We start from the raw sequence: 115,343 nt of genomic DNA, 5'->3' as shown, positions 1-115,343 counted from the left end.
TCGGAGCTGTTTAATCCGGTTGGATCGGCCGGATCGCGTCAATCGCGCCGCGTCGGCGTCTCCTGAGGTTGACGGCGGTCCTTGACGAGGTGACGGGTCGCCGACGCCCCCTCTCCGACTCGGGGGAGGGGGCGTCGACGGCGCTGGGTCTCGAGCGGTTCTCAAGCGATTCTCCACCGTGCCGGCCGGGTTCCGGAGGACCGGTTCCCGAACCGTTCCGGACACCACCGCCTTCGCGCCGCGCGGCTTCGTCCTCACCGGGGGACCGACCGGACGCGGGTGCGCGTGCGGCCGGTGACCCGGCCGACCGGGCCACCGCGTCGGGCATCGAGGGCTGCGCGACCTGCCGTGCGGAGGGTGGGCGTCCGGCTCCCGGGACGCCGGAGAGGCCGCCGCCCCGTCCGGCGGTGCCGCCCCCCCCCCCCCCCGCAGGGACCGGTGCGCCCGGCCGCGGGACGGAGGAGGCCACGGCACGGTCCGCCGACCCCGTGGCACGGGTGTCGGGTGAGCCGGTCGGGTCGGCTGCGGACAGCCGGCCCGTGGCCGACCGGCGGTCGGCCCACCCACGGCCCACCCACGGGCCGGCCACGGGCCGCCGAGGGGCGTCCGAGCGGCCCTCGGCCGTGGGCCGGCCAGACCTGCAGCCGTACGGGCTGCGCAGCCGCGGAGTCCGCCACGTGCGGCCGTGCCCGTCGGGCTGAGCTCTCCGCCGCACTCGCACCGCCCGACGTGCGGTGGGCGGTCGCGAACAAAAAGGCACCGAGGTCTTCCGGCCCCCTCGGTGCCGGCCACTCCGGTTGCACCTCGGCCCGGGGCGGGACGGGCGCCGCAGCGGGCTCCCGCGGCCATGGCCGGATCCCGATCCTCTTGATGATCGATAACGGCCGAACATTGACAAACCGACTGCGCTGTTTTTACATCGAGAGCGCCTGGGCGCCGCAGCCCCGGCATGCCGGCCGAGACGCGGAGACGGAACCCGATCCGCGCGACCGATGGGGGAGAAAGTGGACATCAAGGTGCTGGGCGCGCTGTCGGTGCGTGAGAACGGGGTACCGATCCTGCCGACGGCGCCCAAGCCGCGGCAGGTGCTGGGCCTGCTGGCCCTCCACGCCGACCAGGTGGTCCCGGTGGCGGCCCTGGTGGACGAGTTGTGGGGAGCCGCCCCGCCGCGCAGTGCCCGCACCACACTGCAGACCTACATCCTGCAGCTGCGCGAACTGATAGGCGCCGCCCTGGCCTCCGCCGGGAACGAGCAGTGCACGGCCAAGGACATCCTCACCACCGTTCCCGGCGGCTACCGCCTGGAGACGCGGGGCGGCACCGTCGACTGGCGGGAGTTCGAGCGCCGCGCCGGACTCGGTTACCGGGCCATGGACGCCGAGGACCACGCGGGCGCGGCCCGCCAGCTGGCCGACGCCCTGTCGCTGTGGCGGGGCCCGGCCCTGGCCGACGTCCAGGCCGGCAACCAGATCGAGATGGAGACCAGTCGGCTGGAGGAGGCGAGGCTGTGTGCGCTCGCCCAGCGGATCGACGCCGACCTGAGCCTGGGGCGGCACCGGGAACTGCTCCCGGAACTGACGGTCCTCGTCTCCCGGCACCGGATGCACGAGAGCCTGCACGGCCAGTTCATGCTGGCGCTGCACCGTGCGGGCCGGCGCGGTGAGGCCCTCGACGTCTACCAGCGACTGCGCACCACGCTCGTCAGGGAGCTGGGCCTGGAGCCCTCCGCGCCGCTCAGCCGGCTGCAACGCTCCATCCTGACGACCCGGCCCGACGCCGCGGTTCCGGTCCCCGCCGTGAGCGGCAGCGGACCGTTCGCCGGCCGGGCGAACTGACCGACGGTGACGGCCGGGCGCCGCACTGCCGCCTCCCGCCGGTGACCACCGGCCCCGCGGCGCCCGGTTCCGGGCGGCGCCGGCGGGACGGCCTCACCCCCGGGCGGCGTACAGGTCGAAGGTCGACGTCCGCCGTGCATCGGCAACGATGTCAAGACGCGGGTCGACGGAGAGCATCGCCTGGTACATCCGCTGCAGCTGAGGCGAGGGCTCCACACCCAGTTCGTGGTTGAGCCGCTGACGCAGCCGACGGTAGACGTGCAGTGCGCTCTCCTGCCGGCCGGACCGGTACAGCGCCACCATGGCCTGCGAGTGCAGGCCCTCGTGCTGGGGGTGGCGCGCTATCAGATCGGTCAGTTCGGCCACCAGTTCGACATGGCGTCCCAGGCGCAGCTCGGCGTCGATCCGGCGCTCCCTCGTGACCAGACGGGACTGCTCCAGCCGCAGCACCTCGATCTCGAGGACCGGGCCGACCTGGACGTCGGCCAGGACGGGGCCCTCCCACAGGGCGAGCGCCTCGCGCAACGAGGAGGCCGTACGCGCGTCGTCGCCGCTCTCGAACGCACGCTGGCCCTCGGCCACCAGGCGGTCGTACCGGTGCACGTCGACCTCCTGGGGGGAGACCTGCAGCAGGTAGCCGCCGTAGCGGGTGGCGAGCATGTTCTTGACCGTGTCGGCCGCCTCGGGTCCCATGGCGGCGCGCAACATGCGGCGCAGCTGGAGAATGTACGTCTGGAGCGAGGTCAGCGAACCCTGCCGCCGGTCGGTGCCCCAGACCTCCTCCATGAGGGTGGACACCGGTACGACCCGACCCGGATTGAGCGCGAGCAGTGCCAGGACCTGGCGGGGCTTTCGCGCGGTCGGGACGATCGAGGCTCCTTTCACTTCTGCATGCAGTGCACCCAGCATCTTTATGTTCATTCTTCCCCCGTGCCGTTTCCGAAGCTTCCGACTCGGCGCTCCGTCAGACCTCAAATAGTGTCTGCTCCTCGTTTTATCCGGATGTTCTCGATGGCCGATCACTAGGTATCCTCCAGTCTTCATGGAGGATTTCACCAGATGGAATCAAGCATTCCTCCATCGGTCCGTGAGCGGGGGATCCCGCACGTCGCCGACGCGGTCCCGGCAAGGGGCCAGCGAGCGGCAGGAACACGGAGGTGCCTGTTCCGAGGTGGGCCCGTACTGCTAGTTTTCCTGCCATGGCGAAGAAATCGGGGAACACGGCCGCCCTCCCTGCGGGGAGACCTCTCCTCCCTGCAAAACCGTCGGTCCTCCCGGCGGGAACGGACGGTTGTGAACACCTGCCTCCGGAAACGGCCGCCCGGTCCGGCGGCCCGGGGGTGGGATCCGTGTCGCACAGGCCGAAGCCGGGGTTCTGAGGTCTCGTTGAATTTTCCGTGCGAGGGTGGGATGGAGTTTCGGATTCTGGGTTCCGTGCAGATCTGTGACGACCGCACCGGCCAGCGGATCGTGCCCGCGGGCGCCAAGCAGCGCGCCTTGCTCGGGGCTCTCGTGGTGAAGGCCGACCAAGTGGTGCCCTCCGACCGCCTCGTCGACGAGTTGTGGGACCAGCGGCCGCCGGGCAACGCGGCCAACGCCCTGCAAGCCCACGTGGCCCGCCTGCGGCGGCTGCGGCCGGCGGCCGTCGGCCCTGGAGGGCAGCGGCACGAGTGGCTGGTGACCCGTCCCACGGGATACCTGCTGCGTCTGAACGGCGCCGAGACCGATGCGCAACGCTTCACGCGCCTGGCCGCCGAAGGCCGGGCGCTGATTCCCGCCGATCCCGCCGGCGCGGCCGACCTCCTGCGCGGGGCCCTCGGCTTGTGGCGGGGCGCGGCCCTGGAGGGCAGCGGCCGCGGCGCCATTTGCGCGGCGGAGGCCTCACTGCTGGAGGAGAGCAGACTCGTCGCCACGGAGGCCCTGTACGACGCGTGCCTGCGCGCCGGCCGCGAGGAGGAGATCACCGGCGAACTGGAGGAGCTGACGGTCGCCCATCCGCTGCGGGAGCGGTTCTACGAACTGCTGATGACCGCACTGCACCGGTGCGGTCGGCAGGCGGAGGCCCTGGTCATGTACGAACGGGCGCGCCACAGGCTCCGGCGCGACCTGGGGATCACTCCGGGACCGGCGCTGCGCGGCCGCATGGAGGCGATCTTGCACGGCAGGGAGGACGCCGACACGGAAGCGGACCCCGTGGAGGGCGCAGCCCACCGGCACGACGACACCGACGTACGGATGCTGCGCGACGAGGTCGCCTGGCTGCGCCGCCGCGTCGAGCGGCTCTCCCAGGAACAACGCGACCTGGGCGGTCGGCTCGACCGGCTCATGGCGCAGGAAGTGCCGAGCCTTTAGGGAGGGACGGAATGCCGGGACGACGGTGCGCCCGTGCGACGGCTCCCGCCCGTGCGGCCGGAGCCATCGCACGGGCCCCCGGGGCCTGCTTCCGGGCGGGCCCCGGCGCCCGCACCGCCGCCCCTCGCCGCCGTTCTCCAGATGAGCACGAGCGGACCGCGAGCCATGTCAGAAGTTCGTCAGGCCGTTGACGGAGAATCCCGCCACGATGTGCCGGAAGGGCCGCCCTCCGGGACCCGGTGATCTGCGATCCCGCCCGGAAGGCGGCAGCGGCCCGAAGGAGGGCGAGACATGACGGGGTGGAGCCGTCGGCTGCGGGAACGGGTCAGCCCCCGCCGTCCGGCAGTGACCGCAGGTGCTCCGGGACCGTCCGTGCCGGTGGCCCGGCCGCAGCACGACGCGCTGCTCGACTCCTGCGCGGACCGGCACACCGGACGGCACGTGGAGCAGGTCTGGTGGTACTGGCACGGACCGCTGGACACCCAGCGGTTCACCGCGGCCTGGCAGTCCGTCGCCGACCGGGAGGTGATCCTGCGCGCCGCCTTCGAACGGGAACCGCAACCGCGCGTCGTCTTCCACGACGACGCCCGCACGGAGGTCGTGCGGCATCCGGCGGGCACCGTCGACCGGGACGAGCTCATGGCACGCGATCGGCTGCGCGGCTTCGACGTGGGCCGTCCCGGCCCGCTGCGTGTCACCCTCGTCGATGTCGGCGAGGACGCCCGCCCGGCGGCGCTCCGCGGTTCCGCGGAGGTCACCTGGGTCCTGCTCACCTTCCACCGAGGGCTGCTGGACACCCGGAGCGTGTCCGTGCTGCTGGACGAGTTCAGCCGGGCCTACCTCGAAGGCGGCGTGCTGCCGGGCGGCGAGCGCCGGCCGGACATCCGTGACTGGGCGCACTGGCTGGAGCGTCAGGACATCGCCGCGGCGCGGGACTTCTTCAGCCGGATCGCGCCCGACGGGCCGCCCGCCGTGCAGCCCGCTCTGCCCGGACCCCGGACGCGGCAGAGCGGATGCGGCCGGGCCGAGACCCGGCTGGACGCCGCCGAGGCGGACCGGCTGCACCGGTGGGCGGCCGCGCGGGGTCTGCCGGACTCCAGCGCCCTGCACGCCGCGTGGGCGCTGCTGTTGTACCGGGCGGCGAACGCCACCGGTCCCGCCCCGGTGGGCTTCGGCATCACCGTGTCCGGGCGCGGCATCGCCCTGGACGCCGTCGACCGGCTGGTCGGGCCGCTGCGCAGCTGCCTGCCGATGACCGTGCGGGTCGACCCGGCCCGGCCGGTGATCCGGCTCCTGGAGACCTTGCGCGACCGGGCGCTGGACCTGGCCGCTTACGAGTGGACCTGTATGGAACAGGTCCGGGAGTGGACCGGTCGCCCGGAGCCGGGCCGGCTGCTGGACACCGTGGTCTCCCTGGAGACCACCCCGCAACCGCCCGCCGGTCTGCGGGCCAGGCTCGCCGCCACCGGCGTCCGGTTCGGGGAGCGGCACTCCAGCGGCGCGCACAGCCTCCTGCTCACCGCCCTGCTCGCCCGGCCCGCCGACGACGGTTCGCTGATCCTGACGGCCGTCCACGACCGGGCCCGGCTCTCCGACGCCGATGCGGGCCGGCTGGCCGACCAGTGCGCCCGTCTGCTGCGCCGTCTGCCCGCCGCCGGGGAGAACGAGACCGTCGCCGAGGTGCTGGCCGTGCTCGGTGAGGACGAACCGCCCCGCGCCGCGCCGCCGCAGCACGGCACACGGGACTGACGCATCCGGCCCCTGGCCGACCGGGGGCCGGGGGAGCGACTGAGGGCGAGTGACGGAACACGGCGTTCCCCGGCTGCCGTCCGGGAGGAAAGACGCAGGCAGGAACGGTCTGCGCGGCGGGAAAGCGACCGAAGCGACCAGGGCTTCGGGTATATGAGGACACCAGCATGCGTGCGTGTGCGTCATATATAGGGAACTTCGGTCGCTTCGGTCGCTGCGTCGTCCTGAAAACCGCTGCCACCTGTGCTGTTGTCCGGTCGCGGAGGGCCTGCCCCGGCCCCTCGGTCGCTGCGGTCCTCTCCTGGATCGCTGGACCGGCGCGTGCGGTCGGGCCCGCCGGGGTACGCCGCCGACGACGGGACGGCGCGAGGAACCACGGTGCGGCGGACGAAGAATGGCCGAACTCCGTACCTGTGCGGGCCGGAGGGCGAAGATAATATACCTTCTGAGCGGTTTGTTTCTGTGAGCTGCACAGATCTGAGTTTCGCGGTTCGGCGAAGGGAGTTTCCAGTGGCCCAGCAGGAGCGTGCGGTCAGGACCCGCCGGGCAATACTGGAGGCGGCTGCGGTCGCCTTCGCGGAGCACGGGTACGCGGCGGCGACGGTCGCGGACATCCTCAGGACCGCCGGGGTGACCAAGGGCGCGATGTACTTCCACTTCGACTCCAAGGAGGCGCTCGCCAGGGGCGTCCTGGAGGTCCAGACGGAGCAGGCGCTGCCCGAGCAGGAGATCAAGCTGCAGAAGGTGGTGGACGCCGCGATGGCGATGGCCCACCGACTGGTGCACGAGCCCCTGCTGCGGGCGGGCGCCCGGCTCTCGGCCGACCCCGTCGCGGCCCGCAGGCACCACGGCAGTGCCTGGCCGCTCTGGGGCGACCTGCTGACGGGGCTCCTGACCGAGGCTCACGAGCGGGGGGAGACCCTGGTGCACGTGGTGCCGCGGGAGGTCGCCGAGCTGGTGGTCGGCGCGCTCAACGGAGTGCACCTCTACTCCCAGCTGGAGACCGGTCTCAGCGACGTCGAGACCCGGGTCTCGACGCTGCTGAGGCACTTGCTGCTGTCCGTCGCCCGGCCCGCGGTCCTGGCGCGTCTGGACGTGGCCCCGGACCGGGGGGCCAGGGTGGTGCGCGAGGCGGCCCGGATGCCTGCGTCCGCTTGAGGCCCGCTCGCGAGGACCGGCCCGGCGAGTGGCGAGGGGGAGGGGCATCGGCCTGCGCATGGCCGTGGCACGCAGAGCCGGCGGTGCGCACGGGGCCGACGACACGTGGGGCTGTTGCCGGCTGCATGTCGTCGGCCCGTGCGCCGTCCGTGCGCCGTCCGTCCGCCGCCGCGAGCCGGTCCCCGGCCGATGGTCCTCGCGGGGCGTGAGGCACGGCAGTCCTCGAGTGGTTCTCGAGCGGTTCTCTGGTTCCCTGATCCACCGTGGCCCGGGTTGTGGAGGGGGAGTCGGTTGCACACCGGTTAAAACAGCGCGAGAGGTCTCTTACCCCAGTCGTGGAGGGTCGTCGCCCCCCTTTGGACGCCCGTTTTGCCGGAGTTGGCACGAGAGGATCGGCGGAAGCGGGGATGCCCCCAGGTGAGGGCCGACGCCGTGCAATCGTGCCAAGTCCCCATGGCGCAGGCGGAGAAGACAGTTCTCTTCGTACATGCATGCGATCCAATAAAACAGCGCAACTGGTTCGCTATTGACAAACCGTCTGGCCTGTTTTGTACTCGTGTGGTGCTGATGGCAGCGCACTCACCGAGGGGGCAACGGCGTGCAGATCGACGTACTGGGCACACTGGACGTGAGAGCCGGCGGGGAGTCCATCACTCCCACCGCTCCGAAGCCCCGGCAGGTACTCGCCCTTCTGGCGCTCCACGCCGACCAGGTGGTTCCGGTTTCCGCCCTCATCGACGAACTGTGGGCGGGCCGCCCGCCGCGCAGCGCGCGCACCACGCTGCAGACCTACGTCCTGCAACTGCGCGACCTCATCACGCTCGCACTGGAGAAGGGGGCGTCCGACGCCGGCCCCGAGGGCCTGTCGCGCCGCAGGGCCAAGGACGTCCTGGTCACCTTACCCGGGGGGTACATGCTCGTCTCCGGAGGCGGGACGAGCGACGTCCGGGATTTCGAACGGCTGGCGGGCACGGGGTACCGCGCGCTCGACGCGGGAGACTTCCAGGGGGCCTCACGCCTGCTGCGGGAGGCACTCGCCCTGTGGACCGGCCCGGCCTTCGCCGACGTCCAGACCGGTGCGCGGCTGGAGATAGAGGCCCGGCGGCTGGAGGAGAGCCGCCTGTGTGCCCTCGATCAGCGCATCGAGGCCGACCTCCGGCTCGGTCGCCATCGTGAACTGCTCGCCGAGCTCACCGTGCTGACCAGTCGTTACCGCACCCACGAGAACCTGCACGCCCAGTTCATGCTGGCGCTGCACCGTTCGGGCCGACGCGGTGAGGCGCTCGACATCTACCACCGGCTGCGCGGCACCCTCGTACGGGACCTGGGCCTGGAGCCCTCGCCGCGGTTGCGCCGGCTCCAGCAGTCGATCCTGAAGGCCGCGCCGGAGGCTCCGCTGACGGAGGACCGGCAACCGCCCGCCACGGCTTCCCTGCCCCTCCCGCGTGAGAGCGGCATGTGTCCGCCGCGCTGAACGGACGTACGGGGGGCGGGCGGTGCCGTAGCGGCGCAGATCACCGTGACCCCGGCTATGGCACCGCGCGATAAGTGGGTAGCCTCAAACCAAATGATTAAGTTACTGCTTAGTAGGCGACCTTCGCCGGTTTGAGGAGCCCGCTCATGCAACTCGTCGCGATCATCGTGTCGTTGACCCTGATGGTGGTCGGTAGCGCGCTGTTCTGCCGCGCCGCCTCGCAGATCCTTCAGTTCCTACGGCTCGGCCAGCCCGTCCCGAAGGGCCTGCGGACCGACCATCCCTACCAGCGCAGCGTGACGCTGGCCCGGGAGTTCGTGGTCCACACGCGCATGAACCGCTGGGGCGTCATCGGGGTGGCGCACTGGTTCGTGGCGGTGGGCTTCTACACGCTGCTCCTGACCCTGGTCAACGCCACCGGCCAGCTGTTCCACCCCGACTGGGTGCTGCCGGTCCTCGGCCACTGGACGCCCTACAACGCGTTCGTCGAGTTCCTGGGCACGATGACGGTGCTCGGTGTCCTGGTCCTGATCGTCGTCCGGCAGTTGAACCGGCCCTCGGCTCCGGGCCGCAAGTCGCGCTTCACCGGCTCCAAGTCCGGCCAGGCGTACTTCGTCGAGACCATCATCGTCATCGTGGGCACCTGCATCGTGGTGCTGCACGCCCTGGAGGGCGCGCTGCACCACGTGGACCACTACCAGGCGTCGCACTTCATCTCGTATCCGCTCGTCGAGTGGTTCCAGGGGCTGAGCCGGCCCACCCTGGAGAACCTGGTCTACCTGTTCGCCGGTCTGAAGATCAGCACCTCGTTCGTGTGGATGATCGTGGTGTCGTTGAACATCAACATGGGGGTGGCCTGGCATCGTTTCCTGGCGTTCCCGAACATCTGGTTCAAGCGTGAGGCGGACGGTTCCACCGCGCTGGGTGCGCTGCCGGTGATGACCTCGGGCGGCAGGCCGATCGATTTCAGCGATCCCGGTGACGACGACGTCTTCGGCGTCTCGCAGGTGGAGCAGTTCTCCTGGAAGGGGTTGCTGGACTTCTCCACCTGTACCGAGTGCGGGCGGTGTCAGTCGCAGTGTCCGGCGTGGAACACGGGCAAGCCGCTCTCGCCGAAGCTGCTGATCATGTCGCTGCGTGACCACGCGCATGCCAAGGCGCCCTATCTGCTGGCGGGTGGCGGCAGGACCGTGGAGGGCGAGGAGAGGGCGTCGGCGGAGCAGTTGGCCGGTGTGCCGGCCGCCGCGCTCGCCGAGGCCGGGCGTCCGCTGGTCGGCACCGCCGGGGCTGTGTCCGAGGGCGGCTTCGCCGCGGGCGGTGTCATCGATCCGGACGTGCTGTGGTCGTGCACCACCTGCGGTGCGTGCGTGGAGCAGTGTCCGGTGGACATCGAGCACGTCGATCACATCGTCGACATGCGCCGTTATCAGGTGATGATCGAGTCGGCGTTCCCGTCCGAGGCGGGCACGATGCTGAAGAACCTGGAGAAGAAGGGCAATCCCTGGGGTCTGGCGAAGAAGCAGCGTCTGGAGTGGACCAAGGAGGTCGACTTCGAGGTCCCGGTCGTGGGCAGGGACGTGGAGGACCTGTCGGAGGTGGAGTACCTGTACTGGGTGGGCTGTGCCGGTGCGCTGGAGGACCGTGCGAAGAAGACCACCCGGGCCTTCGCGGAGCTGCTGCACATTGCGGGTGTGAAGTTCGCGATCATGGGCGGTGACGAGAAGTGCACCGGTGACTCCGCCCGCCGGCTGGGCAACGAGCCCCTGTTCCAGGAGCTCGGCATGGAGAACGTGATGTCCCTCAATGCCGCGTTCGGCGAGGAGACGGACGACGAGGGCAGGGTGACTGAGGCCTCGCGCAAGCCGAAGTCGGCGAAGCGGATCGTCGCGACCTGTCCGCACTGTCTCAACACCCTGGGCAACGAGTACCCGCAGCTGGGCGGTGACTACGAGGTCATCCACCACACGCAGTTGCTGCAGCACCTGGTGGACGAGGGCAGGCTGATCCCGGTCACCCCGGTGGAGGGTCTGATCACCTACCACGACCCGTGCTACCTGGGCCGTCACAACAAGATCTACACGCCGCCGCGCGAGATCATCGGCAAGGTCCCGGGTCTGCGCAACGAGGAGATGCACCGTCACAAGGAGCGCGGCTTCTGCTGCGGCGCCGGCGGCGCCCGGATGTGGATGGAGGAGCGGATCGGCAAGCGCATCAACGACGAGCGCGTCGACGAGGCCCTCTCCCTGGATCCGGACATCATCTCCACCGCCTGCCCGTTCTGCCTGGTCATGCTGACCGACTCGGTCAACGGCAAGAAGAACGAGGGCAAGGCCAAGGAGTCGACCCAGGTCGTCGACGTCGCCCAGCTCCTGCTGGAGTCCGTCAAGACCCCCGCCGGCCCGGCCGGCGAGGAGGAGCCGGAGCCGGCTCCCGAACCGGAACCGGTGAAGTGACGCACACCGCGCAGTGAAGGGGCCGCCTCCGGGCGGCCCCTTCGGCATGATTCGGCCAAGTTTTCCAGGCTATGCATAAACCGTCTACGCGGTTTGTTAATCTGAAGCGGCTTATGCGTGATCGGCATTCGGCGTCGCGTTGTCCGGGAGGCGGCACATGGTCAAACAGGCGCGGGCCGCTCGCACGCGGCGTTCGCTGATACGGGCGGCGGCCGAGGTGTTCGCCGAGGTGGGCTTCGTGCCCGCGTCCCTGGGCACCATCAGCGAACGGGCCGGTGTCAGCAACGGGGCACTGCACTTCCACTTCGCCAACAAGAGCATGCTCGCCGAAGCGGTCGAGGCAGAGGCAGCCGAGAGCATCCGCCGGATCACCGAGGCGGCACAGGCCCGTCAGCGGGACCCGCTCCAGGCGGTCGTGGACGCCTCGCACGAGCTGATGAGTGCCCTCGCCCAGGACGTCATGGTCCGCGGCGGCTTCGAGCTCGCCGGTGACATCGCGCGCCGTGCGAGGTCCCCGCTGCGGGAGGAGTGGCAGCGCTGGGTCGAGGACGGCCTCCGCCGGGCCGAGCGCTGCGGGGAGCTCGCCGAGGGGGTGTCCTGGGCCGACGCCGCCCGTGTCGTCGTGGCCGCGACCGTGGGCCTGGAAGTGCTCGGCGCCAAGGACGCCTCCTGGCTGTCCCACCAGAACGTGACCCGGTTCTGGGAGCTGCTGCTGCCGCGGTTCGCCGACCGGCGGCACCTGGGGACGCTGGTGTGCTCCGGCACACAGCCGCGAACGGCCGTCCCCGCACCGGCGCGCGCACAGCTCACGCATCCCGGTCCGTAGGGGCCCGGGTCCCCACGACAGGGCCGGCCCCGATGCGCACGGGGACCGGCCCCGTGCGGCCCCGCTCTCGGCAGAAGGCTCCGGCGGAAGCCAAAAGTGCCCGGGGTGAGACGCCCGGACCGGGGAACGCTCCCTGCACGGCCCGCTTCTCCCGGCCGGGACCCGGGGTGTTCACTCCCCGCGTTCCTCCCGGCCCCCCTCCCCGTGCCCGGTCCTTCGAGGATTGCTCGAATGCCACTGAAGAAACCGGTGCCTCCGACCGGGGTACGGCTAGCGTGCAGCATCGCCGACGACTTTCCGCCATCGGCGGTGCCCGACGACGAACGGAGGGAGCCATGGAGATCCAGGTCTTGGGCCCGTTGTCCGCAGTCGTGAACGGAGACTCGATCGTCCCGACCGCGGGGAAACCCAGACAGATCCTTGCTCTGCTCGCGTTGTATCCAAGCCGTGTCGTGTCCGTCTCGACGCTGATGGAGGAGATCTGGGGAACGGAACTGCCGCAGAGCGCGATGACCACGCTGCAGACGTACATCATGCAGCTGCGCCGCTACCTCGGTACGGCGATGGGACCCGGCGCGCCGGGCGCGGCGAAGGACGTTCTGGCCACCCGGCACGGCGGCTACGTGCTGCAGATCCCGCCGGAGTCCGCGGACGTGTACACCTATGAGCGCCTGGTCGCCGAGGGCCAGGAGGCCTTCGAGAAGGGCGAGGACGAGCGGGCCGCCCGCTGCTTCCGGCAGGCTCTCGCCCTGTGGCAGGGGCCCGCGCTGGTGGACGTGCGACTCGGTTCGGTCCTGAGCATCGAGGTCACGCGGCTGGAGGAGTCCCGGCTGATGACCATCGAGCGGCGGATCGACGCGGATCTGCGGCTCGGCCGGCACGCGGAACTGATCGCCGAACTCACCGACCTGATCGCCCGTCACCCCCAGCACGAGGGCCTGCACGCCCAGGCGATGGTGGCCCTGTACCGGTCCGGACGGCAGGCGTCCGCCCTGGACGTGTACCGGAAGCTGCGGACGGGACTGATCGAGGAGATCGGAGTGGAACCCTCGCCGCAGTTGCAGCGCCTGCACCAGGCCATGCTCGCGGTCGATCCCGAACTCGACGTGGTGGCCGGTCCGCGCCGCGGCTCCACCTTCGACCGGTACGCGGCCTAGGTCCGTCAGGCGGATCCTGCCGGACGGACCCGCGGCCCGTGTGCGCCCGGTCCGACCGGTGGTCACGGCAGGCATCCGTTGCCGTACCGGAGTCCTGCGGCGGCCCGGGATCCCGGCCGCCGCCCTCCGTCTGCGGCGCGGTTCGCGGCTGTCTGTGCATCTTGAGGTCTGCCCCGTGGCATCGGGCGTGTGCGTGAGGGAGGACGGCATGGCGGACGAAGAGCCGGTGCGACTGCACTGCTTCGCACGCTCCGGTGAGGGCCTCCCCGTCTTCGACGACCGGGCGGCGAGCGTCGGCTCCGGTGTGCAGCCGGTCCCGGTCCCCCTGCCGGACCGCACGAGGCGGCGGACCGAAACCCCGACGACCGCGTACCGGGCCCTGCCCGCCGACGTCCTGCCTCAGCTCACCGTCCCGCACCCCGGCCCGTGCGCGCTGTACGGGCACGGACTCGGTGCGATGGTGGCGCTCGCCGTGGCCCGTGCCCTGCACGAGGTCCGCGCCGGGTCCGGTGCTGCTCGCCTCCGGGGCCTGTCCTTCGCCGCACATGCCCCTCGGACCGCCCGGGGCCCGGCGGCCGCCGGGCCCGGCGACGCCGCCCGCCGTGAGCGGCGGGAGCGCCGCGCCGTCCGCTGGGGACGGAAGGGACCGGGGCCGTGCCGCCCTCCCGGCGCCCCCCGCCGACCTGCAACTGGCCCGCGCCCCGCAGGAGTCGGTCCGCAGTCCCTCCCCGGTCGGCCCGCTGACCGTTCCGGTGCTGGTCGTCGCCTCGCGGGAGATTCCCCTGGCTCCGCCCGCGGCAGCCGACGGCTGGCGCCACTGGACCACGGGGCCGGTGTGGTCGCGCCCCGTCCCCGGGCGCCACTTCCTCGTACGGGGTGGTCGCGGACTGCCCCGGTTCCTGGGCCAGGCCCGCCGCATCGCCGGCAGGCTGGTCCGGGAGCCGGCGCCCGTCGGCTGATCCGTCGTCGGCCATCGGATCCGGGTCCCCGTCCCGCCGTCCGGACCCGGTCCGCGTCCCGGACGGCGCGCTGTGAAGAGAAGTGTTCAGATGTCTGGTGAGCGTGTGGGCAGAGCGAGGCACCGCATGCACGTGGAGGCGCCCGCCGGCGTGGTCTACGCGGTGCTCGCCGATGCGGTCAGGCTGCCGCTCTGTTTCTCCGCGAGCGTCCACGTGGAGCGGCTGGAGCTCGACAGCGAGCGGGAGCGCCTGCGGGTGTGGTCCCTCCTGGACGGGCGGCTGAGGTCGTGGACCGCGTCGCGGCGCCTGGACCCGGTGGAGCGCCGCATCGAGTTCCGGCAGGAACGCTCCGCGTCCCCGCTGGAATCCATCACCGGCGCGTTGAGCGTACGCGACCACGGGCCGCGCGACGCCGAGCTCGAACTGCAGTACGGCTTCAGCACCTCCGGCGATCTTCCCGACGAGGCGGCGTGGGCGGCGTGGTGCGCCGATCTGAACCTCCGCACGCAGCTCACCGACCTGAAGCGGTTCGCCGAGCAGTGGACGCGTCTGGACGAACTGGCGCTGTCCTTCGAGGACTCGGTGCGCATCCACGGCCCGGCCGAGCTGGCCTACGACTTTCTGTACCGGGCGGGGGACTGGACCGGGACGGTGCCGCACATCGTGCGGGCCGGTCTCACCGAGGCCGCGCGCCCCGGGTGCAGTGCGTGACGCTGCAGACGCTGACCGGGCGCGGCTCGCAGACCACCGAGTCGGTGCGGATCTGCTTCCCGAGCGCGGGCCGCATCGTCTGCGAGCGGACCGTGGTCCCCGACCTGCTGTCGGCGCACACCGGCGAATGGCCCGTCGTCCCGGACGAGACGGGGGTGACCGTCACGGGGAGGCAGAGCGTCGTGCTGCGGGAGGAGGACATCGCCGCGGTGCTCGGCGAGAGAACCGGCCTCGCACAGGCCCGCCAGTACGTGCGGGCGGCACTCGGCTCGGAGTGCCTGGTCCTGCTCGCCCTGGCCAAGCAGCACGCCGAGAGCGCCGTGTGCATGCGGTGACGTCCGGCCCGGTGCGGTGCCTTCGTACGGCATGGTCGAAGGGTGACGACGGCGGGCCTTTGGTGCGGCCGGTGACGTCCGGGACGAGCCCAGGCGTCACCGGCCGCACGGACCTGACCGGCGGGTACGGGGGTGACCCGGGGTCAGGAGCGTGTTGCCTCCGGCTGCTCGGAAGGGCTGCCGGCGGGCGTGTCCTCGGAGGCCGGCAGGGGACCGCCGCGCAGCAGCAGGGCGCTGACGACGGCGCCGGCGGCGAAGATGGCGGTGCACCACCAGAACACCGTGGTGTATCCCTCGATCGACGCCAGGGAGAGCTGCTCCGGTGTCGGCTGCCCCTGCACATTGCTCCTCAGCCAGTCGGTGGTGGCGGTGGCGGCGATCGTGTTGAGCAGGGCGACGCCGATCGCACCGCCGATCTGCTGGCCGGTGTTGACGCACGCCGAGGCGATGCCCGCGTCCTCGGGCATCACGCCGGAGGTACCGGTGCTCAGCACCGCGGCGAAGATGAGACCCATGCCGAGGCCGGCCACCATGGTCGGGCCGAGCAGGTGCGTCGCGTAGCCGGAGTCCGGACCGATCCGGGTCAGCCAGGCCATGGCGGCCGCGGTGAGCAGCAGACCGGCGGTGACCAGCGGCCTGGGGCCGGTCTTCGGCATCAGCTTCACGCCGCCCACGTTGGCGCCCACACCGGTGAGCACGATCAGCGGCAGCAGCGAGACGCCCGAGACGATGGCCGAGTAGTCCAGGTCGGTCTGCATGTAGTAGATGAGGAACAGCATGACCCCGAACACGCCGGTTCCGACGAACAGCACGGCGAGGTAGGCGCCGCCGCGGTTGCGGTCCAGGACGATCCGGGGCGGCAGCAGCGGCTGCGCGGTGCGCGTCTGCCAGAACGCGAACACGGCCAGCAGCACACCGCCGAAGGCGAGGAATCCCCACGTTCCGGGGGTGCTCCAGCTGTCGTCCGCGGCGTTGGAGAAGCCGTAGACCACGGAGAACATGCCGCCCGTTCCCAGCAGCACACCGGGGAGGTCCATCCGCGCGCCCGTCCTGGGCTGCTTGTGCAGCAGCATCGTGCCGCCGACGAACGCCACTCCGGCGAAGACCAGGTTGACGTACATGCACCAACGCCAGTTCAGGCCGTCGGTCAGCACACCGCCGATGATCAGGCCCAGACCCGTACCGCTGGCCGCGACCGCACTGAAGGCGCCGAAGGCCTTGGCCTTCTCCTTCGGGTCCGTGAACGTGGTGGCCAGCAGGGCCAGGCAGGCCGGTGCCAGCATCGCGGCGAAGACGCCCTGGCAGGCGCGGGCCGTCACCAGCATTCCGAAGCTGTTCGCGGCACCGCCGACGGCGGAGGCGATCGCGAAGCCGGTCAGCCCGGTGAGGAAGGTCTCCTTGCGGCCGAACAGGTCGGACAGCCGTCCGAAGAACAGCAGCAGGCCTCCGAACGGCAGCGCGTAGGCGGTCACGATCCACTGCCGGTCGGCGTCCGTGAACTCCAGCGTTTCCTGCGCCGACGGCAGGGCGAGGTTCATCACCGTCAGATCGAGGCCGACCATGAGGTAGGCGGTGCAGACGACGGCGAGGATCAGCCACCGCCTTGGGTCCACGGCCGCCCCCGAGCCCGGCCCGGCCGTGGGGGCTGCGCTTGTCTCCATGGTCATCTCCTTGTTCACGTCGCATCGGGCGGACTGAGGCCCCATCCCCAAGACGGTCACGTCGGCCGGTCTGTGACATGGTCCTGGTGAGCCGGGCCGGATGGCCGCATCGATCACCGGTAACCGGAGGATGCCCCGGCCCTCAGGCCGGGGTGGGGGCGCCGCCCGCGTGATCGGGACCGGGAAGCCGGTCCCAGAGACTGCCGAGGAACTCGGCATTGACCCCGGCACGCTGCGACAGCCACGCGCGGGCCGCCGCCACCGCGCTGCGCTCAGCCGCGACGGCGCTGCGCCCCTGGAGGACCGGGGCACCGGGGAGCGGCGGGAAGCGGCCGGGACAAGAGGCCTGCCTGGATTCTTGCAGACCCGGCTGATGAAAGCCCTGGAGGAGGTCGCAGCGCCCCGGCGGTGCGTGGTCGTCTCCAGCGACGAGAGCCGGGGCAGCTCCGTCAAGCGGGCCGTGGACGTGGTCCTCGCCGACCCGCGGACGGCGCACCCGGCGCGACGTCAGCGACCATAGCGGCGTTCCCGCGCCGCGTACGAGCGCAGCGCGCGCAGCAGGTCTATCTGCCGGAACGCTGGCCACAGGACCTCGACGAAATGCACTTCCGCGTAGGCGGACTGCCACAACAGGAACCCGGACAGCCGCTGCTCGCCGGACGTGCGGATGATGAAGTCGGTGTCGCGGCCGGCCGGGGAGTACAGGTTGTCGGAGATGTGCTCGAGGTCGAAGTTCTCCGCCAGCTCCTGCGGGTCGCCCCCGGCGGCGGTGTGCTTCTCGAACGCGGTCTTGACGGCGTCCACGATCTCGCGTCGGCCGCCGTACCCGACGGCGACGTCGACCTTGAGCCCGGTGCGGCCGCTGGTGCGGGCGGACGCGTCCTTCAGGACGCGGGCACTGTCGCCCGGCAGCAGGTCCAGTGCGCCGATGATCTCGATCTGCCACGGCTCGTCGGCCGCGCAGATGCTCTGGACCGTCTCCTCGATGATCTCGATCAGCGGCCCGAGCTCGTTCGCGGGCCGGTGGAGGTTGTCGTCGGAGAGCATCCACAGTGTGACGTGCTCGATCTTGGCGGCGTCGCACCAGCGCAGGAAGTCACCGACCTTCGTCCCGCCGACGCGATAGCCTTCACGCGGGTCGTCGTGCCCTGCGCTACGGGCCCACCGGCGGTTGCCGTCCAGCATGATCGCGACGTGCCGCGGCCGGGGCAGGCCCTCCACCTTGCGAGCCAGGCGCCTGACGTACACCGCTTCCAACGCCGCGCGAAGCGCCCTGAGTGCCACGCCGTGTCCCTTCGATCAGCAACCACCGGGGTCCGAGCGCCACAGTATCGCCACGGAGGCCGCCGGAAAGGACGTTCACCCGTGCCCCCGACGGATCCCGCCACCGCCCGGTCCCCGTCGAGGAGACGTCCGGCGCCGACCGGTGGCGGCTGCGGCCGCACGTCTTCCGGGACGGGCGCCTTGAACTCGTCCCGGACGGGCGCCTTGAACTCGTCCCGCACGACCACAGGCGCCCCTTCGCCGTCCACGTCCTGACCGGCGGGTACGGCCCAGGCGCGGGACCGGCGCGTCACCGGCCTCGAGGCCCTTCACGTGAGCGTGAAACGCTTGGCGGAGTGCGAGAGCTTGCCGCGGAAGGGCTCGAGCGTCCGGGCCCCGCCGCCCGTCCGGGCCCGCCCGGCTCGAGGGCGGCCTTCCTGCTGTCCGGAATCGTTGCCCGAGCCGGTTCCTTCCAGGCAGTGGCGGCGGCGGGCGACGACCGACGCGGGGCGCCCGGGCCCAACCGCCCCAGGTCACGGAGCGGTCAGGGTCAGTTGCTGCGGTACGCCACCTGCGTGGCGGGGCGCGAGAACTCCTGACGCCAGGTGCCGTCGAGCTGCACATCGGCCAGGGAGGCACGGGCCTTGTCGACCAGGGACGCGATCGTGCGCTCGACGGTCGCCTTCACCCCGGTCTCCTCCAGGACCTTCCGCAGCAGCTCGCCGTCCCCCGGCTGGTCGTCCCTGCGGTCCAGGAGGTCCCGTACTCGCCGGTCGCGCTCCACGGCCAGGGCGGGGAGCAGCGTCATCTTGTGCTCAGCGAAGTCCAGTCCGGTCGGCTTGCCCGTGTCCTCGGTGGAACCGAAGACGTCGATCAGGTCGTCACGCAGCTGGAACGCCTCACCGAGCGCCAGGCCATAGCGTTCGAAGGCGGCGGCCCTGTCCGGCCGCCCGGCGAGTGCGGCACCGAGCTCCAACAGGCGGTGAGTCGTGTAGCGGCCGGACTTTCGCACCGCGACCCAACGGGAAAGCACGGGGTCGACCACGCCCTCGGCGGCGACCACCATGTCCAGGTGCTGGCCTATGACCGGTTCGGCCCGCAGTTCGTTCCACACCGTCCGGACCGGGGCGGGCAGCCGTGCGGCCAGTTGATCGGCGTAGACGAAGGCCAGATCGCCCGCGAGGACCCCGACGCCCTCACCGAAGCGACGCAACTCCCCCTGCCAGCCGCGCGCCCGGTGCTCTGCGGCGAACGCCTCGTGGACAGTGGGCCTGCCGCGGCGCAGCGAGGAGTTGTCGGCGATGTCATCCTGGATCAGGATGAAGGTCTGCAGCAGCTCGAGCGCGGCTGCGGCTTCGACGGCGACCGGGTCGGAGGGGGCTGCCGCCGCGGCCAGGGAACCGCTGAGGGAGAACACCGGCCATAGTTGCTTGCCGCCGCCCTTGATGAATGCGGCGAGGGCCTCGGCCGGTTGAACCGCCCGGGGGTCGATACCGAACCAGCGAGACCGCTCCTGCGCGAGGAAGCTTCGCAGCCGCTCCTAGTACTCCAGCAGCGGTTCGCTATCTGGCCTGGTCAGAGGCATTGTCGGGAGTGTAGTTGGCTGCTGGCACGTCAGGGGCTGTCTTGCCGGACCGCCCCTCCAACGAATGACATCGTCGTCGGTAGTGACAGTGCCGGGCCACGGCCTGACGCCTTCGCCGCCATCGCGACCAACTCAGCGCATGGATGCGAAGGGGCGGGCGGGGCCGGTGGGCGGGGTCAGTTGCCAGCAGCCGACGGACTTCTGCCACGGTGAGCGGGACCATGGTGGAACCGTTTCTGCGCCCCCCTTTGCCGCCGCCTGGGCCGCCGTGACCGCGAGAAAGGCATGCGCGAGCATGGCCAGGGTGATGTGCCTCATCCATCCGACGTAGCGGCGGACTTCGTACTGGTCCAGGCCGCACTCGTTCTTCGCAGCCTGGAAGCATTCCTCGATCGCCCACCGACGTCCGGCAACGCGCACGAGCTGGTCGACACCGGCTCCCACCGGCGCGTATGCGAGGTAGTAGGCGACCTGATCGGGTCTGCTGATGCTGCGCCGGGCCAGCGCCCAGCGGTGATGGGCGGGCCGCTCACTGTCGAAGTCCTCGATCACCGGGAGCTGGACGGCTGCCCAGTCATAGACGCGCGGGCCCTTGGCGCCGTCGCCGCACGAACGTTGCTCCCATGCCTCACCCGGTGCCTGGCTGAAGAGATAGTCGATCCGGCCGAAGCGGGGCACCGGCTGGGACTTCGGGACGGCGAGCACATAGCCGACGGCGGTTTCTTCCAGTACCCGCCGAAAGCGCCACTCCTGGCCGTAGGCGGCATCCGCGGTCACCCAGGCGATCGGCAGCGGCGAGGCGAGTGCGCGCAGCACCATGGCCCTGGCCAGTTCTGGTTTGGTGGCGAAGACCCTCTCATCAGGAATCTTGGCGGCGCGGCAGCGTTCGCGGTCGTCCGTCCAGGACTTGGGCAGATACAGTTCGCGGTCCACCAGGGCGCGTCCGTGGGTGGTGGCGTAGGCGGCGAAGACACCGATCTGGCAGTTCTCGGTGCGGCCGGCGGTGCCGGAGTACTGGCGCTGGACACCTGCGGAGGTGGTGCCTTTCTTGACGAAGCCAGTGTCGTCGAGGATGAGGACTCCGTCGGCTTCGCCGAGTCGTTCAGCGACGTATGCCTGCAGGTCGTCGCGGATGTCGTCGGCGTTCCAGGTAGCTCCGTTCAGCAGCCGTTGCAGGCCGTCGGGGGTGCGGTGGCCTGCGTGTTCGGCCAGCTGCCAGCCGTTCTTGCGGCCGACCGGGCCGAGCAGGGCACGGACGTAGTCACGCATACGGCGTCGCAGGTCGGCACGGCCGAAACGGTGGCCGATGCGCAGGAAGAGGTCGTCGAGTTCACGGTCCCAGGTCGCGTCGGCAAGGTCATCGATCACGCGGGAAGACTGCCCTCGTCACAGCGCAGACAGTTTTCGATGTCATTCGTTGGAGGGGCGGTCCGGCAAGACAGCCCCTGACGTGCCAGCAGCCAACTACACTCCCGACAATGCCTCTGACCAGGCCAGATAGCGAACCGCTGCTGGAGTACTAGACGCGGGCGAGCACGTCGGCGCGGGTCTGTTCGATCAGGACGGGGTCAGCGGCGTGGGGCGGGGGCAGGGTCGTCACGGCGGTCCTTCTTCGCTGGGGGGAGGCGAGCGGATCGGTAATCAGATACAGACGTTTCGGGTAGCCGGGTCACCGGAGCGGAATTCTCTGAGCTGTTCAGCAAGAGAGCCCCGCCCGCCCGAGGCTGCTTCCGCGACTTCGAATGACCGATGACTGCAAAAGCAGCCGCTATGATCACCATATTCTTCAGGATGTACTGACCCTCGAGGGTGCCGATACAGAAAGACTCCCAAGTCTTTCTCGGGAAAATGAAGAGCGGAGTGAACGTACCCGCCATATGTCCGAGGAGCGTCATGATCGTCAGAGGGAGTGCTCTTCCACTGATCAGGAGTATTCCGATCACGGTCTCCAGCGCCCCGGTCAGTACGGAAGCAACCGTTCCCTCGATGATCCCGAACGTCAGCCGCTCCACGGTTTCCGCGGCCAACGCCTCCGCCGGGCTGACTCCCGGGAAAAGCTTGGGAACGCCGAACCACAGGAAGATGACGCCTATGGAGATCCTTAGTGCGGTAATTCCGAATGAGGCACCGATGCCCTCAAGGAAGCGTGCAGCCTGTCCATAGATACGCATGGGCCTCGTCTCCCTGGAGGAGTCTCATTCTCGGATGATTTCCTTTGAGGTTCATATCCCGCCTACTGTGACGCGTGGTGCGGATGTGGCAGGTCCGGAAACGAACGAGGCCGCCGGCCGGTGAATCGAGACGGAGGAATCTCGATCCACCGGGCCGGCGGCCTCGTTCGTCATGCGCTGGTGTGGTGGGGCTGTCAGAGTGTCATGCCGCGTTCCAGTACCGTCAGCGCCCGGTCGATGGTCTCCAGCAGGTCCTCCTGCTGACCCCCGTCGGCCCAGTCGAAGATCACGTGGGTGAGTGCGCCGCAGACCGCGCCGGCCACGACTCTGAGTTCCAGGTTCTCCTTTGGCCGCCCGGTGCGTTCCGCCAGCGCCCGGCGAAGCATCTCGACGTTCCGGTCCATGATCACGTGCATCTGGGCCCGCAGCTCCGGCACCTGGCTGATGAGCTGCAGCCGCCGGATGAGCTCCCGGGGGGGCTCCTGGTACAGCCCGTGCATCGATCCGGTGATCGCCTCCCGCACGGCGACCAGTGGCGGCTCCGATGCCGGGCGTTCACGGAGGGCCTGCTCCATCAGGGCATCGTGCTCGGCCGTGAGCACGATGTCCTCCTTGGTCGGGAAGTACCGGAAGACGGTACTGGAGGAGACCTCTGCGGCTTCCGCGATCTGCTCCACCGTGGTGCTGTGGTAACCCTGTTCCTCTATGAGCCGGAAAGCCGACTCGCGGATGGCCTGGCGGGTGCGCATCTTCTTGCGTTCGCGCAAACTGACGCCGGCCCCCGTGGCCGCGGGGGCCCGCCCCCGGTCGGGGGCGGGTTCCCGCGTGGACGGTGCGGTGTGGTGCGTTCCGGAGGAGGACATGGTCGTCATTGTCCTGCGTTGACGTCCGCCGGGGCGAATCCCGCGTCGTCGGACGCACGCTCCACCGGCTCCTTCTGCCCCGCCTTCTTCCTGTTGTCGGGGATGCAGACCGCGGTGAGGACGGCGGCCAGGGCCGCGGCGATGCCGCAGATGAGCAGCACCATGTTCATTCCGGAGACATAGGCCTCGTTCGCCGACTGGGTCAGCTGGGGCAGATCCAGCCGGTCGGCGACGACGTGCGCGGAGACCACGGACTCATCGGCCACGTCGGCGGCTGCCGCGGGCAGCCCCTCGGTGTTGAGTTGCTCGGTGAACCGCCAGCTCAGCAGACTGCCGAGGAGCGCGACGCCGAGAGCACCGCCGACCTGGCGCAAGGTGGTGAGCAGTCCGGTGCCGCTGCCCGCGCGGTCACGGGGCAGCGCGGCGAGCGCGGCGTCCAGGGCCGGCACCATCGCGAAGCCGAAGGCGAAGCCCGTCATGGTGAGCCACAGGGCGGTGTAGCCGTAGCCGTCGGAGGCGTCGGTCTGGGCACCGAGCAGCAGGGAGACGGCAAACAGCACCATGCCCAGGCTGACCACGACCCGGTTGCCGAAACGCTCCATCAGCTTCGGCGCCGCCTTCGCGACGACCAGCAGGCCGACCATCATCGGGGCGAGCCGCAGCCCGGTGCCGAACGGGTCGTTGTCCTGCACCGCCTGCAGGTACTGCGGCAGCACGAACAGCAGACCGGTGACGACGAGGGTCACGATGACGGCCACAAGCGCGTTCCACCCGAAGGCACGGTTGCCGAGGAGGCTGATGTCGATCATCGGGCGCTCGGCCCGCCGCTCACGCAGGACAAGGCCGCAAAGGAGCACGACGGAACCGGCCAGCGACGCCACGACCAGTGTGTCACCCCAGCCCCGGCTGGGCGCCTCGATGATGCCGAAGACGAGCGCGCCGAGGCCGATGACGCTGAGCGCCGCGCTGAGCACGTCGACCCGCGGGGCAGCCGGGTCCCGGGTCTCGGGGATCAGCAGCGCGCAGGTCACGATGCCGATGGCGACCAGCGGGATGTTGATCACGAAGATCGAGCCCCACCAGAAGTTGTCGAGCAGCCAGCCGCCCAGCAGCGGCCCGAGCGGCATACCGATCGAGGCACCCGCCGTGACCGCGCCGATCGCCTTCGTCCGGTCCTTGTCGTCGAAGAGCGCGGGGATCACGGAGAGCGCGAGCGGCATGACCAGCGCGCCGCCGACGCCCATCAACGTACGGGCCCCGATGACCACGTCCGGGGTGTCGGCGAACACACCCAGGATGCTGCCGGCCATGAAGATACCCAGCCCTGTGACCAGCAGCTTGCGCCGGCCGAAGCGGTCACCGAGCAGCCCCGCGGGCAGCATGAGGGCCGCGAAGACGACCACGTACGAGTCCACGATCCACTGCAGCTCACCGGTGCTCGCGCCGATGTCCGCCGCCATCGTCGGCAGTGCGACGTTCAGGATCGTCAGGTCGAAGCCGAGCACGAGAACGCTGACGACGATGCCGACGAGCGCCCACCACTTCGCCTTTTCCTGGTCCATCATCACCCCTCCACATGAGAGTCACTATCAGTAAAGCGTGACCCGCAGCATAGTGTGACTCTCTTTTGTGTGCCACAACCACACTTGAGGATCGCTTGAACTCCGGTGGAGGTGTGTGCGGGACGAGCCCGGGCCGCCGAACGTCCTCCGGCGGCCCGCTCGGCGTGCTGGGCGATCACCGAGGCTCGGGGACCATGAGGAGCCGGTGGGGATGCAGCGTGGTCTCCGCTGCCTTGCGGACCTTGCTGCCGGGCTTGCCTCTCAGGCTCCACCCCTGCACCACCGCGGTGAGGAGGACTTCCAGTTCCAGCCATGCGAAGGGCTCTCCGATGCACCCCTTCGCTCCCGTCCCGAAGGGAATGTAAGAGGCGTCATCCGGGCGCGGCCGTATGGAAAGCCACCGGTCGGGGTCGAAGCGATGCGGGTCCGGATACCGGTTCGGGTCCCGGTGCAGCAGATACGAACTGAAGACGACGTTTGTACCCACGGGCAACGCGTAATCACCCAGCGCCACGTTCGCGATGCTCTTCCGGCACGTGATCCACACCGGCGGGTAGAGTCGCAGAACCTCCATCAGGAACCGCATGGTGTAACCGACCGGGCAGTCCCCCTGACCACTGCCGGGGCTTCCGCTCGCCTTCTCCGCCAGATCCTTGAGGAGGTTCTCCTCGACCAGGGGGTTCTCGGAGAGCACATGCAGGGCCCAGGACATCACGGACGCCGTCGTGACCGTCGCCGCGGTCAGCATCATGACCGCCTCTTCGACGACCTCGTCCGGCGTCAGGACGGGATTCCCGTTCTCGTCCGAATCCGACAGGAGTGCCGTGAGGTAGCCCGCCGTGGAGTCCGGCGAACGCAGCTGGTCCGCCACGCAGGAAGCGAGAAGGTCCCGGAAGTTCTTCTTCGCCTGGGCCAGCCGCCTGGCCGGCACCTGCTGCGCCGCTCGGGACGCCGCCTTACCGTAGAGCGGCTTCCTGATCATTTCCCAGGAGAGCACGGACAGGCTCTCGCTGAGTGCTGCCGACGTCTCGGGCGGCAGTCCCTGGAAGACGGTGTCCGTCGCGATCGCGCAGGAGACCCGGCACATCTCCGCCTGGACGTCGACGGTTTGGCCGGCTCGCCATGAGGTCACCACATCACGGGCGTGGCCGTGCATGATCGGAATGTAGTCGTCTACCTTCGACGCCCGTAGATACGGATTCGCCAGTCGCCGGTAGTGGCGGTGCATGACCTCATCCTCTGTGAGGAGCCCCACCCTGCTCAGGTTCCTGGCCTTACGGAAGAGTTCACCCTTTCCGTAGCTCTTGCTGTCCTTCACCAGGATCCGGCGCACTAGGACCGGGTCGTTGACGAAAACGGCATCGACGCCGTCCACCGTCACGTGGCGGAACGGACGACCTCGGAGGAGGTGCTCCATTCGGCTGAATTGAAAGGCCGGGTTGCCGTTTTCATCCGAGGCGCTGGGGCATGAGGTTGTCGAGTTCGCATGACTCTTCAAGGCGCTCACCTCTCGAGCGGAAATTCTGCTGAGAACGCATGTAAAACGGCATCGGCCGGAAGCGACTTTTGTCGCTTCCGGCCGATGCCGTTGTTCAGTTCAGTTCTTCAGTTCAGTTCTTCAGTTCACTTCGAAGGGGCGCACTACGCGTCCAGGTAGCGCTGGATGGTGGGGGCGAAGGTGGCGACGAGCTCGTCCTCGGACGCCGACGCGACCGGCTCCATCTTCAGGATGTAGCGCAGCATGATCACACCCACGACCTGCGCCGCGATCGCGTTGAGGTTCAGCGGCGGCGCCTTGGTGATCGCCCCCACCCGTTCGACGATCAAGGAGGTGAAGTGGTCGCGCAGCTGTGCCGCGCCTTCGTCGCTGGTGGCCGCGGAGCGGATCTTCTCAAGGAGCTGAGGCCTCATCTCGGGGTTCTCCCAGGCTCCCAGGAACGTACGGAAGAGCTGCTCACCAAGCTGCTCCTGCGGCGCGGCGAGGGCCTCGTCCGAGCGCGTCTTCGCGTACGCGGCCAGCTTCTCCGAGCCCACGTTCTCCACCTCGGCAGCTGCGGACATGAATCCTCCAAGTGTCTTTTTCTAGCGCTTGTCTGGTGGTGAAGCGCGAAGGCGGCGGGTCTTTCGTCCCGGCGCCCGCCGCCGCGGCGGGGTCAGTTCTTGACGTTGCCCTCGACGTGCCGCTGCACGAACTCGTAGGCCAGGTCGCCGAACTGCTCACCGAATTCGATGGACCTCTCGATCGTCTTCCGGAAGTGCACCCCGCCCCACAGCCGGCTCATGGCACATTCATTTACGAAGTCGGTCCAGGTGGGCCAGTGCAACTCGAGGTCGCGGGCGGGAGTGACCCCCGGCTCCACCAGCGTCGAGCCGGCGGGAACGGTAAACTTCCAGTCCAGGACGTCACTGCCGAAGTAGCGCCGTGCCGCCTGCGCCTCGGCGGAGCAGAGCACCGCGGAGCCGGACGGGTATTCGGAGTGATCCCCCACCTTCAGGTAACTGGTCCACTCGTTGGCGGGAATGTCGTGGACCGTCCCCTTGCCGGGTCCGCCCCAGGCGGTCACCTTGCTGCGGCCGTACACGTACCGGATCGCGCTGACCGGTCGCACGGCGTCGTACTTGATCTTGTGGTGCCAGGCGGCGATCATCGGTTCGAACGACGACAACACGTGCGCGAGGAAGTAGTGGGCCCAGCCGTGCACGCCCAGCTCGCGGTCGTGGCGCCGAGCAAGGACGATCGTCGAGTGGCCGACGCCCCACACCTTGTTGTCGAAGACCTCCGCTATCACCTTCTGCCTGTCAGTGAGGTTGGCCGACGCTTCCAGGACCTCGTCCACCGACTGCTTGTAGGCGCGCGACCGGGTGTGGTCGATGTGCGTGGGCGGAGCGAGCTTGAACTGGCTCGGGTGCTTGAAGGAGTAGGGCTTGGCCAGACGGATCTGCGGGGTAACGAAGCTCTGGACGGTGTAGATGCCCATGTCGCCCGCCCCCGGGCCGAGGCGGCGGCGGTGGGGCCCCACCTGCGGCTGCCAGCGCGAGGGGTTGACCAGCTCGTAGGCAGTGTTCACGGGCCGGTAACCGGTGTAGTCCGCGTAGGGCGTGGGGTTGTACCGGCGGCCGCCCTCGGTACCAAGCATGTTCATGCCGTCCCGCCGGCGCGCCGCGATGACGGCCTTGCCGGCCAGGTTGCCGATGCCGACCGGACTGGTCGGGTTCTCCGACTCGTCGTCGGGGTTCAGGCCGAGCACGGTCAGGATCTGCCGGACGGTCGGCACCCGCTCCTTCACCACAGCTTTGACCACCTGGTACGTGGCATATAGGAGGGCGATGTTCATGTTCCGGTTGGTGGCGGACTCGCTGGAGGGGCGGCGGCCGATCTGGGAGTACACGCCGACCGCAGTCGGGTGGTAAGGCGCCACCGCGTCGAACCACGCGACCGCCGTCAGGTGGTTGACCCAGACGAACATGGTCACGTCCATGGGGGCGAAGACGTCCGCGGAGGGCGACACCCCGGCGTTCTCGTCGTTGGGCTGCAACCACTCGATGAAGTTGTCGGTGTCGAGATTGAAGTCGATCTGCGGCGGCTCGGCGGCGGCGGCCGTTCCGCTGTATCCCAGGGTCAGCGCAGCGGCACCGCCGACCCCACCCAGCAGCAACGACCTGCGCTGCAGGGGGAAGCCTGAGGCGGGAGAACGTCCGAACGTCGTCATGCGTTGGATCCTTTTCTTCACGAAGGGGTCTACGCGTTCAAAGCGAGGTCCTCGGAGCAGGGCATGCCTGGGAGATCGAGCCGGTGGCCCCCCACCTGAGTCGTGAACTCCGTCCACGATGTGCGAGAGGAGTTCGGCAGACCGCCGTCCGGGCCCTTGCCGGCCCCGGCGCCGATCACCGCTTCGAGACGGGTGACGCCGAAGTGGTCACCACTGCTGTTGCCGCTGTGTCTGCTCTTGCTGTGTTTGCGCCGCCAATGGCGCGAGATCCGGCGGCGACAACATTAAAACAGCACAACCGGTCTGTCAATACAAAACCGCTCGTCCTGTATTTATTGTGCAGGGAACCGAGGACGAGAGCTCGCTCGACGCCCAAAGTCCCAATTTTTCAACGTAGTTCAAGTGATCCAGCAGGCGCCCTGCTGGACATCCTGGGATCCAGTAAGACGACCGACACCGCCGGGAGTGATCGATAAACAGACCATCAAGGCGGTTACGATCCGGTGCATGCCAGGCGTCCTGCGCACCACTTCGTCGCCCTGACGGCCCGACGAACGGAGCGGGAACCGCAGAACACAGGCGACGACCTGCGCAGGAAACGGCGGGCCCCGCACACCGGAGCGGGGCGGACGGACGTCGGCGCCTCAGCAACGTCCGTCCGCCTCCGATGCGGTCGCTCAGCGCCTGACCTTGCCCTTGATCTGCTTCTGCACGAACTCGTAGGCCAGATCGCCGAACTGCTCACCGAAGACGACGGACCTCTCGATGGTCGTCTTGAAGTGCACACCGCCCCACACCCGGCTGATGGCACAGTCCTTGACGAAGGAGGTCCACGTGGGGAAGTGCAGCTCGATGTCCTTGGCGGGGGTGATACCCCTCTCCACGTCCGTCGAGCCAGCGGGGGCGACGTACCTCCAGTTCAGGACGTCGTCGTCGAAGAAGCGCCGCGTCGCCTGCGCCTCGGCGGAGCAGAGCGTCGTGGAGCCGGAGGGGTAGTCGGGGTGGTCCCCCACCTGCAGGTAGCTCTGCCACTCGTTGGCGGGCATGTCGTGGACCGTCCCCAGGCCGGGTCCGCCCCAGCCGCTCACCTTGCTGCGGCCGTACACGTACCCGACCGCGCTGACCGGTCGCACGGCGTCGTACTTGGTCTTCTGGTACCAGGCGGCGATCAGCGCGTCGTAGATCGCGGTCGAGTTCGTCACGAACAGGTGCACCCAGCCGTCCAGGTCCAGGTCGTGGGCGTTGGCCGCCGCCTTCCCCGACTGCCCGATGCCCAACAGCTTGTTGTCGAAGAACTCCGCCTTCACCTTCTGCTCGTCGGTGAGCGCGGCCGACGCCTCCAGGATCTCGTCCACCGAGCGCTTGTAGAGGCGCATGTTGGTGTGGTCGGTGTGGTTGGGCGGGGCGAGCTTGAACTGCTTCGGGTCCCGGTAGGAGTGGGGCTTGACCAGCCGCATCTGCGGGGTGACGAACTGCTGGATGATGAAGACGCCCTTGTCGCCCGCGCCCTCGCGCAGGTTGCGGCGGCGGTGGGGGCCCAGCTGGGGCTGCCAGCGTGAGGGGTTGGTCAGCTTGTAGGCCGTGTTCACGGGCGCGTAGCCGGTGTAGTCCTCGTAGGCCCGGCCGTGGTACTTGCGACCCTCGTCGCCAAGCATGTTCATGCCATCGCGCTCGAAGTGCTTGACGACGGCCTTGCCAGCGAGGTTGCCGATGCCGATCGGGCTGGTCTTGTCCTCCGACCCGTCCTCGGGGTCCAGGCCGACCGCGACCATCAGTGTGTGCAGCTCCGGGAGCCGGTCCGGGATCAAGCCCTTGATCACCTGGTAGGTGGCGTACAAGGCGGCGATGTTCTTGTTCCTGTTGGTGGCGGCCTCGCTGGCGGGACGGCGAGCGATCTGCGAGTAGAAACCCACCGCGGTGGGGTGGTACGGCGCTATCGCGTCGAACCACGCGACCGTCGTCGCGTGGGTGAACCGCATGAGCAGGGTCACGTCCATGGGGGCGACGAGGTCTTCGAAGGTGTTCCGGTCGGCGTTGGAGACCAGGTCCCGGATGAAGTTGTCCTTGTCGAAGTCGAACTCGATCGACGGCACCTCCGCGGCGCGCGTGCCGGCGACAGCCGTACCGGTGGTGCCCAGGGTGCCCAGCGCCACGGCCGAGGCACCGCCGGCCCCGGCTACCAGGAGTGACCTGCGCCGCGGGGAAATGCCAGAGACGGAAGAAAGTCCGGAAGTCTTCATGCCTGTCCTTAGTTCCTGAGGAAGGGGCTGCACACGTCCAAGGCGTGGCCTCACCCTAGGGAGGCCACGCTCGAGAACGAGTCGACTCGGATCGGCGTTCAAGGCCGTCAGGCCGTGGTGAGGGCGAGGCGGCACTGGCGAATAGAGCCGATTCGGTTCGGGTTGTGATGATGTACGCAGGGTGCGCCGACGTTGCTCGGTCTCGGTTCCGGCCCTCTCCGCGGAAAGCGGAGCGGTGTTTCCTCGAGGGATCCTGTAGACCGCCGCCAGCGTTCATGTATCCGATGTCGTCCAGGGCGGGGCGGCCGGGAGCCGGGCCGGGTACCGGACGACCGGTCGCGAAACGTCGGGCACGGTGGAGTACGGCACCGTGTGAAGTCCTCCGGCGGGACTCCGTTGAGAAATCCGCAGGAGGGTTCTTGTGAGCGGATCACGCCGCGAGGGTGAGGCTGCGGCCCCGCGCGCCGTCGGCTGCCTCGGTACGCCTCGGTCCCAGCGGACAGGACCACGGCCGGCGAGCGCGAAACGCACCCGGACGAGCGGCGTTTCGCTGGGCCTGCGCTGCTGACACCGGATGCGTCCCGGAGCAGGTGCCTTTTTGGCCTTGCGGCCCGTCGTGAAGGCGGCCTGGGTCAGGCCCGGTGCCTGTGCGTCGCGTCCGCTGTGGTGGGTTCCGGTGCCGGCGGGGCCGACCAGGCCGGTGCCGCGGTCTTCGCGGGCAGCCGGGATGCGGGCGGCGGCGACGTGTCCGGTGTCCACCACATGCTCGCGCGCTTTCGGTCCCCGCTCGGCCGGATGCCGGTGGATCGCCGCGGTGACCTCGGTGTCGTTAACGAGGGCGCCGGTGGTCCCCACGTGCGTGATCAGGTGGGGTGCGTCCGGCTCGCGGGTCCCACTCGGGTGGACCTCGTGGCCGCACCGGCCCGGGCCGCGTTCGATGCCGTAGTGGGTGTCCGCGTCATACGGCGAGGAGAGCCGGTCCCCGGCCGGCGGACGTTCTCCTTCTCCGGGAAGCGGTACTCGGGCATCCGGCCGGTGCGGCGAGTGGGGTCCCCCCTCCCGCCCGAAGAGCCTGGGGGAGCGTGCCGGGCGTCGCGACGGGGTGAACGTCACCTGCCGGGGCACCAGACCCAGCAGAAGCCTCCAGTCCATGTGCGCCCGCGACGGAGACCGGCAGGAGGGAGTTCTCCGGACTCCCTCCTGCCGGAGGCTTCGGACGCCGTTCAGGAGGCGGATCGGCCGGTCGGGCACCCGCTCAGTTCATTCCGCTGGGAAAACCTCACCGACCGACGGCGCGTCATATCTCCTCTTTGTGGAGCGCCATCCACATCTTCCGCTGGATGGGAGAGAGCTGATAGTACGCGGCAACATCCAGGCATTCCCCGTCGGGCGTCCACTTGACGGCCAAGAGGTTCACCCGGTCTCCCACATAGGTGTACGGAGCGCTCTTGGCGAACTTCTCGATTCCCGGTTCGACCGGAGAGGCAAGCGCCGTCGGATCCAGGCTGCGGGCCGGCGGCGGGGCGTAGCAGATCCGCACGATCTTCGAGGACTCCCAGCCGAGGGTGACGTTGACCCTGAACGACTTGTGGGCGAACTCCAGCATCTGCTCGTTCGGTTCCGGCAGTCCGACCTCGCGCAGCAGCGACAGGATGGTCTTCGGATCGCGGCCCTCCTCGGAGATCTGCGTGAAGTACAGGTTGATCGTCTTGCGCCGGTAGTCGAATGCGATCATCGCCACGTCGTTCAGGCCGTGACGGGCGAAGAAATCGAGGTTCTCGGCCACAGCCGGCGGCATGGACGGGAGCTCGGCGAGTTTGGCTACGGCTTGCAAGTTCTGCGGGAAGTGCGCGTAGATCTTCTTGAAGCCGCCGGTGACGCCGCAGTCGATCAGGTGCTCGCTGACGGGGAACCGCTCCTGGACCTCCGAGAGCAGGACCCCGACAGGATGGTCCGTCTCCGGCACGAACCCGTTCGCCAGGGCGACGGCATAGGGGTCACCGCCCTCCGGAGGCACGTTGATGGTGTAGTCGAGTTCTCCCGCGTTGCGCTCGCCGGTCTGCACGGTGAAGGAGATCCCGGCCTCCGCGAGCTTGTCCCCGTCGGGGAAGTAAGCGTTCAGGATCGGCACGACCCGGTCACGCGAACAGGCCGCCCCCACCAGCCGAGCTGATTCCTCAATGGCCGAATACACATCTTCGACCACGGTGCTTCCGGACATCGGTCCTCCAGGTTCCGGTTCAGTTCTGCTTTCCAGGTGTCCGTATTCAGCCGATCACGCGATCTTCATCGCGCGCAGGACGGCCTGTACGGAAATGACGTCCGGCGGTTCTCCAGGCACTCCTTCTCCTTATCCGGCAGGCCGAAAGTGGTCACCCGAAGACCGGGAAAAGCCCTGTGCGCGTTCGAGTCGGTCGACCCACCGCCGTGACGGTGGGCCGATGCCGCGTCGCGCTCACTTCCCCAGCTGCTCCTCGAACCGGCGGGCCAGCTCGGTCCGCTGCACCTTCAGCGTGGCGGTGCGAGGCAGTTCGGCTTGCGGAATCTGGACGGGGTCGGCGAGCTGGGGGAATTCGGTGACGGCCGCTCGCCATCGGTTCCGGTCCAGCGGCGCGTCGTCGTGAGTGCAGATCACCGGGATCGGCTCGGACTGCGGACCCTGTACGACGACGAGCTCGCTCAGCTCGTCGAGCCTGCTCAGCACGACGTCCTCGACCTCCAGGGAGCTGTGCAGCCCGGGAATCATGTCCACCTCACGGTCGAGCATGTGCAGGCAGCCGAATCTGGTGCGGTAACCGACGTCCCCGGTCCGCCACCAGTCGCCGTCCCGGTTGGCGTCGTACCGTTCCTGCTCGGCCCAGTAGGTCTTGGCCAGGCCGTCCCACGCGACCTCGATGAAGCCGGGGTTCTGCTCGGACGGAGGCCGGCCGTTCCGGCTCACCACGCGGACCTTGGCGCAGCCCTTCGGCATGGCCCAGCCGACGCAGCGCCCGTTCGCCTTATGGGCGGAGCCGCGGAAGTAGGCCCGGCCGACGGCGGGCCCGACCTCACTCTGCCCGTAGATCTGGAAGAACAGCGCCCCGCGCCGCTCGGACGCGTTGAGCAGCCGGCTCATCGTCCGGGGGTGTATCGCGTCGAACGTACTGCTGAAGCACTTCACCGACGCGAACGGCAGTCGCGGGTCCTCGGCGAGCCTCTCCCACTCCATCAGTGCGTTGGGCAGCGCCTCGATGAATCCCGGCCGGTTCCTGAGGAACAGCTCGGCGACGTCGTCGGGGTTCGACTCCTTCATCAGCAGCACCGGCAGCTCCTTCAGGAGGGCCAGGGCCATCGCCGCGACCATCCGGGAGTGCACGAACGCGATGTGGACCGCGACGGTCTCCTTCTTCCGCATCAGGGACAGCAGGCGCCACTGCGGCTTGAGGCGGACGCCCTGAGTGCGGGGCGTGTGCACGACGAGCTTGGGAAGCCCGGTGGTGCCGGAGGTGTGGGTGATCACGGCGGGCGCGTTGATCGGCCGGACGACCGGTTTGACCCTCGGCGCACCAGCCAGTCCGGCGAGCGGGACCGCCCCCGGCCGTTCGCCGCCGACGGCGATCACCCGCCTGGTGAGGTCCGCGAGCGGTACCTCGGCCAGTCCGTCGAGCTTGTGCACGTCGGTGATCAGGCTCGGCTGGTCCACCCGCCCGAGCAGAGCGCCGACGGTCGCGGCGTCCAGGGCGGGCGACAGCATCACGACGACCGCCCCGATCCGGGACGCCGCAGCGGCGAGGAACCAGATGTCGGCGTTGGCGGTCTTGTGGATCACGACGTGTTCGTCGGGGCGGACACCTGCTGCCCACAGGCGGGCCGCCAGATCGTCCACGTGGTCGGCGAACTGGGTCACCGTCAGGCGTCGGCCCGTCTCGGGCAGGGCGTCCAGGTCGTGGTCCAGGATGATCGGCGTCGACCCGTTCACGGCCGCGGCCATCTCCGGCAGAAGACCGATGTGAAGACCGCGCTTCTGTATCGATGTGTAGGCGATGGAGCCCTTCATGGGTGACTGTCTCCTTTGGGCACGCTGCGAGAGCGACGCCGCACTATGCGGAAGCCGTGGCGGAGTCGGCCGACGCCATCAGGTTCAGTCGGCTGCGGGGGCGGAAGCGGTAGTACGCCTGGAGCTTGTAGTACTCCTCACCGGCCGACGTCATGGCGGCGTAGACCATCTTGGGGTCGTCTGGGCCGTACGGATAGCTCTTCAGGAACTGCTCGATCTTCTGGCCGAGTCGAGCGGGAAGTCCCAGCGGATTGCGGGTCTTCACACCGAAGGCGACCCGCTCGATCTTCGGGGAGTCCCAGTTCAAAGTGGTGTACATGCCGAACGCCTGTCCGCAGAACCGGAGCATCTGCTCGCTCGGTTCCGGCATTCCGATGTCCCGGTGCATGGCCCGGACGGCCTCCTGTTCGAGGCACTCGGCGGGCGGCTCGGCGAAGTACACGTTCATCGTCCGACTGTGGTAGTCGATTCCGATCACGTCCGCCTTCTGGTCCAGGCCGTAGCGGGTGTAGAAGTCGGCGTTCTCGACCAGGCTGCGCGGCATCGACGGGATGCCGGCGAGCTTCGACAAGCTCTGGTAGTCGTCGCCCGGGAAGTAGACCCAGATCTTCTTGAATCCGGCGACGACTCCGGCGTCGATGCCGTAACTGTCGATGGGGCATCGTTCCTGAAGGTCCGTGAGGAGGTCGTCGATGGGCTGGCCGGTCTGGGTGGCGAGGCCCTTCGACAGCGCGCGGACATACGGGTCGATGTCCTTCGGCAGGGTGAACCGGAAGTCGAACTCGCCCTCGTGGCGCGCGTTGGTGGCCACCCTGAAAGCGATGACGGCCTGCGGGAGCGCGTCCTCGTACGCGGTCAGGACAGGCCAGACCGTGTCACGCGAGACGGCCACGTCCAGCAGGCCGGCTGACTCTTCGACGGCCGAGTAGAGACTCGCCGCATCAACTTTTCCCGACATACTTTCTCCAAGCGTCGTTTCGGGACCGGGGTACGTGTCCTACGTGGCGCGGCGCGTGGACGACGCGTGGGTCCGGAGCGTGGCACGAAGGACTTCCGCGACCCGTTCGACCTGGTCCATGCTCAGTTCGGCGTGCATGGGGATGGCGAGGTTGCGGCGGAAGAGGTCCGCCGAGACCGGGCACGTCTGCTTCGTCTCGAACACGGGCTGCACGTGCGTCGCCCAGGTGCCGTGCCCGCAGCCGATGCCCTGGGCGCGCAGGTCCGTGGCGACCGCCGCGCGGTCCACGGTGTGATCCAGCGTCACCATGTAGGACTGCCAGGCGTGCGTGCGGTCCTCGGGCACCTGCGGAAGCGTGAGGAGTTCCTCGTCGGCGAGCAGTTCGGCGTAGCGTGCCGCCACGGCCCGGCGGCGCTCCAGCAGCTCGTCGATCCGGCCGATCTGCACCTGCAGGATCGCCGCGGCGATGTCGGACAGCTTGAAGTTGTAGCCGATCTCGGTGAACTCCGGGATCGGCAGGCCGACGACCTGCGCCTGGTCGAAGATGCTGCCGATGCCGAAGGACGACCGCAGCCTCGCGTCCGCCCCGACCGCCGGGTCGGAGGCGATCAGCGCACCGCCCTCACCGCTCGTGGCCCCCTTGCGTCCGTGGAAGGACAGACAGGCCACCTCGGCCAGCGCGCCCGCCTCGCGCCCCTGGTACGTCGCGCCGACCGCGCAGGCGGCGTCCTCGATGACGAACAGCCCGTGGCGGTCGGCGATCGCCTGCAGCGGCGCGTAGTCCGCGGGCATGCCGAGCGTGTCGACCGCGATCACGCCGACGGTCCGCGGACCGACCAGGTCCGCCACCGCCTGCGGGTCCACGGTGCCGGTGTCGGCCCGCACGTCGGCGAAGACCGGCGTCGCACCGACGTAGCGCACCGCGTGGGCGGGCGCCGGGAAGGTGTAGTCGGCGACGATCACCTCGTCGCCCGGTTTGACGCCGAGCGCGAGCATGGCCAGGTGCAGCGCGGCACCGCAGTTGCTCACCATGACCGCGTCACCGGCGCCGTAACGCTGCTTCAGCCGGGCTTCCAGCGCCTTGCCCCGCGGGCCCTGACCGGCCGGCCAGCCCGAGGCGAACACCTCTGCGACCGCCGCCAGCTCCTGTTCGCCCAGGCTCGCGTGGACCAGGGGGATCGTGTTCGTGTTGCTCATCTCCGTTACGCTCCGCGCTCCGAGGTCGACGACGGGGGAGGAAGAAGGGTGGGGGGTTCGTAGCGGAGCGGGGTGATCTGGCTGACGTCGTAGCGCCGACGCATCTGCTCCACGGCCTCGGGGTCCACCGCTCCGCCGGCCGCCCAGATCTCCGCGATCTCCTCGAAGTACTCCTCGTGGTAGGGCGACGGGTAGCACTGGAACAGCATGCGCGCCGGCGCGTCCGAGGCGTTCCTGAACGCGTGCGGGACTCCCGGGGGGACGAACATGCAGGCGCCCTCGGTCGCCCGGACGGCCTTGTCGCCGTCCGGGGACTCCCAGTCGTGCCAGGAGTCCCCGGTGCGCCTGGTCGGCTCGAACGCCAGGAGCTGCAGCTCTCCCTCCAGGACGTAGAAGAACTCCTGCGAGTCCTTGTGGGTGTGCGCCCCGACGTCGAACCCGGGCGGCACGACCACCTCGAAGATCGATACCGAGGAGCCCTGCGCCTTGGTGGCCTTGAAGGTCACCTCCTGCGCCTTCGTGATCAGCTTCCGTCCGTGGCCGGGCGGCACGATGAGGCCAGTCATGCGATCTTGTCCATCTCTGCCGGTGTCTCGACGTTCCAACGGCCCAGCGCCATCTCGGCGGTGATTCCGGGGCCGAACCCCGCGATCAGGCCGGTGGCGTCGGGCTTCGGGGCGTCCTCTTCGAAGAGCCTGCGCGCGGCCTCGAGCACCACGGCGCTGGCGATGTTCCCGTACTCGGTCAGGGTCGCCCAGCTGTGACGGAACACCTGGCGGTCGACGTCGAGGAACTTGGCGAGGTCGTCCAGGATCCGCGGACCGCCGGCGTGGATGATGTAGAAGTCGAGGTTTCCGACGTCCCAGCTGTGGTCCTTGGCGAACTCCCGCAGCACCGGGGCCAGCGGTTCCATCGTCCCGGGCACCCGGCGGTCCAGCTGGAAGTGGAAGCCCGTGTCGCGCACGGAGTAGGAGATCCAGTCCTCCGTGTTCGGAATGAGGTAGGAGGCGTTGCGCTCCAGTTCTATGCCGACGCCCCCGTTGCCCCGCACCACGGCGGCCGCGACCGCGTCGCCGAAGAGTCCGTCGGACAGCAGCGAGCCGATGTCGTCCGCGTCGGGCTGGTAGCACAGCGAGCACAGCTCGCACGACACGATCAGGACGTTGCTGCCGGGGTGGGCCGTGCAGAAGTCGTGGGCCCGGTTGATCGCCGCCCCGCCCGCCGCGCACCCCAGCTGTGCGATGGGTATCTGACGGGTCCCGGACGGGAACCCGAGCGTGTTGATCAGCCATGCGGTCAGCGACGGCATCAGGAAGCCGGTGCACGACACATAGATGATCGCATCGATGTCACGTGCCGCCACGTCGGCGTTCTTCAGGGCCTGTTCGACGACCTCGGGGGTGCGCTTCTTGGACTCGACCTCGTAGATGCGGTTGCGTTCCGTCAGGCCCGGGTGCGTCAGCGTCTTCTCGATGGGCTGGACGATGTGCCGCTTCTTCACCCCCGTGTTCCGGATCAGCCGCAGCGCCAGAGGAAGCTGAGGCTTTCCACTGTGGACTCTTTCGGCGAATTCCAGAGTCTCTTCCATCGTGATGACGTATTCCGGAGCACTCACCGCGGGCTTGCACAGCCTAGGCATGTCTGGGGTCCACTTTCTCTAGGTCTGCCTTCTATACGTGAAGAGCCTTTCGCGCACTCCCGGTGCTGCCCGGCCGGACGACAGCGGGGTCGGCCGCACGTGCGGCCGCGGCGCTTCGCGCTCGGTTTCCGGAGGCCTTCGGGAACGCCTGCGGGCGTCACGGCGCAGAGGACCGGAGTGCGCGGTTCGGTTCGTTCGCCGGTGCGGCCGGCCGTCGTCGGCGCCGGGCGCGGGCCCGGTGCCGGCTCCCGCGCCGTCACGGGCGGTCGGGTGGCCGTCACGGGCGGTCGGGTGAACGCCGTCCGGGAGCCCGCGCGGAACCCCGTGGAGAGAAGGCCTGGATGGGAGGGCGGGTGAAGAACACCGCTCGAAGTCCTGCGAGCGTCCGTACGGTTCCGTCCGGACGGGGCGTCACATGCCCGGCGTGAACTCGGCCTCGCCCGCACGCCGGTGGGCGCGGTACTCGATCCGCCGCCGAGTCACAGAATTTGGGCAGGGAAGGCTTGCTGAAATAGTGACACGGGTCGGTCACCGCGCCAAGGGCGTCTCGAAGTGACGTGGGTCACGCGGGTTGACGGTGTGCGCACACGGCCGGGTGAGCCGCCTTGTGGCGAACTGCCCCGTCAACCCGTCGTGTTGCGTTCCGGCGGCAGGATCAGGGTGGGTTCGAGGACGACGCGGGGGGCGGGTTCCTCGGGCACACTCGCGAGCGCGTGCCGCACCCCCCGCTGCTGGCGCCATCCGGCCTGGGCGACCACCACGGCGACGTACGGGATGAGGACGGCGCCGACCAGGGCGCAGACCGCGAGGGCGGGCCAGCGGCTCCAGGTGAGGGCCATCAGGACCACGCAGCCGCTGCGCACCAGCATGGCCACGAGGTAACGGCGCTGGCGGCCGCGCAGGTCCTGGGTCAGGCCGGCGCGTGCCCCGGTGATGGACTCGGCCCGGGGTTCGTCCCGGTGCCGCCATGGGGTTCTGCTCATCGGGCCTCCGTGGACACCGGCAGGTGCGCCGGACGACGGGAAGGGGAACGGGACCCCGACGCCTCGACGGGGAACCCGCGCGGTGCGGGTGCTCTCCTGCTCTGCGGGCCGCGCGCACCGGGGCGCTCGGCCGGGTCGTCGTCGTGCGGTCGGCCGCCCTCGCGGACGGTGGGACGACGGCGGCGCGGGTGACCGTCCCTGATCACCCGCGCCGCCGTCACCGGTCCTGCCCTTCGCCGTGGGCCGCCGGGTCAGTTCAGTTCCTGGTCCGGCTCCCGCTGCGGGACAGGGCGCTGCGCCGCCGGCTCCAGGTGGCCGTTGGGCGAGTGACCGCCGTGCTCCCAGGCCTGCTCCAGCTCCTGCAGCGTCGGCTTCGCTACCTGCTCGCCGTACAGCCAGTGGCTGAGCTTGTGGCGCAGCACCTGCTTGCGTCCCTGCGGGTTGGGCACGCCGTCGTGCTCCTTCGCGGGCGCCGGCAGCGGCTTGTAGTCCTCCCTGGCCAGCAGCCTGTACTCGTGGCCGCGGTCGATGCGCTCGTGCACCTCGACGAACTCGCCGTGCGGCAGCCTCTTGATCCTTCCGGTCTCGCGGCCGTGCAGCAGCTTGTCCCGCTCCCGCCGCTGCAGACCCAGGCAGATCCGCTTGGTGATCACGTACGTCAGTGCCGGGACCAGGAAGATCCCGATCCGCACCGACCAGGTGATGGCGTTCAGGGACAGGTGGAAGCGCTCGGCCAGGACGTCGTTGGCACCGCCGAAGAACAGCACCAGGTACAGGGAGACGAACGCGCAGCCGAAGGCGGTCCGCGTGGGGTGGTCGCGGGGCCGGTCGAGAAGGTGGTGCTCGCGTTTGTCCCCGGTGACCCACGCCTCCAGGAACGGCCACAGGGCGATCACGGCCATCATCAGCGTGGGCAGGATGACGGCGGGGATCAGGACGCTGAGGCTGAGGGTGTAGCCGCCCGGCAGGACGACCTCCCAGGGTGGCATGGCCCGCAGGGCGCCTTCGAGGAAGCCCATGTACCAGTCCGGCTGCGACCCCTGGGAGATCTGGTCGGAACGGAAGGGGCCGTACTTCCACACGGGGTTGATCTGGGCGATGCCCGCCATCAGCGCGAGCACACCGGTGACCAGGAAGAAGAAGCCGCCGGCCTTGGCCGCGTAGTTCGGCATGAAGGGCTCGCCGACGACGTTCTTCTCGGTGCGGCCCGGACCCCGGAACTGGGTGTGCTTGTGGTAGAAGACCAGGATCAGGTGCACCGTGAGCAGGGCCAGGATGATCCCCGGGACCAGCAGGATGTGCACGGGGTAGAGCCGGGGCACGATCTCGGTTCCGGGGAACTCGCCGCCGAACAGCAGCATGTGCGCGTACGTGCCGACCACCGGGATGCCGAGCGTGATGCCCGAGGCGATGCGCAGGCCGGTGCCGGAGAGCAGGTCGTCGGGGAGCGAGTACCCGAGGAAGCCCTCCAGGATGACCAGGACGAGCATCACGAAGCCGATCAGCCAGTTCAGCTCACGCGGCTTGCGGAACGACCCGGTGAGGAAGTGCCGCAGCGTGTGCAGGCAGAGCGCGCCGATCATGACCAGGGCTGACCAGTGGTGCATCTGGCGGATGAACAGGCCGCCTCGTATCTCGAAACTGATCTCCATGGTGGAGGCGAAGGCCTCCGTCATCAGAATGCCCTGCATCGGCTCGTACGGACCGTCGTAGACGACCTCGGCCATGCTCGGGTCGAAGAACAGGGTGAGCCAGATCCCGGTGAGGATCAGGATGACGAAGCTGTAGAGCGCGATCTCCCCGAACATGAAGGACCAGTGCTCGGGAAACACCTTGCGGACCAGGAACCGGAAGTGGTAGATCCCGAGCCGCCCGTCCACCCAGTCGGCGACGCGTTCACCCTTCGGCGTCTCGGTCCGCGTGCCCTGCGGCGCCGTTTCGGTCGTGCTCATACCCGTGCGCCCTCCCCTCGCCGCTCGGCTGTCACAGGCACACCCGGCCCGGCCGGCACGCGGCCGGGGGTCCAGGTGGCCTGCCGCGGCGCTAGCGGGCCCGTGCCCTGGAGCAGCTGGAACGCTATCGACGCGCGCCGTGGCCGGACAACCGGCCTTGAGCCGGAACCCGGTCGGAACTCAAGCGTTTCTCGAGCGAGTTGCGAGTCTCGGGGGTGCATATCGGCCGCCTTCGTCAGCAACAGGCCATGATAGACACGGTTGTTACCCGAGCGCAGCACCTGATTTCGGCCTAACTGCGCCCGTATGAAGGCTAGTTGATTCATTCCTCTCATACGAAAGAGCGTAGGACCGTGCCGGCGGAGGCTTGCAGCCGGGTACGGCGTGCCGTGCGGTCCCCGGCTACGGTGCTCACGGTCTGCGCCGGTCGTGGGAGGGCGCCGCGGCCGGCCAGTGCGGCACGGCGCCCGCGGTGGTCCTGGGCGGGGGAGCGGAGCCGGGGAGGGGGCCGGCGACGGGGGCGTCCGCGGCGGCGGAGCGGCGAGGACGCGCGTTCGGGCCGTGGGTGGTGCTGGGCGGCGCCGCCGCGACCGGACCGCGCGGGCCCCGGAGCACGGCCCGCAGCACACCCGGCCGCACCGCGGCGGCGGGCGGGGCGGCCGCCTGCCGCAGTTCCAGGAGCAGCCTCGCCGCCCGCGGATCGGCGGTCGCGGCCGCCGCGACCCGGGCGGCGTACCGCCTGCCGAGCCGGGCGCGTACTCCGGCCGGCGACCCGTCGGCCGCGCGAAGACCGCGGATGCTCGTCCGCCAGGCGGGGGCCAGCTGGTGGGCGAGGGCCCGGCGCAGCCGGTAGGAGAGGCCGACCGCGGTGCCGTGGGCGGCGAGCATGTGGTCGAGGAGGAGGGCGGACTGCACCGCTGTCGTCATGCCCTGGCCGTGAGCCGGGTCGAGGGCGGCGAAGGCGTCGCCGACCACGAGGAACTGGTCCGGCCAGCGGCGCATCCTCTCGTAGTGGCGCCACCGGTTCCCGGTGCGGTCGCAGCCGTAGACCGGCCCGAGGGGCGTGGCGGCCTCGAGCACCTCGCGCAGTAACGGGTGGCGCAGGGCGCCCGCGGCGCGCAGCAGCCCGGCGTGGTCGGCGGGCGGGCGTTCGCCGGCTCCCGCGGACAGCGTGACCGACCAGCGGCCGCCCTCGACGGGGTTGAGCACGCCCTGGGCCGGATCGTCGGCGGAGGCCATGAACCACAGGCTCTTCCAGTCGGCGACATGGCCGACGGGCGGGGCGAACACGGAGGTGGCGTACGTGGTCCTGGCCTCGGTCACCGTTTCCGCGGGCGACCCGTAGCCGAGCTCGGCGAGCCATTGGGGCGCACGCGAGCCGCGTCCGGTGGCGTCCACCACGAAGTCGGCGGAGAGCAGGCGCGGGGCGCCCCACCCGCCGGGCGCCTTCCGGTCCCGGCCGCGCACCCACACGCCGGTGACGGTGTCGTGGCGGCCGGGCAGCAGGGAGACGGCCTCGTGCTCCTGCAGGAAGGTCACCTTGGGGTCGGCGCGCAGCCGGTCGCGCACCACCGCGTCGATCAGGTCACGGCTCGCGCTCAGCATCGACAGGCCGGAGTCGAACCGGGGCAGCCAGCCGCCCGGGCCGAGCAGCAGCATGTCCTCGGGCATGCGGACGCGCACCGCTCCCGCTTCGGTCAGGTCCCGGCCCACGCCGGGGAACAACCGCTCCAGGCCCTGCTGGGCGTCCGCCGTGAGGCTGTGGGTGTGCCGCGCCTGGGGGACGCCCCGGCGCCGGGACGGTCCGCGGGGCACCCAGTCGCGCTCGAGCACGGTGACCCGGTCCATGAAGTTGGCCAGGGCCCGCGCCGCGGTGAGCCCGGCGATGCCCGAGCCGATGACCACGGCGTGACCGTGGCCGTCGCCCTCGTCGATGACACCTGCTTCGGGCATCAACTCGCCTCCCCTCCGCGTGGGTTGTGGTTGCATCATGCGGTGCGCGGCCGCCCGCGCGACAGGATTCGACCGGCCGGGGGTCACGAGTTCGAGCGACTGTCGAGGCAGCCGCGAGGAGACCTCGAGGAATGCTCGAGCGGAGGCGGCGGGAAGCCGTGGCGGTGGGGACTCGGCGGGTCCGGACCGCCGCTGGCGGCGGCGGTCCGGAGGGCGCCGGCGACTCCACGCGGCCCGCGGCCGGGGACGCGTGGCCGGTGCGCGCGCGGACCCGGCGTCGCCTCGTGGAGCGGCACGCCGCCACGGCGACCGGGGGGCGTCGCGCCGACGGGCGGCCCCGGACTCGCGTCCCTCCCGCGGCGGAAGGACCCGGGCACGGCGGGAGGACGGCCGCGCGGGGCCGGCCCCCTCCCGCAGCGGCGCCCCTCGCGCATCGGCCTCCTCCGTCACGGCGCCGCGGTCCGCGAGCGCACCGGCTCCGTGAGCGCCCGGTCGACCAGGGGACCGGCGAGACCGGTGTAACCGGCCGGGTCGAGCAGCGCGACCGCCTCGTCCCGGCTCAGCACGCCGGTGAGCTGCGGAAGTTCGGCCAGTACGTCGGCCAGCGGCCGGCCGGTCCGGGCGGCGAGCAGCGACGCCCGGGCCAGCAGTTCCCTGGCCGCCGCCTTGCCCAGGCGCGGCGCCAGGACGGCCGAGACCCGCTCGGAGACGAGTTGCCCACCGGTCGCCTCGAGGTTGGCGCGCATCCGCTCCGGGTGGACGGTGAGTCCCCGCGTGAGTTCGACGGCCGTGTGCGCGGCTCCTCCGGTGAGCCGCAGGCACTCGCGCAGCGGCTGCCACTCGGCGTGCCACATTCCGGCCGAGCGCTCGTCCTCGGCGGGCAGGCTCTGGAGCAGCACGGTGGCCAGGGCGGGCACCTGGAGGGCGGCGGAGCGGATCAGGGTGGCGAGCACGGGGTTGCGCTTGTGCGGCATGGCCGACGAGGCACCCCGCCCGGCGACCGCGGGCTCGGCCACTTCGCCGACCTCGGTACGGGTGAGGACCAGCACGTCCGCGGCGATCTTGCCGAGGGCCCCGGCCGTGTGGGCGAGGGCGGCTCCCAGGTCGGCGACGGGCGTGCGCAGGGCGTGCCAGGGCAGTACGGGGGCGGCCAGCCCGGTCTCGGCGGCGAAGGCGGCGCCGAGTTCGTCGAGCACGGCCGTGGGGTCGGAGTCCTCGCCCGCGTACTGCAGATAGCCGGCCAGGGTCCCGGCTGCGCCGCCGAGCGCCACCGGAAGCCCTCCGCGGGCGATCCTCTCGAGGCGGCCGGCCGCCTCCAGGACCAGGCTGCGCCACCCGGCCGCCTTGAGCCCGAAGGTCGTGGGGACGGCGTGCAGCGCGAGGGTACGGCCCGCCATCACGGTGTCCCGGTGATCGGCCGCGAGGCCGGCCAGGGCGTCGGCCACGGCCCGCAGGTCCGCGAGGATCAGGCGCAGCGCGCGTGCGGCCACCAGCATCGCGCCGGTGTCGAGGACGTCCTGGCTGGTGGAACCGCGGTGCACGTACTCGGCGGCCTCGGGGGAGCGTTCCGCGACCACTGCGGTCAGCGCCTTGACCAGGCCCACGACCGGGTTGGCGGTCTCCCGCGCGGCGAGCGCCAGCTCGCGCACGTCCAGCAGGTCGGCGCGGGCGGCGGCCGTGATGGCCTCGGCCGCGTGTGCGGGCACCGTGCCGCAACGGGCCTGGGCGCGGGCCAGGGCCGCCTCCGCGTCGAGCATCGCCTGCAGCCAGGCGCCGTCGCCCACGGCCGACTCGACGGGGGTGCCCGCCCGGACCGGTGAGAGCAGCCCGGCGTCCAGGTGGTCGGGCAGGGGTGTGCTCCGCCGGGGCTCCTGCAGGGAGGTCATGCGTCCGCCTTCGTGCTCGGGGGTGTGGTCGTCGGGGCGGTGGCGGGGCCGGTCACAGGGGCGCGCGGTCGCCGTGGCACGGCCGCCGCCGCGGGCACGGCGAGGACGGCCGCCGCGATGGCGTCGGAGTCCTCGAGGGTGACGGAGCCGACGCCGGGCCTGATGCCGGCGGCGGTCACCCAGTGCACGGACTCGGTGGGCACCCCGTAGGCGAAGCGCCGGGGATGCGGTACGCCCCGGGCGTCGATCAGGTGGTAGGGCCGTTCCGACACGGCGAGGCCCCCCGTCTCGTGGTCCGCGCCGCCCGTGTCGCCGTCGGTGTCCGCCGCCGCGCGGGGAATGCGGTGAGGACGGCACTGTCCGGTCCGCAGCAGACGGTTCATCAGCGGGTCCGCGGTGCGCCGCAGGTCGATCTCGGGCAGGCGGGCCTCGATGAGGACCTCGGCCCGCACCCGCACGCCGGGTATCTCGCTCGACGTACCGGTGAAGCAGGGGCCGAGCGGATCGTGCGCGTCCGCGGTGACGCGCAGTCCGGGACCGGTCACGTCGAGGACGCCCGCGTCCATGAGCGCGGCCATCTCCTCGATGCGGGACACCGGCGGGCCTATGGACAGGTAGGCGTTGAGCGGTGTGTACCAGTGGTCGAGGTCGTCACGGTGGGAGGCGGCGGTCAGGCCGGCGTGGTCGACGGCGAGCCGCACCTCGTTGCGCAGGTCCCGCAGGACGTCGAGCGCGGCCTTGACCGGTCCGCTCACGTTGCCCTGGCGGGCCAGCCGGACGTCCTCGTCGAGGTGGTCGCGCAGCCAGCTGCGGAAGGCGGCCGGGTCGCCGAGGGCGCGGGCGTCGTAGGGGCGGGCGACGCGCTCCCAGTCCCAGCGCTCGGCCGGGCCGATCCCGGCCTCGTCGAGGAGCCGGTCCTCCTCCGGGCCCGCCTCGGCGCGCAGGAACCGCTCGGTGAACTCCTCGCCGGCCGAGGCGGGTTCGCCGCGTGCGGCGAGCAGGGTGGCGTAGTAGACGCCGCGCACCTCCTTGGAGATCAGCGGCCACAGGTCGGCGGCGAAGTCGATGGCCGCGCCGCGCGGCTCCCGGGCACGCAGCGCCGCGACGTACCCGGCGGTGAGGAGCCGGGGGAAGTACCGGCCGTGGGGGCCCTTCTCGTTCTCGCCGCGCGCCTGGTAGGGCACACCGCGCCGGGACCCCGCGTACAGGCGCGGCTCGCGGCCCGAGGGCCGGTAGACCAGGCGACCGCCGGCACGGGTGAAGACGCCTCCCCGGCCGTGGGTGAACAGCGCCATGTAGTCGAAGAAGTTGAGCCCGAGTCCGCGCAGCAGCACGCTCTGGCCGGGCCGGACGCCCGACAGGTCCACGTCGGCCGGGTTGGCGGGGGCCACGTACGTCAGCCCGTGCCGGGCGGCGAAACCGGCCAGCTCCCGCTCCGCGGCGGTGGGCCGGACCGGTACGTGGCCCTGGGCGAGCACGACCGCGGACAGACCGGTCAGCCGGGTGCCGTCCTCCAGGAGGACGGTCTGGGGTCCCGCGTGGCCCGATGCGGGGTCGGCGTCCTCGAGGGCCACGGCCCGTACGCGATGCGTGCGCACCGTCACGTGGGCGGCGGCGTCCGCGACGACGCGCCGGAACGCCCACGTCAGGTAGCAGCCGTAGAGGGCGCGTGTGGGATAGGAGTCGGGGCCCAGAGCGCGCGCCTCGGCGAGGACCTCGTCGCCGACGGTCTCCGGGCCGGTGCCGAGCGTGCCCGCCTCCACGGCCCTGGCCCACTGGTACAGGCTCGGCCCCTCCTCCAGCGGACCGTCGATGCGGACGCTGGCGTCGGTGTAGACCGTCACCTGGGAGGCAACGGTGTTCATCAGCAGGTGCCGGGACTGCGCAGGGCGCCACACCCGTCCCGAGCCCGGCGGGTCCGGGTCGACGACGTGCACGGTGACGGTGTGCCGGCGGGGTGACTTGCGTTCCTGCGCGCAGAGCCGTTCCAGTACGGAAAGGCCCCGGGGACCGGCCCCGACGATGCACACCTCGAGGGGTGCCGCGGTGCCGCCTCCGGCAGGCGGGGCGGGTGCGCGGGTGCTCGCGCGTCCGGGGGGAGAGGGGTCGTTCGGGGGAAACTGAGCGGCCGCCGTGACGAGCGGCCCTGCGGGGAGTCCGGCGCTTCCTGCGCGGTCTCCTCCGTGCGTACCGTCCACAGTGCCTCCTTCCTGGGCCACCGTCGGCGCAGGGGCTCAACCAGGACTCGCTTCCGGGTGGAAGTCGGCTGGAGGGGGACGAGCGCTCGGGCGGGGAGGGCCGGCTCCGGAAGCCGATCACCGCGGGCGCGGACCGCCGGGCTGCTTTCGCGAGCGGGCCCGAACGAGGCTGTATCGGGACTCGAGTCTCCGGTCGGGTAATTGGACTGCCCGCCGAAGAGCCGTTCCGTTCATGCTCTTCGGGCTCACACATTTTCACCGGACTGGACCGGGCGGAGAGCGGAGCATGGAGTTTCTTCACGAAGGCGATCAACCAGGGACAGGGAATGCCGCGTCGGCTCCGAAATGGACACGGGGTGTTCATGTGGCGTACAGAGGTCATGAGGGCGAGCCGACTCATGACGGAGTTCCGATGAGGCCACTCTCATGCCCCGGAGGTCATGCCCGGGAAAGCCGCGCCGCCGCCGGATCCGTTCTGTGCGTTCCCTGCATCAAGCGGATGGAACGCAATCTGCGCGCACTCCCGGGGCTCCATCAGGAATGCCTGCACCACGTGTCGCCGCCGGCTCGGCAGACGAATCCGACCAAGGTGTCGGGAAGCCGACGGCGCGACTACATGGACATCTCGGTGCTCGACGCCCGTCACAACATCCTCGCTCTCCTCGAGTCGTGGTCGAGAACGGTCGTGGAGCGGCTCGGAACCACCGCGCCGCGCCGCACCGTCCCCCACCTGGCGCGGTTCCTCACGCTGCACCTGCAGTGGATCACCGCCCAGCCCTCGGCGGTCGGCTTCGCGGAGGAGATCGAGGGTCTCGTCGCCGAACTGCGCCGGACCATCGATCCCGACCCGAGCGACGTCCGGACGCTCACCAGGAAGTGCGTCATGGACGACTGCACCGGGACGATCAGCGCCTCTCCCCTGAGCGGCGGAAATACGGGAAACAGCATCTCCTGTTCTTCGGGTCATTCATGGAAAGTTCACGAGTGGCTCGGTCTCAGGAAACTCATGGAACGGCAGCGAAAGGGTGTCACCGCATGATCAAGCCCCCGAGTCACAGGCTCGTTCCCACAAAGGTGGCCGCACTCGCCGTGGGCGTGTCCGAAGCGACGATCCGCAAGTGGGTGAGCCGCGGGAAGATAACCCGCTACGGCGCGCCGCACCGTCGCTCGGAGTTCGATATCGAGGAACTGACGGAGATCGCCCTGCAGCGTCGGCCCTGATCCGGCGGCGGGACATGTCGGGCAGCCGGTTCCGGTGCGGGTGGTGCGGCGGCGTTCCGTCTGTGCGGACTGCCCGCCGCACCGTGGCGTCCCGCGCCTCGGGCGGTCCGCGCCGGGTGTCCGTTCCGCCGGCGCCCCCTGTGCGGGGTCGCCGGCTCCGGCACCGCCGTCGGACCCGCCGGAGGCCGTCGTCGCTCCGCGGACGTGTCCGGCCGGCCGCGACGGCGGTCCCGGCGGCCCGGTGACGGCCCCCGCCCGGCCGGGCGACGGGGGCGGCGGCCGGCGCCGGCAGACCGCCGAAATCCCCGGCGGGACGGGCGCGTTCGCCTGCGCCGGCCGCGGCATCCGTCCGGCGTGCCGCTCCGGCGCGAGGCTCGGCGGGATCTCGCCCGAAGTGACCCAGGTCACTTCTTCCCGGTGTTGGCGTCACGGCACCACCGTGTCACTATTCACCCACGTCTCCCCTGCCCGAAAGCTGTTGCGAAGCAGGGGGCGCGTGCCGTGGCCGCCGGTCCGCGCACGCCGAACCGGGCCGCCGCCCGCACGACGCCGGCCTCTTCCGCACCCGATGAAAAGCCCGCCCGGGCGTGCGGTGCCGGCTGCCGCGGCGTGCGGCGGTCTCGCGCCACGCGCGGGCGGACCGGGCCCTTCCCCCCCCCCGTCCGCGCAATCCCGTCCGGTCCGTGCGCGCCGTCGCACGCGGGACGGGACGCGTGAACACCCCCGCCGGGACGGCGCCGCGCGGTGCCGACGGCCGGCGGACGAAGTCCCCCGCCGCGTGCGGTGGTCCGGCGGCCGTGGCGGTCCCCGGGGAGCGGCGCCATCCGGCGGCCCGCTGCTCCACCCCTGAGCGGCCGTTCCGTGAAAGCTGCGTGCTTGTGCGGACACGGCCCCGTCCGACGTCCTGCTTCATTCCTTTCTCAGACGATGCGGTCCCCATGCAGAAAAGACAGAGGGAGCTGAGTGCGTTGACCCTACCGAGCTCAGTGGAGGAGATGTCAGAAGGCCACCGGGCCCGTTCGGTGGGCATTGGTCGCGCTCACGCCAAGGTCATCCTGCTGGGGGAGCACGCGGTCGTCTACGGCGCCCCGGCGCTCGCCCTTCCGGTTCCGCAGCTGACGGTCACGGCCAACGCCGGATGGTCCTCCCGCCTCTTCGAGGGCCAGGGCGACTTGTCCTACACGATGACCGGTTCCCCGTCGCGGGCGATGGTGACGCAGAGCTCCGACGGCCTGCGCCGACTGTTCACCGAGTTCAAGGCCAGGATGGGCGTGTCGGGCAGGCCGCACCTCGACGTGCTCCTCGACAGCGCGATCCCGCTCGGCCGGGGGCTCGGCTCCAGTGCGGCCAGCTCGCGTGCGATCGTCTTCGCCCTCGCCGACCTCTTCGGCCTCGAGCTCCCCGAGGACACGGCGTTCGACCTGGTGCAAACGGCGGAGAACATGACGCACGGCCGGGCCAGCGGAGTCGACGCCCGGGCCGTCGGCGCGTCCGCCCCGCTGCTGTTCCGGGCGGGCGAGGTCCAGCAGCTGAAGATCGGCTGGGACGGCCTGTTCATCGTCGCGGACAGCGGCGTCGCGGGCAGCACCAACGAAGCGGTCGAGCTGCTGCGTGAGAGGTTCCGGCACCGTGCCGGCGCACAGGAGCGGTTCGTCGACCGGGCGTCGGACCTGACCCGCGCGGCCCAGCAGGCCCTCGCCGAGGGCGAACCGAAGGACCTCGGCTCGCAACTCACCGACTACCACCGGCTGCTCCGCGCGGCAGGGCTCAGCACCGACCGGATCGACGCGCTGGTGGAGGCCGCGATCGAGGCGGGCGGCCTCGGAGCCAAGATCACCGGCGGCGGCCTGGGCGGCTGCATGATCGCCCTGGTCCGGCCGGAGCAGGCCAGGGCCGTCACCCGGCGGCTGCACGAGGCCGGCGCCGTACAGACGTGGGTCGTACCGCTGAAGGGGCTCGACAACCATGCGCAGTGAACACGCCACCCCGGTCCGGCCGCGGGAGCAGGACACCGCGGGAAGCGCCACCGCCGTCGCGCACCCGAACATCGCCCTGATCAAGTACTGGGGCAAGCGCGACGAGCGACTGGTCCTTCCCCGCACCGACAGCTTGTCGATGACGCTGGACATCTTCCCGACGACCACCCGCGTCCGGCTCGTTCCCGGGGCCGGGAGCGACGACGTGACGTTCAACGGCGTCCCCGCGACGGGCGAGGCGCACCGGCGCATCGTCGCGTTCCTGGAACTGGTGCGGGAGCGGGCCGGGCTCGCGCACCGGGCCGTGGTGGAGACCGAGAACACCGTCCCCACCGGAGCGGGCCTGGCCTCCTCCGCCAGCGGGTTCGCCGCCCTGGCCGTCGCCGCGGCCCGCGCGTACGGGCTCGACCTCGACGCCACGGCGCTGTCCCGCCTGGCCCGGCGCGGCTCCGGGTCGGCGTCGCGGTCGGTCTTCGGCGGTTTCGCCGTCTGGCACGCCGGCACCGGCACCGGCACCGACGCGGACCTCGGCTCCTACGCCGAGCCGGTGTCCGTGGCGGACATCGACCCGGCGCTGGTCATCGCCGTGGTCAACGCGGGACCCAAGGCCGTCTCCAGCCGGGAGGCCATGCGCCGGACCGTCGCCACGTCCCCGCTGTACGGATCGTGGGCCGACTCCAGCCGGGCCGACCTGGCGGAGATGCGGACGGCGCTGCGGCTGGGCGACCTCGAAGCGGTCGGGGAGATCGCGGAGCGCAACGCGTTCGGCATGCACGCGACCATGCTGGCGGCGCGCCCGGCGGTGCGCTACCTGTCGCCCGCCACGCTCACCGTGCTCGATCTGGTGCTCCGGCTCCGGCGGGACGGCGTGCCGGCCTACGCCACCATGGACGCCGGCCCGAACGTCAAGGTGCTCTGCCGCCGCGCGGACGCGGACCGGGTGGCCGAGGCCGTACGCCGTGCCGTCCCGGACGGCGCGGCGTACGTCGCCGGACCGGGGCCGGGCGCCCGCCTGCTGGACGAGGCCGGACGATGACACGGCAGGGCACGGTCGTCCGGCGCGCGCCGGGCAAGCTGTTCGTCGCGGGGGAGTACGCGGTGGTGGATCCCGGGAACCCGGCGATCCTGGTGGCGGTCGACCGGCACGTGACGGTCACCGTGTCCGGCTCCGCCGACGCCGACACCGTGCTCTCCTCCGACCTCGGCACGCAGCCGGCGCGGGCACGGTGGCACGAGGGCGGGCTCGTCGTGCGCGGCGAGGACGGTGCGCGACGGGCGCGCGCCCTCGCCCACGTGATCGCGGCGATCGAGGTCGTGGGCCGGCTGCTGGCCGAGCGGGGCCTGCCGGTGCCCGCGCTGGACGTCTCGGTGGGCAGCCGCCTGCACGACAACGGCAGGAAGTACGGCCTGGGTTCGAGCGGCGCGGTGACCGTGGCGACCGTTGCGGCCGTGTCGTCCTTCTGCGGCGTGGAACTGTCCCTCGAGGACCGGTTCCGGCTGGCCATGCTCGCCACGGCGCGGATCGACGCCAAGGGCTCCGGCGGGGACCTCGCCGCCAGTACCTGGGGCGGCTGGATCGCCTACCGGGCGCCCGACCGCGCCGCCGTACTCGACCTGGCGCGGCGCCTGGGGATCGACAGGACACTGCGCGCGCCCTGGCCGGGTTTCGAGGTGCGCAGGCTGCCGCCGCCCCGGGGACTGGCGTTGGAGGTGGGCTGGACCGGCGAACCGGCCTCCACCGCGGATCTCGTGTCCGACCTGCACCGCCGGACCTGGCGGGGCACCGCCTCCCACCGGCGGTTCGTGGAGGCCACCACCGACTGCGTGCACGCTTCGGTCGCCGCGCTCGAGGCCGGGGACCGCCGGGGACTGCTCGAGCAGATCCGCCGGGCCCGGCGGGAACTGGCGCGCCTGGACGACGAGGTCGGCCTCGGGATCTTCACGACCAGGCTGACGGAGCTCTGCGCCGCCGCCGAAGCCGTCGGAGGCGCGGCCAAGCCCTCGGGGGCGGGGGGCGGCGACTGCGGCATCGCCCTGCTGGACGCCGGAGCGGCGTCGGACATTTCACACGTACGGAAGCGGTGGGAAACGGCCGGGGTGCTGCCCCTGCCGGTCCGTCCCGCCCCGGAAGGGAACGAGAAATGATCGCTCAGCGCAAGGACGACCACGTACGGCTCGCCGTCGAGCAGCAGCAGGAGCACAGCGGACGCAACCAGTTCGACGACGTGTCGTTCGTCCACCACGCCCTGGCCGGCATCGACCGGCCGGACGTGTCCCTGGCCACGGCCTTCGCCGGCGTCTCCTGGCAGGTGCCGCTCTACATCAACGCGATGACGGGCGGCAGCGTGAAGACCGGCATCATCAACCGGGACCTGGCCATCGCCGCCCGCGAGACCGGGGTGCCCATCGCGTCGGGATCCATGAGCGCGTACTTCAAGGACCCCTCGTGCGCCGACACGTTCCAGGTGCTGCGCACGGAGAACCCCGACGGGTTCGTCATGGCGAACGTGAACGCGACGGCATCGGTCGACCAGGCACGTCGGGCCATCGGCCTGCTGGAGGCCGACGCCCTGCAGATCCACGTCAACACGGCCCAGGAGACGGTGATGCCGGAGGGCGACCGGTCGTTCTCCTCCTGGGTCCCGCAGATCGAGAAGATCGCCGCGAACGTCGACGTCCCCGTGATCGTCAAGGAGGTCGGCAACGGGCTGAGCCGGCAGACCGTCCTGCTGCTGCGGGACCTGGGCGTGCGGGTGGCGGACCTCGGCGGCCGGGGCGGCACCGACTTCGCCCGCATCGAGAACGGCCGGCGGGACCCCGCCGACTACGCCTTCATGCACGGCTGGGGGCAGTCCACCGCCGCCTGCCTCCTGGACGCGCAGGACGTCGGCATTCCCGTGCTCGCCTCCGGCGGCGTGCGCCATCCGCTCGACGTGGCCCGTGCGCTGGCGCTCGGCGCCTCCGGCGTCGGCGCGTCCGGGGGCTTCCTGCGCACCCTCCTCGACGGCGGCGTGCCCGCGCTGGTGTCACAGATCTCGACGTGGCTCGACCAGCTCGCGGCGCTGATGACCATGCTCGGCGCGCGTACCCCCGCCGACCTGGCGCGCTGCGACCTGCTGGTCCACCGCGACCTTCGTTCCTTCTGCACGGACCGGGGCATCGACACACGGCTGCTCGCCCAGCGGTCCGGCTCCGCCGGCACCCTCCACAAGACGACGGGAGCACATGATGACTGACGCGCACGCGATCGCCGGAGTCCCGATGAGGTGGGTGGGACCCGTGCGCATCTCGGGGAACGTCACCACCACCGAGACCCAGGTGCCGCTCGCCACCTACGAGTCGCCGTTGTGGCCGTCGGTGGGCCGGGGAGCGAAGGTCTCCATGCTGGCCGAGAAGGGCATCGTCGCCACGCTCGTGGACGAGCGGATGACACGTTCGGTGCTCGTCGAGGCGACGGACGCGCAGACCGCGTACGCGGCCGCGCAGACGATCGAGGCGCGCATCGACGAGCTGCGCGAGGTGGTGCGCGGCTGCAGCCGGTTCGCCCGGCTGATCGGCATCCGGCACGAGATCAACGCCAACCTGCTCTTCGTCCGGTTCGAGTTCTCCACCGGGGACGCCTCCGGCCACAACATGGCCACCCTCGCCTCCGACGTGCTCCTGCAGCACCTGCTGAAGACGATCCCGGGCATCTCCTACGGATCGATCTCCGGGAACTACTGCACGGACAAGAAGGCCACCGCGGTCAACGGCATCCTCGGCCGCGGCAAGAACGTGGTCACGGAACTGCTCGTGCCGCGCGACGTGGTCGAGGAGGTCCTGCACACCACGGCCGCCAAGATCGTCGAGCTGAACATCCGCAAGAACATGCTCGGCACCCTGCTCGCCGGCGGCATCCGCTCGGCGAACGCCCACTTCGCGAACATGCTGCTCGGCTTCTACCTGGCCACGGGCCAGGACGCGGCCAACATCGTCGAGGGCTCCCAGGGCGTCGTGATGGCCGAGGACCGGGACGGAGACCTGTACTTCGCCTGCACGCTGCCGAACCTGATCGTCGGCACGGTGGGCAACGGCAAGGGCCTCAGCTTCGTGGAGACGAACCTGACCAGGCTCGGCTGCAAGGCCGACCGCGAGCCCGGGGAGAACGCGCGCCGGCTCGCCGTCATCGCGGCGGCGACCGTGCTGTGCGGTGAGCTCTCGCTCCTGGCAGCACAGACGAACCCTGGCGAACTCATGCGCGCGCACGTCCAGTTGGAACGCGACGACAAGACAGTAAAGGTCGGTGTTTAGGAGATGGCCAACGATTCCGCGATCGGAATTCACGATCTGTCCTTCGCTACCACCGAGTTCGTCCTGCCCCACACGGAACTCGCCGAGCACAACGGCACCGAGATCGGCAAGTACCACGTGGGCATCGGCCAGCGGTCGATGAGCGTGCCCGCCGCCGACGAGGACATCGTGACCATGGCCGCCGCCGCCGCGGCCCCCGTCGTCGCCCGGCACGGCGCGGACCGCATACGCACGGTCGTCCTCGCGACGGAGTCGTCGATCGACCAGGCCAAGGCGGCCGGCGTGTACGTGCACTCCCTGCTCGGCCTGCCGTCGGCCACCAGGGTCGTCGAGCTGAAGCAGGCCTGCTACGGGGCGACGGCCGCCCTGCAGTTCGCCATCGGCCTGGTGCGGCGCGATCCCGCCCAGCGGGTCCTCGTGATCGCCAGCGACGTGTCCAAGTACGAGCTGGACAGCCCGGGCGAGGCCACCCAGGGCGCGGCCGCGGTGGCCATGCTGGTCGGCGCGGACCCGGCCCTGGTGCGCATCGAGGAGCCGTCGGGCCTGTTCACCGCCGACGTCATGGACTTCTGGCGGCCGAACTACCGTGAGGCCGCACTGGTCGACGGGCAGGAGTCCATCGCCGCGTACCTGCAGGCGGTGGAAGGCAGCTGGAAGGACTACGGCGAGCAGGGCGGCCGCCCGCTGGAGGAGTTCGCCGCGTTCTGCTACCACCAGCCGTTCACGAAGATGGCCTACAAGGCCCACCGCCACCTGCTGAACTACTGCGGGTACGACCCCGACAAGGACGCGGTCGAGCGCGCCGTCGGACGGACCACGTCGTACAACACCGTCATCGGCAACAGCTACACCGCGTCGGTGTACCTCGGCCTCGCCTCGGTGCTCGACCAGGGGGACGACCTGACCGGCCGGCCGGTCGGCTTCCTCAGCTACGGATCCGGCAGCGTCGCCGAGTTCTTCGCCGGCACCGTCGTCCCGGGGTACCGGGAGCACCTGCGGACCGCGGCGCACAACGAGGCGGTCGACCGGCGCAGGCCGCTCGGCTACGCCGACTACCGCGAACTGCACGAGCGGTCCTTCCCCACCGACGGGGGCGACCACCCCACTCCGTCGCAGACCACCGGACCCTTCCGGCTGGCCGGGCTCAGCGGTCACAAGCGCATCTACGAGAAGCGCTAGAGCGCCCGCGGGCCGGGGCCCCGCGGGCGCCGGCCCGCACGTGCAGTGCACGCAGTGATTTCCACACTCTTGAAGGGGGGCAGCCGCATGAGCGACGTCAGAGTCCTCGGCACGGGTGCCTACGTGCCCGAACGGATCGTCACCAACGACGAGGTCGGCGCGGCAGCCGGCGTCGACGACGCCTGGATCACCCGTAAAACCGGAATGAAACAGCGACGCTGGGCCGCGCCCGGCCAGGCCACCTCGGACCTGGCCGCCGAGGCAGCCCGCGCCGCGCTCACCTCGGCCGGCGTCACCGCCGACCGCCTGTCCGCCATCGTCGTCGCCACCTCCACACCCGACCGGCCCCAGCCCCCCACCGCCGCCTACGTCCAGCACCACCTCGGTGCCGCCAACGCCGCCGCCTTCGACGTCAACGCCGTCTGCTCCGGAACCGTCTTCGCGCTCTCCGCCGCCGAGGGCATCCTCGCCCGCCAAGGCGGCCACGCCCTCGTCATCGGCGCCGACATCTACTCGCGCATCCTCAACCCCACCGACCGAAAAACCGTCATCCTCTTCGGCGACGGCGCCGGCGCACTCGTTCTGGGCGCCACCGGCCAGGGCCCGCGCATCCGCCACATGACCCAGCACACCTTCGGCGAGCTATCCCACCTGATCCATGTCCCCGCCGGCGGCAGCCGCCACCCCTTGGACCACCCCGCACTCGACGCCGGCCGGCAGTACTTCGCCATGACCGGACGCGATGTCGCCCGCTTCGTCACCGACCACCTCCCCCCGCTCACCAAGCAGTTCCTCCACGAGGCCGGCGTCACCCCCGACGACATCCGCCACTTCGTCCCCCACCAGGCCAACGGACGCCTCCTGGAAACCGTCTTCACCGACCTGGCCCTGCCCAACGCCACCATGCACCAGACCCTCACGCACTACGCCAACACCGGAGCCGCCTCCCTGCCCATCACCCTCGACGCCGCCGCCCGCCAGGGCGCCTTCCACCCCGGCGACCTCGTCCTCCTCGCCGCCTTCGGAGGCGGCATGGCAGCCGGGCTCGCACTGATCGAGTGGTGAAGGGACCACACCGGCCCGCCCTGCCCGCAGCCGACGAGGACGGCACGCACGGCGGAGGCCGGCCAGGCCGTCGACCCGGCTCCGTGCCCCCGTGCACATCCCCCTGCACAAGGAGAAACGTGTGACTGCACAAGTACCCCCCCGGTCGGGTGCGGACCGGGAGCCGTCCGCCACCGCGCGCCGCACCAGTGAGGAACTGCTGCAGCGCGTGGAGCGGGAGCTGCGTTCCTTCCTCGCGGCCGAGCGCGACGTGTGGGCCGAGGTGGACGAGCGGGCCGTCGTCGCCATCGACGCGCTGTCCGACCTGGTCGCGTCGGGCGGCAAGCGCATCCGGCCGGCCTTCTGCGTCACCGGTCATCTCGCCGCGGGCGGTGACCCGCAGGCCCCCGGGATCGTGGCGGCCGCCGCGGCTCTCGAGATGCTGCACGTCTCCGCCCTCGTCCACGACGACATCTTCGACGCCTCCGCCCAGCGGCGCGGCGAGCCGACCGTCCACGCGAAGCACTCCGCGCTGCACGCCCGCCATGGGTGGCAGGGCGAGTCGCGCCGGTTCGGCGAGAGCGTGGCCGTACTCGTCGGCGACCTGGCCCTGGTCTACTCGGAGCAGCTGATGTCCCGGGCGCCGTCGACGGTGGTCCCGGTGTGGAGCACGCTGCGCTCGGAGCTGATGATCGGTCAGTACCTGGATCTCGCCGCGGCCGCGGAGTTCTCCGTCGACCCCCGACTCTCCCGGCTGATCGCCCTGGTCAAATCCGGCCATTACACCATCCACCGGCCGCTGGCCGTAGGGGCGAGCGTGGCGGGACGTCCCGACCTCGCCCACGCCTTCAGGGAGTACGGAGAGGCGGTGGGCGAGGCGTTCCAGCTCCGCGACGACCTGCTGGACGCGTTCGGGAGCTCCGCGGACACCGGAAAACCCGCCGGACTCGACTTCAGCCAGCACAAGATGACCCTGCTCCTCGGCTGGGCGATGCAGCGGGACGAGCACATCCGCAGCCTGATCACGGAACCGGGACACCCTCCCGCCGAGGTGCGCGGCCGCCTCCTGGACACCGGTGTCCCCTCCGACGTCGAGAAGCACATCGCCGACCTCGTCGAGCGGGGCTGCAAGGCCATCGCCGACGCGCCCGTGGACCCGGTGTGGCGCAGCGAACTGACGGACATGGCCGTGCGGGTCGCCTACCGCAGCGCCTGATGCGCGACGCCGGGGAGAGAACGCCCCCGCGCACACCGGGCAGAACCGCGCGTTCCCTCAAGGGGCCGGCGCCGCGTGCGGGACCCTCAGCCCGCGGATCTCCACGGGGGCCGTCCTTCTCCGGTCCGGCCCGCCCGGGTCCTTCCCGGGGCCGCCCCGATGAGACCGCCGGCCGGACCGGCCGCACGCTCCTCGGGGCGCCGCCGCGCGGCGGTCCGCGGTCCTGGACCGCCGCGGGGACGCCGGCCGGCGAAGGCCCGGTGCGCGTGGCCTGCGACGTCGCGTCCACGGCGGACGTCCCGGTCGGGCAACCGGTGTGCGACGGGATTCCCGGGACCGGCCGGGACCACCGGTCGGCCGGGGGCTCCCGTGGCGGGCCGGCGCCGCTCGGCGTCCGGTCACCGGGCATCGCGCGGGGCGCGGACACGGCCCGCGCGCAGCGTGCCGGCGACGGCGGCGGACCGGGGACGGCAGCCGGGGCCGCGGACCGACCGGTGGGCGCGTGACGACCGAGAACCGTTCCCCCGCCCCGTGCGAGACCTCCCCGGAGGACTTCCGCAGCCGGCGGGCCCTCACCGCAGGCGGATTCCCATGACGACCTTCTCCTTCGAGTTCTTCCCGCCCCGTACCGCGGCCGGCGAGCGCACCCTCTGGGACGCCGTCCGCCGCGTGGAGGCCCTGCGCCCCGACTTCGTCTCGGTCACCTACGGAGCCGGGGGCTCCTCACGCGACCGGACGATCGACATCACCAGGCGCATCGCGGCCGAGACCACCCTGCGTCCCGTCGCCCACCTGACCGCCGTCGGCCACTCGGTCGCCGAACTGCGCCACATCATCGGCATGTACGCGGACGCCGGCATCCGGGACGTGCTGGTGCTGCGCGGCGACCCGCCGGGAGACCCCCGAGGCCGCTGGACGCCGCACCCCCAGGGGTTCACGTACGCGTACGAACTCGTCGAACTCGTGCGGTCCCTGGGCGACTTCGTGATCGGGGTGGCCGCCTTCCCCGAGATGCACCCGCGTTCACCGGACTGGGAGAGCGACATCCGGCACTTCGTGGCGAAGTGCCGGGCCGGTGCCGACTACGCCATCACGCAGAGGTTCTTCCGGGCCGAGGACTACCTGAGGCTGCGCGACCGGGTGGCGGCCGCGGGCTGCGACATCCCGATCATCCCGGAGATCATGCCCGCCACCGACGTGCGCCAGATCCGCCGCTTCGCCGAGCTGTCCGGCGCCACCTTCCCGGAGGACCTCGCCCACCGCCTCGAGACGGCCCGCGACAACCCGGCCGAGGGACACCGCATCGGTGTGGACCACGCCACCGCCCTGGCGGAACGTCTCCTCGTCGAAGGCGCCCCCGGACTGCACTACATCACCCTGAACCGCGCCACCGCCGCCCTCGACATCCACCGCGCCGTCCGGCACTCGGGGAGCGTCGGCGTCCACTGAGCCCGGGCACTTCCCGGGCCGCCCGCCGGCGGACCGGCGGTCAGCCCCCGGACCGGCGTGCCTGCCTCACCGCGCGGTTGACCTCCCAGGCGTCCGCCACCGGGCCCAGGTGGCCGAGCTTGTCGGGGTTGATCACCGCGCGGATCGTCTGGATCTGCCCGTCGAGCACGTCGAGCGTCCAGGTGTTGAGCACCTTGTCGTCCTGGGCGCGGAAGATCGCGCCGGGCTGGCCGTTCACCTCGTGCCGCTCCAGCGTCACGTCGACCAGCGCCAGCGTGGGGAAGACCGAGGCGAGCAGCCGGGTCACGTTGTCGGCGCCGACCACGGTCCTGGCGAGCTGCGGGGCCTTGCCGCCGCCGTCCCCGACCAGGGAGACGTCGGCGGCGAGCAGCTCCCGCAGCCCGTCGAAGTCGCCCTCCCGCAGGGCGTCGAAGAACCGCGCCGCCAGCCTGTCCCGCTCCTGGCGGTCCGCCTCGAACCGGGGGCGTCCCGCTTCCATGTGACGCCGCGCCCGCACCGCGAGCTGGCGGCACGCCGCCTGGGACCTGCCCACCGCGGTCGCGACCTCGGGAAAGCCGAACCCGAACACCTCCCGCAGGACGAAGACCGCACGCTCGAGCGGGCTGAGCCGTTCGAGCAGCAGCAGGGCCGCCATCGACACCGATTCGGCCAGCTCGGCCGACCGGGCCGGATCCTGGGCGGGATCGGTCAGCAGCGGCTCGGGGAACCACGGGCCGACGTACTCCTCCCGCTGGAAGCGGGCCGAGCGCAGCACGTCGATGGAGATCCGGGTGACCGTGGCGGAGAGGAAGGCCTTGGTCGACTTCGGCTGCGTCAGGGAGGTCTCGTAACGCAGCCAGGTCTCCTGGACGGCGTCCTCGGCGTCACTCACGCTGCCCAGCAGCCGGTAGGCGATCGAGAACAGCAGGGGCCGCAGCTCCTCGAACTCTTCGGTCCGCGTCATGCCAGCCCCTCCCTGAAGCCTTGGCGCCACGAAGGGTAGCGCAGCTCCCAGCCCAGTTCCCGCTTGGCTTTGGCATTGGAGAACCCGCGTCCCTCGGTCATCATCGTCACCATCGCCTCCCCGGCCAGCAGCCGGCCCAGCCACCTGGGCACCCGCAGGGGCCGCTTCGCCCCCGCGCACTCCGCCAGATGGGGCAGCCACTCGCTGACCGGGGCGGGCTCGTCGTCGACGATGTTGAACACGCCGTGCGCCTTCTGCTCCACCGCCAGGACGGTCGCGTTCACCGCGTCGTCGAGGTGCACCCAGGAGAAGTGGCCGGTGCCGGCTCCGACGAGCGGCAACCGCCGCCTGCGCACCAGCTCGACCCGCTCGTCGACGACGGACGGCCCGTAGAGCCCGCCGTACCGCAGGGCAGCGCCGCCCGCCGTGACGATGACCTCCTCCAGGCGCCGGACAGCCTCCGCCGTCCTGTGCGCCGTGGTGTTCTCCTCCGGGTCGAGCGGGTCCTCCTCCGTCTTCACCCACCCGCCCTCCCGGATGCCGTTCGCGACGCCGGTGCTGCGTACGACGAAGTGGGCGACCCCGGTCGCCTGGGCGGCGGCCAGCAGGTGGTCCGTGCCCTCCGAGCGCAGGTGGTTGGTGGTGTCGAACCACCGGTCGGGATGCTTGATGTCGGCCTTCTCGCCGCTGACCACGGCCATCTGGTGCACGATCACGTCCGGCTGGGCCATGGCCACCGCCTCGCCGACCGCCACCGCGTCCAGCCCGTCCATCACGACCCCGTCCGCGCCGAGCCGCGTCAGCAGGCCCAGCTTGGCCGTACTCGTCGTCGTCGCCGTCACCCGGTGGCCACGAGCCACGAGCCGCGGTACCAGCCGCCTCCCTATGGCGCCGGTCCCGCCCGCCACGAACACCCGCATGATCACCAACTTCCCGCCACCGGCATCTGTCTCCTGAACCTGAGACGAGTCAGCCCGGCCGTCTGTGACATGGCGCGGAAAGCCGGCCTGCACGAACGCGTCCCACAGGCGCCGGGAGCCGCCCCGGCGGCCATCGGGCCCCCGGGCCGCAGCCGTGCCCGCGGCCGGACGAGCGGCGGTGGGCCCGTGGCGCCGGACGGCGACTTCGACCGGCCGGTCCTCCTCCGCGCCGGATCCCCACCGCCTCCGAACCCTCCCGGCGGTGCGTCGAAACGGCCTCCCGCGCCGCGCGCGCCGGGCGACGGGCCCCTGCGGATCCTTCCGGGCCGGACCGGCACGGCCGTGACGCCGCCCCGCCGCCGATGACGGCGTCGCCGCGGCCCGGTGTCCACAAAGCGGCGCCGAGTGCTCCCCGGCCAGCGGCGCGGACGGGCGGACACCGCGATGCCCGGGCACTGCCGGAACCGTCCTGCCGCGGCGCCGGTCCCCGGCCGACGGCACCGGCAACTCCGGTCGCCGGGCCGGCCCGCCGACCCCTGACAGCCGTGTTGACGCTCTGTTCTGGTTACCTCACCTGACTCCTTCTGCCACATTCGTTTCGCTAATCTGTTTCAATCGTTCGGTCGCTAGAGTCGCTGTGGGGGATGCGGATGGCTGCTGAGCTGCGGATTCGGCGCAGCGACCCAGGAGATTCAGGCATCCGCCAGGCCACCTCTCCCCGGTCGGCCCAGCTCTTCGTCCCCGGCAGCGGGCGGGCGTGGCGGTGTCTGCTCCTCCCGGGAGGCGCCGCATGACGGCCGGCGGTCAGCACGGTCTCTTCGACGCGCGGGCGGTCGCCGGGCAGATCCTCGCCCAGAGCGCGCTGGAAGCCCGTGAGCGCGGGGAGACCGCCGAGGCGGTGGCCGCGGCCGGGGGAGAGGTGACGCCGGCCGGGCTGCTTCCGGACACGCTCAGCGACCGGGGCAACGCCAAGCTGTTCGTCAGGCTCTACGCCAACGACTACCGGCACGTGCCGGGCCTCGGCTGGTTCCGGTGGGACAGCACCCGCTGGCAGATCGACGAGGACGACACGGTGCTGTGGGCCGCCGGAGACCTGGCGGAGTCCCTGGCGGTCACCGATCCGCGCGGTGTGCACAGCACCAGCGCGTTGCAGCAGCACCGGCGGCGGGCGTTGAGCACCAGCGGCATCAACGCGATGCTGGCGCAGGCCAGGACGGCGCCCGGCATGGTCCTCAACGCGGCGCTGCTGGACGCCGACCCGTACGCGCTGTGCACACCGGCCGGGATCGTGGACCTGCGCACGGGACTGCTCCGGACCCCGGACCCCGACCGGGACTTCCATTCGCGCTCCACCACGGCCGCCCCCCGGCCGATGCCCACGCCCCGCTGGCACCGGTTCCTCACCGACACGTTCGGAGAGGGCCGGGAGGGCGTGGAGATGATCGACTTCCTGCAGCTGCTGCTGGGCTACTCGGTGACGGGGGACGTGGGCGGGCAGGTCATGCCGTTCCTGTTCGGTTCGGGCAGGAACGGCAAGTCGGTGCTGCTGGACGTCTTGATGAAACTGCTCGGCGACTACGCGGACGCCGCTCCGCCGGGGTTCTTGATGGCCCGTCCGTACGAGGGGCATCCCACGGACCTCGCGGAGCTGCACGGGCGCCGGGTCGTCGTGTGCAGCGAGGTCAAGCCGGGCGACCGGTTCGACGAGGCCCGGGTGAAGCTGCTGACGGGTGGCGACCGGATCAAGGCGCGCCGGATGCGGCAGGACTTCTTCAGTTTCGAGCCGACGCACAAGCTGTGGCTGCTGGGCAATCACCGGCCGGAGGTGGGCACCGGGGGGTTCGCCTTCTGGCGCCGCATGCGGCTGATCCCCTTCGAGCGCGTCGTGCCCCACGATCGCAAGATCGACAACCTGGCGGACGTCCTGGTGACCGAGGAGGGGCCGGGCATCCTCAACTGGCTGATCCTGGGCGCACGCCGTTACCTGGGCGGCGAGAAGGACCTCACCGGACCCGAACGCGTCCGGATCGCCACCACCGCGTACGCGGAGACCGAGGACCACACCGGACGCTTCCTGAGCGAATGCTGCCGGCTCGACGGGAGCCTCAGAGCGGAACAGGCCCAGTTCTACGCGGCGTACAAGGCGTGGTGCCACCGCGAGGGGGCCCCGGCCGTCTCGTCGCGCGCCTTCGCGGCACGGGTCCGGGAGACGGTGGGGCTGGCGTCGCCCAAGGAGATGATCCTGTCCAACCAGCGCAAGTACTACCCGGGCATCGGTCTGGTGGTTGACGAGGAGACGGCGTGAGCTCCCTCATCGCGGAGGACGAACTCGTGCACGAGGCCGGTTTCGTGTGGCTGGAGGACATCGGCGCGCTCGACTACGTCCGTCAGAGCCTGGACCGGCTGCCCACCCGCCGCGGCAGGCCCGCCTACCACCGTGACGGCCGCATGGTCGGCTACGCCCTGCTGCGGCCCGACGCCAAACCGTCCCGCTCCTCGGGCACCTTCCGCCGCCGGGTGTTCTGGCTGCTGCCGCACGACCGCGACACCGAACCCGACGGCCTCTACGCGACCGGCGCACCGGCCGAGGCGGTGGACCCCCGCACCCTGACCCCCGGCAGCAAAGGACGCAAGACCCAACGCTCCGAGGACGGGCCCTCCCGGCAGCCGTGCGCGAGCCGGGCGTCACGCTGCCGCTGCGGCCGGCGCCGGCCGTCCGCGCCCCCGGGCAGGCGCTCGGGGACACCATGAAGAAACCGGCCATTCGGTTTGATAGGATGGCGTCCCCTCGCGTGCTCGCGCGGTGGGACACGCGGCGGGGACATCGGCACCCGCAGGCACCGTGCGCCGGTCCGCACGGCTCGACGTAGGCGGTCCCCATGGTTTTGCGGCACTTGCGTCTCATCGCGGTGAACATCGACGGAGTGCTGCTGAACGACACGTTCAGCCCCGTTATCCACCGGTTCGTGGCCGACCTCGGCGGTGTCTACACCGCCGAGGTGGAACGCGCGCTGCTGTCGCAGCCGCAACTCGAGGCCGCCGCGGCTCTCGGCATCCCGGGGGTCACGCCCGAGGAGGTCGTGGAGGCCTACTTCCGCAGGCGGGAGGAGTACCTCCGGGAACATCCCGTACGGGTGCTGGACGGCGCCGGCGCCCTCCTCGGCCGGCTGCGCGCCACGGGGGCGGCCCTGGTCTGCTACGGCGGGCTCGGGCGCTCCCATTTCGACCGTCATCTGGGCTCGTACGCGGAGCACTTCGACGGCCCCCGGTACGTGTGCACCGACGGGTTCCGTCCCGGCGTCCGGGAGATCGCCGAGGACGTCTTCGGGCTCCGGTGCGACCAGGCGCTCTTCATCGACGACGTGGCGCGCGTGGCCGAGGCCGCACGGGCCCTGGGGGCGGCGTTCATCGGGCATCCGACCACCTACGAGCACAGCTTCCAGCGGCGGTTGATGCGTGAGGCCGGGGTCCGTCACCTGGTCGGTTCGCTCGACGCGATAGACGAGCGGTTGCTGCGCACGGTGGACGCCGAGGCCGCGGCCGGATGTCCGTGACCGAAATATTGGCTCAACTTTGACTACCCGGTAAGGTACAATCCGGACGGTTTGTTTTAATGTGAATCGCCGCTTCGGAGCGCGACGAACTCGAAGTGAGGTCCCATGGCCCAGCAGGAACGAGCGGTCAGGACCCGCCGCGCAGTACTGGAGGCAGCCGCCATTGTCTTCGCGGAGCACGGGTACGCCGCGGCCACGGTCGCGGACATCCTCAAGACCGCGGGAGTGACCAAGGGCGCCCTCTACTTCCACTTCGACTCCAAGGAAGCGCTGGCCAGGGGCGTCCTGGAGATACAGACGGACCAGCCCCTGCCCGAGCACGAGATCAAGCTCCAGGAGATGGTGGACCTCGCCATGACGGTGGCCCACCGGCTGGTGCACGATTCGATCCTCCGGGCCGGCGCCCGGCTCTCGGCGGATCCCAACGGCCGCAAGCACTACGGCAGCGCTTGGCCGATGTGGGTCGACATGCTGACGGAGATCCTGGCCGAGGCCCGCCGACGCGGGGAGACCCTGCCCCACGTGGTGCCGCGCGAGGTCGCGGAGATGCTGGTCAGCGCATTCAACGGCGTACAGCTCTACGCCCAGCTCGAGACCGGCCTGAACGACGTCGAGCAGCGGGTCTCGATCCTGATGAAGCACCTGCTGCCCTCCATCGCCTCCCCCGCGGTGCTGATGCGACTGGACGTGGCCCCGGACCGCGGGGCACGCCTGCTCGGCGAGTCGGCACCCGTGCCCGAGCCGGTCTGACACGTCGCCTCCAGGAAGAGCCGAGGCTGTCTTGAGCCCTGCGATGCACTGTGGGTCGCAGGGAAGGAGGGGCCGTGGACAGTGCCGGGGACAAGATGGTGGCCCTGCTGAGGATCGAGCGCGGGCAGGCAACCGAGGAAGAGCTCGCCGCGGTCGCCGTGACGCTGTTCTCGGTGGTCTCCAGACGCGGGGACGGAGCCAGGAGCGCTGACCGGGGCCGGTCCGCCGCGCACTGGCACCGGCCGTGGCGCACCGGGGTCTACCGGGCGCCGCACAGCTGGAGATGACGTGCCCGCCGGGCGGTGCCGTGGCCCAGCCGCCTGCTTCCCGGACGGGAACCGCGCCAGCGGTTTGTTGTTGCGGCGTGCGCCGTCCCCACGGGCCGCGTCCGCGTCGACCGAGAGGAAGAGGACTGTCATGGCGACGGTGATGGAACCCTCCGGGCTCCGGGCGGGGCCGGCCGATGCGCGCGGACGCGTGGCCGAACTGCACGAGATCCGTGCCGGGGCACTGGCCGGGCCGAGCGAGAAGGCGACCCGGGCGCAGCACGCCAAGGGGAAGCTGACTGCGCGGGAGCGCATCGAGCTGCTGCTGGACGCGGGGTCGTTCCGTGAGGTGGAGCAGTTGCGCCGGCACCGGGCCTCGGGTTTCGGTCTGGAGGAGAAGAAGCCCTACACCGACGGTGTGATCACCGGCTGGGGGACGGTGGAGGGGCGGACGGTCTTCGTCTACGCCCATGACTTCCGGATCTTCGGCGGTGCGCTGGGGGAGGCGCACGCCACGAAGATCCACAAGATCATGGACATGGCCATCGCGGCCGGTGCGCCGCTGGTGTCGCTGAACGACGGTGCGGGCGCCCGGATCCAGGAGGGTGTGTCCGCGCTGGCCGGGTACGGCGGCATCTTCCAGCGCAACACCAGGGCGTCCGGGGTGATCCCGCAGATCAGCGTGATGCTGGGCCCGTGCGCGGGCGGTGCGGCCTACAGTCCGGCCCTGACGGACTTCGTGTTCATGGTCCGTGAGACCTCGCAGATGTTCATCACCGGCCCGGACGTGGTCAAGGCGGTCACCGGTGAGGAGATCACCCAGAACGGCCTGGGCGGCGCCGACGTGCACGCCGAGACCTCGGGTGTGTGTCACTTCGCCTACGACGACGAGGAGACCTGCATCGCCGAGGTGCGCTACCTGTTGTCGCTGCTGCCGCAGAACAACCGGGAGAACCCGCCGCGGGTGGAGGGTTCCGACGCCGCCGACCGGCGCAGCGAGGTGCTGCTGGACCTGGTGCCGGCGGACGGCAACCGCCCGTACGACATGGCGAAGGTGATCGAGGAGATCGTCGACGACGGCGAGTACCTCGAGGTCCACGAGCGGTGGGCGCGCAACATCATCTGCGCGCTGGCGCGGATGGACGGCCAGGTCGTCGGCATCGTCGCCAACCAGCCCCAGGCCCTGGCGGGGGTGCTGGACATCGAGGCCTCGGAGAAGGCCGCCCGCTTCGTGCAGATGTGCGACGCGTTCAACATCCCGATCCTGACCTTCCTGGACGTGCCCGGCTTCCTGCCGGGTGTGGACCAGGAGCACGGCGGCATCATCCGGCACGGCGCGAAGCTGCTGTACGCGTACTGCAACGCCACGGTGCCGCGGATCAGCCTGATCCTGCGCAAGGCCTACGGCGGCGCGTACATCGTCATGGACAGCCAGTCCATCGGCGCCGACCTGACCTATGCCTGGCCGACGAACGAGATCGCGGTGATGGGCGCGGAGGGCGCGGCGAACGTGATCTTCCGCCGGCAGATCGCCGAGGCCGAGGATCCCGAGGCCATGCGGGCGCGCATGGTCAAGGAGTACAAGGCCGAGCTGATGCACCCCTACTACGCGGCCGAGCGCGGGCTGGTCGACGACGTGATCGACCCGGCCGAGACCCGCGAGGTGCTGATCCGTTCGCTGGCGATGCTCCAGACCAAACACGCCGACCTGCCCTCCCGCAAGCACGGCAACCCGCCCCAGTAGCACCTGCGCGCGACGGACGGGCCGCGGTGCGGGTTCCTCACGGCCGCTGCGGCCGCTCGTCCTGGAGGTGCGGGACCGCGAGTGGGGTGCGGCTGCCCATGTTCAGCCGCACCCCTCCGTACGGCCATGTGCACCCGGAACAGCGGAGGGGGAGGGGCGAGGCGAGGACACCGAAGGTGTGGAGCGCGAGGCGGGGCATGCGCCCCCCGAGCGGAGGAGCCGAAGGGCGCGTCCGAGCGCGGATCCGCACAGGACCGAGCGAAGGCGGTCCCGTCGACGGGCCTGCCGGAGTTGCGTTTCGACCTCTTACGCGGCCGGTGCCTGCGTGCGCTGGGACTGAGCGTCGGCTCGGCGTACCTCGCCCGCGGCGGACACCATTAGGCTGCACGCGCGCCCCGACACCGTCTCCCGGCGGCCGGAGCGCATCACCGAACTCCTCGGCAGCGACTGGCAGAAGCCGGGACAGGCCCTGGAGGTGCAGCAGGCGCCGCGGTTGCAGCGCACCCGGGGGGTGCTTCCAGGACCGGTCCCCGTACACCCGACGAGGGACGGTGAGCCGGGTCGGGAGGACCGGCCGGAGGAGCCCGACGACCGACCGGAAGAGCCCGGACTGCCGGAAATCGTCGCTCGTTGGCTGGTCCACACCACCTCAGGGCGACCAAGATCGGTGTACCTGACAAATAGCCCGTGGAGTTCCGGACCGCCCCTGACGGGAGCACGGACGCTGGTGGTGCGGCGAGCGGACGAGCCCGCCGGACGAGCAGCTCACGAACGGGAGCATGAACCGAGTGAACAGCATCGTAGCCAACGCCCACCCGGCTCCGGCCATCCACCAGAGCACGACGCCGCGTCGCCACACCGACGCCATCCCCACCGTGACGCCCGAGGACGCGCGCTACCCCGACATGATCAGGGGTCACGGCAACAACCGGCACGTGGCCTCTCCCGAGGCGATCCGCCTGCCCTCCACCACCGGGCAGGTCATCGAGATCGTCCGGGAGGCGGTCCGCGACAACAAGCGCATCGCGGTCCGCAGCGGCGGCCACTGCTTCGAGAACCTCGTCTTCAACGACGAGACGGAGATCATCGTCGACCTGCGGCTGATGGACCACGTCGGCTTCGACGACGACCGCGGCGCCTTCGTGGTCGAGCCCGGCGCCACGCTCCTGAAGATCTACGAGACGCTGCACATCGGCTGGGGCGTCACCCTCCCGGGCGGCGGCTGCTACGCCACGGGTGCCGGCGGCCACTTCTCCGGCGGCGGATACGGCATCCTCTCGCGCAAGCACGGCGTCCTCAGCGACCACCTCTACGCCGTCGAGGTCGTCACCGTCGACGAGCGGGGCGAGGTGCGCGCCGTCGTCGCCACTCGCGACCCGGAGGACCCGAACCACGACCTGGCCTGGGCCGTCGCCGGCGGGGGAGGTGGCAACTTCGGCGTGGTCACGCGCTTCTGGATGCGCAGCCGCGGCGCCGAGGGCAGCCCGGGCGACCTGCTGCCGAAGGCGCCGTCCACCGTCTTCTCCATCTTCGCGGCCTGGTCGTGGCAGGACATCACCGAAGAGGCCTTCGCCACCTTCATGACCCGGTACGCCGACTGGTCCAGGACCCACGGCAGCCTCGACTCGCCCTACATCGACATGGGGCACTGGATCTTCCTGCAGCACGCCGACTCGGGCACCTTCAACGTGGTCGCGCAGATCGACTCGACCGTGCCGGACGCCCGCAAGCTGGTGGACGACTTCATCGCGTTCGTGTCCGACGCGCTGGGCGTGCAGCCGCACCGCACCAACATCACGGAGCAGCCGTTCCTCAAGGCCACCGCGCAGACCATGACCGCCGGCGAGACGATCACCAGCCCCAGTCTGCGGACCTCCCACAAGTCGACCTACATGAAGGACGCCTTCCCCGAGCACCAGGTGCGGACGATCTACCGGTACCTGACGAAGACGGTCAATCCCAACCCGTACAGCTTCCTGGTCATCAACTCCGTCCGCGGACAGATCAGCGCCTTGGACGACCACGCCACCGCCGCGGCCCACCGGGACGCCCTCTGGCTGGTCTACTTCGAGTCGTACTGGCACAGGGCCGAGGACGACGAGCGGAACGTCACCTGGCTGCGGTCCTTCTACCAGGACCTGTACGCCGACACGGGCGGCGTCCCGGTGCCGAACGACGTCACCGACGGCTGCTACGTCAACTACCCGGACAACGACCTGAGCGACCCCACGTTCAACCGGTCCGGGGTGTCCTGCTACGAGCTGTACTACAAGGACAACTACCCGCGGCTGCAGCGCGTCAAGGCGAAGTGGGACCCGCGGAACTTCTTCCGCCACCCCCAGTCGATCGAGCTGCCGGACAGCTGAGCGGCACAGCACGGGCCGGGCGGGCGCGCGGCGCCCCGCCCGGCCCACGCGTTCGTGGCGCGCCGTACGACGGCACGCCACGCCGTCCGCGGGTCGGCTCCCGGCGTCACCCCTTCCGTCGTCGCCACGGCTGCCCCGCCCCGGCCCCGGCCGCCGTCGCCGTCGTCGCCGTGGTCCGGCCCGGCACCGGGTCAGGAGGCCTGCCGCGCCTGCGGGGCCGCCGCGGAGAGCACGGCGACGGCGTGCGCGGCCGAGACGAGGGTGGTGTGGCGGTGCCAGCCGCTGTAGGAGCGGCCGACGTAGTCACGGACGCCCACCTGACACGTCACCTCGTCGAAGTCGCGGTCGACGCGGCGCGCGGCGTCACCGAAGCGCAGCACCGAGGCGGCCGGATGGGGCAGGTCGGTCAGCCACATCTCGGCCGGCCCGCGCCGTCCCGGAGCGTTCACACCGACCAGCGACAGCGGTGCCCCGCCCGGGCCTGCCCCCGGCACCCGCACCCCGACCGCCGCCACCAGCGCGGTCCTGCGGACCGCGGGCAGCGCACGTGAGACGGTCTCCAGGCGGGCCATGGGCCGGAACAGGGCCCGCGCCGCCTGCATGATCTCCGGAGCGGTCAGCAGGTGCGCGCCGTGCCCGGTCAGTGCGGGATCGTGCACCGTCAACGGCAGGTCGCCGTGGACCCGCACCATGGCCGGGAAGCCCATGGCGCGCAGGCCGCGCACCGTGGCGGCGGGGTCGGCCTCCTCGATGTCGACGACGACCGGCTGCGCCGGCAGCTCCCAGGCGGCCAGGCTCTCCCGGCAGGCCGTCAGCACACAGTCGCCCAGCGTCTCGGGCCCCACCTCGCACGGGATGGAGGCTTGGTTGCGGCGCAGCCCGTCCTTGATCCAGGCCTGCGGCAGATGCAGCCGCCAGCTGAACGGCGCCGTGATGGTGCCGGCGACGCCCCACACCCCCACGGCACGCTGGGCGTTGAGCGCCTGTCCCTCGTCGACCGAGAAGTACCGGCTGACTCCCACCGAGTGACGCCCCACCTTCGGGATCGTCATCAGGCGCGCGACGTAGGCCTGCGGCGGCGCGAGGCGGGTCAGGTACCCGGCCAGGGACCGGCGCACCGGAATCCAGTCCCAGGTGGAGCTGCAGATGAAGTGATGGAGGCTCTGGCCGGTGCTGCTGCCTTTCAGCGCCGCCATGTTCCGTATCGACTTACGGCCGCGGGTGGAGAGCAGTCCGTGGACGTACTCCATGCCGCGGCGCCGCTGGTCGCTGCGGCGCAGCGTCGCAAACAGCTCCGCGCCCAGGTCGTCGAGCGCGTCCCCGAGCACGGCTTCGGGCCGAATGAGAGCAGTACTCATATGACTCCTCGGTCGATTCCTTTCACGCCCTGCGGACCGCTCAATTCACGCCGTGCGGTCGGTTCGATTCACGCCGTGCGGTCGGCTTCACATTAGGAGTCGGAGGTAGCCGTAATGAATGACAAGGGCCTGGCAAGGTTCAGCGGTTGGGGCGCCCTCGGTACATGACTGCTTCGAGCCCGAGCACCCTGAGACGGTTGACCGGTGACACACCTGGACAGCACAGTCTGCTGGGGAGTTGAGCCACGCAGCGGAGACGGGTGAAAATGGGACGCACAAAGAAGGTCATCCTCGCCGAACCGCGCAGTTTCTGTGCCGGTGTGCGCCGGGCCATATCGATTATCGAGCTGGCGTTGGAACGCCATGGAACTCCGCTTTACGTGCGCAAGGAAATCGTGCACAACCACTATGTGGTGCGGCAGCTGGAACAGCGCGGCGTGCGGTTCGTGGACTCCGAGGAGGAGGTGCCCGAGGGGGCGGTGTGCGTGTTCTCCGCGCACGGCGTCTCGCCCCAGGTGCGGCGCAACGCGCAGGCCCGCCGGCTGGACGTGATCGACGCCACCTGCCCGTTGGTGTCCAAGGTGCACCAGGAGGCCAAGCGGTTCGCCCGGGAGAGGCGCACGCTCCTGCTGGTGGGCCACGCCGGGCACGAGGAGGTCGAGGGGACCTTCGGGCACGCGCCCGACCGCACGGTGATCGTGGAGACCGTGGAGGATGCCGAGCGGCTGGACCTGCCGGCCGACACCCCGGTGGCCTTCCTCACCCAGACGACGCTGTCGGTGGACGAGACGCGCGACATCATCGAGGTGCTGCGCCGCCGCTTCACCGATCTGCGGGGTCCGGGGACCGACGACATCTGTTTCGCGAGTCAGAACAGGCAGGACGCCGTCAAACAGGTCGTGCCGCGCTCGGACCTGATGCTCGTGGTCGGTTCCCGGAATTCCAGCAATTCGCTTCGGATGGTCGAGGTGGCGCGGCGGCTCGGTGTTCCCGCCTATCTTGTCCCGGACGTCACGGAATTCGACGAGAGCTGGCTTGAAGAAGTGTCGGTGGTGGGACTGAGTGCAGGTGCCAGCGCCCCGGAGATCCTCGTCAACCAGGTTCTGGAAAGGCTCGCGGAACTCGGTTACCGCGATATCGAGATCGAGCAGGTGGCGCAGGAGGACGTGGTTTTTCATCCGCCGACGCACCTCATCGACACGGCGAAGGCCGGCTGACCGGCCGGACAGGAGAGGGAGCAATTGATGACGACCGCGGTGACGGACCGGATCACAGTGCGCGACGCCCGTGCCGAGGTGCTGCGCAGGGCCGAGCGACGTCTCGGCGAGCTCCTCGCCGACGAACGCGCCCGCTGGAGCGGTGTCGACGAACGGGGGGCGGTGCCCGTGGACACGGTGACCTCCCTGGTCGACGCGGGCGGCAAGCGGCTGCGCCCCGCCTTCTGCGTGACCGGGTACCTGGCCGCGGGAGGCGACCCCGACGATCCGGCGGTGGCGGACGCCGCCTCCGCCATCGAGCTGATCCACACCGGCGCACTGCTGCACGACGACGTGCTCGACGCGTCCGACACCCGCCGCGGGGCCCCCGCGGCGCACGTCCGGCACGCCACGGTCCACGCGGAGCGCGGCTGGCGGGGCGAGTCACGCCGCTACGGCGAGGGCGTGGCCCTGATCTCCGGTGTGCTGGCCATGCTCTACGCCGACCGCCTCACCCGCGACCTGCCGCCGAGCGCCCGTGACGTGTGGGGCGAGATGGTCACCGAGATCCAGGTCGGCCAGCACCTGGACGTGGCCGTGGCCGCGGAGGGGGTGATCGCGCCGGAGCTGTCGCGGTGGATCGCGATCTGCAAGTCCGGCCGCTACAGCATCACGCGTCCCCTGCTGCTGGGCGCCGCGCTCGCCGGACGGCCCGACCTGACGGCCGCGTTCGAGGAGTACGGCGAGTGCCTCGGGCTCGCCTTCCAGCTGCGCGACGACCTCATCGGCGCGTTCGGCGACAGCACGGTGGCCGGCAAGCCGGTCGGACTGGACCTGGAGCAGCACAAGATGACACTGCTCCTCGCCGAGGCCGCGGAGCGCGACCAGCAGGTGCGCCTGCTCGTCAACCGCCCCGAATGGGACACCGCGGCGCTGCTCGACCTGCTCGGCGAGAGCAGGGCCCGGATCGAAGAGCGCATCGACGCGCTCGTGGAACGCGCCGGCGCGGCCCTCGACCAGGCCGCGATCGAACCGGTGTGGCGGGAGGAACTGAGTGAGATGGCCTTCGAAGTCGCCTACCGGGACCGGTGATCGCATGCCGTTGCTGGAGACCGTGCACGGCCCGGAGCGCCTCCGGGAACTGAGCGCGGAGGAACTGGTCGCGCTCGCCGCGGAGATCCGCGCCTTCCTCGTCGACCGGGTCTGTGCGACCGGCGGACACCTCGGCCCCAACCTCGGGGTGGTGGAGCTGACCCTCGCCCTGCACCGGGTCTTCGACTCGCCCCGCGACCGGCTGCTGTGGGACACCGGTCACCAGGCGTACGTGCACAAGATCGTCACCGGGCGGGCGGCCGGGTTCGACCGGCTGCGCCGGCAGGGCGGCCTGTCCGGCTACCCGAACCCGGCGGAGTCCGAGCACGACCTGGTGGAGAACTCCCACGCGTCCACGGCGCTGTCGTACGCCGACGGCCTGGCGCGCGCCGACGCCCACCAAGGGCGCACCGACCGGGCCGTGGTCGCCGTCATCGGCGACGGGGCGATGACCGGCGGCATGGCGTGGGAGGCCCTGAACAACATCGCGGGCGGACCGGACCGGCCGCTGGTCGTCGTGCTCAACGACAACCAGCGCTCCTACGCCCTCACCCAGGGCGGCTTCGCCGACCACCTGGGGAAGCTGCGTGCCGGACAGCAGGGCGTCCCCGGCCTGTTCGAACAGCTGGGCCTGGCCTACCTCGGCCCGGTCGACGGGCACGACGTGCCGGCGCTGGAGGAGACGCTGCGCCGCGCACGGGACCTGCGCAGGCCCGTCGTCGTGCACGTGGTCACCGAGAAGGGCCGCGGGTACACGGTGACGGAGTGGAACGAGCTGGACCGGGGCCACGCCATCAAGCCGATGGACCCCGAGACGGGCCGGCCGCTGCAGGGTTCCACCGGGCCGTCGTTCACCTCCGTCTTCGGACGCGAGCTCGTCCGCATCGCCGAGCGCCGGCCGGACGTCGTGGCGATCACGGCGGCCATGCCGGAGCCGACGGGGCTGCTGCCGATGCAGGAGCGCTTCCCGAAGCGGGTCATCGACGTCGGCATCGCGGAGCAGCACGCGGTCACCATGGCCGCGGGCATGTCCCTGGGCGGCGTCCACCCGGTCGTCGCCATCTACTCCACCTTCGTCAACCGCGCCTTCGACCAGCTGCTGATGGACGTGGCGCTGCACCGCAGGGCCGTGACGTTCGTCCTCGACCGGTCCGGTGTCACCGGCGACGACGGTCCCAGCCACAACGGTATGTGGGACCTGTCGGTGCTCCAGGTGGTGCCGGGGCTGCGGATCGCCGCTCCGCGGGACGGCGCCCGCCTCGCCGAGCTGCTCGCGGAGGCCGTCGAGTGGGAGGAGGGCCCGACCCTGGTGCGCTTCCCCAAGGGCCCGACGGGCGACGACATCCCCGCCAGGACGACGTTCGCCGGCATCGACGTACTGCACCGCGCGGGACCGCTCGACGTGCTGATCGTCTCGGTCGGAGCGCTGGCCCCGGTGGCGCTGCAGGTGGCCGAGGTGCTGTGGGCGCAGGGCATCGGCGCGACGGTCGTCGACCCGCGCTGGGTGACGCCGGTCAGCCCGACGCTCGCCGACATGGCGCGCCGGCACCGCCTCGCCATCACCGTCGAGGACAACAGCCGCACGGGTGGCGTGGGTTCGGCCGTCGCCCAGTTCCTGCGCGACGAAGGGGTGCGCACGCCGACGCGGGAGTTCGGCATCCCCCGGCGCTTTCTCCGGCACGGCAGCCGCGCCGAGGTGCTCTCCGGCTGCGGACTGACCGCGCAGGACATCGCCAGGGCCGTGGTGGAGGAGATCAGTGGTCCGGTGCGGGACCGCATCGACACCGGAAGTGTCTACTTCCAGCAGGAGACGGCCCGCCTCATCGAGCAGGAACGCGGAGGGGAGACACGATGACGACGGTCGGTCTCGGAATGCCGTCGGTCAGGCCGGAGGCGGTTCTGCCGCCGCTGGCCCGGCGACGCGAGTCCCGCCGGATCATGGTGGGTTCGGTGCCGGTCGGCGGGAACGCGCCGGTGTCGGTGCAGTCCATGACGACGACCGTGACCGCGGACGTCAACGCCACGCTGCAGCAGATCGCCGAACTGACGGCGGCGGGCTGCCAGATCGTCCGGGTCGCGGTCCCCTCCGCCGACGACGTGGCCGCGCTGCCCGCCATCGCCAAGAGGTCGCCGATCCCGGTGATCGCCGATATCCACTTCCAGCCCAAGTACGTGTTCGCGGCCATCGACGCCGGATGTGCCGCCGTGCGCGTCAACCCGGGGAACATCAAGAAGTTCGACGACAGGGTCGGTGAGATCGCCAAGGAGGCGGCGAACGCCGGCATCCCGATCCGCATCGGCGTCAACGCCGGCTCGCTGGACCGCCGGCTGCTCGAGAAGTACGGCAGGGCCACCCCGGAGGCGCTGGTCGAGTCGGCGCTGTGGGAGTGCTCTCTCTTCGAGGAGCACGGCTTTCGCGACATCAAGATCTCGGTCAAGCACAACGACCCCGTGGTCATGATCGCCGCGTACCGGCTGCTCGCCCGGCGCTGCGACTACCCCCTGCACCTCGGGGTGACCGAGGCCGGTCCGGCCTTCCAGGGCACGATCAAGTCCGCGGTGGCGTTCGGAGCACTGCTGTCCGAGGGGATCGGCGACACCATCCGGGTCTCCCTGTCGGCGCCGCCGGTGGAGGAGGTCAAGGTCGGCACGCACATTCTGGAGGCGCTGGCCCTGCGCGAGCGGGGTCTGGACATCGTCTCCTGCCCCTCCTGCGGGCGGGCACAGGTGGACGTGCACACCCTGGCGGAGAAGGTCTCGGCGGCGCTGGAGGGGTTCCCCGCGGCGCTCCGGGTGGCCGTCATGGGCTGTGTCGTGAACGGGCCGGGCGAGGCCAGGGAGGCCGACCTGGGCGTGGCGTCCGGCAACGGCAAGGGACAGATCTTCGTGAAGGGGAAGGTGATCAAGACCGTTCCGGAGTCGCAGATCGTCGAGACGCTGGTGGAGGAGGCCGTGCGGATCGCCGAGGAGCGCGGCGAGTCGGTCGACGGGGCGGGGCCGGTGGTCGTCACCCCGTCCTGACCCCACGCCCCCTTCGTGCCGACGACGGTCCGCGGGTCGCCCGCGGGCCGTCGTCGCGTGCCGGGGAGTTGACATTCTCCGTGGCCCTTCAGGAAGGTTTTGCGTCAACCAGCCGTGCCCCGCTCGCGTCCGCGACGGCGCGCCACCGGCTCGGGCAGCGGCCCGACGGCAGGGAACGCACAAGTGGCCCGGGGGTGTCGAGCGGCATCGAAACGGGCCGCGCCGTACTGCGGGAAGCGGTGGCCGGAGAGGGTCGGCCGGAAACAATTCGCCCAAGCGCGTGGCTGACTTACCGTGGCACTGTCCGGAACAGGATGAAACGGGGGTGACTGCACGTGGTGTGCGGCAGATGTCGCACGCGGCCACGGACGGGAGTTCCCGCGCCCGGCAGACTGAGACGGAGCGTCCGGCTCCTCGGCTACGGCGCGGTTCCCGTCCTGCCGTCCCGCGACACCGACGTTCCTCCGGCTCCCCCGAGGTGTTCCCGCGCCGGGTCATGGTGGGCACGGTGAGGAACACCTCGGCTCGTCCTGCGCACGGGCTTGCCGGAAACCAGTGGGATCGATTCATCACGTGTGTCCGTTGATCCATAGGGGCTGCCCATGTACGCGATCAGTCCGAGCACCACCGTTGACGACCTCAGCGCCGGCGGACCGGGTCCGCTCACCGTCGCCAGCCGCTGCCTCGTGGGCCGGCAGGAGGAGTGGGCCGAACTGCGCGGACTCCTCGGCAACCCGGCCGTCCGCGTCGTCACCGTCACCGGCCCCGTCGGAGTCGGCAAGAGCCGGCTCGCCGCGGCCGCGTACGCCGACGTCGCCCAGTCCTTCGAGGACGGCGGCTGGGTCGTCGACCTGAACGACGTCCACCCCGGCCAGGACCTCGAGGTGCTGCTCGCGGAGACCCTCGGCCTGGAGACCGGCACCGGCCGGCCCGTGCACCCCCTGCTGCGCGCCTACCTCCAGCCCCGCCGCTCCCTGCTCTTGCTGGACGGCTGCGACCGGATGCGCGCCGCGCTCGTACCGGCCGTCACCCGCCTGGTCAACGACTGCCCCGGGCTCACCGTCCTGATGACGGGGAACGAACGACTCGGCATCTACGACGAGGTGCTGCTGCGCCTGCGCCCGCTGGAGCTGCCCCCGGCCGACCGGGAGCCGGACCTGGACGAGCTGCGGCAGATCCCCTCGGTCAAGCTGTTCGTGGAACGCACCGTCGTGAGCCGCCCCAACTTCGCGCTCACCGAGCACAACCGCGACGCGGTGGTCCGGCTCTGCCGCCGTACCGACGGCCTGCCGATGGCCATCGAGTTCGCCGCGTCCCGCATGAAGATGCTCTCCCCCCAGCGCCTCCTGGACGAACTCGACACCAGCCTCGACGCCCTGTCCGGGACCGAGTTCGACACCCTGTCCCGGCACCGCGGCATGGGCGCCGCCATCGCCCGCCAGCTCGACACGCTGGACAAGGACGAACGGGCCCTGCTCAGACGGCTCGCCGTGTTCCACCGGGCCTTCGACCTGCCCACCGCCCAGGCGCTGTGGTCGGGCGGCGTCAGCGAACTCCAGCGCCTGCTGGAGAGGTTCGTCGACAAGAGCCTGCTGCACACCGAGGAGTGCTCCGACGGCGAACTCATCATCTCCATGCTCGGCCTGACCCGGCAGTTCCTGCTGGAGGAGGCGCACACGCTGGGGGAGGACCGGGAGCTCTCCGCGGCGCACGCCGCGTTCTGCGTCGACCTCGCCGAGAGCGCCGAAAGCGGGCTGCGCGGCCCCGACCAGAGCTGGTGGCTGCTCGTGATCGACTACCGGCGGCAGGACCTCACCAGCGCGCTGGACTTCCTCGCGCGCACGGGTGACACCGCGGGCCTGGTCGCGATCGCCGTGAACCTGCGCGAGTACTGGCGGGCCCGCGGGGAGATCAAGGAGGGCATCACCCGGCTGCGGGCCGGACTCGACGACGCCGGCGGTCTCACCCCGGCCCAGCGGGCCAGGGGGCGCCTGGCGCTCGCCGAACTCCTGCTGGACGCCGGCGAGACGACGGCGGCCGAGGACTGCCTCGGCAAGGCCCGTGCCGCGTACGAGGAACTCGGCGACGCCGCCGGGGTCGCCGCCTGCATGCGCGGCGCCGGGCTCGTCGCACTGCGGCGCGGGGACCTGGTCGAGGCCGACCGCCGTCTCGAGGACTGCGTGGCCGCCGCCACGGACGACGACGGGGCGGAACGCGCCGAGGTGCTGCGCGTCCTCGCGGAAGTCCGCCGTGCCGAGGGCGACGCGGCCTGCGCGCGCAGACTCGCCGAGGAGGCGCTGGAGTTCTTCGAGCGGCAGCGGGACGTCCGCAACATCGTGCTCACCCGTCTCGTGCTGGGCGACGTGGCCTTCGCTCTGGGCGATCAGGACGGCGCCGTCGGCCTGTACCGATCCGCCCTGCGGGACATCGCCGAGCTGAGGCACCTGGCGCTGTGCGCGCTCGGCCTGGAGAAGTTCGCGCTCCTGCTCACCCGCAGCCGGAGCCAGTCGATGGAGACCTGGCGCCGGGCGGCACGGGCCCTGGGAGCGGCGGCGGGCATCCGGGCCGCCACCGGCTGCGTCGCGCCCGCCCCCGTGCGCATGGAGGTGGACGCGGTCACCGCCCTCACCCGGGTGCGCCTGGGCGAGGAGGAGGCAGCGAAGCTCGCCGCCGAGGGCCGGCAGTCGCCGCCGGAGGCCGCGGTCACCGCCGTACTGACCCCTTCCGGGAGCGTCGAGCCGGACCGCGCACCGGACGGCGCCGGCAACCCGCTCACCCCGCGGGAGCGGGAGGTGGCCGAACTGGTGGCCAGCGGCCTCACCAACCGGGAGATAGCCCGCCGCCTCGGCATCGCCGAGTGGACGGCCGTGAACCACGTACGCAAGATCATGCGCAAGCTGGCGTGCACCTCACGGGTCCAGGTCGCCAGCTGGATGACCAAGCAGGACTCCGCCCGCCGGAGCCGGCCGACGGCCTTGTGGCCCGCCGGCGCGCGCGCCTCCCGGGTCTAGAGAGCCCGCGGACAGGCGTCAAAGACGGGGTCCGGCAGGCGGAGCGGCAGTGGTGCCACTGCTCCGCGCACCGGGCCCCGCACGCTCAGAACCAGTGGTGCGCCACGTTGAACAGCAGCACACAGGCGACGGTCGTCCGGAAAACCACCACGCCACGGGAGCGCGCCAGCAGCGCGTGGCCGTCGCGCAGGAAGGAGACGTACTGGCGCAGCCGCAGCGCCATCAGCGGCACGGTCGCCACCACGAACCAGCCGGGAATCCACCCCGCGGCGTACGGTCCGAGGATCACCAGGAGGTTCACCGCCGTCAGCGCCCCCAGGAACACCTGGTTGCCGCGCTTCGACGTCATCACCGCGACGGTGCGCCGGCCCACCGCCGCGTCCCCGCCGATGTCCTGGGTGTTGGAGTAGCCGGATATCAGCAGCTGCCCGAACCCGAACAGCAGCGCCTCCACCAGCACCAGCGCGGGAAGGTCACCGAGGGTGAGGGAGTAGGGAGACAGCACGAACGCCGTGGCGGAGAAGAGCAGCAGCAGCTCGCCGAGCCCGACGTAGCTGAGCTTCAGACCCCACGAGTACTGCGGGCTGAAGACGAGCAGCAGCGTGGTGACCACCACACCCCACACGGGCGCGTGCGGTGCCGCGAGCACCGCCACCAGCCACCACAGCGCCCCCCACCCCAGGGCCACGTACCCGAACCGCTGCGCGTGGTGCACGGTGAGCTCGCCGGTGAGCAGCGGCTTGCGCTTGACCGGCCGCAGCTCGGTGTTGTCCTCGGAGAGGTAGTTCGCCGTGTCGCTGCCGTCCTTGACACCGGTCACGTCGTCCAGCGTCATGACCGCGGACAGCACGCCCACCTTTCCCAGAGCGAACACCAGCAGCGTCAGGAGCACCTGCCCGTCCAGGCGGGCACCCGGCTCCATCGCGGTCCACACGATGAGCAGCGCGAGGAAGAAGTCGAGGACGAACTGGAACTTGACCAGCCTGGCGTACCTGCCGAGTCGCTGCAGAACGCCTGCATCGGGGGCCACTTGCATACCCGTAGCCGCCATGGAGTGAGTCCTTACTGTCGGGCCGGGAACGCCCCTTCAGAGCGTCACCGCGGCGGTGTTGAGACAGGCGAGCAGTGAACGCGCCTGCACGTTGACGTACCGGCTGTGCCGCACCAGCGCGTTGAGCTGCCCGGGCGTGATCCAGCGGAACCCCGCAGGCGGCTCGGTGGGTGCCTGCGACTCGTCCGCCTCGACGAACAGGTAACGGCTCTGCGCGTGATGGAAGCGGCCGCCCTCCTCGGAGTGCACCGCCTCGTAGCGGATCTGCTTCTCGTCGGCGCCGAGCACCAGGTCGAGGAAGCGCGGGCGCTGTGCGGGGCCGAGATGGCGGTGATTGTCCGGCACGCACTGCACCGTCGGCGCCAGCTCCAGCGTCTCCAGGAGGCCGCCCTCCGGGAGGGCCCGCGCGAGCAGGTGCGGGACACCGCCGAAGCGACGGGTCACGAACGCCGTGACCCCGAGACCGAGGGGTTCGATCAATGGCTGGGTCCACTGCGCCACCTCCCGGCCGGCGGCCTCCACCGCGACCGCCATCACTCGGAAATAGCGTTCCGGCACATGGTCGACGGACCAATCGCCGCGCACCCAGTTCGTCACCTCGGCGAGCGGCACCGACCGCACCCGGCGGTCGTGGCGGGAGCGCTCGGCGGTGATCCAGGACAGCACCCCCAGGTCGGAGTGGAGCGCTCCGGTCTCGGCCGGCTGCACCGGGGCGCAGGCGAGGACGGTACGCGCGTCCATGTTCACCACGTTGTCGAGGCGCAGCAGCGCCCCGATCTGCCCGAGGGTCAGCCAGCAGAAACCGTCCTCCAGCGGGACCTCGCCCTCCGCCTCCACCAGCATGTTCCGGTTGGCCTTGCGCAGGAACCACGAGCCGTGCTCCGACTGGAGCACATCGGCGATCACCCGCTCCGGTGGTACGTCCAGGAAGTACTCGAGGTACTTCACGTCCGCGCCCCGGTGCACCTTCGTGTAGTTGCTGCGGGTCGCCTGCACGGTCGGCGACAACTGCACCAGGTTGGGGTTGCCCGGCTCCATCTTCGCCTGCATCAGGAAGTGCAGGACGCCGTCGAACTCCTTGGCCAGGATGCCGAGGATGCCGACCTCCGGCTGGTTGATGATCGGCTGGCGCCACTTCGGGACCGGGTTCTCGGGATGGGTGACGTGGATGCCTTCCACCGTGAAGAACCGGCCGCTGCGGTGCACGAGGTTGCCGGTCCCCGGTGCGAAGGACCAGCCGTCGAGATCGGCGAACGGGATGCGCTCCACCCGGTACCGGTGGGTCCGCGCGCGCTCCGCCAGCCACGGCACGAGCTCCTCGGTACGCGGACCGCGGCCGTGCGCGGCGAGCGCCGAACGGATGAGGCGGTCCGGTCCGGCCGCCTGCTCGTCGCGGCTGCGCAGGACCGGCGCCGGCGTGCTCATCGGGCCGCCTCCGAGGTGGCGGCGCGCTTGACGTCCTTCCACCAGCCGGGGTGGTCCCGGTACCAGTCGACGGTCTCGCGCAGACCGCGCTCGAACGGCACCGCCGGCTCGAAGCCCAGCTCCTCGCGGATCTTCGTGCCGTCGAGGGAGTAGCGGTCGTCGTGCCCCAGCCGGTCGGCCACCCGGCGGACGGCGGACGCGTCGGCGCCGCACAGCTCCAGCAGCTGGTGGGTGAGCTCCAGGTTGGTCCGTTCGACCCCCCCTCCCACGTTGTAGATCTCCCCGGCCCGGCCCTTGGCGCGCACCATCTCCACGGCGCGGCAGTGGTCCTCGACGTGGATCCACTCGCGGACGTTGTGCCCGTCCCCGTACAGCGGCACCGGCTTGCCCTCCAGGAGGTTGGTGACGAAGAGCGGGATGAGCTTCTCGGTGTGCTGGTAGGGGCCGTAGTTGTTGGAACAGCGAGTGATCGACACGTCCAGCCCGTGGGTGCGCCAGTAGGAGCGGACCACGAGGTCGGAGGCGGCCTTGGACGCCGCGTACGGCGAGTTGGGCGCCAGCGGCCAGGTCTCGGTCCACGACCCGGACGCGATCGACCCGTAGACCTCGTCGGTGGAGACGTGCACGATCCGCTCCACGCCGGCGAGGCGCGCGCAGTCGAGCAGCACCTGGGTGCCCATGACGTTGGTGCGGACGAAGTCGGCGGCGGCCGCCACGGAGCGGTCGACGTGCGACTCGGCCGCGAAGTGCACGATCGAGTCGTGGCCGGGCAGCAGCTCCCGCAGCAGTCCGGCGTCGCAGACGTCGCCGTGGACGAAGTCCAGACGCTCCGCGCCGACCGGCAGGTTGGCGAGGTTGCCGCTGTACGTCAGCTTGTCGACGACGGTCACCCGGGCGCCGACGGCCTGCGGATAACGGTCGTCGAGCACGGCGCGCACATAGTGCGAACCGATGAAGCCGGCGCCGCCCGTGACCAGGATTCTCATGATGCGACCTCCACCCGGGAGTCGTCCCCGACGATCAGCCGGTGCCGGCGGGCGGCCGTCACCGAGGCGGTCCTGCCGATGAGCGAGCCGCTCAGCCCGCGCAGGCCCGACAGTGAGGACCCGTCCTGCACGATCGAGTCCTCGATGAGCGTGCGCCGCACCGTGCAGCCGGCGCCGATCGCGGTGTAGCGCCCGAGGCGGCTGTCCTCCACCACGCTCCCGGGGCCGATGTACGCCGGCCCCTCGATGCTGGAGCGCACCACGCGCGCACCCGGGGAGAGCACCACCGGACCGGTCAGTACGCTGGCGTCGTCCACCTCGCCGCGCCGCTGCGGACGCACCTCGTCCAGCAGCCTGCGATTGGATTCGAGGACGGCGTCGACGTTCCCGGTGTCGGCCCAGAAACCGAAGTACTCGCTCGCCCTCACACAGGCTCCGTCCTCCACGAGCCACTGGATTGCTTCGGTGATCTCCAGCTCGCCGCGCGCACTCGGCCGGATGCTGTCGACCGCCCGGTGAATGGCCGGAGTGAAGAAGTAGACGCCGATCAGGGCGAGATCGCTGCGCGGTACGGCCGGCTTCTCGGCCAGCCGGGTCACCGTGGCCGACTCGTCGATCTCGGCGACCCCGAAAGCCCGCGGATCGGCGACTTTCTGGACGACGATCTGTGCGTCCGGCCGCTGCGCGGTGAAAGTCCGCGCGATTTCCGTGATTCCCTCCGCCAGGACGTTGTCGCCGAGGTACATCAGGAAATCGTCGGAGCCCAGGAATTCTCGGGCGATCAGCACGCAGTGGGCCAGTCCGAGGGGTTGTGCCTGGTGGATGTAGGTGATGCGGGCGCCGAACCGGGACCCGTCGCCCATCGCCTCACGGATCTTCTCCGACCGGTCGCCGACGATCACACCGATATCGGTGATGCCCGCGGCCAGAATGTTGTCGATGACATGTTCCAGGACCGCCTTGCCAGCGACCGGAATCAGCTGTTTCGGCGTGGAATAGGTGAAGGGCCGAAGCCGGGTTCCCATCCCGCCGGACAGTACGAGAGCCTTCACTTTGTCCTTCCGGATCGATTCTTCGGCCAATGGGTGATGTCCGTAGGATTTTCCGGGAGTGCATAAGTGAGGCTAACGGCGCCGCCGTGGAGGTCCGTTGATATGTTCTTGGACTCTGTCATGTCCTGCTCGACGTGACGCACTCTGTGCTATTCACTCGTGCCGGAAGGGAAATCCGGCCGGCGCCGCCGGGCACGGGAGGCGGGGCGCCGAGCCGGTGCACGGGGCGGGGCGCCGCAGTCGGCGCCGTGCGGGCCCGGGCGCGTGCCCGGCCGCACGGCCCGCGGGTCACACCTGCTCGCCGGCCGGCATCTCCTGCGCCGCCTCCTCGGGGCTCAGCGTCCCGCCCCGTTCGTAGGCGGCGGTGAACCGCTCCTCGCCCAGCCGCTCACGGGCGTCCGCCGTGATCCGGTCCACGTCGTCCCGCTCGCCCTCGGGCAGGGGAGTGCCCACGCGTGCCCGGGCCGCGGCGGCCGCGCCGAGCAGGCACGCCGCCCGCTCGGCGCGGCCCGCCAGGAGCTGCGCCCCGGCCAGACCCTCCAGACCCAGGGCGACCGCGCGGGGATCACCGGACTCCTGCGCCACCCTCAGGCCGTCCCGCTGCAACTCCAGGGCGGTCCGCGGGTCACCGCGCAACTCCGCGACGAACCCGAGCTCGGCGAGGATCAGCGAGGGCACGCCGGGCTGGTAGCCCATGCGCCGGTGCACGTCGAGCACGTTGCGCAGGTGACGCTCGGCGGTGTCCAGGTCGCCCTCCCGGCGGGCACCCATGGCGAGTCCCATCTCGGCGAACTGCTCGCCGAAGTCGTCCGACTGCTCCACGGCGAGCCGCCGGGCCCGCTCGTGGTACTCCCGGGCCATCGCGTAGTCCCGGGTGAGCAGGGAGGTCCGGCCCAGCCCCGAGAGGTGGAACGACACCTCGGGCCACAGCTCCAGGTCCTCCGCCATGCGCAGCCCGTCGCGCAGCAGCCGCCCGGCCTGCGGGTAGTCCCCGACCACCTCGGCCAGCGTCTGCAGCGGCACCATGGCCCGCAACTGCCCCCACCGGTCGCCCAGTTCGCGGAAAATCTCCAGGCTCTGCTCGCCGTACCTGCGCAGCGCGCCGAACTCGCCGCGCAGCTTGGCGATGAACGCCCGGCTGCTCAGCGCCGCCGCCGTGCCCCAGCGGTCCTCCAGCGACCGGAACGTCATCAGCGCCCGCTCGACCAGCTCCTCGCTGGGCCCCAGGTCCCCGACGCCGTACAGGTTGGACCCCAGGAACCACCGGGCGTGCGCCTCGCCGCCGGGGTCGTCCAGCTCCTCGTAGGGGCGCAGCGCGGCGCGGTACTCGGCGATCGGGTCCTTGCCGCCGCCGAGGAGCAGCCTGGTCCCGCCCAGCCAGGCCGTCGCCTCGGCGACCGCCGGGGTGACCGGGGTCCGCGGCACCAGGGCGAGCGCCGCGGTCAGGGAACGTTCCGCCTCGCGGTTGCGGCCGCGCAGATACCAGTACCACGCCAGGGCGTTGACCAGCCGCAGGGCCCGCTCACCGTCCCCGCTGTGCACGGCGCTCTCCAGCGCGGTGCGCAGGTTCGCCGTCTCGCTGTCGAGCCGGCGCAGCCACTCCCGCTGCCCGTGACCGCGCAGATGCGGCCTGGCCCGCTCGGCGAGCGCGGTGTAGTAGGCGCGGTGGCGCAGGCGCAGCGCCTCCAGCTCACCGCTCTCGCGCAGCTGCTCCAGGCAGTACGCCGTGACGGACTCCAGCAGCCGGTAGCGCGGCCCGTCGACCCCGTCGGTCATGACCACCAGGGAGCAGTCCACCAGGCGGGCCAGCTGGTCCAGCACCTCCGTGTGGTCCACGCCGGCGCCCGCGCACAGTTCCTCCGCCGCCGCCAGCGAACAGCCGTCGGCGTGCACGGCCAGGCGGTGCAGCACCGCCCGCTCCCGGCTGCTCAGCAGGCCGCAGCTCCAGTCGATGACCGCGCGCAGCGTGCGGTGGCGCGCCGGTGCGTCACGGGTCCCGGCGGCCAGGAGCGTGAACCGGTCGTCGAGACGGGCGGCCAGCTCCTGCACGCCCAGGGCGCGGACCCGGGTGGCCGCCATCTCCAGTGCCAGCGGGATGCCGTCGAGGCGGCGGCAGACGGAGACCACGGGGGCGACGGTCTCCTCGCTCAGCCGGAAGCGGGGAGCGGCCGCGGCGGCCCGCGCCGCGAACAGCTCGACGGCGCTGAACCGCAGCACGTCCTCGGTGCTCAGACCCGCGGCGGACTGCGGCAGGTCCAGCGGAGGCACCTCCACCAGCTGTTCGCCGCCCACGCTGAGCGAGGTCTGGCTGGTGGTCATGATGTGCAGCCGCGGCGCCGCCCTGAGCAGCCGCACCGCCAGCTCGGCCACCGGCTCGACGACATGCTCGCAGTTGTCGAGGACCAGCAGGGCCCGCTCGTCGCCGAGGGCGTGCACCACCCGCGCGGTGGAGGAGAGCGGGTCACCGTCGGGGGAGGGGGAGGAGGTGATGTCGTCGCGCACGCCGAGCACCGCCTCGACCACCTCGTGCACCTCCGTGGCCGACGTGGCGGAGCGGTCGAGGGAGGCGAACTCCGCCAGCCAGACACCGCCGGGGAACTCCGGGCCGACCGCGGCCGCGGTCGCCAGGGCGAGCTGGGTCTTGCCCACGCCGCCCGAGCCGGTGAGGGTCACCAGCCGGTGCCGGCCGACGAGTGCGCGCAGCCGCCCGATCAGCGCGTCCCTGCCGATCAGGTCGACCGGCGGGGCGGGCAGGTTCGTCGGCGGCCGGGCCGCGGTGGTGCTCGGCGACGGTGCGGCCGCCAGGGCCGGGCTCTGGGTGAGGATCGCCTGGTGCAGCGCGGCCAGCTCGGGGGAGGGGTCCACGCCCAGCTCCTCGGCGAGCCGCTCGCGCAGCTCCTCGTAGCTGGTGAGGGCGGCGCTCTGCCGGCCGGCGAGGTACAGGGCGCGGATGTGGGCCGTACGCAGCCGTTCCCGCAGCGGATGCGACCCCACCAGGTCTGCCAGCTCGTCGGCGACCAGGGCGTGCTCGCCGAGCTCCAGCCGGGCCTCGGCCTGCTCCTCCAGCGCCGTCAGCCGCTGCTCCTCCAGGCGGTCGGCGGCGGTGCGGGCGAACTCCTCGTCGACGAAGTCGGCGAACGCCGGCCCCCGCCACAGGGCCAGCGCCTCGGTCAGCAGGTTCGTCCGGGTGCGGGGATCGGTGCTGCGGCGGGCGCGGGCCGTCAGGTCGAGGAAGCGGTCGGCGTCGACGGACCCGGGCGGGACCACGAGCTCGTAGCCGGGCGGGCGGGAGACCACCAGCTCCCGGCCGCCGGGCACGGCGTCCTCCAGGGCCCGGCGCAGCTGCCACACCTTGTTCTGCAGGACGCCGACGGGGTTGCTCGGCAGCTGCTCGCCCCACAGGTCGTCGATCAGCCGGTCCACGGACACGGGCCGGCCACGGTGGATCGACAGCGCGGTGAGCAGAGCACGCACCTTCAGCTCCGGCACCCGCACCGGCCGCCCCTCGTCCGTCCACACCGCCAGCGGGCCGAGCACCCCGAAACGCATGTGATCACGCTAGCCGAACCGGACGGCCCGCGACAGGACGATGCGGCGCGAGGACGCCCGGGAGCCACCGGCCGGGAGCGCCCGGAAGGCGATCGGCCGCGGGTGACCGAGCGCGCCGGCCAAGAGGCGCCGGCCGAGAGGCGCCGGCCGAGAGGCGCCGGCCGAGAGGCGCCGGCCGAGAGGCGTCGGCCGAGAGGCGTCGGCCGAGAGGCGCCGGCCGAGAGAGCCGAGAGGGCCGAGAGGGCCGAGAGGGACCGAGAGCGGACCGGGAGCGGGCCGGGAGCGGTGCCGGGCACCGTGGGAGCCGAGGAGCCGAGGAGCCGAGCCCACGGAGGGGAACCATGCCTGAGCCGAAACTGCGGGTGTCCGTCATCATCGGCAGCATCCGCAACGGCCGATTCGGGCCCACGCCGGCCCGCTGGATCGCGGACGAGGCGGCCAAGCGCGAGGATCTCGCCGTCGACGTGATCGACCTGGCGAAAGTGTGGCTGCCCGACGTGCTGCCGGCGGACGAGCACGCGGAGCGGCCGGCCGCCGTCCAGGACCTGGCGCCGTGGCTGGCCCACGCCGACGCGTTCATCATCGTGACCCCGGAGTACAACCACAGCTTCCCCGCCTCGCTCAAGAACGCCATCGACTGGTACGTCGACGAGTGGAAGGCCAAGCCGGTCGCGTTCGTCTCCTACGGCGGCATCGCCGGCGGTCTGCGCGCCGTCGCCCATCTGCGCGAGATTCTGCCCGGTCTGCACGCCGTGACGGTCCGTGACTCCGTCACCTTCCCCGAGTACTGGAACCGCTTCGACGAGCAGGGCCGGCCGGTGGACGCCGCGGAGTGCGAGGCCGCCGCCAAGACGATGCTCGACCAGCTGACCTGGTGGGGGCGCACCCTGCGCGACGCACGGGCCGTACGGCCCTACCCCGGCTGACGCTCCCCGCACCGTTCCCGTGGTCCGCACCACACCGTCCCCGACCCTGGAAGGACACCCATGTCATCTCATGTCTCCCCGGCGACGCCGGTGAAGGCAGGGACCCGTGAGTGGCTCGGTCTCGCCGTGCTCGCCCTGCCCACGCTGCTGCTGGCGCTCGATCAGAGCGTGCTGTTCCTCGCGCTGCCGCACCTGGCGGAGTCCCTGCACCCCACCGGCACCCAGACGCTGTGGATCATGGACATCTACGGCTTCATGATCGCCGGTTTCCTGGTCACCATGGGAACGCTCGGCGACCGGATCGGCCGGCGCCGGCTGCTGCTGATCGGCGCCACCTTCGTCGGCGCCACCTCACTGCTGGCGGCCTACTCCACCAGCGCCGAGATGCTGATCGCCACCCGGGCGCTGCTCGGTGTCGCCGCGGCCACCCTGATGCCCTCCACGCTCGCGCTGATCAGCAACATGTTCCAGGACCCGGGGCAGCGCGGCCGGGCCATCGCGGTGTGGGCCAGCTGCTTCATGGCGGGCACCGCGCTCGGCCCCATGATCGGCGGCGTGATGCTGGACTACTTCTGGTGGGGTTCGGTCTTCCTGCTCGGCGTCCCGGTCATGGTCATCCTGCTGATCGCGGGTCCCGTCCTGCTCCCCGAGTACCGTGACCCCGACGGCGGCCGGCTCGACCTGTTCAGCGTCGCGCTCTCGCTGGGCACCATCCTGCCGGTCATCTTCGGCCTCAAGGAGATCGCCCGCTACGGCTGGCAGCCGCTGCCCCTGCTGGTGATCGCGGCCGGCCTGGCCGTCGGCGTGGTCTTCGTCCGCCGCCAGACCCGGCTGACGCACCCGCTGCTCGACCTGCGCCTGTTCCGCTCCGGCGCCTTCACCTCGGCGCTGCTCGTGCTGATGCTGGCGATGGCCACCATGGGCGGCAGCTACCTGTTCATCACCGGCTTCCTGCAGATGGTCGAGGGCCTGTCGCCCACCGCCGCCGGCATGTGGATGGTGCCGTCGGCGATCGCCTCGGTCGTGGCGGCGATGATCGCCCCCAGCCTGACCAAGCGGCTGTCCATGGGCCTGGTGATCGGCGGCGGTCTCGCCCTGACGACCGTCGGCTACCTCCTGGTCGCGTTCGTCGACCCGGTGGGCGGACTCCCGCTGCTGATCACCGGCTTCGTGATCGCCTTCTTCGGCACGGGACCGATCGGCGCCCTGGGCACCAACCTCGTGGTCAGCTCCGCCCCGCCGGAGAAGGGCGGTTCCGCCGCCTCCCTGTCCGAGACGAGCGGCGAGTTCGGCGTCTCGCTCGGCGTCGCGGCCTTCGGCAGCCTGGGCACCGCGCTCTACCGCGGGGACATCACCGTCCCGCAGGGCGTGTCGGCCGAGCAGGCCCAGGCGGTGCGCGACGGCTTGGAGGGCGCGATCGTCGTCGCCCAGGAGCTGCCCGCGGACCTGCGCGACCAGGTACTGGCCGCGGCGCGCGAGGCGTACACCGGCGGGCTGAACGTCGTCGCCGTCGTCTGCGCCTCGCTCATCGCCGTCACCGCGGTGCTGGCGGCGACCCTGCTGCGCAAGGTGGGCGGCGCCCCGCCGGCCGAGGACGAGACGGCCGCCGCCCGGCAGGAGTCGGTCCCGGCCGGTTCCTGACCGCCGGACGTCCCGGCGCGGGCCCTTCACCACCCCGGTGAAGGGCCCGCGCCGTCTCCCCGCGCCGGGACATGCCGCTGACCTGACACATGAGGCGGTCCGCTCATGGACCCCCCTCCCCGGCCGTCGACAGCATGGACCCGTGCCCTCGCGTTCCCCGGCGCGTCAAGCCGCCCGCCCTCGACACGCAAAGGAATCCGTCCATGATCCGATGCCGAATCTGCGGTGGCCCGGTCGATGAGTTCCTCGACTTCGGCCGGCAGCCCGTCTCCGATTCCTTCGTGACGCCGGAGACGGCGGGCAGCGAGTTCTACTTCCGGCTGGCCGCCGGTGTCTGCACCGAGTGCACCATGGTGCAGCTCGTCGAAGAGGTGCCCCGCGAGAAGATGTTCCACGAGGACTACCCGTACCGCTCGGCGGGCTCGGCCGTCATGCGGGAGCACTTCGAGAAGTACGCGCACCGGCTGCTGGACGGCGAACTCGCCGGTGACGACCCCTTCGTGGTGGAGATCGGCTCCAACGACGGGACCATGCTGAAGACGATCGGCCGGGCCGGCGTGCGCCACCTCGGCGTCGACCCCTCCGCGCAGGTCGCCGAGTTCGCCAAGGCCGCAGGCGTACGGGTGCGCACGGACTTCTTCCAGGACTCCAGCGCACGCGACATCGCCGCGGCCGACGGACCCGCCGACGTGATCTTCTCCGCGAACACCGTCAGCCACATCGCCTACATCGACTCGGTGTTCCGGGGCGTGGACGCGCTGCTCGGACCCGACGGCGTCTTCGTCATCGAGGACCGCTACCTGGGCTCGATCATCGGGCAGAACGCCTTCGACCAGATCTACGACGAGCACTTCTACCTCTTCTCGGTCAGCTCCGTGCAGGCCATGGCCCGGCGCTTCGCCTTCGAACTGGCCGACGTGGAGCCGCTGTCCGTGCACGGCGGGTCCATGCGGTACACCATCGCCCGTCCCGGACGGCGCACCGTTTCCGCGGCCGTCACCGAGCACATCGAACGCGAGCGCGAGGCCGGCCTGGGCCGGCCGGAGACCTACCACCGCTTCGCGCGGCACGTGGAGAAGAGCTGCCGCGACCTGGTGCGGCTGCTCACCGACCTGCGCGAGCAGGGCCACTCGGTGGTCGGCTACGGCGCCACCGCGAAAAGCGCCACCGTCCTCAACCACTGCGGGATCGGCCCCGACCTGGTCCCGTTCATCTGCGACAACACCCCGGCCAAGCAGGGCCGGCTCGCCCCGGGCACGCACATCCCCATCCGGCCGTCCGAGCAGTTCTCCCAGCCCTACCCCGACTACGCCCTGCTCTTCGCCTGGAACCACGCCGAGGAAATCCTGGCGAAGGAAGGAGAGTTCCGGGCCGCGGGCGGCAAGTGGATCCTCTACGTGCCCGACGTCCACATCGTCTGATCTCCCGCCAGGGACCACATGACGGGCCGTGAAGGCCCCCGATCCCCAACCGGAAGGTGTCATGAGCAAGTACGCAGGCAAGAAGGCCGTGGTCACCGGCGGCACGCACGGCATCGGCATGGCCGTGGTGAAGAAGCTCCTCGACGGCGGAGCGGAGGTGCTGCTCACCGGTCTCAACGAGAAGAACATCGAGGCCGCCCGCGCCGAACTCGGCCCGCGCGCCCACGTGCTGCGCTCCGACGCGGCGAGCACGTCCGACATCGACGCCCTCGGCAGGGCGGTCGAGGAGACGCTGGGCGAGGTCGACTTCGTCTTCGTCAACGTCGGTTACCTGAAGTTCGGTTCCCTCAGCCAGGTCACCGAGGAAACCTACGACCGCATGTTCGACACCAACACCAAGGGCGCCTTCTTCACCGCGCAACGGCTCGCGCCCCTGGTCAGGAACGGCGGCTCGTTCGTCTTCACCACCGCCGTCGCCGTCGGCATGGGCTTCGTCGCCACCAGCGTCGGCACCGGCATGAAGTCCGCCATCCGCGCCTTCTCCAAGGTCTTCGCCTCCGAGCTGCTGCCCCGTGGCATCCGCGTCAACACGGTCAGCCCCGGCTTCACCGACACCCCCACCATGGGCATCGCCGAGATCTCCGACGAACTGCGCGCCGCCAACATCAAGGAGGGCGTCGAGCTGACCCCCATGCGCCGCTTCGGCACCCCTGAGGAGGTCGCCGACGCGGTGCTCTTCCTCGCCTTCGACGCCACCTTCACCACCGGCGTCGACCTGCCCGTCGACGGCGGCCTCGGCCAGGGCCTGGAGTGGCCGCACGACGAGATCGTCGAACACTGACCCGGTCGGACCAGCAGACGGAGGTGGAGCGATGACCAGTCGCACACAACGCACCAGGACCGCGGTGATCGGCGGTGGCATGGCCGGCTGCGCCGCCGCCCGTCAGCTGCTGCGCAGCGGCCGCGAGGTGGTCGTCTTCGAGGCGGCGGACGGACTCGGTGGCCGGGCCCGCTCCTGGCACCGCCCGGAGATCGAGCCCGACGTCGGTATCAACCTGATGTACGTCAGCTTCTACAAGCTGATGACCCAGCTCATCAAGGAGTACGGGCTGGAGGACGAGCTGATCCGGATCTCCAGCAACGTCTGGATCTCCGACCACGGCAAGGCCGTGCCGCTCTCCTCCGACTCCCCGCTCAGCCTGCTCAGCTACCGGCACGTCAAGCTGCGCGACCGGGTCGCCTTCCTGCTGACCACCCTCGCCCAGGTCGCGCGCAAGAAGAAGCTCGACCTGTTCGACCCGGTGAAGTCGGCCCCGTTCGACGACGGACAGAGCGCCGCCGACTGGGGCTGCCGGCGGGTCTCCAAGCGCGGCTTCGACTTCCTGCTGCGCCCCCAGATCGAGGGCTTCTGGAACTTCGCCTGCGAGGAGATCTCCGCCGTCCACGCCCGTGCCCTGCTCGCCTGGATGGGCGGCTCCGGCTTCTACGTGCTGCGCAACGGCATGGAGATCCTCGCCGAGAAGAACGCCGAGGGAGCCGACCTGAGGCTGTCGTACGAGGTCACCGGGGCACAGCAGGACGGGACCGGCATCGTCGTCAGCGCCGTGGGCCCGGACGGCACCCCGGTCACGGAGGCCTTCGACGAGGTCGTCGTCGCCACCCCCGCGCCGATCGCCGCCAAGCTCGTCGCCGCGCTGCCCCCGCAGACCGTGGGCGAGGAGACCCGCCGGTTCCTGGAGACGCAGAAGTACGAGCCGGCCCTGTCCGTCTCGTTCCTGGTCGACAAGGGCGCCCTGCCCGCCGAGGCGCACATCGTGGCCGGCGGCCCCGAGGACCCGCCCCTGCGCAACATGATCACCTATCCGCGCACGGTGCGGGACGAACAGGGACGCCCCGTCGAGAAGCTCCTCGTGTTCACCTACCCCGGCCGCGCCAACACCCGCCGCCTGCTCGGCCGTCCCGCCGAGGAACAGTTCAGCGAGGTGACCAAGATGCTGACGTCGCTGTGGCCGACGTTCCCGGTGGAGAGCGCCGAGCCGTTCCAGATCGCGGAGCGGCCCTACGGGTTCCCCATCCCCGCGCCGGGCCGCTACCGCCGCTCCGTGGCGGTCCTGAAGGAGCAGCGTCCCCCGGTCGTCTTCGCCGGCGACTACTTCAACTCCCCCACGACGGAAGCGGCGATGCTCTCGGGAGTCCGGGCCGCCGCGGCGCTCACGAAGGCAGGTTGAGACAGCCCATGAAGGTCCTGTTCATCCCCGGAAACAGCCCTTACCCGATCTTCTCCCACACCCCGCTCGCCACGGCCGTACGCAATGCCGGACACCAGGTGTTCATGGGCGGCATCGACTGGGTGCTGCCCAACATCGCCAGCGTCGGCCTGCCCGCCGTGAAGATCTCCCCGGTGTCGATGGAGGAGGTCAGCGCCTTCATGGGCGCCATGCCGGACGACCCGGCCGAGCAGCTCAAGGCGGTGGGCCGGGTCTACGCCGAGATCGCCGTGGACAGCCTGGACCGCCTGCTCGACCTGGCCGACCGGTGGCGCCCCGACCTCGTCGTCGGCGGCGGCATGTTCTACACCGCCCCGCTGCTCGCCGACCACCTGGACATCCCCAGCGTGCGCCTGGAATGGGACCGCATCGACTCCCGTGCCTACGACCCGGGCGCCGAGCCCGTGCTCGCCCCGGTCCTCGCCGAACTGGGCCTGCAGAAGCTGCCCGGCCCCGACCTGTGGCTCGACGTGTGCCCGCCCAGCCTGCGGCCCGACGACGCGGTGCCCGCCAAGCTCATGCGCTGGGTCCCGGGCAACCCCCAGAAGCCGCTGGAGCCGTGGATGTACACCAAGGGCGACCGCCCCCGCGTCTACATCACCGCCGGGACCCGGCTGTTCAGCGGCGAGGGGCTGCGCGACATGGCGCGCAGCGTCGGCAAGCTCGGCGCCGAGGTCGTGGTCGGCGCCCCCGAGGTCGTCGCCGCGGAACTGCGCGACGAGGTGCCCGAGGCGCGCATCGGCTGGGTGCCGCTCGACGTACTGGCCCCCACCTGCGACGTCATCATTCACCATGGGGGCGGCGGCACCGACATGACCGCCCTGAACGCCGGCGTCCCGCAGCTGATCGCCCACCCCGAGTACCCCACCACCGCCACCCGCCGGATCGTCGAGTACGGCGCCGCCACCCTGGTCGAGTCGGGCGGCTACGAGGAGATCAACGCGGCCTGCGAGCTGCTGCTGAAGGAACCCTCGTACCGCGAGCGGGCGCGGGAGATCTCCCGGGAGATGGCCCAGCTGCCCCCGGCCCACGAGATCGTCCGCGACCTGGAACGCCTGGTGGCCGACCGGACCTGAGCCGGCCGGCAGGCCCCCGGCCCCTGCGACAGGAGAGGAGAACGCGGTGCGTATCGCCGCGACGGCGATCCCCGGGGCGTATCTGGTGACCCCCGAGCAACTGCCGGACGAGCGCGGCGCCTTCTGGGAGGGCATGCGCGCCGACAAACTCGAGAAGGTGCTGGGTGAGCCGTTCGTGCCCCGGCAGATCAGCTACTCCGTGTCCCGCCGCAACACCCTGCGTGGCATCCACACGGTGGCCGTGCCGCCCGGGCAGGCCAAGTACGTCAGCTGCGTACGCGGCGCGCTGCGCGACGTCATCGTCGACCTGCGCATCGGCTCACCCACCTTCGGCCGGCACCACGTCTGCACCCTCGACGCGGCCTCCGGCCGCTCCCTCTACATTCCCGAGGGCGTGGGCCACGGCTTCATGGCACTCAGCGACGACACCTGCATCTGCTACGTGATGTCGACCGTCTACGAGCCGGGCACCCAGATCGACATCGACCCCTTCGATCCGGAACTGGCCCTGCCCTGGGACCTCACCGAGGAACCCCTGATGTCCCCGAAGGACAGGGCCGCGCCCGGCCTCGCGCAGACCCTGGCCGCCGGGGTGCTGCCCCGCTGGAACCAGGAGACACCGTGACAGACGTCCTTCGCGTCGGCGTGCTCGGCAGCGCGGAGATCGCGCGCCGCCGGATGCTGCCGGCCTTCGCCCGCTCCGCGGCCTTCGAGGTCGCCGCGATCGCCTCCCGGGACCCGGACCGCGGTGCGGCGGCCGCCGCACCCTACGGCGCGCGGGTGCTGCCCGACTACGCCCGGCTGATCGAGGACGGCGACGTGGACGCCGTCTACGTCCCGCTGCCGCTCGCCCTGCACGCCGAGTGGGTCGAGGGGGCCCTGCGCGCGGGCAAGCACGTGCTGGCCGAGAAACCGCTGAGCACCTCCCCGGAGGTGAGCGCGGACCTGTTCGCGCTGGCCCGCCGCCGCGGCCTGGTCCTGATGGAGAACGTCATGTTCGTCCACCACGGCCAGCACGCTCGGGTGCGCCGGCTCGTCGCACAGGGCGCCATCGGCGAACCGCGTTTCCTCCAGGCGACGTTCACCGTGCCCCGGCGCCCGGCCGGAGACATCCGCCACCGCCCGGAACTGGGCGGTGGCGCCCTGTGGGACACCGGCGTCTACCCGGTGCGCGCCGCGCAGCTCCTGCTCGGCACCGGCCTGACCGTCGTGGGCGCCGTCACCACGGCCGCCGCGGGCTTCGACGTCGACACCTCCGGGGCCGCCCTGCTGCGCCGGCCCGGCGACGGCGTCGGTGTCCAGCTGTCCTACGGCCTCGACCACGCCTATCGCAGCTCCTACGAGATCAGCGGCAGCTCCGGCCGGCTGACCCTCGACATGGCGTTCACCCCGCCCGCCGACCATGTCCCCGTGCTCCGGCTCGACGGCTCGTCCGGCAGCCGGGAGCTGCGGCTGGAACCCGAGGACCAGGTGGCCGGCACCGTCGCGGCGTTCGCCGAGGCGGTGCGCCGCGGCGCCGTCGACACCGAGCACGAGCGGGCCACGCTGGAACAGGCCCGGCTGCTGCGCGACATTCTCGACAGCGCGGCCGCGGCTCCGGCCTCCGCGGCGGCGCCGGCGCCGGCTCCGGTGCCGGGCGGCTGAGCCCCGCGCCGGGCGGCGCGCACACGACCGAGCGGCACACGGTCCGGCCGTGTGCCGCTCGGTCATGAGGCGGAGAGACGGGTCGGGCGCGCGGGGCCGGTCAAGGGGCGGCCCCGAAGGCCGGATCGCGCGGGCCGGTCAAGGGGCGACCGTGCCGCGGCGATCCGGCGGGGACGGCGCTCAGCCGGCGTTACCCCCGACCGTGTGCGCGGGACCCAGCTCCTCCATCTTGAACTCACCCGTGGGGAAGCTGGGCGTGGGCAGCGGATCGGGGTAGGCGGCCTCCTTGCGCGGCGGCTGCCGGCGCACATAGGCCGCCCGCGCCTTGAGCGCGGCGTCCACCGCCAGCCGCAGCAGCCGCGACGGCTCGGACACGCCGAACGCCTTGCGCATGTGCGGGGTCAGGAGCGCGGGCAGTGCCGCCGCCGCCACCTTGCGTCCCAGCGGCTGGAGCCGCTTCGGGAGCCAGGCCGCCATGGGCTCGATGACCGTGTTCCGCAGCACCTGCCACAGCGTCACGGCCTCCGGCGAGTACGCGAACGTCCGCTCCACGTACTCGTCGTGGAACCGGGCGAACTCCTCGTACGAGCCCGGGATGTCCTTCAGGCCCATGAACTCGCCCTGCTCCCGCATGTGCAGGTACGCCGCGGTCCGCTCCTGGTCGGTCAGCGGCCGCCAGCCGTACCGGTCCACCCAGCGGATCTGGATGAGCATGCTGGTGGCGAGGACGAACAGGTACTCCTCGTTGCTGATGCTCCACTGCTTGTTCTCGTCGCTGATGTGGCGGACCGCGTTCTTGTGGATGCGGTTCATCTGCCGGACCGCAGCCCGGCCGCGCTCGTCCTTGAACCCGCGCCGCACCATCTCCAGGCTGATGAGGGCGAAGTGCTCCATGCGCCGCTGCGTGTTGTGGGTCAGCTCCCCGGTGCGCACCAGGAGCGCGGCCATGTGGGGCGGCGCGACGCTGTTGCAGAACGCCAGCGCGCCCGCGACGCTGAAGTCCCACGGGAACTCGTAGCCCATGTCGAGCCACCAGATGCGGCTGTACTCCTCCTTGACGTCCATGCCCTGGATCTCCCGGAGTCGGGCATACCGTTCGTTCCTGTCGATGGCCATGGTGCGGCCTCTCCTCTCGACGGTCACCTCGGAAAACAGCAGGTCGGCTGACGCCCGGGCCGTACGGCCGTTGCGCCCGTGCCGGTGGCGGGGGAGCAGCGGGACGACGGCATGCCGACCCGGCGCAGCAGCTCGGCCGCCGCCCCGTCGAGCTCCGGTGACGGCGGCACCGGCACCGCGCCGATGCGGGTCGTGGAGCAGGCGAGCAGGGTGATGCCGAAACCGACGGTCTTGTGGATCCCCGCCGTCGTCTCGCCCATCCGGAAGCGACGGGTCGGTACGGGCCGCCGTCGGCCGGTTCGATCCCGAAGCCTCGGATGCTCCCCTGGTCGGCGCCCGCCTGGGACGGCGCCATCCAGCGGAACGCACGGCCCCGCCCGGCGGGACGACACGGGCGTCCGCGTACCAGGGGCCACGGACCGGGGGGCCCGGGCGACGACGTCCTCACTGCGCAGGCTCTCCCCGCGGCGGCACCGCGCCGACTGTCGCGGGCCCTCCGGAAATCCATTCACCGCCCTGGCACTCGGGGCTCCGTCCGCCGCTGCGGGGGGAGGCCGTCGACCACGTCGTGGACCTCTTCCGGACTCGCCTCGACGAGGGTGTCGGCGCTCAGTCCGAAGAGAGGGCTCTTTTCGGTGAGGGAAGTCATGTCGAGAGCGTCGCAGCATCCCCGGCGGGCCGTCAGACACTCGACCCCGGATTAGTCAGGTCCGCAACGGAACTGGTGCGTCCGCTCCAGGGGCCGCCGCCGTCGTGCGGGGTGCGGCCGTCAAGGGGTCCCGTCGCCCAGGGGGCTGGCCGACGGGACGGCCTTGCGGGGCGGAGCACGGCGGGACGCTCGCCGGGTCGGTCGCCCGGCCGGTCACCGGACTCCGGGCGGGCGGACCCCCGGACGGCGGGAACCGTCTGCGCCTGAGCACTCCGCGGCCCCGCCTCGCGCTCCGCGCCCCGCCACCGCGCCCCCGCCCCGCATCCGCCGCGGACCTCCCCCTCGTGGTGCAAGGCGGTCCTGCCGCGCGCCTTGCCCTCCTCCACGAGGCGGTGGGCCTCCGCCGGACGACCCGGGCGCCGGTGCGCGCCGCCGTCAGCACCAGGGCGCCGCCCACGTTCCCGCCCGCTCCCACGACGACCACCGTCTCACCGACCCGCAGACGGCCGTGCGTGAACAGCCCCGCGTACGCCGTCACGGCCGGACGGGCCACGGCCACCGCAGCGGCCGCCGGCACCCCGGCGGGCAGCCGGTACAACCGGTCCGCGGTGACGAGCGCCCGCCGGGCGGCGGCGCCCTGCCGCCCGGCGTGCCCCAGGCTGTTGCACCAGGACCGGCCCCCGACGGAGAAGCCGGTCAGGGCCGGTCCGGCCTCGGCCACGGTGCCCACGAGGTCCCGCCCGATCACGAACGGCAGCGGCACATCGGTACGCCAGGCGCCCGACCGCACGAAGGCGCCGACATGGTCGACCGCGCTGACCTCGACGTCGACGAGGACGTCGGCCGGTCCCGGCCGCGGCGTGGGCAGCTCGCCGTACCGGATCACGTCCGGCGAGCCGAACCCTTCCACGCAGGCGGCGATCATGGTGCCGGTCCTGCCGCAGCCGCGATCCCCGAGCCTGCCGACGCGTCCACAGTGCGTCACCTGACCCGGCCCCGCATCACCACGACGTGACGGACCGAGAGGTTACTTGACATAGATGCGGGGCTCCTGTGTCAGCCCTGCCGGGCCGTGGGCACGCTGGGGCCGCTTGGCAACCCACAAGGACGCCCTCGCCGAATGGAGCTGCACGTGAGTATGTTGAACAGGCGACGGTTCATGGCCGGAGCGGGCGCCGCTGTGGCCACCTCCGGGACCGTCGCCGCACTCGGTACGCTGTCGCCCGCCGCGCACGCGGCCCCCGGGACCGCCTCCGGCGCGATCCCGACCGTCAGACCCGGTGACCCCCGGTACGCCGACATGGTGTCGGGCATGAACGCCCGCCTCGTCGGCACCCCCGAGGCCGTCCGGCTGCCCGCCACCACGCAGCAGGTGGTCCAGGTGGTGCGCGAGGCCGTCGAAGCCGGCAAGCGGATCGTGGTGCGCAGCGGCGGTCACTGCTTCGAGGACTTCGTCTTCAACAAGGAGGCCCAGGTCATCGCCGACCTGCGGCTGATGAACCGGGTCGGCTACGACGAGCGGCGGCGCGCCTTCTTCGTCGAACCCGGCGCCACCCTCCTCGACATCTACGAGACCCTGCACAACGGCTGGGGCGTGACGATCCCCGGCGGCGGCTGCCACAGCGTCGGCGCGGGCGGACACTTCGCGGGCGGCGGTTACGGCGTCCTGTCCCGGGCGCACGGCATCGTCATCGACCACGTGTACGCCGCCGAGGTCGTCACGGTCGACCGCAAGGGCCGGGTGCGGGCCGTCGTGGCCACGCGGGAGCCGAACAACCCCCACCGCGACCTGCTGTGGGCGCTCGCCGGCGGTGGCGGCGGCAACTTCGGCATCGTCACCAAGTACTGGCTGCGCAGCCGCGGCGCCAAGGGCGACGACCCGAGCCGGCTGCTGCCCCGGCCGCCGTCCCGGGTCGTCTACACCCAGGTCACCTGGCCCTGGGAGCAGATCACCGAGGCCGGCTTCACCAACCTGCTGCGCAAGTACAGCCAGTGGTCCAAGGACAACGCCTCCCTCGACTCGGAGTACCTGGACCTCGGGCACTGGCTGTTCCTCAACCACGTGTCGGCCGGCACCCTCTTCCTCGTGGCGCAGATCGACGCCGACAAGCCCGGCGCCCAGCAGCGGATGGACGCCTTCGTCGACTTCCTCAGCGACGCCATGGGTGCCCGGCCGAACTGGCACGACTCCCAGAACCTGCCGTTCATGAAGGCCACCACCTACAGCACCACCGGCGGCGAGACCCTCAACAACCCGAACCTGCGAACCTTCCACAAGTCCGCGTTCGTCAAGGACGTCTTCCCGCAGCGCCAGATCGACGCGCTGTACAAGCACCTGACCCGCAAGGACTACAACAACACCTACAGCTACATCGTGCTGGCCTCCGCGGGCGGCCGGATCAACGAGCTGGGCCCGCACGACACCCCGGCGCCGCACCGCGACTCGCACCTGGTGATGTTCTACGAGTCGTACTGGCACCGCGCCGACCAGGACGAGGCCAACATCGCCTGGCTGCGCGACATCTACCGCGACGTGTACGCCGACACCGGCGGCGTCCCCGTGCCCAACGACGTCACCGACGGCTGCTACATCAACTACCCGGACAACGACCTCAGCGACCCCGAGTTCAACAAGTCCGGCATCCCCTGGCACCAGCTCTACTACAAGGACAACTACGCGCGGCTGCAGAAGGTCAAGGCCGCCTGGGACCCGCGCAACGTCTTCCGCCACCGGCAGTCCGTCGAGCTGCCGGGCAGGTGAGCCTCCCGCCACACGAAGCGGGCTGTGCGGCCGGGACGGGGCGCACGGCCCGCTTCCGCGCCGCGTCCGTCCCGGCCGGCCCCAGGACCCCGGCCGGGACGGAGCGGACCTCACAGCAGCGCGCGCGCCTCGGCGATGAGTTCCACCTGCCGCTCCCAGTCACCGCCGTCGACCAGCAGGTCGAGATGATCGGCGCCGGCCTCCGCGTACGCGGCGAACCGCTCCGCGGCCTCCTTCGGGCTGCCGCCGATCGGCACCAGTCGCGCCTCCTCGGGTGACAGCCCGTACATGTTCACCAGGCTCTCCTCGAACGCGGCGCGCGCGGAACGCACCGACTCCTCGTCACCGAGCCCGGCGTGCAACCACACCGTGGTGCTCGGCGCGGGCCGCCCCGCCTCCTCGGCGGCCTCCCGCAGCTTCGCGACGCCGCGGGCCACCGTCGCCGGGGAGACCATCGACGGCAGCCAGCCGTCCGCGTGCAGCGCGGCCCGCCGGATCGCGCTGTCGGAGTTGCCGCCGACCAGCACCGGCGGCGCCGGCACGGCCGGTGCGAGCGTCAGAGCGGTGCCGTCCGGCAGCGTCGTCTCCTCGCCGGCGAGCAGCCCCGGCAGCAGCTCGAGGGAGCGCACCAGCCGTGTGTTGCGTCCCTCCGCCGCGGCGCCCACGGCCTGCCAGAACGGAGTGCCGGGGGCTCCGCCCGACCCGACACCGAGGACGACCCGGTTGCCGGACAGATGCTGCAGCGTGCCGATCTGGGCGGCGGTCCAGGCGATGTTCCGCAGCGGCAGCACCAGGAGGCTGAAGCGCAGGTCGACCCGCGTGGTGACGGCGGCGGCGGCCGAGAGCGCGACAGCGGCCTCCAGGGCCGGCGCGCCGTTGCCCATGATGAAGTCGGACACGGACACGGAATCCAGACCGGCCTGTTCGACGTGGCGGGCGCCGGCCGCTATGCCTGGGAAGCCCTTCGGCGCCAGGTCGGCCATGGTGGGCAGGGAAATGCCGACTTTGATCGCTGGCAAGACGTCCTCCGTGTCGCATGACGAATGGGAACGCCACCGCCGGGGCGGACCACCGGACCCCTCCGGGGATCTGACCGCATGGCGATGGCCGTTGCAGCGTAGCGACGCAGGGCGGGCCGGACCGGGACGATGCCCGCACTATGTCAGCTTGCCTCCCCGCCGGACCGGCGCCCCGCATCACGCGCACCGTGAACGGACACGGGACGAAGCCCTGGGTGCCGCGTTGCCCCGCGGTCACGCGCCGGGGTCCACTCGTGCCGTTGTCAGGCAGACGCCGGGGCGCCGGGACCACCCGGCTCAGCGATGCCGGCGGGTGTTCGTGGCCAGGACGACTCTGAAGTCACGACCGGCACGACTGTTGTGGCCAAGGACCCTGTCGCCGCCTTTCAGGGGCGGGAGCCGCTACCGCCCGGACCGCAACGCGTCGAATCGCATGAATCCCGTGAAGCGGGCCGCGAATGAGGGCGAGACCTGGTCGTCGAGTGAATTCCGTACGCCCGCCATCACGTTGGAATCGGGTTGTCCGAACACCTCGAAGCGTTCCACCCGGCAGTGCTTCATCACTTCCCGGATGTACGGCTCGGACATCTTCCAGTGCGCGCGGACGGAATCCGAGTCCCGGTACATCTGGAAGCTGTGTGCGAGCAGCTTCTGCTCGTCGATGAACACCTCCACCATGACCTGGGGACCGTGCTCCTCCACGAACCGTACGGCTCGCTCCGTGGCCTCCCGGTAGGCGTCCAGATGCCCTTCGGTGATGCGCATGGTGTTGCGGAAGAGGAGAATTCCGCTGTCCGGTGCGTCCACGTTGTCCATGCCTTCAGCCTCCACGGCGATTGCTCTTCGGGTCACGACATTCCAACACGTTCCCCGAGCGGCGCCCGCGGACTCGCCCGGAGCCCCGCCCGCTGGCGGACATCACCCGACGGTCGTCCCCCACAACTCGGGGTACACCCGCGGCGCGGCTTTCACTCCCCGCAAATGACAAAGCGAGCGTGTGCGAGAGGAGCCGGCGGAAGGCCACTGAGCGACTCCGCCGGGGATCCTGAGTGCGGTGCCCACTTGCCTTGTCGCCACCAGCACCCCCATTTCAGTCCACGGGTATTGAGGCACTGAGCTGTTTCCAACCTCAATTCGAACAGGTCGGACGCAGGGTGAGGACGGCCTGAACCAGGCTGGTGAGGCGAGTCGTGGAACATCGCAGATGATGCCGTGGGCTCGCGCGGCCTTGATGTCGTGGACCGCGCCGGGCAGTGCAGGCGATGCCCACACCAGTTGCCCGGCGGGACCGGTGATGACCTACACGTTCATGCCGTGCTTCTCGTGTTCCCCGGAGTGGAAGGGCCGGTCGGCCGCGATCTCCCCCAGCCTTCGGCCGGGAGGTGCCCCCGGTCGATCGGCGGCAGCGTGCCGTCCAGGATCACGAATGCCTTGGTGGAGGCGGTGCGGGCCGCAGTCCGCAGGCCGGAAGCCGGCGCGGCGAGGACCACGCCCGCAGCAACCGCTGCAAGCGCTGAACACTTCGCGAGACACCCGCTGCAGGCGGTCGCGAGCCGGCAGGCCGGCAACGACGATGAAAGGCGGATCAGCGCGCCGGCTCAGACGTGCCTCGCGCCTGGTCGCGGCTGGCGACCACCAGGTATCCATCGCTCTCGGGGTCGAAGGTGGTGGACTGCACCGTGAGCCCGACGCTCCGCAGCTGCGCCACGAGGTCCTCGTACCGGTAGGGCCAGATGGACAACCGCTCCGAGCAGGCGCGCACCGCCCCATCCGGCTCGATCCGGGCGACCACGATCTCGAGGAAGTGTTCCTGCTCCCAGCGCTGCTCGATCTGCCAGTAGTAGCTGACGACCGCATCGCGGTCGTTGCGGCGGATGAGTCGATCGCGGACGTCCACCCGTGAGCCGGCGGAGCGCACGAGCTCCCAGTTGCGTGAGTGGAGCACGAGGCGTCCGCCCGGATTCAGCAGCCGCGACATCGCTTCCAGTGCGGTCAGGCGCCCGGCTGCGCCCTCGGCGTGCCCGAGCGAGTTGCCGACACAGAACACCAGATCGAACGTGGAGTCCTCCAGGTGGTCGGGCAGCTCGTCCCAGCTCGCGCGGAGGGCTCGAAGCGCCACACCCTGCTCGTCGGCGGCCTTCTCGGTCCGGCGAACCATCCCCTTGCTGGCGTCTGCGGCGACCACGTCAAGGCCAAGACCCGCGAGACCGACGGCGAGCTGGCCGGTTCCACACGCGCAGTCCAGGACGCGCGCATTGGGCGGCACAGAGCCCACGACATCGCTGTAGTAAACCGCGGCTGCCTTGGCGGGGGTCAACCTGTCGTCCCCGATCAGCCACTCGTACACGTCGGAAAGCGCCCCATAACCAGCCACCGCGATAACCTCCACCACTCGACGACACGCGGGCCGGACCGCGCCTGCGATGCAGACCTTGCGCCTCGCACTGTGCCGGGCCGTGTCAGCGAAGCATTGAGCAGGACCCAACCACTTCCGGCCGTTGAGACTCCACCGGATTTCGTGGGAAACCGCGACACGCCGCACCGACGCAGGTCCCCACTCCACCGGCGCCCCATCGGCCACGACGGGGACCGCGGCCGGCAAGCGCGCGTTCACCGCCGGGCGCTTTAGGCGCAGCCACCCAAACTGATGGTGCCTCTCTGGCCGCCGCGCCGCTCACTCCCGCTGTCACTTCGAAGCGGCTCCCGCAGTCACGCGCACTGACAGCCCTGGGCGCCGGACGGGTTCAAGCCTTCGGTGAGCGGAACGGAACGCCGTCGTCCGGTGCAGGTGCCTGTTCTGCTTGCCTATCGTCCTGTTGAGTGAGCACAGCGCCGGCGAGGGCGAGCCTGGTCACCTGCTGGCGGAGCTCTTCGGTCTCGGCGCTCTGATCGGCAGTGGTCTTCCTCGGCTTGGTGACCGTTTCCCGGAGTCGTTTCTCGGTCTCCGGCACGTGGTGGGTCTCGACGCGGACGCGTTCGTAAAACTCGTTCAGATCGACGTGCCGTTTGAGGAGGGCCATGCGGTGGACATTGGTCCCGGCGGCGAGGGCGACGACGGTGAGGCTTCCGTTGGAAGCGGTGGTCTGTCCGGTCAGTGGTCGATCCACGGCCTCGCGGATGCGGACGCGCTCGTCCCGGTGCTGCTGGTTCACGTGAGAGCCTCGGCAGGGTGGGCGGTGCTGTCGTGGGCGGCGGCCGTTTCGCGGAGCCGGTGGGCGTGGGCCCGCAGACGTCTGCTGACCGGGTCAGGGGCATGGGCGGCGAACTGGTCCGGGCGGCGCGTTCGCGGAGTCGTCGGGCGTGGGCGTCGGTGCGGACGGTGCTGCCGCAGCCGGGTCGGCAGTCGTACTGCCGTGGGGCGGCCGCGCCGGTCGGCTGGTTGCGGTCGGCTCGCCATCCACAGCGCGCGTCTTCGCGAGGATCGACGCCGAACGCGTGACCCGACGACCGCGCCGATCCGGGCGGTGGACCGGGTGACGGGGAAGTCGGTACAGCTCACGCACACCGAGAACCAGGCGTTCTGGCAGTGGGCGATCGTGGAGACGCTCCGGCTGGCCGGCCTGCGTGCCGAGGAGCTGACCGAGCTGACTCACCTGAGCGTGCGCAACTGCCAGCGCCCGAGCGGTGACGTCGTCGCCCTGCTCGTGATCACGCCGTCCAAGAGCGACCGGGAACGAGTGATCCCGATGTCCGCGGAGCTGTTCCACGTCATCGCCCAGATCGTCCGCCGTCACATCAGCGCGCACGGCACCGTTCCGGTCTGCGTCCGCTACGACCTGCACGAAAAGGTCTGGAGCGAGCCCCTGCCCTACCTGTTCCAGAACGTGCGTGCCGGGGGGGATGCGGGCGGTGTCCACCACGACGATGTGGCGGATGATCCGCCGAGCCGCCGGGGGACTGATCGACACCGATCCACGGTTCGCCGAGGTGAAGTTCGCTCCCCACGACTTCCGCCGCCTCTTCGCGACCGAGCTCGTCAACGGCGGCCTGCCCATTCACACCGGCGCCGCCTTGCTCGGCCACCTCAATATTCAGACCACTCGCCGCTACGTCGCGGTCTTCGACGACGACGACGTCGTCCGTCACTACCAGCAGTTCCTCGACCGCCGACGAGCACAGCGACCCGAGAGCGGGTACCGCGAGCCGACCAAGACGGAATGGTCGGAGTTCAACGAGCACTTCGGCAAGCGCCGAGTCGAACTCGGCTCCTGCGGCGCCGCCCCGGAGCCGGAAGCTTTCTGATCATCCCCCGTACAGCCACGGGACGAGCGGGCTCGTACCCGCAACCACACGCGCGGGTACGAGCCCGCTCAACGGCCCCCACCGGCCCCGGCGGCTCACCGGCAAGGCGGTCAGCAGCGTTCGTAGCTGCCCCCGCCCGCCAGGTGGTCGTCGTAGATCCACCCGTAGTAGCGGCGCTCGTTGACGCTCTTGAAGGACACGTACGTCCAGGTGTTGCCGTAGTCGTTCGACACGTAGCAGTCGATGTCGACGAAGTACCCGCCCTGAAGCGTGATGACAGGGGCGCACTCGCCGTAGGGCCCCTTGCGGATGGGCGCCGTCCTGCCGTCGTCCTTGACCTCGTCGTAGCTCTCGAACGTGCCCTCGTTCCGCCACCCGCTGCAGGTGACGGCGGACGTGGAGGCGGACGCGGGCGCGACGGCGAGGCCGGCGCCGAGAACGGCGGCCGCGGTGGCACCGAGAACGGAACGTCGCAATCTCATTCGTTTTCCCCTCGTTTCCCCTGGTCGGGTGTGGTCCTGAACGGGCCTGACCGTCCTGTGGACGACGTGTCGCTACGTGTCGTCCCTGACCCACGTGCTGCACACCCCGGCGGGTAGGGTGCAGACGCGCAGGGTGATCTTGCTGTTCTCGCGCATGTCGTAGTTGCAGGTCGTGCTCCCCGTGGCGGCGCTCGCCGAGCACTCGCCCGCGCGGCCGTAGTTCGTGTACCACTCCACGTAGCTGTGGGAGCCCTCGTAGTGCTCCACCCAGACCTTGTCCCCGTAGCTGATGAACCCGCCCTCGGCGTAGCCGTTGTAGACGATCGAGTCGGCGTGCGCGGGAACGGCCGTCGCCAGAACGACGGCGCTCGCTCCCGCGACCGCGGTCATGAGCGTGCGCCCTCGCCAGTTCCTCATGTTCACTTCCCCCTCCAGAGTTGCCTCGTGCTCCGCCCCTGTGATGGCCGGACGGACAGACCGTCGACCGCCGGCAACAGCCGGCAGGTCATGACTCAGCGGTACTGGACCCAGAGTTGATAACCCCCGCTCACCCTGGGGCACATCCAGCTGATCCACCGCCCGTGGAACTCACCGGTGCTGCCCACGTCCTCGCACCGGGCGTAGTTGGAGTACGTGCCGTAGATGACGTACGGGTCCGCGGTCTGGGCCTGGACCGGGGCAGAGGAGGCCCCGAGAGCGAGAGCCCCTCCGAGGGCAATGCCTGTGAGAGCACGACGCATACGCACAGCCTGGCTCCTCATCCGTGAACTGGACGCCCGGGACAGACAAGTTCCGTCGCCTCGCAAGGCCGGACACCGTAAGCCCCGGGACCACTGAGCACTTTCAGAGTGGCCACCAGATGGGTGACGAGGCCGACACCCGCAACGCACGAGGCTCCCGTGCCGTTGAGAGAGGTGTTCGACGTCTCAACTCATCAGCACAGGAGCCTCGTTGGTTCCCTATCCTGCCTCACTCGACCTGCCTCACGCCCTGGTCGAGTGGGTAACCATGCTCATCGTCACCCGTGAGAGTGACCGCCGCTGCAAGCTCCCGCCTCACCAGCGGGCTCTCGTCGCCCTGGTCTACCTCCGGCGGCACGACACCCTCACGCAGCTCGCCGCGGGCTTCGGCATATCCGTCGGCACCGCCCACGCCTACGTCACCACCGTCGTCCGGCACCTGGCGGACAAGGCGCCAGGACTGCTGAAGGCACTTCGGGAGACGGACCCCGACTACGCGCTCCTGGACGGCACCCTTGCCGAGTGCGACCGGGTCGGCGACGGGCAGGCCGACTATTCGTCCAAGCACAAACGGCACGGCGTGAACGTGCAGGTCGTCACGGATCCTGCCGGGGAGGTCCTGTGGCTGTCCCCGGCGCTGCCGGGCCGGACCCACGACCTGACGGCCGCCCGCACTCACAAAATCATCCGAATCTGCGAACGCCAGGGCGTCCCGGTCCTCGCCGACATGGCCTACATCGGAGCCGGAGACTGGGTCACCACCGCCAAGCGCCGCCCGCCCAACGGCGAACTCACCCCCACCGAGCGGACCGTCAACCGGGCCCTGTCCGCGGCCCGGGCACCCGTCGAACGCGGAGTCGCCCGCCTGAAGTCCTGGCGAATCTTCCGCAGAGCACGCTGTAGCCCCAACCTCATGACTGTCATCGCCAGAGCCGTCCTCACTCTGGAGAGGCAGCGCTGAAAATGCTCACTGACCGGTGCCGGCCGCCCCACGGCTGCTCGGTCGCCGTGAGAAAAAATGCTCCGTTCGCCGGACGAGTACAAGATCCGCCGCTTGTCCCGGACAGAGCCCGGGCTGTCCGACCTGGTCAGGTCCCTGTCCGGGTTCCTGTCCGGGCACCGGATGGGCGGCACTGGTGAAGAGGCAGTCTTCGATCCCTGCACTATTCGCGCAGCGGGCCGCGGCAGATGGTGCGCCCAGCCCGCCGGATCGTCGATGCGGGAGCTACGCGATCCCTTTCAGGCCGTTGTCCAGGGGAGCCCGTCCTCCGGCATCTGGTGCACCATGGGAGAACCTGTACCCGCCGGGCTGCCAGAAGCCGAGGATCACGCTCGTCCTGCAGCGCAGCCAGCCGCCCTCGGTGTAGCCGAGCTGACGGCCGTGGAGGTAGGCGCCGGCGTGCGGGGTGTCGGGGCGGACCAGGCGATGGCGATCATGTCGGGGCCGTGGTCGTCGCCGGGCCGGGTGCGCGCGTTCGATGAACGGGCCGACGCGCACGGCGGTATCCCGGGCGCTGCCGGGCGCTCAGGGCTCGGGGTTGCCCCGGGGGCGGCGTTGCGGTGCGGACGCCGACGGACTCATGTCCGGCAAATAGTGACGAGCGAAGAGCGTGGCGACCAGATCTCGTCGGCTGCGGACGCCCGTCTTGTCGAACACCGACTTCAGGTGGTCCTGGACCGTGTGCGGTGACAAGCCTGCACTGCGGCTGATGTCGGCTGTGGACCGCCCCCGCAACACCAGCGCCATGACGTCCCGCTCGCGAGGAGTCAGTCCGTACGCCGCGACGATCAGTGCGATGTGCTCAGCGGGACCGGCTCGTTCAACGACGACGGCGGTGCGGGCCGGGGCCGCCGTGGGTTCCTCCAGGCGCCAGGCGTGCAGCCGTACCCGGCCGTGCCTGCGGCTGTGCATCCACGAGGTGTGGGAGGCCGCGGCCCCTGCGGCCTGCACCGCCGCTGCCACCGCGTACACGGCGGGAGGCAGTCCGCGCTCCCCGGACGGCACGCCGTCGGCGGGCGCCAGGTCGTTGAACCACATGGCCACGGTGGGTGTCGCATGGACCACCTGGTGGTCGCCGTCCAGCAACACCAGTCCCGGCGCCGTCTCCGAGGCGTTCGCTTCGGCGAGCCGCGTCAGGTGCAGCTGGCGCAGTGCGTTCCCCAACGGCTGGACCAGCGACGCCGCCGCAGCCAGCTCTGGGGAGCCGAACGGGGGCGCGTCGTCCGCGCGTCCCATGACCAGGGCGCCCCATGCCCCGTGACGGTCCCGCAGCAGTACACGCAGCTCGTCGCGGAAGCCGAGGGGCCGCATGATGTCGCGGTACCGGGGGCTGAGGGCGAGGTTCCCGTTCGTCTCCCGGCTGAGCAGGCCCACCGGCGTCGGTCTGGCCGCCAGATCGGACAGGCCGTTGGCATCCCCCTCGCGGTACTCGATGTCGAGCATGCGCGGCATCATGGCGGGCGGCAGGCCGTCCCGGTAGTCACCGCCGGTGTTCATCAACGTCTGCGGATCCACGGTCAAGCAGGCGCACACGTCGAAGCGCAGCGCAGGCCGTACGACCCGTTTCACCGCCTCGAAGAACTCCTCGACGCTCCGCGCGGACTGCGCCGCCCGCGCCGCCGCGTCCCCGGTCTCGCCGGCCCGTCTTGCTCCCCCGTAGCGCCTCATGGTCCGAGGCTAAGCGTGCACAACAGTTCCCAAGCCCGGTTTGCGCAGGCAGCTGTGGCTCCGCTTACCGTTCCCGGGAACCGTCGACGTCCGGGGCGCGCGATCGACGCCCCGGTAGGGGTCAGCGGTTGTTGTGCAGGACGAGGTTGAGCTTCGCCCAGTCCTTGCCGCCGTTCTCCCCGTTGCGGAGCGTGATCTCGCTGACCGTCGAGGTCTGTCCCGCGGGGACGTAGCGGTTGAAGTCGTACTCGGCGTCGAGGTCGGTGTTGGTGTCGTTCGTGCCCTCGTAGAACCGCAGGGTCACATGGATCATGACTCCGCCGCCGGCGTCCGTCTCCGCGGACACATGCTTCTCCACACGGATCTCGCCCCCGCACGTGGTCTCCCACCACACCGACGGCGTGCGGACCTCGTTCACCCAGCCCTCGGAGGTGACGTTGCCGTTGCAGTACGTACCGGCGGCGAAAATACCCTCGTCGTCGCGGATCGTGTAGGTGCCGGTCAGAGCGACGTTCCGCCACACGGAGGCCGTGACCGCGTCACCCGCCGCAGACGGGGCCGCACCGGCAGCCGGAGCCCCCGCCACCGTCAGGCCAGCGGCCGCGGCCGCGGCCAGCATCCCCATGGTCTTTCTTCGCATGGACATCTCTTCCCCCTCGTTGTCGTCACCGAACGCGCCGAAGGCGGCTCACCGCCCTCGACCGGGTAAAGAGTGCCGCGGCCGGTCGGCGTATCCCATCCCAGACATCTGGGGGGCTCACCACCGGCGGGCTGTCGCCTTCGGGCTCCCCGTCGGCGCCCCCGCGCCCGGGGCCGGGCGCGGTCCCCTCGGTGGCCGGCCGCCGGCGGGGGCAGTACGGCGTCTTTTCCGTCGGCGTGGGGGTGTTTTGCTGTAGCGCGTCGACGTCATGGTCCGCATCTTGTGGAAGGTGTTCTCGGTGCTGGTGCGTAAGGGCTTGCTGCTCTTGTGGTCACGGACGGCTGAGGGCCGTTCGATGAGGTGCTCGGTGAGGGCGCTGAGGGAAGCCGGTCCGCACAGATGGAGCCTGGTCTCCCGCAGTGCCTTGCGGTGCAGTTGTTTTGGGGCTTGCCGATGAGTTTGCCGGCTGGTTCCGTGCGGTTGTGTTCGATCGTGCCGGCGTGCGCCTTTCGGTGGTGGGAGCGGACGAAGTGAAGCACGGTCAGGTCGCGCAGCGCCGCCTCGTGGAGCGGGTCGGCGAGCGGGAGTGCCGGTGTGCACGGCGGCCGGTGCGTCGGGGACGCGTCTTTCCCTACCGTGCCCCGGTTCTTCGGCGGATGCGGAGGCGAACGCGGCGAAGTTCTCGGTCCTGCCGCGCGCGGGTGCTCTTCAGCTTGTGCAGGCGTCTGGGGTGGTGCAGGTCGGACGGCAGGAGCTGCCGGCCGCTGCCTTTGGCTCGGGCATGGTGAACTGCCTGAGCAGGACCTGGGAGATCAGGTGCTGTCGTGATGTGTGCTGTGCCGTCGCCGCACACCGAAGTGTGCCAAGTGCCCCTCTGCGGTCGCTGAGGGTTTCCACCGGACCGCATCCGGCGGTGCCGCCGGCCGGCACGGCCTCGCACTCGTGCCGGGCGCTCACCGGACCGGCTCGGGCACGCTGGAAGGCGGGGCCGGCACGCCGGTCGCCGTCCACCTGTTCCCGCTCTTGGCCGGGCCGGGGAGCCACCGTGCACAGCAGCAGCCGGGACGAGATCCTCGGCACCGTCTGCAGCGGTCGCGACCCGGTCGTGTCCCTCGGTGGCGCCGGCGTCATCGGCCAGGCAGCCGCCCTGGACGACCCGGAGCCTCTCACTGAGTGTGGCTGTGTGTTCGCTTCTTGTGACATTCATTACCGCAGGGATCGCTGCACGAAGGCAACTCGCTCCGCATCGAACAAATTTGACGACAGGAAAGATTCTGCGCACCGCGACGTCACGAGCGCATGCTATGGCCTCGGGGTGTAGTCATGGCTATGAGTCGACATGGCAACTGGAGCCGGTGCCGGAGGAGGGGGGCACGGGACAGTCCCGAAAAGACCCTTTACTGTTGTCGGCGGAATTCGTTACGGAATATGTATTCCCCCTCCTTGGGAGTGTGCCCGTTAATCTTCCGCGAAGTAATTGCAGGTTCCCGTCAATGGTCACATGTTCGAAAGCCGGGCCTTTGCTCTGCGGTCGCGCACGCTTAGGGTGCCCTTGCTTACTCGTGAGACATGGCGAAAGGGTGATCATAAATGGCGAGGAGTGATCCTTCTGTCTTCGTCGGCGCCGGGTCGGCCTGGGCGCAGAACCTGACCTACAGCCCAAAGCGCACAAGTGGGTCTGCTGCCCGCCTCGCACCCCGCAGCGTAGGCTGTACTCCGGTTGGACCCCGGGTTTCCCTCGTGCTGGGGGTTCTTTTGAAGGAAAAACCCGTTCGCCGTGTCCTCGGCCGGTGACCGGTGGTTCACTGTACGGAGATCTGAGCCTTGGTGGGTCCAGATCGTTCGGAAGGCTCTGGGGTGTGGTGCTCTGGGGCCTTCCCGCTTATGCGGAACCTTTCATCTGGGTTCACGCACGCTCATCTGATACGAGTCGCGCGCATGTCGGAGAACATTCCTGAGTAATCAGCGATGTATGTCTGCATTCAACGGCCGCCCTTACTGAATTGACGGCTTCTGTGATGTGCGCCACTCACGCTTTTTGCGGGAACGTGCTGGGAAATCCCTCGCGGTGGGGTCTGTGCACTGGGAAAGCCGCCTGCAAGACCCTTGTGTGACTGGCGGCTTTGTCTGTGCTGGGGGTACGTTTGCTGCCTGACGTTCTCGCCCTGCGCCGCTCCGACACACCACACAGCGCCACGTCGGACGGACCCCCGCAGGAGGGGCCGCAGTACCGCTGGACCCACCAGGGTGCGCCCGCCTGCACGGGGGCGCACCCACCCATCACACATAAGGGACTCAGACCGTCATGCACCTCGCCGCCCGCGGTGGCCTCATCACCCGTACCCGTCGTATAGGCCGCCACCACGATGGGGTGACGCCCCGTCACCTCGCGTTGTCCGCCTGGGCCCGCGCGTCCGCGCGACGCCTCCCGCGCGCCGAGGGGGTGTAACAGATGCCCGTCAGCGCCGAAACCTCTCGCCTGAACGACCTGCTCCTGGGCCGCGGCGACATGCCGCCGGGCAGCTTCCTCAAGTACCTGCCGGCGCCTACGTGGACGTCGATGAGCCAGGACTGGGACCAGCGGATCCGCTCCTTCGAGCGCGACATGCAGCTCCCTTTGGGCCCCAACGACCGGGACGTCTTCATCATCGTGCAGGGATGCGTCCGCCAGGAGCGCTTCCCGCTCGGCCCCGGGCGGGGGACCCCCACAATCGTCCGGTTCCGCGGCATCGGCGAGATCGTCGGCGAGGCCAAGCTCATCGAGCCGACCTCCTCGGTCACCACCACATGCCTGTCGAGGACCTACGTCGTCCCCTGGCGCGTCAGCTACATGCACCTCCTGCAGAGCCGGCGTCCCGAAGTCCAACTTGCGCTGCTACGCAGCCTGGAGGACCGAAACCGCCGGGACGAGCGCGTCTACGCCACCTTCGCGCAGGCCTCGTTCCAGCGTGTCAGCGCGCTCCTGGCGCACCTGGCGGAGACTGCCGGCATCCCCGACCCCACCGTCACCCGCCGCACCACCATCATCGGCCCGAGCCAGAAGGACCTCGCCGCCGCGCTCCAACTCGGCGTCTCCACCGTGGAGAACGCCATCAGCAGCCTCCGGCGCCACGGCACGATCGACGCCGGATACCGTAAGTTCACCGTCCACGACCTGGACGCCCTGCACGACAGCGCCATCAGCGCCTGACCGTCCCATCTGGACCCACCAACTACACAGAGCCGCACTCACCACCCCGCTCGCGGGCGTGCGGCTCAGGCTCCGAATCAAGGAAAGAAGCAATGCTGCTCAGCTCCTTCATCAACAACCCCAGCGAGACCACCGTGGTCGTCACGGCGGCTTCCTCGCTCATCACCGGCTCGCTCGGCACCCTCACCGTGCTCAACGGCAGGCGGGTGCTCGCCTTCACGAAGGCGCTGCGCCGCAAGGACGAGGAGATCACCGAGCTCGCCGGACCCGCCGCGGCGGCCGACGAGCTGTACACGGAGCAGTGCCGACTGGCCCGCACGCCCAGCTACACGAGCGACTTCACCGAGATCACCCGTCTGGCCAACGCCATCAGCGGCCGCATCGAGCACACCGAGTGCCTCAGGGCTGAGCTCGAGCGCGTTGTCGAGTGCGCAGAGACGTACGCCCAGACCGCGCTGCCCGAACCCCCGGCGGCCGCCCGGATCTCCTGCACCGACGCCAAGACCCTCATGGCCCAGGCCATGAAGCAGGAGTCCGCCCGCGTCGCGCTGGAGCGGGCCATCAACGCCGTCAACCACAAGATCGCCGTCCTGCGGCGCGTCTGACCACGGAGGGGGCGGGGAGGGGCCGCACGGATGATCCGTGCGGCCCCTCCCGTTCATACGCCCGTGCGGCGTTGACTCTCGACGACGCTGACCGCGGGCGTTTCCGTACGAAGGACCGCGATGCTCACTGTGGCCGGGGCCGGGGCCGCCGCGAGGTGGAGGCCGGTGCCGCCGGTGTCGGTCGAGGCGAGGCTGCCGCTGTCGAGGTCGGTCGACGTGCCGTCCGTGGTCGGGGCAGGCGGTGCTGCCGGTTGTGCTTGAGGTGCTCGTGCTGGGTGACGGGTTCGGGGGCGCCGGGGGTCCGTCACCGGTGACGACTTCGACCGGGAACTGGGTCATGGCGTCACCGAACGATGCGGCGACCGTGTACGTGTCCGTGCCCTCATCGGCGGTCAGGGCCGGCGCCGTGGCTTTGCCCGGGTCGTCGGTCCTGAGGCGGGCGACCTGCTCGCCGTTCTCGAAGCGGGGGGTGTCGTTGCTGTCGTCCTCGAGGCGGAACTGGACCTTCGTGGCCCGGTGGATAGCCGGCGGGGGTGTCTTCCGTGGGCACGGCGAGGTGCTCGTGCAGCTGGTGGTGGGCATGGGCCTGGGCCAGGCCTGTCCGGAAGGCCTGCTCGGCCTGGAGGCTGTGGCCGCGCAGCTGTCTGGCGGGCCTTGGTGCGGGTGGAGTGCCATCGGCGGCCGGGGGGTGGGGGAGGAGGTCGCTGAGG

At 70.9% G+C, this 115,343-nt stretch carries 90 protein-coding genes and 2 pseudogenes; 48 read left to right on the top strand and 44 right to left on the bottom strand.

Annotated features, from left to right (window positions below; all coding sequences use genetic code 11):
• Positions 1 to 1,004 precede the first annotated feature (1,004 nt).
• Positions 1,005 to 1,835, top strand: coding sequence for an AfsR/SARP family transcriptional regulator (locus ACWH4W_RS32120; RefSeq protein WP_473079412.1), 831 nt, complete (start codon positions 1,005 to 1,007; stop codon positions 1,833 to 1,835).
• 93 nt (positions 1,836 to 1,928) lie between these two features.
• Here the strand turns inward: ACWH4W_RS32120 and ACWH4W_RS32115 are convergent, their stop codons facing one another.
• A complete protein-coding gene (locus tag ACWH4W_RS32115) occupies positions 1,929 to 2,756 on the bottom strand; it encodes an AfsR/SARP family transcriptional regulator (RefSeq protein ID WP_473079388.1) in 828 nt (275 codons plus the stop codon).
• Positions 2,757 to 3,269: 513 nt separating this feature from the next.
• On the opposite strand from ACWH4W_RS32115, the gene ACWH4W_RS32110 reads away from it, so the two are divergent.
• From ACWH4W_RS32110 to ACWH4W_RS32065, 10 genes are all read left to right on the top strand, one after another.
• Complete coding sequence (locus ACWH4W_RS32110) at positions 3,270 to 4,187, top strand: AfsR/SARP family transcriptional regulator (protein ID WP_473079387.1); 918 nt, start codon at positions 3,270 to 3,272, stop codon at positions 4,185 to 4,187.
• A 291-nt stretch (positions 4,188 to 4,478) separates the two neighbouring features.
• Positions 4,479 to 5,936 carry a condensation domain-containing protein gene (locus ACWH4W_RS32105; protein WP_473079386.1) on the top strand — a complete coding sequence of 486 codons (1,458 nt, stop codon included), beginning with the start codon at positions 4,479 to 4,481 and terminating at the stop codon, positions 5,934 to 5,936.
• Between the two features lie 510 nt (positions 5,937 to 6,446).
• Entirely contained in the window at positions 6,447 to 7,094 is a 648-nt protein-coding gene (locus ACWH4W_RS32100) for a ScbR family autoregulator-binding transcription factor (protein WP_473079385.1), read from the top strand.
• 598 nt (positions 7,095 to 7,692) lie between these two features.
• Entirely contained in the window at positions 7,693 to 8,568 is an 876-nt protein-coding gene (locus ACWH4W_RS32095; RefSeq protein ID WP_473079384.1) for an AfsR/SARP family transcriptional regulator, read from the top strand.
• Between the two features lie 146 nt (positions 8,569 to 8,714).
• The gene (locus ACWH4W_RS32090) at positions 8,715 to 11,021 is read left to right on the top strand and encodes a (Fe-S)-binding protein (protein WP_473079383.1); all 2,307 of its coding nucleotides are present in this window, start codon (positions 8,715 to 8,717) and stop codon (positions 11,019 to 11,021) included.
• A 157-nt stretch (positions 11,022 to 11,178) separates the two neighbouring features.
• Positions 11,179 to 11,847 (top strand): ScbR family autoregulator-binding transcription factor, encoded by a 669-nt coding sequence (locus ACWH4W_RS32085; RefSeq protein ID WP_473079382.1) that lies wholly within the window; start codon positions 11,179 to 11,181, stop codon positions 11,845 to 11,847.
• A gap of 335 nt (positions 11,848 to 12,182) precedes the next feature.
• Positions 12,183 to 13,004, top strand: coding sequence for an AfsR/SARP family transcriptional regulator (locus ACWH4W_RS32080; protein WP_473079381.1), 822 nt, complete (start codon positions 12,183 to 12,185; stop codon positions 13,002 to 13,004).
• Between the two features lie 602 nt (positions 13,005 to 13,606).
• The gene (locus ACWH4W_RS32075; protein ID WP_473079380.1) at positions 13,607 to 13,963 is read left to right on the top strand and encodes a hypothetical protein; all 357 of its coding nucleotides are present in this window, start codon (positions 13,607 to 13,609) and stop codon (positions 13,961 to 13,963) included.
• Between the two features lie 90 nt (positions 13,964 to 14,053).
• Positions 14,054 to 14,674 carry an aromatase/cyclase gene (locus ACWH4W_RS32070; protein ID WP_473079379.1) on the top strand — a complete coding sequence of 207 codons (621 nt, stop codon included), beginning with the start codon at positions 14,054 to 14,056 and terminating at the stop codon, positions 14,672 to 14,674.
• Entirely contained in the window at positions 14,671 to 15,009 is a 339-nt protein-coding gene (locus ACWH4W_RS32065) for an SRPBCC family protein (protein ID WP_473079378.1), read from the top strand. The genes ACWH4W_RS32070 and ACWH4W_RS32065 overlap by 4 nt, the downstream gene beginning before the upstream one ends.
• 143 nt (positions 15,010 to 15,152) lie before the next feature.
• Here the strand turns inward: ACWH4W_RS32065 and ACWH4W_RS32060 are convergent, their stop codons facing one another.
• Positions 15,153 to 16,676, bottom strand: coding sequence for an MFS transporter (locus ACWH4W_RS32060; protein WP_473079377.1), 1,524 nt, complete (start codon positions 16,674 to 16,676; stop codon positions 15,153 to 15,155).
• Positions 16,677 to 17,043: 367 nt separating this feature from the next.
• Between ACWH4W_RS32060 and ACWH4W_RS32055 the strand changes: the two genes are divergently transcribed.
• Positions 17,044 to 17,190, top strand: a complete 147-nt coding sequence (locus ACWH4W_RS32055; protein WP_473079376.1) for a hypothetical protein — start codon at positions 17,044 to 17,046, stop codon at positions 17,188 to 17,190.
• Here ACWH4W_RS32055 and ACWH4W_RS32050 read toward each other — a convergent pair.
• The 21 genes from ACWH4W_RS32050 to ACWH4W_RS31950 form a co-directional block, all read right to left on the bottom strand.
• The gene (locus ACWH4W_RS32050) at positions 17,178 to 17,954 is read right to left on the bottom strand and encodes an isoprenyl transferase (protein ID WP_473079375.1); all 777 of its coding nucleotides are present in this window, start codon (positions 17,952 to 17,954) and stop codon (positions 17,178 to 17,180) included. The two genes, ACWH4W_RS32055 and ACWH4W_RS32050, sit on opposite strands and share 13 nt — an antisense overlap.
• A 529-nt stretch (positions 17,955 to 18,483) precedes the next feature.
• Entirely contained in the window at positions 18,484 to 19,467 is a 984-nt protein-coding gene (locus tag ACWH4W_RS32045) for a polyprenyl synthetase family protein (RefSeq protein WP_473079411.1), read from the bottom strand.
• 183 nt (positions 19,468 to 19,650) lie between these two features.
• Positions 19,651 to 20,886, bottom strand: coding sequence for an IS701 family transposase (locus ACWH4W_RS32040; protein WP_473075282.1), 1,236 nt, complete (start codon positions 20,884 to 20,886; stop codon positions 19,651 to 19,653).
• Positions 20,887 to 21,086: 200 nt separating this feature from the next.
• Complete coding sequence (locus tag ACWH4W_RS32035; protein ID WP_473079374.1) at positions 21,087 to 21,689, bottom strand: DoxX family protein; 603 nt, start codon at positions 21,687 to 21,689, stop codon at positions 21,087 to 21,089.
• Between the two features lie 194 nt (positions 21,690 to 21,883).
• A complete protein-coding gene (locus ACWH4W_RS32030; protein WP_473079373.1) occupies positions 21,884 to 22,552 on the bottom strand; it encodes a TetR/AcrR family transcriptional regulator in 669 nt (222 codons plus the stop codon).
• Positions 22,553 to 22,557: 5 nt separating this feature from the next.
• Positions 22,558 to 24,114, bottom strand: coding sequence for an MFS transporter (locus ACWH4W_RS32025; protein WP_473079410.1), 1,557 nt, complete (start codon positions 24,112 to 24,114; stop codon positions 22,558 to 22,560).
• A 175-nt stretch (positions 24,115 to 24,289) separates the two neighbouring features.
• A complete protein-coding gene (locus ACWH4W_RS32020) occupies positions 24,290 to 25,531 on the bottom strand; it encodes a cytochrome P450 (protein ID WP_473079372.1) in 1,242 nt (413 codons plus the stop codon).
• A gap of 224 nt (positions 25,532 to 25,755) precedes the next feature.
• The gene (locus ACWH4W_RS32015) at positions 25,756 to 26,175 is read right to left on the bottom strand and encodes a TetR/AcrR family transcriptional regulator (protein ID WP_473079371.1); all 420 of its coding nucleotides are present in this window, start codon (positions 26,173 to 26,175) and stop codon (positions 25,756 to 25,758) included.
• 92 nt (positions 26,176 to 26,267) lie between these two features.
• Positions 26,268 to 27,824: a vanadium-dependent haloperoxidase gene (locus tag ACWH4W_RS32010; RefSeq protein WP_473079370.1), complete on the bottom strand. Its 1,557-nt coding sequence runs from the start codon at positions 27,822 to 27,824 to the stop codon at positions 26,268 to 26,270.
• 677 nt (positions 27,825 to 28,501) lie between these two features.
• Complete coding sequence (locus tag ACWH4W_RS32005) at positions 28,502 to 30,064, bottom strand: vanadium-dependent haloperoxidase (protein WP_473079369.1); 1,563 nt, start codon at positions 30,062 to 30,064, stop codon at positions 28,502 to 28,504.
• 1,297 nt (positions 30,065 to 31,361) lie between these two features.
• Positions 31,362 to 32,285: an aromatic prenyltransferase gene (locus tag ACWH4W_RS32000; protein WP_473079368.1), complete on the bottom strand. Its 924-nt coding sequence runs from the start codon at positions 32,283 to 32,285 to the stop codon at positions 31,362 to 31,364.
• A gap of 234 nt (positions 32,286 to 32,519) precedes the next feature.
• On the bottom strand, positions 32,520 to 34,100 hold the full coding sequence (locus ACWH4W_RS31995) for a class I adenylate-forming enzyme family protein (RefSeq protein ID WP_473079367.1): 1,581 nt from the start codon (positions 34,098 to 34,100) through the stop codon (positions 32,520 to 32,522).
• 43 nt (positions 34,101 to 34,143) lie between these two features.
• On the bottom strand, positions 34,144 to 35,058 hold the full coding sequence (locus ACWH4W_RS31990; protein ID WP_473079366.1) for an aromatic prenyltransferase: 915 nt from the start codon (positions 35,056 to 35,058) through the stop codon (positions 34,144 to 34,146).
• Between the two features lie 39 nt (positions 35,059 to 35,097).
• A complete protein-coding gene (locus ACWH4W_RS31985) occupies positions 35,098 to 36,255 on the bottom strand; it encodes a DegT/DnrJ/EryC1/StrS family aminotransferase (RefSeq protein WP_473079365.1) in 1,158 nt (385 codons plus the stop codon).
• A gap of 5 nt (positions 36,256 to 36,260) precedes the next feature.
• Positions 36,261 to 36,821: a cupin domain-containing protein gene (locus ACWH4W_RS31980; protein ID WP_473079364.1), complete on the bottom strand. Its 561-nt coding sequence runs from the start codon at positions 36,819 to 36,821 to the stop codon at positions 36,261 to 36,263.
• A complete protein-coding gene (locus tag ACWH4W_RS31975) occupies positions 36,818 to 37,843 on the bottom strand; it encodes a type III polyketide synthase (RefSeq protein ID WP_473079363.1) in 1,026 nt (341 codons plus the stop codon). Before ACWH4W_RS31975 ends, ACWH4W_RS31980 begins: the two co-directional genes overlap by 4 nt.
• A gap of 674 nt (positions 37,844 to 38,517) precedes the next feature.
• Positions 38,518 to 38,877, bottom strand: a complete 360-nt coding sequence (locus ACWH4W_RS31970) for a DUF3099 domain-containing protein (protein ID WP_473079362.1) — start codon at positions 38,875 to 38,877, stop codon at positions 38,518 to 38,520.
• Between the two features lie 251 nt (positions 38,878 to 39,128).
• A complete protein-coding gene (qcrB, locus tag ACWH4W_RS31965) occupies positions 39,129 to 40,829 on the bottom strand; it encodes a cytochrome bc1 complex cytochrome b subunit (RefSeq protein WP_473079361.1) in 1,701 nt (566 codons plus the stop codon).
• A 411-nt stretch (positions 40,830 to 41,240) separates the two neighbouring features.
• Positions 41,241 to 42,782 carry an FAD-dependent oxidoreductase gene (locus ACWH4W_RS31960; RefSeq protein ID WP_473079360.1) on the bottom strand — a complete coding sequence of 514 codons (1,542 nt, stop codon included), beginning with the start codon at positions 42,780 to 42,782 and terminating at the stop codon, positions 41,241 to 41,243.
• A 446-nt stretch (positions 42,783 to 43,228) separates the two neighbouring features.
• The gene (locus tag ACWH4W_RS31955; protein ID WP_473079359.1) at positions 43,229 to 44,668 is read right to left on the bottom strand and encodes a nitrosuccinate lyase; all 1,440 of its coding nucleotides are present in this window, start codon (positions 44,666 to 44,668) and stop codon (positions 43,229 to 43,231) included.
• Complete coding sequence (locus tag ACWH4W_RS31950; RefSeq protein ID WP_473079409.1) at positions 44,665 to 46,692, bottom strand: FAD/NAD(P)-binding protein; 2,028 nt, start codon at positions 46,690 to 46,692, stop codon at positions 44,665 to 44,667. The genes ACWH4W_RS31955 and ACWH4W_RS31950 overlap by 4 nt, the downstream gene beginning before the upstream one ends.
• Before the next feature lie 763 nt (positions 46,693 to 47,455).
• On the opposite strand from ACWH4W_RS31950, the gene ACWH4W_RS31945 reads away from it, so the two are divergent.
• From ACWH4W_RS31945 to metF, 11 genes are all read left to right on the top strand, one after another.
• Positions 47,456 to 47,905 carry a hypothetical protein gene (locus tag ACWH4W_RS31945; RefSeq protein WP_473079358.1) on the top strand — a complete coding sequence of 150 codons (450 nt, stop codon included), beginning with the start codon at positions 47,456 to 47,458 and terminating at the stop codon, positions 47,903 to 47,905.
• A complete protein-coding gene (locus ACWH4W_RS31940) occupies positions 47,902 to 48,087 on the top strand; it encodes a MerR family transcriptional regulator (RefSeq protein ID WP_053666114.1) in 186 nt (61 codons plus the stop codon). Before ACWH4W_RS31945 ends, ACWH4W_RS31940 begins: the two co-directional genes overlap by 4 nt.
• A gap of 995 nt (positions 48,088 to 49,082) precedes the next feature.
• Entirely contained in the window at positions 49,083 to 50,063 is a 981-nt protein-coding gene (gene mvk, locus ACWH4W_RS31935; protein ID WP_473079357.1) for a mevalonate kinase, read from the top strand.
• The gene (mvaD, locus tag ACWH4W_RS31930) at positions 50,053 to 51,099 is read left to right on the top strand and encodes a diphosphomevalonate decarboxylase (protein WP_473079356.1); all 1,047 of its coding nucleotides are present in this window, start codon (positions 50,053 to 50,055) and stop codon (positions 51,097 to 51,099) included. The genes mvk and mvaD overlap by 11 nt, the downstream gene beginning before the upstream one ends.
• Entirely contained in the window at positions 51,096 to 52,208 is a 1,113-nt protein-coding gene (locus ACWH4W_RS31925; protein WP_473079355.1) for a phosphomevalonate kinase, read from the top strand. Before mvaD ends, ACWH4W_RS31925 begins: the two co-directional genes overlap by 4 nt.
• Positions 52,205 to 53,299: a type 2 isopentenyl-diphosphate Delta-isomerase gene (gene fni / locus ACWH4W_RS31920; protein WP_473079354.1), complete on the top strand. Its 1,095-nt coding sequence runs from the start codon at positions 52,205 to 52,207 to the stop codon at positions 53,297 to 53,299. Before ACWH4W_RS31925 ends, fni begins: the two co-directional genes overlap by 4 nt.
• A gap of 43 nt (positions 53,300 to 53,342) precedes the next feature.
• Entirely contained in the window at positions 53,343 to 54,353 is a 1,011-nt protein-coding gene (locus ACWH4W_RS31915; RefSeq protein WP_473079353.1) for a hydroxymethylglutaryl-CoA reductase, read from the top strand.
• 3 nt (positions 54,354 to 54,356) lie between these two features.
• A complete protein-coding gene (locus tag ACWH4W_RS31910; RefSeq protein WP_473079352.1) occupies positions 54,357 to 55,532 on the top strand; it encodes a hydroxymethylglutaryl-CoA synthase in 1,176 nt (391 codons plus the stop codon).
• Between the two features lie 87 nt (positions 55,533 to 55,619).
• Positions 55,620 to 56,597, top strand: a complete 978-nt coding sequence (locus ACWH4W_RS31905; RefSeq protein ID WP_473079351.1) for a 3-oxoacyl-ACP synthase III family protein — start codon at positions 55,620 to 55,622, stop codon at positions 56,595 to 56,597.
• A gap of 121 nt (positions 56,598 to 56,718) precedes the next feature.
• Positions 56,719 to 57,792 (top strand): polyprenyl synthetase family protein, encoded by a 1,074-nt coding sequence (locus ACWH4W_RS31900; protein WP_473079350.1) that lies wholly within the window; start codon positions 56,719 to 56,721, stop codon positions 57,790 to 57,792.
• Positions 57,793 to 58,383: 591 nt separating this feature from the next.
• Entirely contained in the window at positions 58,384 to 59,241 is an 858-nt protein-coding gene (metF, locus tag ACWH4W_RS31895; protein WP_473079349.1) for a methylenetetrahydrofolate reductase [NAD(P)H], read from the top strand.
• Between the two features lie 40 nt (positions 59,242 to 59,281).
• On the opposite strand, the gene ACWH4W_RS31890 is transcribed toward metF, so the two are convergent.
• Together ACWH4W_RS31890 and ACWH4W_RS31885 are read right to left on the bottom strand one after the other, a co-directional pair.
• Complete coding sequence (locus ACWH4W_RS31890; RefSeq protein WP_473079348.1) at positions 59,282 to 60,205, bottom strand: RNA polymerase sigma-70 factor; 924 nt, start codon at positions 60,203 to 60,205, stop codon at positions 59,282 to 59,284.
• Positions 60,202 to 61,125 carry an NAD-dependent epimerase/dehydratase family protein gene (locus ACWH4W_RS31885; protein ID WP_473079347.1) on the bottom strand — a complete coding sequence of 308 codons (924 nt, stop codon included), beginning with the start codon at positions 61,123 to 61,125 and terminating at the stop codon, positions 60,202 to 60,204. Before ACWH4W_RS31885 ends, ACWH4W_RS31890 begins: the two co-directional genes overlap by 4 nt.
• A gap of 790 nt (positions 61,126 to 61,915) precedes the next feature.
• Between ACWH4W_RS31885 and ACWH4W_RS31880 the strand changes: the two genes are divergently transcribed.
• The 7 genes and pseudogenes from ACWH4W_RS31880 to ACWH4W_RS31850 all read left to right on the top strand — a co-directional run bounded on the left by ACWH4W_RS31880 (position 61,916) and on the right by ACWH4W_RS31850 (position 69,805).
• Positions 61,916 to 63,430 carry a DNA primase family protein gene (locus ACWH4W_RS31880; protein WP_473079346.1) on the top strand — a complete coding sequence of 505 codons (1,515 nt, stop codon included), beginning with the start codon at positions 61,916 to 61,918 and terminating at the stop codon, positions 63,428 to 63,430.
• A pseudogene (locus tag ACWH4W_RS31875) lies at positions 63,427 to 63,824 on the top strand (DUF6009 family protein); the annotation flags it as partial. The gene ACWH4W_RS31880 and the pseudogene ACWH4W_RS31875, both read left to right, overlap by 4 nt.
• Before the next feature lie 180 nt (positions 63,825 to 64,004).
• Positions 64,005 to 64,679, top strand: coding sequence for an HAD family hydrolase (locus ACWH4W_RS31870; protein ID WP_473079345.1), 675 nt, complete (start codon positions 64,005 to 64,007; stop codon positions 64,677 to 64,679).
• Between the two features lie 105 nt (positions 64,680 to 64,784).
• Positions 64,785 to 65,429: a ScbR family autoregulator-binding transcription factor gene (locus ACWH4W_RS31865; RefSeq protein WP_473079344.1), complete on the top strand. Its 645-nt coding sequence runs from the start codon at positions 64,785 to 64,787 to the stop codon at positions 65,427 to 65,429.
• A gap of 74 nt (positions 65,430 to 65,503) precedes the next feature.
• Complete coding sequence (locus ACWH4W_RS31860; protein ID WP_473079343.1) at positions 65,504 to 65,716, top strand: acyl-CoA carboxylase subunit epsilon; 213 nt, start codon at positions 65,504 to 65,506, stop codon at positions 65,714 to 65,716.
• 190 nt (positions 65,717 to 65,906) lie between these two features.
• Positions 65,907 to 67,439, top strand: a complete 1,533-nt coding sequence (locus tag ACWH4W_RS31855; RefSeq protein ID WP_473079408.1) for an acyl-CoA carboxylase subunit beta — start codon at positions 65,907 to 65,909, stop codon at positions 67,437 to 67,439.
• 779 nt (positions 67,440 to 68,218) lie between these two features.
• Positions 68,219 to 69,805 carry an FAD-binding oxidoreductase gene (locus ACWH4W_RS31850; protein ID WP_473079342.1) on the top strand — a complete coding sequence of 529 codons (1,587 nt, stop codon included), beginning with the start codon at positions 68,219 to 68,221 and terminating at the stop codon, positions 69,803 to 69,805.
• A gap of 191 nt (positions 69,806 to 69,996) precedes the next feature.
• Here the strand turns inward: ACWH4W_RS31850 and ACWH4W_RS31845 are convergent, their stop codons facing one another.
• Positions 69,997 to 71,163, bottom strand: coding sequence for an IS701 family transposase (locus tag ACWH4W_RS31845; protein ID WP_473079341.1), 1,167 nt, complete (start codon positions 71,161 to 71,163; stop codon positions 69,997 to 69,999).
• A gap of 266 nt (positions 71,164 to 71,429) precedes the next feature.
• On the opposite strand from ACWH4W_RS31845, the gene ispH reads away from it, so the two are divergent.
• The 5 genes from ispH (at position 71,430) to ACWH4W_RS31820 (ending at position 79,483) form a co-directional block, all read left to right on the top strand.
• Positions 71,430 to 72,380 carry a 4-hydroxy-3-methylbut-2-enyl diphosphate reductase gene (ispH, locus tag ACWH4W_RS31840; RefSeq protein WP_473079340.1) on the top strand — a complete coding sequence of 317 codons (951 nt, stop codon included), beginning with the start codon at positions 71,430 to 71,432 and terminating at the stop codon, positions 72,378 to 72,380.
• A gap of 27 nt (positions 72,381 to 72,407) precedes the next feature.
• Complete coding sequence (locus ACWH4W_RS31835) at positions 72,408 to 73,451, top strand: polyprenyl synthetase family protein (protein ID WP_473079339.1); 1,044 nt, start codon at positions 72,408 to 72,410, stop codon at positions 73,449 to 73,451.
• 4 nt (positions 73,452 to 73,455) lie between these two features.
• A complete protein-coding gene (locus ACWH4W_RS31830) occupies positions 73,456 to 75,306 on the top strand; it encodes a 1-deoxy-D-xylulose-5-phosphate synthase (RefSeq protein ID WP_473079338.1) in 1,851 nt (616 codons plus the stop codon).
• A complete protein-coding gene (gene ispG / locus ACWH4W_RS31825; RefSeq protein WP_473079337.1) occupies positions 75,303 to 76,472 on the top strand; it encodes a flavodoxin-dependent (E)-4-hydroxy-3-methylbut-2-enyl-diphosphate synthase in 1,170 nt (389 codons plus the stop codon). The genes ACWH4W_RS31830 and ispG overlap by 4 nt, the downstream gene beginning before the upstream one ends.
• A gap of 602 nt (positions 76,473 to 77,074) precedes the next feature.
• Positions 77,075 to 79,483, top strand: coding sequence for an ATP-binding protein (locus ACWH4W_RS31820; RefSeq protein ID WP_473079336.1), 2,409 nt, complete (start codon positions 77,075 to 77,077; stop codon positions 79,481 to 79,483).
• A gap of 85 nt (positions 79,484 to 79,568) precedes the next feature.
• Here ACWH4W_RS31820 and ACWH4W_RS31815 read toward each other — a convergent pair whose 3' ends face one another.
• The 5 genes from ACWH4W_RS31815 to ACWH4W_RS31795 form a co-directional block, all read right to left on the bottom strand.
• A complete protein-coding gene (locus tag ACWH4W_RS31815) occupies positions 79,569 to 80,519 on the bottom strand; it encodes a UbiA family prenyltransferase (RefSeq protein WP_473079407.1) in 951 nt (316 codons plus the stop codon).
• A gap of 51 nt (positions 80,520 to 80,570) precedes the next feature.
• On the bottom strand, positions 80,571 to 81,959 hold the full coding sequence (locus ACWH4W_RS31810; protein WP_473079335.1) for an NDP-hexose 2,3-dehydratase family protein: 1,389 nt from the start codon (positions 81,957 to 81,959) through the stop codon (positions 80,571 to 80,573).
• The gene (gene rfbB / locus ACWH4W_RS31805; RefSeq protein WP_473079334.1) at positions 81,956 to 82,945 is read right to left on the bottom strand and encodes a dTDP-glucose 4,6-dehydratase; all 990 of its coding nucleotides are present in this window, start codon (positions 82,943 to 82,945) and stop codon (positions 81,956 to 81,958) included. The genes ACWH4W_RS31810 and rfbB overlap by 4 nt, the downstream gene beginning before the upstream one ends.
• The gene (locus tag ACWH4W_RS31800) at positions 82,942 to 83,997 is read right to left on the bottom strand and encodes a glucose-1-phosphate thymidylyltransferase (protein WP_473079406.1); all 1,056 of its coding nucleotides are present in this window, start codon (positions 83,995 to 83,997) and stop codon (positions 82,942 to 82,944) included. The genes rfbB and ACWH4W_RS31800 overlap by 4 nt, the downstream gene beginning before the upstream one ends.
• A gap of 288 nt (positions 83,998 to 84,285) precedes the next feature.
• Positions 84,286 to 87,546 carry an ATP-binding protein gene (locus ACWH4W_RS31795; protein ID WP_473079333.1) on the bottom strand — a complete coding sequence of 1,087 codons (3,261 nt, stop codon included), beginning with the start codon at positions 87,544 to 87,546 and terminating at the stop codon, positions 84,286 to 84,288.
• A gap of 341 nt (positions 87,547 to 87,887) precedes the next feature.
• Between ACWH4W_RS31795 and ACWH4W_RS31790 the strand changes: the two genes are divergently transcribed.
• The 8 genes from ACWH4W_RS31790 to ACWH4W_RS31755 all read left to right on the top strand — a co-directional run bounded on the left by ACWH4W_RS31790 (position 87,888) and on the right by ACWH4W_RS31755 (position 96,521).
• Positions 87,888 to 88,472 (top strand): NADPH-dependent FMN reductase, encoded by a 585-nt coding sequence (locus tag ACWH4W_RS31790; protein ID WP_473079332.1) that lies wholly within the window; start codon positions 87,888 to 87,890, stop codon positions 88,470 to 88,472.
• A 60-nt stretch (positions 88,473 to 88,532) separates the two neighbouring features.
• Complete coding sequence (locus ACWH4W_RS31785) at positions 88,533 to 90,113, top strand: MFS transporter (RefSeq protein WP_473079331.1); 1,581 nt, start codon at positions 88,533 to 88,535, stop codon at positions 90,111 to 90,113.
• A 203-nt stretch (positions 90,114 to 90,316) separates the two neighbouring features.
• A complete protein-coding gene (locus ACWH4W_RS31780) occupies positions 90,317 to 91,534 on the top strand; it encodes a methyltransferase domain-containing protein (protein WP_473079330.1) in 1,218 nt (405 codons plus the stop codon).
• Positions 91,535 to 91,595: 61 nt separating this feature from the next.
• A complete protein-coding gene (locus ACWH4W_RS31775; RefSeq protein ID WP_473079329.1) occupies positions 91,596 to 92,375 on the top strand; it encodes an SDR family oxidoreductase in 780 nt (259 codons plus the stop codon).
• A 31-nt stretch (positions 92,376 to 92,406) separates the two neighbouring features.
• A complete protein-coding gene (locus ACWH4W_RS31770; protein ID WP_473079328.1) occupies positions 92,407 to 93,762 on the top strand; it encodes an FAD-dependent oxidoreductase in 1,356 nt (451 codons plus the stop codon).
• A gap of 8 nt (positions 93,763 to 93,770) precedes the next feature.
• Positions 93,771 to 94,877, top strand: a complete 1,107-nt coding sequence (locus tag ACWH4W_RS31765) for a nucleotide disphospho-sugar-binding domain-containing protein (protein ID WP_473079327.1) — start codon at positions 93,771 to 93,773, stop codon at positions 94,875 to 94,877.
• A 46-nt stretch (positions 94,878 to 94,923) separates the two neighbouring features.
• Complete coding sequence (locus ACWH4W_RS31760; RefSeq protein WP_473079326.1) at positions 94,924 to 95,502, top strand: dTDP-4-dehydrorhamnose 3,5-epimerase family protein; 579 nt, start codon at positions 94,924 to 94,926, stop codon at positions 95,500 to 95,502.
• A complete protein-coding gene (locus ACWH4W_RS31755; protein WP_473079325.1) occupies positions 95,499 to 96,521 on the top strand; it encodes a Gfo/Idh/MocA family protein in 1,023 nt (340 codons plus the stop codon). Before ACWH4W_RS31760 ends, ACWH4W_RS31755 begins: the two co-directional genes overlap by 4 nt.
• A 180-nt stretch (positions 96,522 to 96,701) precedes the next feature.
• On the opposite strand, the gene ACWH4W_RS31750 is transcribed toward ACWH4W_RS31755, so the two are convergent.
• From ACWH4W_RS31750 to ACWH4W_RS31735, 4 genes are all read right to left on the bottom strand, one after another.
• Positions 96,702 to 97,637, bottom strand: coding sequence for an oxygenase MpaB family protein (locus ACWH4W_RS31750; protein WP_473079324.1), 936 nt, complete (start codon positions 97,635 to 97,637; stop codon positions 96,702 to 96,704).
• Between the two features lie 23 nt (positions 97,638 to 97,660).
• Positions 97,661 to 97,897 (bottom strand): hypothetical protein, encoded by a 237-nt coding sequence (locus ACWH4W_RS31745; protein WP_473079323.1) that lies wholly within the window; start codon positions 97,895 to 97,897, stop codon positions 97,661 to 97,663.
• A 248-nt stretch (positions 97,898 to 98,145) separates the two neighbouring features.
• On the bottom strand, positions 98,146 to 98,286 hold the full coding sequence (locus tag ACWH4W_RS31740; RefSeq protein ID WP_473079322.1) for a hypothetical protein: 141 nt from the start codon (positions 98,284 to 98,286) through the stop codon (positions 98,146 to 98,148).
• 55 nt (positions 98,287 to 98,341) lie between these two features.
• Entirely contained in the window at positions 98,342 to 99,211 is an 870-nt protein-coding gene (locus ACWH4W_RS31735; protein WP_473079321.1) for an alcohol dehydrogenase catalytic domain-containing protein, read from the bottom strand.
• Positions 99,212 to 99,424: 213 nt separating this feature from the next.
• Here ACWH4W_RS31735 and ACWH4W_RS31730 point away from each other — a divergent pair, with 213 nt between their 5' ends.
• Complete coding sequence (locus ACWH4W_RS31730; RefSeq protein WP_473079405.1) at positions 99,425 to 101,047, top strand: FAD-binding oxidoreductase; 1,623 nt, start codon at positions 99,425 to 99,427, stop codon at positions 101,045 to 101,047.
• Positions 101,048 to 101,157: 110 nt separating this feature from the next.
• On the opposite strand, the gene ACWH4W_RS31725 is transcribed toward ACWH4W_RS31730, so the two are convergent.
• The 5 genes and pseudogenes from ACWH4W_RS31725 to ACWH4W_RS31705 all read right to left on the bottom strand — a co-directional run bounded on the left by ACWH4W_RS31725 (position 101,158) and on the right by ACWH4W_RS31705 (position 105,218).
• A complete protein-coding gene (locus ACWH4W_RS31725; RefSeq protein WP_473079320.1) occupies positions 101,158 to 102,066 on the bottom strand; it encodes an LLM class flavin-dependent oxidoreductase in 909 nt (302 codons plus the stop codon).
• Positions 102,067 to 102,468: 402 nt separating this feature from the next.
• A complete protein-coding gene (locus ACWH4W_RS31720; RefSeq protein ID WP_473079319.1) occupies positions 102,469 to 102,882 on the bottom strand; it encodes a hypothetical protein in 414 nt (137 codons plus the stop codon).
• Between the two features lie 354 nt (positions 102,883 to 103,236).
• Positions 103,237 to 103,553 (bottom strand): annotated as a pseudogene (locus ACWH4W_RS31715) (transposase family protein); the annotation flags it as partial.
• Between the two features lie 98 nt (positions 103,554 to 103,651).
• The gene (locus ACWH4W_RS31710; protein WP_473079404.1) at positions 103,652 to 104,440 is read right to left on the bottom strand and encodes a class I SAM-dependent methyltransferase; all 789 of its coding nucleotides are present in this window, start codon (positions 104,438 to 104,440) and stop codon (positions 103,652 to 103,654) included.
• 370 nt (positions 104,441 to 104,810) lie between these two features.
• A complete protein-coding gene (locus ACWH4W_RS31705; protein ID WP_473079318.1) occupies positions 104,811 to 105,218 on the bottom strand; it encodes a hypothetical protein in 408 nt (135 codons plus the stop codon).
• Positions 105,219 to 105,915: 697 nt separating this feature from the next.
• Here ACWH4W_RS31705 and ACWH4W_RS31700 point away from each other — a divergent pair.
• Positions 105,916 to 106,308, top strand: coding sequence for a site-specific integrase (locus ACWH4W_RS31700; RefSeq protein WP_473079317.1), 393 nt, complete (start codon positions 105,916 to 105,918; stop codon positions 106,306 to 106,308).
• A 110-nt stretch (positions 106,309 to 106,418) separates the two neighbouring features.
• Here the strand turns inward: ACWH4W_RS31700 and ACWH4W_RS31695 are convergent, their stop codons facing one another.
• Together ACWH4W_RS31695 and ACWH4W_RS31690 are read right to left on the bottom strand one after the other, a co-directional pair.
• On the bottom strand, positions 106,419 to 106,790 hold the full coding sequence (locus ACWH4W_RS31695; protein ID WP_473079316.1) for a hypothetical protein: 372 nt from the start codon (positions 106,788 to 106,790) through the stop codon (positions 106,419 to 106,421).
• Positions 106,791 to 106,862: 72 nt separating this feature from the next.
• Positions 106,863 to 107,207: a hypothetical protein gene (locus ACWH4W_RS31690; protein ID WP_473079315.1), complete on the bottom strand. Its 345-nt coding sequence runs from the start codon at positions 107,205 to 107,207 to the stop codon at positions 106,863 to 106,865.
• A 534-nt stretch (positions 107,208 to 107,741) separates the two neighbouring features.
• Between ACWH4W_RS31690 and ACWH4W_RS31685 the strand changes: the two genes are divergently transcribed.
• Entirely contained in the window at positions 107,742 to 108,491 is a 750-nt protein-coding gene (locus ACWH4W_RS31685; protein WP_473077995.1) for a transposase family protein, read from the top strand.
• Between the two features lie 564 nt (positions 108,492 to 109,055).
• Here ACWH4W_RS31685 and ACWH4W_RS31680 read toward each other — a convergent pair.
• Positions 109,056 to 110,198, bottom strand: coding sequence for a helix-turn-helix transcriptional regulator (locus tag ACWH4W_RS31680; RefSeq protein WP_473079314.1), 1,143 nt, complete (start codon positions 110,196 to 110,198; stop codon positions 109,056 to 109,058).
• A 121-nt stretch (positions 110,199 to 110,319) separates the two neighbouring features.
• A complete protein-coding gene (locus tag ACWH4W_RS31675; protein ID WP_473079313.1) occupies positions 110,320 to 110,844 on the bottom strand; it encodes a hypothetical protein in 525 nt (174 codons plus the stop codon).
• Positions 110,845 to 113,290: 2,446 nt separating this feature from the next.
• Here ACWH4W_RS31675 and ACWH4W_RS31670 point away from each other — a divergent pair.
• Both ACWH4W_RS31670 and ACWH4W_RS31665 read left to right on the top strand, forming a co-directional pair.
• Positions 113,291 to 114,028: a Crp/Fnr family transcriptional regulator gene (locus tag ACWH4W_RS31670; RefSeq protein ID WP_473079312.1), complete on the top strand. Its 738-nt coding sequence runs from the start codon at positions 113,291 to 113,293 to the stop codon at positions 114,026 to 114,028.
• Positions 114,029 to 114,120: 92 nt separating this feature from the next.
• Positions 114,121 to 114,633: a hypothetical protein gene (locus ACWH4W_RS31665; protein WP_473079311.1), complete on the top strand. Its 513-nt coding sequence runs from the start codon at positions 114,121 to 114,123 to the stop codon at positions 114,631 to 114,633.
• The last annotated feature ends 710 nt before the right edge of the window (positions 114,634 to 115,343 follow it).

The sequence above is a fragment of the Streptomyces sp. DSM 120436 genome (assembly GCF_055778765.1).
The sequence above is the reverse complement of the archived record's forward strand: the minus strand, read 5'-3'. Positions and strand labels throughout refer to the sequence as shown.

Bases quoted from the DNA above. Each gene is read 5' to 3' on its own strand.
- ACWH4W_RS32115 (WP_473079388.1), bottom strand. From the start codon at position 2,756: ATGAACATAAAGATGCTGGGTGCACTGCATGCAGAAGTGAAAGGAGCC.
- ACWH4W_RS32105 (WP_473079386.1), top strand. From the start codon at position 4,479: ATGACGGGGTGGAGCCGTCGGCTGCGGGAACGGGTCAGCCCCCGCCGT.
- ACWH4W_RS32090 (WP_473079383.1), top strand. From the start codon at position 8,715: ATGCAACTCGTCGCGATCATCGTGTCGTTGACCCTGATGGTGGTCGGT.
- ACWH4W_RS32085 (WP_473079382.1), top strand. From the start codon at position 11,179: ATGGTCAAACAGGCGCGGGCCGCTCGCACGCGGCGTTCGCTGATACGG.
- ACWH4W_RS32080 (WP_473079381.1), top strand. From the start codon at position 12,183: ATGGAGATCCAGGTCTTGGGCCCGTTGTCCGCAGTCGTGAACGGAGAC.
- ACWH4W_RS32070 (WP_473079379.1), top strand. From the start codon at position 14,054: ATGTCTGGTGAGCGTGTGGGCAGAGCGAGGCACCGCATGCACGTGGAG.
- ACWH4W_RS32060 (WP_473079377.1), bottom strand. From the start codon at position 16,676: ATGACCATGGAGACAAGCGCAGCCCCCACGGCCGGGCCGGGCTCGGGG.
- ACWH4W_RS32055 (WP_473079376.1), top strand. From the start codon at position 17,044: ATGAAAGCCCTGGAGGAGGTCGCAGCGCCCCGGCGGTGCGTGGTCGTC.
- ACWH4W_RS32035 (WP_473079374.1), bottom strand. From the start codon at position 21,689: ATGCGTATCTATGGACAGGCTGCACGCTTCCTTGAGGGCATCGGTGCC.
- ACWH4W_RS32030 (WP_473079373.1), bottom strand. From the start codon at position 22,552: ATGTCCTCCTCCGGAACGCACCACACCGCACCGTCCACGCGGGAACCC.
- ACWH4W_RS32025 (WP_473079410.1), bottom strand. From the start codon at position 24,114: ATGGACCAGGAAAAGGCGAAGTGGTGGGCGCTCGTCGGCATCGTCGTC.
- ACWH4W_RS32020 (WP_473079372.1), bottom strand. From the start codon at position 25,531: ATGGAGCACCTCCTCCGAGGTCGTCCGTTCCGCCACGTGACGGTGGAC.
- ACWH4W_RS32015 (WP_473079371.1), bottom strand. From the start codon at position 26,175: ATGTCCGCAGCTGCCGAGGTGGAGAACGTGGGCTCGGAGAAGCTGGCC.
- ACWH4W_RS32010 (WP_473079370.1), bottom strand. From the start codon at position 27,824: ATGACGACGTTCGGACGTTCTCCCGCCTCAGGCTTCCCCCTGCAGCGC.
- ACWH4W_RS32005 (WP_473079369.1), bottom strand. From the start codon at position 30,064: ATGAAGACTTCCGGACTTTCTTCCGTCTCTGGCATTTCCCCGCGGCGC.
- ACWH4W_RS32000 (WP_473079368.1), bottom strand. From the start codon at position 32,285: ATGTCCGGAAGCACCGTGGTCGAAGATGTGTATTCGGCCATTGAGGAA.
- ACWH4W_RS31995 (WP_473079367.1), bottom strand. From the start codon at position 34,100: ATGAAGGGCTCCATCGCCTACACATCGATACAGAAGCGCGGTCTTCAC.
- ACWH4W_RS31990 (WP_473079366.1), bottom strand. From the start codon at position 35,058: ATGTCGGGAAAAGTTGATGCGGCGAGTCTCTACTCGGCCGTCGAAGAG.
- ACWH4W_RS31985 (WP_473079365.1), bottom strand. From the start codon at position 36,255: ATGAGCAACACGAACACGATCCCCCTGGTCCACGCGAGCCTGGGCGAA.
- ACWH4W_RS31980 (WP_473079364.1), bottom strand. From the start codon at position 36,821: ATGACTGGCCTCATCGTGCCGCCCGGCCACGGACGGAAGCTGATCACG.
- ACWH4W_RS31975 (WP_473079363.1), bottom strand. From the start codon at position 37,843: ATGGAAGAGACTCTGGAATTCGCCGAAAGAGTCCACAGTGGAAAGCCT.
- ACWH4W_RS31970 (WP_473079362.1), bottom strand. From the start codon at position 38,877: ATGAGCAGAACCCCATGGCGGCACCGGGACGAACCCCGGGCCGAGTCC.
- qcrB (WP_473079361.1), bottom strand. From the start codon at position 40,829: ATGAGCACGACCGAAACGGCGCCGCAGGGCACGCGGACCGAGACGCCG.
- ACWH4W_RS31960 (WP_473079360.1), bottom strand. From the start codon at position 42,782: ATGCCCGAAGCAGGTGTCATCGACGAGGGCGACGGCCACGGTCACGCC.
- ACWH4W_RS31955 (WP_473079359.1), bottom strand. From the start codon at position 44,668: ATGACCTCCCTGCAGGAGCCCCGGCGGAGCACACCCCTGCCCGACCAC.
- ACWH4W_RS31940 (WP_053666114.1), top strand. From the start codon at position 47,902: ATGATCAAGCCCCCGAGTCACAGGCTCGTTCCCACAAAGGTGGCCGCA.
- mvk (WP_473079357.1), top strand. From the start codon at position 49,083: ATGTCAGAAGGCCACCGGGCCCGTTCGGTGGGCATTGGTCGCGCTCAC.
- mvaD (WP_473079356.1), top strand. From the start codon at position 50,053: ATGCGCAGTGAACACGCCACCCCGGTCCGGCCGCGGGAGCAGGACACC.
- ACWH4W_RS31925 (WP_473079355.1), top strand. From the start codon at position 51,096: ATGACACGGCAGGGCACGGTCGTCCGGCGCGCGCCGGGCAAGCTGTTC.
- fni (WP_473079354.1), top strand. From the start codon at position 52,205: ATGATCGCTCAGCGCAAGGACGACCACGTACGGCTCGCCGTCGAGCAG.
- ACWH4W_RS31910 (WP_473079352.1), top strand. From the start codon at position 54,357: ATGGCCAACGATTCCGCGATCGGAATTCACGATCTGTCCTTCGCTACC.
- ACWH4W_RS31905 (WP_473079351.1), top strand. From the start codon at position 55,620: ATGAGCGACGTCAGAGTCCTCGGCACGGGTGCCTACGTGCCCGAACGG.
- metF (WP_473079349.1), top strand. From the start codon at position 58,384: ATGACGACCTTCTCCTTCGAGTTCTTCCCGCCCCGTACCGCGGCCGGC.
- ACWH4W_RS31890 (WP_473079348.1), bottom strand. From the start codon at position 60,205: ATGACGCGGACCGAAGAGTTCGAGGAGCTGCGGCCCCTGCTGTTCTCG.
- ACWH4W_RS31885 (WP_473079347.1), bottom strand. From the start codon at position 61,125: ATGCGGGTGTTCGTGGCGGGCGGGACCGGCGCCATAGGGAGGCGGCTG.
- ACWH4W_RS31880 (WP_473079346.1), top strand. From the start codon at position 61,916: ATGACGGCCGGCGGTCAGCACGGTCTCTTCGACGCGCGGGCGGTCGCC.
- ACWH4W_RS31870 (WP_473079345.1), top strand. From the start codon at position 64,005: ATGGTTTTGCGGCACTTGCGTCTCATCGCGGTGAACATCGACGGAGTG.
- ACWH4W_RS31865 (WP_473079344.1), top strand. From the start codon at position 64,785: ATGGCCCAGCAGGAACGAGCGGTCAGGACCCGCCGCGCAGTACTGGAG.
- ACWH4W_RS31850 (WP_473079342.1), top strand. From the start codon at position 68,219: ATGAACCGAGTGAACAGCATCGTAGCCAACGCCCACCCGGCTCCGGCC.
- ACWH4W_RS31845 (WP_473079341.1), bottom strand. From the start codon at position 71,163: ATGAGTACTGCTCTCATTCGGCCCGAAGCCGTGCTCGGGGACGCGCTC.
- ispH (WP_473079340.1), top strand. From the start codon at position 71,430: ATGGGACGCACAAAGAAGGTCATCCTCGCCGAACCGCGCAGTTTCTGT.
- ACWH4W_RS31835 (WP_473079339.1), top strand. From the start codon at position 72,408: ATGACGACCGCGGTGACGGACCGGATCACAGTGCGCGACGCCCGTGCC.
- ACWH4W_RS31830 (WP_473079338.1), top strand. From the start codon at position 73,456: ATGCCGTTGCTGGAGACCGTGCACGGCCCGGAGCGCCTCCGGGAACTG.
- ispG (WP_473079337.1), top strand. From the start codon at position 75,303: ATGACGACGGTCGGTCTCGGAATGCCGTCGGTCAGGCCGGAGGCGGTT.
- ACWH4W_RS31820 (WP_473079336.1), top strand. From the start codon at position 77,075: ATGTACGCGATCAGTCCGAGCACCACCGTTGACGACCTCAGCGCCGGC.
- ACWH4W_RS31815 (WP_473079407.1), bottom strand. From the start codon at position 80,519: ATGCAAGTGGCCCCCGATGCAGGCGTTCTGCAGCGACTCGGCAGGTAC.
- ACWH4W_RS31810 (WP_473079335.1), bottom strand. From the start codon at position 81,959: ATGAGCACGCCGGCGCCGGTCCTGCGCAGCCGCGACGAGCAGGCGGCC.
- rfbB (WP_473079334.1), bottom strand. From the start codon at position 82,945: ATGAGAATCCTGGTCACGGGCGGCGCCGGCTTCATCGGTTCGCACTAT.
- ACWH4W_RS31795 (WP_473079333.1), bottom strand. From the start codon at position 87,546: ATGCGTTTCGGGGTGCTCGGCCCGCTGGCGGTGTGGACGGACGAGGGG.
- ACWH4W_RS31790 (WP_473079332.1), top strand. From the start codon at position 87,888: ATGCCTGAGCCGAAACTGCGGGTGTCCGTCATCATCGGCAGCATCCGC.
- ACWH4W_RS31785 (WP_473079331.1), top strand. From the start codon at position 88,533: ATGTCATCTCATGTCTCCCCGGCGACGCCGGTGAAGGCAGGGACCCGT.
- ACWH4W_RS31780 (WP_473079330.1), top strand. From the start codon at position 90,317: ATGATCCGATGCCGAATCTGCGGTGGCCCGGTCGATGAGTTCCTCGAC.
- ACWH4W_RS31775 (WP_473079329.1), top strand. From the start codon at position 91,596: ATGAGCAAGTACGCAGGCAAGAAGGCCGTGGTCACCGGCGGCACGCAC.
- ACWH4W_RS31770 (WP_473079328.1), top strand. From the start codon at position 92,407: ATGACCAGTCGCACACAACGCACCAGGACCGCGGTGATCGGCGGTGGC.
- ACWH4W_RS31765 (WP_473079327.1), top strand. From the start codon at position 93,771: ATGAAGGTCCTGTTCATCCCCGGAAACAGCCCTTACCCGATCTTCTCC.
- ACWH4W_RS31750 (WP_473079324.1), bottom strand. From the start codon at position 97,637: ATGGCCATCGACAGGAACGAACGGTATGCCCGACTCCGGGAGATCCAG.
- ACWH4W_RS31745 (WP_473079323.1), bottom strand. From the start codon at position 97,897: ATGGGCGAGACGACGGCGGGGATCCACAAGACCGTCGGTTTCGGCATC.
- ACWH4W_RS31740 (WP_473079322.1), bottom strand. From the start codon at position 98,286: ATGACTTCCCTCACCGAAAAGAGCCCTCTCTTCGGACTGAGCGCCGAC.
- ACWH4W_RS31735 (WP_473079321.1), bottom strand. From the start codon at position 99,211: ATGATCGCCGCCTGCGTGGAAGGGTTCGGCTCGCCGGACGTGATCCGG.
- ACWH4W_RS31730 (WP_473079405.1), top strand. From the start codon at position 99,425: ATGTTGAACAGGCGACGGTTCATGGCCGGAGCGGGCGCCGCTGTGGCC.
- ACWH4W_RS31720 (WP_473079319.1), bottom strand. From the start codon at position 102,882: ATGGACAACGTGGACGCACCGGACAGCGGAATTCTCCTCTTCCGCAAC.
- ACWH4W_RS31695 (WP_473079316.1), bottom strand. From the start codon at position 106,790: ATGAGATTGCGACGTTCCGTTCTCGGTGCCACCGCGGCCGCCGTTCTC.
- ACWH4W_RS31690 (WP_473079315.1), bottom strand. From the start codon at position 107,207: ATGAGGAACTGGCGAGGGCGCACGCTCATGACCGCGGTCGCGGGAGCG.
- ACWH4W_RS31680 (WP_473079314.1), bottom strand. From the start codon at position 110,198: ATGAGGCGCTACGGGGGAGCAAGACGGGCCGGCGAGACCGGGGACGCG.
- ACWH4W_RS31675 (WP_473079313.1), bottom strand. From the start codon at position 110,844: ATGTCCATGCGAAGAAAGACCATGGGGATGCTGGCCGCGGCCGCGGCC.
- ACWH4W_RS31670 (WP_473079312.1), top strand. From the start codon at position 113,291: ATGCCCGTCAGCGCCGAAACCTCTCGCCTGAACGACCTGCTCCTGGGC.
- ACWH4W_RS31665 (WP_473079311.1), top strand. From the start codon at position 114,121: ATGCTGCTCAGCTCCTTCATCAACAACCCCAGCGAGACCACCGTGGTC.